Below are 113,939 nucleotides of genomic sequence, written 5' to 3' on the forward strand. Positions count from 1 at the left end.
CCCGCTGCGGATGATGCTGATCGGGCTCGAGGAAGAGTCTCGGCACCCGTTCGCCGTGGATGCGAACGGGGCCGCCGTGGGAGTCCTGACGCTCCAGGCCGGAGCGGCGACCCTCGCCGGCTGGGCCGAGGACCACACCGCCTGGCTCCTGCGGGGCTTCCTGATCGACCGGCGGCAGCAGGGCAAGGGCCTCGGCACCCTCGCCGCGGAGGCCGCCGTGCGGGAGGCAGCCAAACTGACGGCGGGCCTCGGCAGCGGCCAGACCGGCGTCGTACTCTCCGTCAACGAACTGAACCCCGGCGGGCAAGCCGCTTACCGCAACGCCGGATTCGAGGACGGCGGCCGCTATGAAGGCGGCGACGCCGGCCCGCAGCGCGTCATGTACCGGGCATTCTGAACCGGGCGGTTTGAACCCCCATACGCATTTCCGTCAGTCGCGGGCAGCGGAACGTCAACTGTAGTTGACGCCGCCCGGTGATCGCACCCGCGCACTGTCCCGGACCGCATTCAACACTCGGGCGCTTGATGAGTTCTTGCGACCCCTTGACAGGCTTCAACCGAAAGGACGAGCATGTCGGTCACCAAAACCCTTTCGACGTCAGCGGCAAACTTTCCGCCAGATTGTCCCGAACGCAGGCTCATCGTTTACAAAGGCGGCGCTCACGGTTTGCCCGGCACCGAATGCGAGCCGCTCGACACCGACCTGCTCGCAGTCATCGATTCCGACAGCCGCACCTGAACACGAGAAGGAAGAAGCTATGTCGCAAACTGAGGCGCCCGACACGATCGTGCTCGTTCACGGGCTGTGGATGACCCCGCGCAGCTGGGAGGACTGGAAGGCGTACTACGAAGCCAAGGGCTTTACAGTGCTCACGCCCGCCTACCCTGGATTCGAGATCGAAGTCGAGGCGCTGCGCGAGAACCCCGACATCATCGCGAACTTGACGGTGCCGGAAACCGTGGACCACATCGCGGCGCAGATCGGGGCGCTACCGAAACCGCCGATTATCATGGGTCACTCGTTCGGCGGGACGCTCACTCAGCTCCTCGTCGCCCGAGGCCTTGGGGCCGCTGCCGTCGCCATTAACTCCGCACCGACGGAGGGAGTGCGCGTGACCCCACTGTCGCAGGCGCGGTCACTGTTTCCGGCACTAAAGAACCCGGCCAACATCCACAAGGCAGTCGCGTTCACGCCAGAAGAGTTCCACTACGCGTTCACAAACACGCTCTCCAAGGAGGCCTCCGACGCGGTTTGGGAAAAGTACGCAATCGCCGCTCCCGGGAACTGGGTGTGGGCGTACGGACTGATCGCAAACTTCAAGCCCGGACCCCAGGAAACGTGGGTCGACTATTCGATCGAGCGGGCGCCGCTCCTCTTCATCGCCGGCGGCGCAGATCACATCATGCCCCCGGCGGTCAACAAATCGAATGCGAAGCACTGGGGGAAGTCGCCCTCCCTCACCGCGTATCACGAGTTCCCCGGCCGGTCGCACTGGACCTGCGGCGAGCCCGGCTGGGAACAAGTGGCCGACTACGCGTTGGATTGGGCACTCGCACCCGCAACCACGGCCATATGACCGGGCGTCGGAGCAAGCGGATTGTGGCATGACAAAAGGGCCGGCCACGGGTTGATACCCGTGGCCGGCCCTTGATTGTTTCGCGAATCCGCGGCGAGGCGGCCTAAGCCGTCTTCACTCGCAGGGTGCGACTAGACGCCGTAGTAGAGCTCGAACTCGTACGGGTTCGGGCGCAGCGAGAGCGGACGGATCTCGTTCTCGTACTTGTACTCGATCCAGGTGTCGATCAGGTCCTGGGTGAAGACGCCGCCGGCCTGCAGGAACTCGTTGTCCTCGGCCAGTGCATCCAGGGCCTCCTCGAGGGTGCCCGGAGCCTTGGGGATGTCCTTGGCTTCTTCGGCCGGGAGCTCGTAGAGGTCCTTGTCGATCGGAGCCGGGGGTTCGATCCGGTTGCGGATGCCGTCGATGCCGGCCATCAGCTGGGCAGCGAACGCCAGGTACGGGTTGGAGGAGGGGTCCGGAGCGCGGAACTCGATGCGCTTGGCCTTCGGGTTGGAGCCCGTGATCGGGATACGGATACCGGCGGAGCGGTTGCCCTGCGAGTAAACCATGTTGACCGGGGCTTCGAAGCCCTTGACCAGGCGGCGGTAGGAGTTCACCGTCGGGTTGGTGAAGGCCAGGACGGCGGAGGAGTGCTTCAGCAGGCCACCGATGTACCAGCGGGCGGTGTCGGACAGGCCGGCGTAGCCCTTCTCGTCGTAGAACAGCGGCTCGCCGCCGGTCCACAGCGACTGGTGGCAGTGCATGCCCGAGCCGTTGTCACCGAAGACCGGCTTCGGCATGAAGGTCACGGACTTGCCCCAGGCATCGGCCGTGTTCTTGATGACGTACTTGAACTTCTGCAGGTCATCAGCCGCGTGGGTCAGGGTGGTGAACTTGTAGTTGATCTCAGCCTGGCCGGCGGAGCCGACTTCGTGGTGGCTGCGCTCGACCTCAAGGCCGGCCTCATCCAGGGCAACACACATGGCATCGCGCAGGTCGGCCTGCTTGTCGGTGGGGGAGACCGGGAAGTAACCGCCCTTGACCGGGGTCTTGTAGCCGAGGTTTCCGCCCTCTTCCTCACGGCCGGAGTTCCAGTGTGCTTCCTCGGAGTCGATCTTGTAGAAGCTGCCCTGCGGGGAGGACTGGTACTGGACGTTGTCGAAGACGAAGAACTCGGCCTCGGGAGCGAAGAACGCGGTGTCGGCGATGCCGGTGGAAGCCAGGTAGGCCTCCGCCTTCTCGGCCACGCCGCGGGGATCGCGGTGGTACGGGTCACCGGTACGCGGGTTCACGATCGAGAAGTTCAGCGCAAGGGTCTTCTCCATGCGGAACGTGTCGATGAACGCCGTCGTGACGTCCGGGATGAGCTGCATGTCAGACTCGGCGATGCCCTGGAAGCCGCGGATCGAAGATCCGTCGAAAAGCTGGCCGTTGACGAAGAAGTCGGCGTCAACGCTCTTGGCGGGCACGTTGAAGTGCTGCTGAACGCCAGGGAGATCGGTGAAGCGGATATCGACGAATTTGATGTCTTCGTCCTTGATGAACTTGAGGACTTCGTCCGCAGTCTTGAACATCTATGCTCCTTACGCATATGAAAGATCTGGCCGTCAGGCACATTTGTCCAGCGCAGTCCAACAGCGGGGAAGGCAAAAAAGCTTCCCCGCTTCGCAGTCGCTAGCAACTGTTACCACCCTAAGGACGCGGGATTTCCCCGCAGTGTCCGCATTGTTTCGGGGAGGTTACAGAATGTCCTGACACGTAAACGGTAGTCGCCAGTCCACACTGTGGCCTATCTGGTCCACAGTGTGACACCCTACCGCCCACACTGTGGACAGGCCAGAGCCGATAAGCTTGGAGGGTGGTTGATCGCAAAGACATCGGTTCATGGCTCAGCGGGCCGGACACATCCGGCATCTCCAGATACCCGGGGGAGCGGCTCGGGCTGCCCGAGTCCGGGCCAAGATCGATCGCCCGCGCCGGCCGGCGCATCCTGGCGATCTGCATTGACTGGGGCATCGCACTGCTGATCAGCAATTTCGCCTTTGGCGGCGACTCCTGGGCCACGCTTGCCGTGTTTGCCATCGAACAGATCCTGCTCATCGGCACCCTCGGCTACAGCATCGGCCACCGGATCGTGGGGATCCACGTGGTCCGGCCGGGCGGCGGCCCGGCGGGTCCACTCGCGGCCCTGGTGCGCACGCTGCTGCTGTGCCTCGTTATTCCTGCCGTCATCTTCGACCCGGACCAGCGCGGCCTTCACGACAAAGCCATGAATACGGTGCTCGTCCGGATGTAGTCGCTGCCCGTGTCTGACGGCGGTACCAGGCAGCCAGGCGCGGCGGGCCCTCGTCCGTTTGCCACGCATGGCCGCTAACCGCCCCGCATTGCGGCCATGTGCGTCAGATGGGCACAGCGATGGTGCCGGCGCGGCGGGCCCTCGTCCGTTTGCCACGCATGGCCGCTAACCGCCCCGTGGCGCGACGGGCCCTCCTCCGTTTGCCACGAATGGCCGCTAACCTCCCCGCATAGCGGCCATGTGCGTCAGATGGGCACAGCGATGCTGCCGGGGCGCACAGGAACCCGAGGTCCTGGGCGGAGCTAGACGCCCGCCGTCTCCTGGGCCGGCGTCGGCGCAGCCTCTCCGGACCGTGCCGCCAGGTATCCGCGGCGGCCGGCCCAGCGCTCAAACCAAACCGTCGCGAACGGGAAGACGGCGGAGAGCCCTGCAAGCAAGGCCACCCGGAACGGCCAGCGCAGCATCGCCCACAGGCTCAGCGCCGCAATCGCGTAGCCGATGAAGAACGCCCCGTGGATCGGACCGGCAATCTCCACGCCGAGTTCCGTCGTCCGGGTGACCCATTTGAGCACCATGCCGAGCAGCAGCGCGGCCCAGCTGAACGCTTCGGCGATCGCCAGCCCCCGGAAGATGCGGATCATCGTGGCGGTCGAGGGAAGTTTCATGCGTGTCTCCTGAGTTCTTGCGTCCGGTGTCGCGGTGTCGCGGTGTCCGGTATCCCGTGTCCGATGCGTGGCGCCGGGTGGACCGACGTCGCGCCGTAAAAGAGCGGTACAAGAAACGCCCCGGCTGGCGGCCTGACGTGGCCGTGAACCGGGGCGAGTCTGTACTGCGCGTCTGTACTGCGGGCGCGGTACTGCCGCCCGTCTAGCGTCCGCGGGTCGGACGGGCCTTGTAGGGATCGATGCCCTTCGGGATGGGCAGGCGGCCGCCAAGTGAGGAAATGCGCTTGGACACGGCGCTGACCTCGGTCTTGGTCAGTTCACCCTTGAGCTTGTTCATCTTCTTGGCGATCTGGCTGAGCGGCACCTGGCCCTCGCCGCGGCCGCTTTCGATCACATGGATGGTGACGTTGGGGAGGATGCGTGCAAGGCGTTTGCGTTCGGCGTCGACCAGCGGCTTGACCCGGTTGCTGGGGCCTTCGCTGACAAGCACGACGCCGGGGCGGCCGATGGCGCGGAAGACGGCGTCCTGCGTGCGGGGGTTCACGGCGACGGGCTGGTCCTCGGTGATCCAGCCGCGCTTGAGCGTGCCCAGCGCGGCGCCTGAGGCGCCCGGCTGGTTCTCGATCTGCGCGAACGCGGCGCGCTCGGCGCGGCGGGACAGGATCAGCGTGGCCGCGAGGGCACCGAGGGCGATGCCGATGATCAGGCCGGTGATCCAGTTGTTGAGCAGGAAACCGACCAGGAGGCTGAGCGCAACAACACCCAGGAACGCCAGCAACATGAGCCACGGAACCATGGGATCGTGGCGGCGGGTCATCTGGAAGACCTCGCCGATCTGCTTCAGCCGGCTCGGCTTCTTGGCCTTTGCTTCCTTGGGCTTACGGGAGAAAAGACCGCGCTTCGGAGCTTCGGAAGCCGGGCTGGAGTTGCTGGGATCAGGGGAATTCGCCATAGTTCCTTAATTCTACGTGATGGACGGCCAAGGGCCGGCACCGGAGTCATCCGGTGCCGGCCCTTAATCGGAAGGGTGTCAGAGCAGGGTTCAGGAATGTGCCGCGAGCAGCGAGCTGGCTTCCTGGCGGGTGCTTCCGGAGCTTTCGATGTGGGCGAGTTCGGCCGGGATTTCCCAGCCCTTCTTGCGCATCGCGGTGGCCCAGAGCCGGCCGGCGCGGTAGGAGGAACGCACCAGGGGTCCGGACATGACGCCGAGGAAGCCGATCTCGTCGGCTTCATTTTGCAGGTCCACGAATTCCTGCGGCTTGACCCAGCGGTCCACCGGCAGGTGCCGCTCGGAGGGGCGGAGGTACTGGGTGATGGTGATGAGGTCGCAGCCGGCCTCGTGCAGGTCCCGCAGCGCCTCGGAGATTTCCTCGCGGGTCTCGCCCATGCCGAGGATCAGGTTGGACTTGGTCACCATGCCGAGCTTGCGGCCCTGGGTGATGACGTCCAGGGAGCGGTCGTAGCGGAACGCCGGGCGGATCCGCTTGAAGATCCGGGGCACGGTTTCGACGTTGTGGGCGAAGACCTCGGGCTTGGAGTCGCAGATCGCCTCGATGTGCTCGGGCTTGCCGGAGAAATCGGGGATCAGCAGTTCGACGCCGGTGCCCGGGTTCAGTTCGTGGATCTTGCGGACCGTCTCGGCGTACAGCCAGACGCCCTCGTCGGCGAGGTCGTCGCGGGCCACGCCGGTGACGGTGGCGTAGCGCAGCTGCATGGCCTGGACCGAGCGGGCCACCTTGGTGGGCTCGAACATGTCCACGGGGGAGGGCTTGCCGGTGTCGATCTGGCAGAAGTCGCAGCGCCGGGTGCATTCGGAGCCGCCGATCAGGAAGGTGGCTTCCTTGTCTTCCCAGCATTCGAAGATATTGGGGCAGCCGGCCTCCTCACACACCGTGTGGAGGCCCTCCTTCTTGACGAGGTTCTTGAGCTGGACGAACTCGGGGCCCATCTGGACCTTGGCCTTGATCCATTCCGGCTTCCGTTCCACCGGTGTGGCCGCGTTTCGCTGCTCAATGCGCAGCATCTTCCGGCCTTCTGGTGCCAGTGTCACAGTAGAGCTCCTTCTGGGGTTGCAACTAGGGCTTGTTCATTGTTGCGCAGTTCTTCGGTGATCCGCGACACGAGGTCCGCCGGGGTGACGTCCCTGCCAAGTTCCTGGGTGATCGTGGTGACTCCGGCGTCACTGATCCCGCAGGCGATGATCTGGCCGTAGGGGGCGAGATCGTTGTTGCAGTTGATCGCGAAACCGTGCATGGTGACGCCCTCGTGGACGCGGATGCCGATGGCCGCGATCTTGCGGTCCGGACCCTTTTCGTCCTCTTCGATCCAGACGCCCGCGCGGCCCTTGATCCGGACGGCGGCGATGCCGTAGTCCGCCAGCACGGCGATGATGACCGCTTCCAGCCGCTCCACGTAGTCGCGGATGCCGGCCTTGTTCCGGAGTTTGATGATGGGGTAGCCAATGAGCTGGCCGGGGCCGTGCCAGGTCAGCTTGCCGCCGCGGTCCACGGCCACAACAGGAGTTCCGTCAAAGGGCCGTTCGTGGTCTTCGGTGCGCTTGCCGGCGGTATAAACCGCGGCGTGTTCGAGCAGCAGTACAGTGCTGGGCGCGGTGCCCGCGAGGACCTTTTCATGCAATTCGCGCTGGATGTCCCATCCGCGCGTGTAATCGATGAAGTCCGGGGCGAGACCCAGCTGTTTGAACTCAAGAGTCATGGCATCAAGCTTAGACCCCGCCGCACCCACTGCCCGTTTGTGTGCTTAAGCTCTCATGCCTGTGGATAACTTCTGCACGATTCCGCGCTATCGACTATTCCTTAGGCATGGAAGATTTTCCGTCGGCCGCCGGTGCGGCCCCCGAGGTTCCCGGTTACGACGTCGGACGCCTGCTGGGGCGCGGCGGCAGCGCCACGGTCTGGCTCGCCACCGAAAAGTCCACGGGCCGGGAATTCGCCCTGAAATGCTTCGATGCAAGCCGCACCACACCAGAGGAATCCGAGGCGGAGGACGTCATGCGGCGCGAAGTCCGGATCCTCTCCGCCCTGGAACACCGCCACCTGGTCCGCGCGCACGCCGTGGTGCGCCTGCCGGCTCACGAGTCCGGCGGCGGCAGCCTCGGGCTTGTGCTGGACTACGCGCCCGGCGGCTCACTGGCGACGCTCGTGGGCAGCCGGGGACGCCTGGGCCCGGGAGAAACGGTGACGGTCCTGACACCCATCGCGCAGGCCTTGGCATACCTTCACAGCCAAGGCTTCACCCATGGTGACGTGGCCCCCGGCAATGTGCTCTTTACCGCCGAGGGAAAACCGTTGCTGGCCGATCTCGGCGTCGGGCGCATGGTGGCCGACGCCGCTCCAGTCTCAGAGGCCGGCACGGCAGGATTCCGGGATCCCGCCCCCGTGGACGCTGTGCGGGCCGGGCTCCAGCCCGAGCGCGACATCTACTCCCTGGCAGCCCTGGGCTGGTATTGCCTCACCGGGCGGTCTCCGGAGCCGGGGGCGCAACGTCCACCGCTGAGCCTGCTCGCGCCGGAGGTGCCGGCAACGTTGGTGGCGGCCCTCGAGGCGGGCCTGGGTGGGGAGCGGCGGCAGCGTCCCGCGGCGGCCGAGTTTGCCGCAATGGTTTACCGCAGCGCCCGGGCGGAGCCCGTCGACTTGTCGGTCTCCGTGCATCCCACGGTCATCCCCCAACTGCTCACACGCAAGGCCGTGCAGCCCGGTCCGGGCAGGCGGCCAGGCACTGTCCGGGCCGGACTCCACCGCGGGCTCCGCCGGACCCCCGCGCGCAGGACCCCCGCGCGGCGGGCCCTGCTGCCCGGTCTCGCGGCTGCAGTCCTGCTCGCCGGTACCTGGCTGCTGGCCGGCGGCGGGCTGGCCTCCGACGCCGTCGCCGGGCTGTTTCCAGGGTTCGTGCCGGGCCACGATGTGCCGGGGCAGGCAGGAAGTCCCGTGGGTCACGAGAGACCGGCGGCCCCGTCGGAGGGTCCGGCCGGCGAACCGCTGCCCTCCGCCGCCGACGGCGGGGCCACCGCCATCCTTCCCGATCTTGAGGCACTCCTGGCCTCAGCCGACCCGGTGGAGGCAGTCCGCGGCCTGGCCCGGCTCCGTTCGCTGGCACTGAGCTCCGGCGACTTCAGCCTGCTCGATGCCGTCAACGCCCCGGAGTCGGCGGCCGCCGCCTCCGATAGCCGGATCAGGACCCAGCTCAGCGCCTCCGGCCATGTCCTGGCCGGATTCTCGACCTCCCTGACCCGGATCGAGACCACCGCGGACAACAGCGCCGCCCGGGCCGTGGTGGCCGTCACCACTGAGCCGTCCGCGTACCGGGAGGTTGACGGGAACGGCGCCACAGTGGCTGAAGTACCCGCAGGCTCCGCGCAGCAGCTTCGCCTTGTCCTGGTGCCCGTCGACGGGCGGTGGCGGATCCAGGACGTTCTGCCCCCGGGGCGCGGAGCCGGCTAGGGTGCCGCCCGGTGGTCATCCTGGCCCCGGTCACCGACCTGCCCTGGAAAAGCAACCACGCTAGCCGCGCCCTGCCACCCAGGCAGCGGCCCCGGCGAGGGACGGGTGCTGCCAGGCGAAGCTGTTCTCCGCCAGGACAGCCGGCTCCAGCCGCTGGCTCGCGAGCAGCAGTTCCTCGGCGAGATCACCCATCACCAGCCGCAGCACCGGGGCGGGAACCCGCAGCGCCGCCGGCCGGTGCAGCGCCGTTGCCAGCTGCGCGATCAGGGAATTCACGTCTGCGGCTTCGGGGGCGCAGACGTTGACCGGTCCGGACACGGGCGCGGAGAGAAGGAAGGAAAAGGCGGCGGCCACATCGGGCAAAGTGATCCACGGCCAGAACTGCCGGCCGTTGCCCAGCGGACCGCCGACGCCGAGGCGCAGCAGCGGCAACAACCGGCCCAGTGCGCCGCCGGAACGGCTCAGGACGACGCCGGTGCGGGGCGTGACCACCCGGACCCCGGCGGGTGCCTCATGCGCCGCGGCCTCCCAGTCGACGCAGATCCGGGAGAGGGTGCCGGTCCCGGCCGGCGCGTTCTCGCGCAGCACCGCCGCACCGGCGTTGCCGTAGTAACCGGAGGCCGACTGGCTCAGGAACACCGCGGGCGGCGAGTCGGTCCGCGCCATGGCGGCGGCCAAGGTCCGGGTTGCCCCCAGCCGGGAGGCGCTGAGTTCCTTGACCCGTGCCCTGGTCCAGGGCCGGTCGCCGATTCCTGCGCCGGAGAGGTTGACCACCGCGTCCGCGCCCTTCAGCGCGGTGTCGTCGATCCGGCCGGCGGCCGGGTCCCACTGGAACTCGGCGGGGGACGCGGGGGCACGCCTGACCAGAGCGACGACGTCGTGCCCTTCGCTGCGCAGTGCGCCCGAAAGGGCCGTTCCGATCAGCCCGGAGGCCCCGGCAATGAGGATTCGCATGATCCATCTCACCATGCCCGGCACGGCCGCGAAACCTCCCGGGCCGCACGGGCCGTTGTCGCTATGATCGAACGATGACCCCCTCGAGTTACTTCCGTTTCCCGCATCTGCACGGCGATCTGGTCACTTTTGTGGCCGAGGACGACGTCTGGATTGCACCCGTGGGCGGGGGCCGCGCCTGGCGCGTGTCCTCCCTGCAATTGCCGGCCCGCAACCCCCGCTTCACCCCCGACGGCAAGCGCCTTGTCTGGACCGTCGTGCAGGGGACTGCCCCGGAGGTCGTCACGGCCAACGTCGACGGCGGCGGCTACAGCCAGCTGAGCTACTTCGGCCACCCTTCCACCCGGGTCAAGGGCTTCACGCCCGACGGCGACGTTCTGGTCACCAGCGCATTCCGCCAGTCAGACAGCCGTCACACCCACGCCTACAGCCTCCCCGTGACCGGCGGCTGGGCGCAGGAACTCCCGTTCGGCCCCGTCGAGTCCGTGGCCTATGGCCCCGTCGTCGGCGACGAACGCCCCGTGGTGCTCGCCAGCGTCCTGTCGCGTGAGCCCGCCTGGTGGAAGCGCTACCGCGGCGGCGCCGCCGGCAAGCTGTGGATCGACGCCGACGGAAACGGTGAATTCGTCCGGCTCGCCGCCGCGCTGGACGGAAACCTCACGGACCCGCTGTGGGTCAAGGGTCGGATCGCGTTCCTGTCCGACCACGAGGGCTACGGAAACCTCTATTCCGTGCTGCCTAACGGCAGCGACCTGCGGCGCCACACGGACCACGAGGACTTCTACGTCCGCCACGCCGCCACCGACGGCGAACGCGTCATCTTCGAATCGGCCGGCGAGCTCTGGCTGCTTCCCAGCCTCGACGCCGAGGCCGTCAAGCTCGACATTGTGCTCGGCTCCGCCTCGCAGGCGCGCCGCCCCGCCCCGCTGAAGCCCTCGAAGCACCTTGGCGACGTCGTACCGGACCGCACGGGCGCGTCCAGTGCCGTCGAATCCCACGGAACCGTCCACTGGCTGCGGCACAAGGACGGCCCTTCCCGCGTCCTCGAAGCCACACCGGGCGTGCGAGCACGGCTGCCGCGGCCCTTCGGCGAGGGCCGGATCGCCTATGTCGCCGACCACGACGGCGTCGAGGCCCTGTACCTGAAAGCCATTGCGGCTCCCCTGGCCGGCGCGGTTGCGGCAACATCGAAGGCTCCGCAGGCCGCCGCGCAGGCCCCTGTCGAGCCCGCTGCCCAGTCCAACGCCACCTCCGAAGACGCCGGCATACAGTTGCCGAAGCCGGTGTCCGCCGCCGCGCTGACTGGCGCAGGATCAACCCCCGCCGCTGCCGGCGGTTCAGTGTCCAGCCCGGTCACGGCGGGCCCGGCCGCGGCTGCTGCAGACGCATCCGGCTCCATCTCCGGCTCCCGGCCCGACCGGGCCGGTGCGGGCACCGCCGTGGAGGCAGCGCCTGCCTCCGATCAGCTGACGCGGATCGACTTCCCCAAGCCCAGCCGGGCCAGCGCCATCGAAGCCAGCCCGGACGGGCGCTGGCTGGCTGTCGGCACCGCCTTCGGTGATATTTACCTTGCCGACACACGCACGGGCACCATATCCCAGCTGAGCAGCATCGGCGAGGGCAGCATTGAGGGATTCACGTGGTCCCCGGACTCCGCGTGGCTCGGCTGGTCCGAGCCGGTCACGTCCTTCGGATCCCGCAGCCGGCTCCGGATCACCCGAATCGACGGCGGCACCGGCGCGGCGATCATTGATGTCACCGACGGCCGGTTCCGCGACGAGTCACCGTCGTTCACCCCGGACGGCAAATACCTCGCCTTCCTCTCCAACCGCAGTTTCGATCCGGTCTACGACGGCCACTCCTTCGATCTGTCCTTCCCGAGCCCGATCAAGCCGTACCTCGTCGCCCTCGCCGCCGACACACCGTCGCCGTTCGGTCCGAGCATCGACCTCCAGCTCTCCGCTGACGACGCCGCCGCTGCTGCGGCAGGCGCCGTCGGACCGGCAGGTGCTGCGCCCGGGACGCAGCCGGCAGCCAAACCCGTGCCGTCCGTGCGGGTCGACGCCGAGGGCCTGGCCCACCGCGTCATCGGGGTCCCGGTGCCGCAAGGCAACTACGCCGGACTCACCGCCGTCGCCGGCGCCCTGCTCTGGCTGGACAGCGAGCTCGCCGGCACCACCGGTGAGGGCCGGGCCAGCCTCGAGGACAAGGGCGCGGCGCCGAGCCTGGTCCGCTACGACCTGGCCAAGCGCCGCACCGCCACGATCGTTGAGGCCCTGGACAGCTACCGGCTCTCCGGTGACGGCGAAAAGATTGTGTTCATCCAGGACAAGCAGATCCGCGTGGCGCCGGCCGCCGCCAAGGCCGACGAGGACTCCGGCCAGCTGGTCAAGGTGGATCTTGGCCGCATCCGGGTGCAGCTGGACCCGCTCAGTGTGTGGGGCCAGGCCTTTGACGAGGCATGGCGGCTCCAGCGCGACTTCTTCTGGACCGAGGACATGGCCGGCCAGGACTGGGAGTCCGTCCATGCCCGCTATCGTCCGGTGGTCGAGCGCCTCGGCTCCCATGACGACCTTGTGGACCTGCTGTGGGAGCTGCACGGCGAGCTCGGCACCTCCCACGCCTACGTCCGCCCCATGGCCGCTGTCGAGAACGGCAGCAGCCCGCAGGGCCGCCTCGGCGCGGATCTGGAGTTCACCGGCGAGGGCTGGGAAATCACCCGCATCCTCGCGGGGGAGTCCTCGGACCCGCTGGCCACCTCGCCGCTGACCCGGCCCGGCGCCGACGCCAAACCGGGCGACGTCCTGCTGGCCATCGACGGCGTCGAACTCACGCAAACGCGGACCCCGGCAGTGCAGCTCGTCGGAGCGGCCGGCCGCGCCGTGGAACTCACCCTGCGCAACGGCGCCGGCCACGGTGCGGCCGCGGGCGCCCAGCGCCGCGTGGCCGTGGTCCCGGTCAAGGACGAGGAGCGCCTGCGCTACCAGGAATGGGTCTCCGGCAACCGGCGGACCGTCCGGGAAGCCTCGAACGGGACATTCGGCTACCTGCACATCCCGGACATGATGGCCAACGGCTGGGCCCAGCTGCACCGCGACCTCGATACCGAAACGGCCCTGGACGGACTGATCGTCGATGTCCGGCGGAACCGCGGCGGGCACACGTCCCAGCTGGTGGCTGAGCTCATCGGGCGAAAGGTCACCGGCTGGAGCATGCCGCGTGGGGAAAAGCCGCGGACGTACCCGCACCACGCTCCCCGCGGACCGGTCATCATCCTCACTGATGAGTTCGCCGGCTCCGATGGCGACATCATCACCCAGGTCTCCAAGCTGCGGGGGATCGGGCCCGTCATTGGCACCCGCACTTGGGGCGGCGTCGTCGGGATCGACAACCGCTTCGCGCTGGCCGACGGCACCGGCGTCACCCAGCCGCGCTACGCCACCTGGTTCGCCGGTGGCGTTGGCTGGGGCGTGGAAAACTTCGGTGTCACCCCGGATATCGAGGTGACCTTCCCGCCGCACGCCTACGCCGCCGGAACCGACCCGCAGCTGGAGTACGGAATCGGGGCGCTGAAGGAAATGATCCAGGAACTGCCCACGGACCGTCCGCCGCTGCGCGAGGGATACCGCCGGGTCCGGCCCGCACCGCTGCCTGCGCGCCAGCAGGCCGGCCAGGCCTAGGCGCTACCGCCCGCGAGACCCGCACAGACGGTCCGCGCAGGACAGATGACAAAGGCCCCCGCCACCCTGGAAATTCCAGGGCGGCGGGGGCCTCGCGTCGTACTGCGGCCGGAGCTAGGAGGCCAGGGTGGCGTCCAGGGTGATCTCGATGCCGGTCAGGGCAGCGGAGACGGGGCAGCCGGTCTTGGCCTCCTCGGCGAGCCGCTGGAAGTCGTCGGCGGAAATGCCGGGGACCCGCGCGGCCAGGGTGAGGTGGCTGCCGGTGATCCCGGTGCCCGGCTGGAACGTCACGTCGGCCTTGGTGTTGATCTCCTCGGCCGTGTGGCCGGCCTGGGCCAGGGCGTTGCTGAACGCCATCGAGAAACAGGCGGAGTGTGCCGCCGCAATGAGCTCCTCGGGGCTGGTCTTGCCTTCGGCGGCCTCGGCGCGCGCCTTCCAGGTGACGTCGAAGTTGCCCAGCCCGGAGCTGTCCAGGGTGGTGTTGCCGGCGCCTGTCATCAGGTCGCCATTCCATACAGTGTGTGCGGTGCGTGTTGTTGCCATGTCCACTCCTCGACGTCGTTGTGAATCAGGGATCCGGCGGGTGCCGGAGCCTGCCTTGGTCAATCCTAGGGATTCTGTGCGGCCGCCGCACAGGGGTTCCGCTGTCAGAGGATTGTGACCTGAGCAGAAAGTTCGCTGTACGGTGTTGTCCGTGCAGCGGTTGTCCGTACAGTGTGGTCATGGAATTTACCGAAGATGCGCAGGCGCCAGGGGCGCCCACTGCGCGCATCGCCACGATCATGGTCAACGCCGTCGACGCCGGGCGCCTGGCGCAGTTCTGGGCTGAGCTGTTGGGCACGGCGGTCTCCTCGCGCTTCGAACAGTTCGTCTGGCTGGAGCCCGCCGGCCCCGGAGCCCCGCAGTTGGCCTTCCAACAGGTCCAGGAACCCACGGACGGCAGGCGGCGCCTGCACCTGGACATCCATGGGCCGGACCCTGCGGCGTTGCGTGCCCGCGCCGAGTCCCTTGGTGCCGGGTTCGTGGAGGGCAATGACATTGGCGACTTCCACTGGGATGTCATGCAGGATCCCGAGGGCAACGAATTCTGCATCGCTGGCTAGTGACAGGCCGGCCTAACGGCGGCGGCCTTTACGGCGGGGGCTTAACGACGGCGGCGCCGCACCCCGGCGGGGGAGCGGCGCCGTCATGGCCGGTGCAGTCAGCCTGTTACTGCCACAGGGTCGCGATCGCAACGTTGAGCAGTGCCAGGCCGCCAACGCTGTTGGCGAGGCCCTTGCTGATCGGCTCGCCCTTCTTGTACTTGCGGCGGCCAATGAAGGCCAGCACGCCGACGATCAGGGCGATGACGAGCTTGACGCCGAGCTTGGCGTAGTTGGCGTTCATGTCCAGGGCCGGGATCAGTCCCATCATGATGATGCCCGTGATCAGCTGCAGCATCGCGCCGTCGAACTGGCGCGGGTGGACGGTGGGCTTCTTCATCTGGCCGATCCAGATGCCGACAATCATGGCGGCGCCGATGATGTGCAGGAAGACCATGACGTTATAGACGATGTTCATGGCATCAGTGTAGCCAGAGTCTTCTACGCACCGTAGTAGGACCCGCCGCGGGCCCCGGGAAGGAACAGCAAAAACGGCGGCGGCGGCACGGGCACCCGGTGGTTTCCCACCGGAGCCCGCACCGCCGCCGCCGTCGTGTTCTTTTAGACCTTAGAGGCCGAGGTCGGCTTCGAAGGCGCCTTCTTCAAGGCGTGCCTTCAGCGTTTGCAGGAAGCGTCCCGCGTCGGCGCCGTCGACCAGACGGTGGTCGTACGTCAGGGAGAGGTACATCATCGAACGGATGGCCAGCGAGTCATCGCCGTTCTCGTCGGCGACCACTACGGCCCGCTTGACGATCGCGCCGGTGCCGAGGATGGCAACCTGCGGCTGGTTGATGATCGGGGTGTCGAACAGGGCGCCCACCGAACCGATGTTGGTGATGCTGAAGGTGCCGCCGGAGAGTTCGTCCGGGCCGATCTTGCCGTTGCGGGTGCGGTCGGCGACGTCGGCGATCTTGCCGGCCAGGCCGGCCAGGTTCAGGTTGCCGGCGTCCGAGATGACCGGAACCAGCAGGCCCTTGTCAGTGTCCACCGCAATCGCCAGGTGCTCGGCGTTGTGGTAGGTGATCTCCTGCTTGTCCTCGTCGTAGGAGGCGTTGACCTTCGGGTGCTGCTTCAGGGCCTCGGCGACAGCCTTGGCGATGAAGGGCAGGAAGGTCAGCTTGGAGCCGTTCTGGGCCTGGAAGGAGTTCTTGGCCTTGGCGCGCAGCTTGGCCACCTTGGTCATGTCGACCTCGTGGACCTGGGTCAGCTGCGTGGAGATGTCCAGTGACTCGCGCATGCGGCGGGCGATGACCTGGCGGATGCGCGGGGCCTTCTGCACGGTGCCGCGCAGCGAGGATGCTGCGCCTGCGGCCGGCGCAGATGCGGCGGGGGCCGCTGCTGTCGCCGCCGGTGCGGAAGCGGCCGGTGCCGCCTTTGCCTCAGCAGCTGCCAGCACATCCTGCTTGCGGATTCGGCCGCCGACACCGGTGCCGGTCAGGGCCGCGATGTCGACACCCTGCTGGTTGGCCAGCTTGCGGACCAGTGGAGTGACGTAGCCGGACTCTGCCGGTGCGGCAGCTGCTGCCGGAGCCGGAGCAGCGGGAGCAGCGGCCGGCGCGGCGGGTGCCGCAGCCGGAGCAGCGGGGGCTTCCTGCTTGGGTGCTTCCGGAGCCGGGGCGGCGGGAGCTTCCTGCTTGGGGGCTTCCGGTGCCGGTGCGGGTGCAGCGGCGGGCGCCGGTGCGGCAGGTGCCGCGGCGCCGGAGCCGATGACGGCCAGGACGGAGCCGACCTCGGCCGTCTCGTCCTCGTTGACGCGGATTTCCAGGAGGGTTCCGGCAACCGGGGACGGGATTTCGGTGTCAACCTTGTCGGTGGAAACCTCGAGCAGCGGCTCGTCGACCTCTACGGTGTCGCCGACGCTCTTCAGCCAGCGGGTCACAGTGCCTTCGGTGACGCTTTCGCCCAGGGCCGGCAGCGTGACGTCGTGTCCTTCACCCGCCGGAGCAGAAACGGGAGCGGCAGCCGGCGCCTCGGCAGCGGGGGCGGCGGGAGCTTCGGCGGCCGGTGCCTCCGCGGGGGCCTCTTGGGCGGCCGGGGCTTCTTCGGCGGGCGCGGTGGCCGGAGCCTCCGCGGCGGCCGGGGCGGCATCGCCGGAGCCGATGCGGACCAGCGGGGCGCCAACTTCAGCGGTCTCGTCCTCGGCGACGAGGATTTCCTCGATCACGCCGGCGATCGGAGAGGGGATCTCGGTGTCTACTTTGTCGGTGGAGACTTCGAGCAGCGGCTCGTCCACCTCTACCCGGTCACCGACCTGCTTGAGCCAGCGGGTGACGGTTCCTTCGGTGACGCTCTCACCGAGGGCGGGCAAGTTAACGGATTCAGACATGTCGTCCCCGTTCTCCTTATTGATCTTTAGTGCGGATGATTGCTGCCTTGGTTGAGCTTAGTGCACCCGGCATTTTCGGCCGGGTGCACCAAGCACAGAGTTCTTGCGGTGGTGCGGTCGGAGCTGCTAGCCGTGGAGGGGCTTGCCCGCCAGCGCCAGATGCGCCTCGCCCAGGGATTCGTTCTGGGTGGGGTGGGCGTGGACCAGCTGGGCCACGTCCTCCGGGTAGGCTTCCCAGTTCACGATCAGCTGGGCTTCACCGATCTGCTCGCCCATGCGGGCGCCGATCATGTGGACGCCGACCACGGGGCCGTCTTTCTGGCGGACCAGCTTGACCAGGCCGGACGTGCCCAGGATGGAGCTCTTGCCGTTGCCGGCCAGGTTGTATTCCTGGGTCTGGATCTGGTCCTCGCCGAACTTCTCCTTGGCGGCCTTCTCGCTGTAGCCGACAGTGGCGATCTCGGGCTCGGAGTAGGTGACCTTGGGGATGTTGACGTCTTCGACGATGACCGGCTTCAGGCCGGCGATCTCTTCGGCGACGAAGATACCCTGCTGGTAGCCGCGGTGGGCCAGTTGCACGCCGGGGACGATGTCGCCGACGGCGAAGATGTTGCCGACGCCGGTGTGCAGGCGCTCGTTGGTGATGACGAAGCCGCGGTCGATCGTGATCCCGGCCTCTTCGTAGCCGAGGTTCGCCGTGACAGGGCCGCGGCCGACGGCGACGAGCAGGAGGTCGGCTTCGAAGGTCTTGCCGTCCACGAGGGTGACCTTCACGCCGTCGTCGTTCTGCTCGACACCCTGGAAGAAGACTCCGGTGGAGAACTTGATGCCGCGCTTCTTGAAGGCGCGCTCGAATGCCTTGACGATCGTGGCGTCCTCGTTCGGAACCAGCGACGGGAGGCCTTCGACGATCGTGACGTCGACGCCAAAGGACTTCCAGACCGAAGCGAACTCGACGCCGATCACGCCGCCGCCCAGGATGATCGCGCTCTTGGGGATGTAGTCCATGGTGAGGGCTTCGTCGGAGGTGATGACCTTGCCGCCGATTTCCAGGCCCGGCAGCGTGCGGGAGTAGGAGCCGGTCGCGAGGACAATGTTCTTGCCCTTGTACGCGGTGCCGTTCACGACGACGGTGTCGGTGCCCTGAAGCTTGCCTTCACCCTCAATGACGGTGATGCCCTTCTTGCCCTTGATCAGACCCTGCAGGCCTTTGAACTTGCCGGCAATGATGCCGTCCTTGTAAGCGTTGACAGCGGTGATGTCGATGCTGTCAAGGGTCACGTTGACGCCGTACTTGGCCGAGTCGCGGGCGTGGTCGGCCAGCTCTGCCGAGTGCAGCAGGGCCTTGGTGGGGATACAGCCGTTGTGGAGGCACGTGCCGCCGAGCTTGCCCTTTTCGATGAGGCCGACGGTGAGGCCAAGCTGGACAGCACGGAGGGCGGTGGCGTAGCCGCCGCTGCCGCCGCCGAGTACCAGGATGTCGAATTCTTGCGCAGTTGCCTGATCGGCCACTAAAACGCTCCCTCGCGTGAACGATGACACGAGAGTACGCATCATCTGGTCTTGGAACCTGCCTGCCGTGATTGGGCCGGGCGGTTCCCTTTCATTGGTGACTACTTCATTTGGTTCTGCTTCTGGGAAACAAGGTTTACCTTAGCGAACCACTAATACATGCTCCACCTTGCCATGGCGTTTGTGGAGCGCTTGTGTCCAGTGTCACGCGGCTTTGTGGCCGGGAAGGCATCGCCGCCCCGGCCACAAAGCTGCCGTGCGCGCTAGACGGCGTTGGCGAGGATGTCCTCGACGTAGGCCACCAGGGTGCGGACGGTGCAGCCCGTGCCCTGTTTGTGGTTGTAGCCGTAGGGGCTGCCGTTGTTGAACGACGGCCCGGCGATGTCGATGTGCGCCCACGGGATCTGTTCCCCGTCCTTGCCCTTGCCGACGAATTCGCGCAGGAATACGGCTGCCGTCATCATGCCGCCGTGGCGTTCGCCGATGTTGGCGATGTCGGCGACCTGTGAGTCGAGGCTGGCCCGGAGTTCTTCCGGCAGCGGCATGGGCCAGACGAGCTCGCCGGCACGGTCCGCGGCGGTCTTGATGGCGCCGGTGAGGGAGTCGGAACCCATCACGCCGGCGGTGCGGTCGCCCAGGGCAATGAGCTGGGCGCCGGTGAGGGTTGCGACGTCGATGATGGCGTCCGGGAATTCCTGGCTGGCGGCGACGATGCCATCGGCCATGACCAGCCGCCCCTCGGCGTCGGTGTTGAGGACCTCGACGGTCTTGCCGCCGAAGATGGTCAGCACGTCGGCGGGACGCTGCGCGGCGCCGGAAGGCATGTTCTCTGCGATGCACAGCCAGGCGGTCGCCTTGACCGGCAGGCCCAGTTCGGCGATCGCCAGGACGGTGTTCAGCACGACGGCGGCGCCTGCCATGTCGGATTTCATGTCGCCCATGCCGAGGTGCGGCTTGAGCGAGATGCCGCCGGTGTCGAAGGTGATGCCCTTGCCCACGAGCGCGATCTTGGCGGTGGCCTTGGCGGGGGCGTATTCGACCTTTACGAGGCGCGGCTGGCGGGTGGAGCCCTTGCCGACGCCGAGGATGCCGCCGAAGCCGTCCTTCTCCAGGCGCTTCTCGTCCCAGACGGTCACCTTGACGGGCAGGCCCTTGGCCAGTTCCTTGGCGGCGTCGGCAAACGTTTCGGGGTACAGGTGGCTCGGCGGCTGGTTGACCAGCGAGCGGGTGGCGTTGACGGCCTTGCCGATCAGGGCAGCGCGCTCCAGCACGGGTGCCAGGGCCTTGTCCGCGGCGAAGTCGGTGCGGATGACGACGTTCTTCACCGGGTCCTTGAGCCCGTCCTTGGAGGACCGGAACTCCGTGTAGGAGTAGGCGCCCATCGCGGCGCCCTCGGCGACCGCCGCGACCTCGGCCAGGGTGGTCGTCGGCAGGGCCAGGGTAACGGTGGTGACGCCGGCCAGTTGGCGGACGGCCGAACCGGCGGCGCGGCGCAGGGCCTCCTCGGTGAGCGGCTGCTTCGCGGACAGCTTGCCGACGCCGGCGAGCAGCAGGATGGTGGCTCCCGCCTCGGGCAGGCCGGGCAGCCGGTGAGCCTGGTCCGCCGCGCCCGTGATGCCAAGAACGCTCAGTGACTCCGCCAGGGCCTCCGCGGCCTTGGCCGTCAGCGGATTCTCGAGCAGGACCGGACCGTCCGGACCCTGTCCGACGCCGATGACGAGGGCATCGCTGGGGGACTTCTTCAAATCCCCTGCGACTGCACTAAGTTTGACTTCACTATTCTTGACCACGAGGACAGTCCTCAATTCTCTGTGATGGTTCTCGGTGATATTCGGCAGGAACTGCATGTTTGGCGCCCTGCCACGGATCCCGGGGCGCCGTCGGTGTGGGACGCAACCCGGTGTCTGCAAAACAAGCCCTTGGGGCCACCACCGATCGTAGTCTCTCGACCGTGCGGACATTCAATCGAATGAGAGCTGGAGCACACCCCGGGCAGGAATTAGCCCGGGGGCCGGGGCGTTGTAGTGGTAAAGGCGTTGCCGTGCGGTGAGTGCTCCATGGCACTGGCCGGCAGGATCTGCCTGACTGGCGGTTCTGCCTGGCACCGGCCTCGGATGACCCGAACCGCGCCCCGCTTGTCCCACCGCCGCCATCGTGAAAGGAACACGCCGTGATTGAACGGATTTCCGGCTCTTTGCTGGATCCACAGTCGCTTTATGTCCGTGATGACGCGCTGTTCTCCAGCACCGAACTGCGCGGACTCAACCTCGTCATGGGGTTCACCGGCTTCGCCGACGCCGGTCACGTGGTCCGGCAAATCACCGCTGAACTGCTGGACACGCTCGATGCCGAGATGATCGCCGAGTTCGACGCCGACCAGCTGATCGACTACCGGTCCCGGCGCCCCCAGATCAGCTTCGTCGAGGACCACCTGCAGGATTACCAGGCGCCGAGCCTGGCTCTCTACCGGTTGGTCGACGGACTGGGCAGCCCGTTCCTGCTCCTCGCGGGGTTCGAGCCGGACCTGCAATGGGAGCGTTTCGCGCGCGCCGTCGTCGGCCTCGTCGAAGAGCTCGACGTCAACCTCGTCACCTGGATCCACTCGATCCCGATGCCCGTTCCCCACACCCGGCCGGTCGGTGTGACCGTGCACGGCAACCGTCCGGAGCTGATCGAGGGAATCTCTGTCTGGAAGCCCACAGTGGAGGTGCCGGCCGCGGTGGGCCACATCCTGGAGTTGCGGCTGACGGAGGCCGGCCGGAACATCGCCGGCTATGTGATCCACGTGCCGCATTACCTGGCCGAAGCCGAGTACCCCACGGCCGCCGTAGCCGGACTCGAGTACCTGGGCGCGGCAACCTCGCTCATGTTGCCGACCGACCGTCTGCGCGAGGCGGGACGCGAGGTGGGCCGGCAGATTGCCGAGCAGATCGAGGCATCCGAAGAGGTCCAGCAGGTGGTCTCGCGGCTGGAGACCCGATATGACGAAAAGGCCGAGGGGACGGTCAGGAGGTCGCTGCTGGCGGACGAAAACGACCAGCTCCCCAACGCCGACGCCCTTGGTGCCGCCGTCGAGGCGTACCTGGCCCGTAAAGAACCCGGCGAATAAATACTATTTATCATGAACCGGGCATAATGGGGGAGTGACCTCTCCCCGCGCCTGGCTGATCTGGATCGTCGGGATCTTCGCCTATCTCGTGGCGGTCAGCCAGCGGACCTCTTTCGGGGTGGTCGGGCTGGAGGCAACGGAACGCTTCCACGCCAGTGCCGCGGAGATCTCCTTCTTCACCGTGCTGCAGCTGCTGGTCTACGCGGCGCTGCAGATTCCCGTGGGCATTCTGGTGGACCGGTTCGGCTCCCGCGCCATGCTCGCCGGCGGCGGTGTCCTGATGGGACTCGGCCAGCTTCAGCTGGCATTTGCCGACAACATTCCCGGCGGAGTCCTGGGACGCGTCCTGGTGGGCGCCGGTGACGCCATGACGTTTATCTCCGTAATCCGGCTCATCCCGCTCTGGTTCGCCCCGGGGCGCGTCCCGCTTCTGACGCAGCTGACCGGCATGTCCGGTCAGCTCGGCCAGCTCTTCAGCGTGGTGCCGTTCGCCATGATCCTGCACTCCGCGGGGTGGACTCCTGCCTTCCTGACCCTCGCCGCGATGTCCGGCCTCGCCGTCGTGCTGGTCCTGATCCTGCTCCAGGACCTTCCGCCCGGGCACTCCGCGCCTGCACAGTCCCAGGGGCTGCGTGCCACCGGCATTTCGCTGGGACACGCCTGGCGGCAACCCGGGACCCGTCTCGGGCTGTGGAGCCACTTCACCGTCCAGTTCAGCGGCACGGTCTTTGCCATGACGTGGGGCTACCCTTTCCTGATTTCGGCCGAGGGGCTGGACCGCGGCACGGTCTCGGCCCTCATGGCGCTGTACGTCGCCGCCGCCATCGCCGCCGGACCCTTGATGGGCAGGTTCGTTGCCCGGCATCCGCTGCGGCGCTCCACCATGGTGCTGCTCATTTCCGGATGCACTGCCGCCGCCTGGGCAGCGGTCCTGCTGGTGCCGGGACGCGCGCCGCTCTGGCTCCTGGCCGCGCTCGTGGTGACCCTCGCCGTCGGCGGCCCCGGCTCCATGATCGGCTTCGACTTCGCCCGGACCTTCAACCCGGCCCACCGGCTCGGCACCGCCACCGGGATCGTCAACGTGGGCGGCTTCATCGCCGCGCTGGTGTCCATCTACCTGATCGGGCTGGTGCTCGACGTCCTGCATGCCACCGGGTTCTCGCAGGGGGAGCTCTATGGCCTGGATCCGTTCCGCGTGGCACTGAGCGTGCAGTTCCTGCTGCTGGCCGGGGGAGCAGCTGCCATCATCGTGACCCGGCGGAAGGTCCGGCGCCAGATGGCGGCCCAGGGAGTCATGGTTCCGCCCCTGCTCAAGTCCCTCGCCGAGCAGCGCAGGCTGGTCGCGGAGCGCCGCCGCACGCCCTGAGCCGTTCGTTTGGCAGATTCGGGTGGTTCTGCGGGGAGCCCTTCGGCGTTCGGGTGTCATGCGCCTATTCACGATGGGTTATCCACATAGCGCAATCCGGTACTGCCGCCGGGAACCCGGCCGCCGCGAAGCTGGGCTTATGACAGCTCCCGATCACCTGAAAATAACCGGCCCCGAAGACATCCTGGGCTTCATCCCGCACTCCCTCGGTTACTGGCCGGAACACAGCCTCGTGGCCATGACCTTGCAAGGCAAACGCCTTGGAGCCACCTTGCGCGTCGACCTCCCCGTGCCCGGAGGCGGCTCAGGCCGGAGGGACATGCTGGCCGGCTTCGCGCGAAACGTCGTGACCTATCTGCAGGCGGACGACGCGGCTGACGGTTCGCTGCTGGCCTTCTTCACTGATGCCGATGCCGATGCTGACGCTGGCACGGACGCTGACAGCGCCGGAGACGGCAATCCGTGGGCGGCCCTGCTCAAGGAACTCGAGCTTGCCCTCGAGGCAGCCGGATTGCCCGTGAGGGACGCCTGGATTATCGGTACTAAGTTCTGGCGCAACGCGCACTGCAGCGACCCGGAATGCTGTGGGATGCCCGGCCGGCCGGTCGAGCAGATCAGGAACAGCAGGCTCAACGCCGAGATGGTCTACCGCGGCAGCAGCGTCGGCGCCGTCCCCGGCGCTCAAGGGACCACCCCGGCGGCGCTGCCCGTCGACCCCGCGGTGAGCCTTGCCGAGTGCGGCTGGGCGGAGCAATTCGCCCCGCGACGGCGGGACCGGGCCCAATTCGACCAGGTCCTCGATGTCTGGACGATGGCCCTGCAGGCCGCCATTGGCCCGGAGCAGGTTGCTGTCCCCACCCCGGGTGACGCGGCCCAGGGTGCCGTCCCCGACGCCGGGACCACCGGTTCCGGGGCGCCCGATCCCAGGACCGCGGGCCGGTCCCTGCAGCTGTCGCCGGAACTCGCCGGCTATCTGCGGGCCAGCCTGTGCATTCCGTCATGGCGGGACGCGGTGCTGGTGATGACCGCAGCCGGACGGTCCGCGGCCGAACGCGGCGCTGAGGACTTCGGCATGTTCGACCCGGACCTCGGGTCCGCCGTCTTGCCTGGAAACATGGCCGCCTCACGGCCCGGACCGACGCCCAGCCCCCTGCCGGGTCCAATGTCCGGCCGCACTTCCTCTTCCAGGTCCGTGCCGCGGACGCCGCTGCCGGACGCGTCCGCCCGCGGAGGCCCCGCCGCTGGCGCCGTGCCGGCTGCCGAGGCTGTTCCCGGTTACGGGGAAGTCCTGCTCGGACTGGCGCCGTCGGTCCCGGACTGGACCCTGATGGTCGGCCTCGAGCGGGTCCTTGAACGGCTCGGCGGTCTTGGTGACGGGGAGCCAACGGCAGCCGCCGTGACGGCACGGGGCTGGATCGAATGGTGCCGTGGCCGGGGCTCCTACGCCGACGCGCTCTACCGCCAGGCCTTGCAGGGCCACCCGGGGTACAGGCTCGCAGAATTGCTGGCAGAGCTTGGCCGGCGCGGCACCCTTTGCGGCTGGGCTGCCAGGCGGGAGGCGGCCTGGCAGAAGTTTGCCCCGGACGCGGCATGAGGTCCTGACGCGGCGGGCGAAGCCGCCGCGATATCGACGACCCGGCGTCGCGAAAGGCACCCGGCCTGAAAACCGTGAGACAATGGTTGCCGAGACCCGGTTGGGTCCGTGTATCAAGTGCCCTAAATGTCCCTTGGAAACGGGGAACATTAAGGCCGCCCCAGCAGTTCTACTAAGTGGCTCTGCTGGTCGTGGTTGCACCTGATGTTGAACACGGACTTGACAGGGTCATAGTGGTGTTGCCCGTATGGTGATTCCGCAGACCGCAGCTAGAAAGGTTTTCAGTGACCCCGTCTTCCGCGAAGAAGGAACCCGCCGACCAGGCCGAATTGTCCCCTGAGGAGAAGAAGGCGGCGACCAACGCCAAGCGCGCCGCCACGCGCGCAGCCAACAAGGCTGTCAAGGACGCCGCTTCCGCAGAGGGTGGCGACACCGTAACCGGAGTCGCCAAGCCTGAGCCCAAGAAGCGCGGGCCCAAGCCCGGCGCGAAAGCCGCGGCAGAAGCCGCCGGCAACTCTGCCAGTACGTCTGACGATGACGTCGACGCCGAAGAGGATCTCGACGACATCACGCCCGACGCCGCCGAGCTCGGCGACGAAGTAGAAGGCGAGGAAGTCGCCGGCAAGGCCGCGGCCACCACCGGCTCCGGCTTCGTCTACTCCGACGCCGACGACGACGACGCCCCGGTGCAGCAGGTTATGTCTGCCGGCGCCACCGCCGACCCCGTCAAGGACTACCTGAAGCAGATCGGCAAGGTCGCCCTGCTGAATGCCGAGCAGGAAGTCGACCTGGCCCTGCGGATCGAGGCCGGTCTCTTCGCTGAAGAAAAGATCGCCGCCGACGACGGCACCATGGATCCGAAACTCAAGCGCGAGCTCGAATTCGTCATCCACGACGGCAAGCGCGCCAAGAACCACCTGCTGGAGGCCAACCTCCGCCTCGTCGTCTCGCTGGCCAAGCGCTACACCGGCCGCGGCATGCTGTTCCTGGACCTGATCCAGGAAGGCAACCTGGGCCTGATCCGTGCGGTCGAGAAGTTCGACTACACCAAGGGCTTCAAGTTCTCCACGTACGCCACGTGGTGGATCCGCCAGGCGATCACCCGCGCCATGGCCGACCAGGCCCGCACCATCCGCATCCCGGTGCACATGGTGGAAGTCATCAACAAGCTGGCCCGCGTCCAGCGCCAGATGCTGCAGGACCTCGGCCGCGAACCCACCCCGGAGGAGCTGGCCCTCGAACTCGACATGACCCCGGAAAAGGTCGTGGAGGTCCAGAAGTACGGCCGCGAGCCCATCTCGCTGCACACCCCGCTCGGCGAGGACGGCGACTCCGAATTCGGCGACCTCATCGAGGACTCTGAAGCCGTGGTTCCCGCGGATGCCGTGAGCTTCACCCTGCTGCAGGAACAGCTGCACTCGGTGCTGGACACGCTCTCCGAGCGCGAAGCCGGCGTGGTCGCAATGCGCTTCGGCCTTACCGACGGCCAGCCGAAGACTTTAGACGAAATCGGCAAGGTCTACGGTGTGACACGCGAGCGCATCCGCCAGATCGAATCCAAGACCATGTCCAAGCTGCGGCACCCGTCGCGCTCACAGGTCCTGCGCGACTACCTGGACTAAGCGCCACTGGTCACAGGCCAAGCAAAAGTTCACAGCAACGCGGGGTCCCTTCCCGCCCGTCCTCACCGGAGGAACGGGCCGGAAGGGACCCCGCGTTGCTTTTGGCCGCCGCAGCCGGGTGCACGGCACTTAACCGAACCGGCACCTGACGAAACGGCACATAACGAATCAGGGCCCCTCCGGTATGGAGGGGCCCTGATGCAATGGTCCCAGGTCGCCCGGAACCCTGTGGGATGCCGGGCCGAAACCGGAGCGGTCTAGTCGACCGGAACCGGGGCCTTCTGGTGAAGGCGGTCAGTCTCATCATGCCAGTCTGAACTGAGCGGCTTGAGTGTCGGTTCTACGGCGCGTGCGTGGTGGCCGCAGAAAAGAAGCTCACCGCCGGAGGCACCGAGAACAACTCGGACATATGCCTGTGCTCCGCAACGATCGCACCGGTCTGCGGCGGTCAGTGTGCGGTCCGCAACTGCTGTTGTCATGTTCGGCCTCCTTAGTAGATCGGTATACCTATATAACCAGCATTCGGGGCCAAACCATGGCACGGATGGCCTACTTTCGCTGTCCGCGTATCACGTCTCAGTAACGGCGAGGGGCCGGAGAGTCCCCGCGGGGAGTGGCAAGCGGTGGATCACCCGGAGTCCGACTAACCTAGGAAGAGCGTCAAATTCTGTGACTGCCGCCTGCGCACGCTGCGGTGGCCGTCCCGATCCTGTAAGGAGTTCACGACCCGTGGCACCCAGTTCTGATTACACCGCCCGGCACCTCTCCGTGCTGGAGGGCCTCGAGGCCGTCCGTAAGCGCCCGGGCATGTACATCGGCTCCACGGACTCCCGCGGACTCATGCACTGCCTCTGGGAAATCATCGACAACTCCGTCGACGAGGCCCTCGCCGGTTTCGGCCACGACATCAAAATCATCCTCCACGCGGACAACTCGGTCGAGATCCACGACGACGGCCGCGGCATCCCCGTGGACGTCGAACCGAAAACCGGGCTGACCGGCGTCGAAGTCGTGTTCACGAAACTGCACGCCGGCGGAAAGTTTGGCGGCGGTTCCTACACCGCCTCCGGCGGCCTGCACGGCGTTGGCGCCTCGGTGGTCAACGCGCTCTCGGCCCGCCTCGACGTCGAAGTCGACCGCGGCGGCAAGACGTACAAGATGTCCTTCCGCCGCGGGGAGCCGGGCCGGTTCAAGGATCCGGGCACCAAGCCGGACCCCGCGACCCTCTTCGAACCCTTCATCGACGGCTCTGTGCTCGACGTCGTGGGGAAAGCCAAGCGCGGCGTGACCGGCACCCGGATCCGCTACTGGGCGGACCGGCAAATCTTCACGCCCGACGCCAAATTTTCCTACGATGACCTCGCCGCGCGTGCCCGCCAGACCTCTTTCCTGGTCCCCGGACTGAAGCTCACGGTCCGGGATGAACGCAGGATTGCCGGCACCCCCGGCGAATCCGGCCCGCATGAGGAGGTCTTCCACCACGACGGCGGCATCTCCGAATTTGTCGACTTCCTCGCCGCCGACCCCGCCGTCACGGATATCTGGCGCCTCCACGGTGCCGGGAAATTCAAGGAAACCGTCCCCGTCCTCGACGAAAAGGGCCACAGCCAGCTCGCGGAGGTCGAGCGCGACTGTGAGGTCGACGTCGCGCTGCGCTGGGGGATCGGCTACGACAGCACGGTCCGCACCTTCGTCAACATCATTTCCACGCCCAAGGGCGGCACCCACCAGTCCGGTTTCGAACAGGCCCTGCTCAAGACCTTCCGCAAGGCCGTGGAGACCAATGCCCGCAAGCTCAAGGCCGGCAACGACAAGATCGAAAAAGATGACATCTTCGCCGGCCTGACCGCGGTCCTGACCGTCCGGCTGGCCGAACCGCAGTTCGAGGGCCAGACCAAGGAAATCCTGGGCACCTCGGCCGTCCGGGCCATCGTGGCCAAGGTGGTGGAACAGGAGATCACCGCGAAGCTGACCTCCGCGAACCGCAACGACAAGGCCCAGTCCGCGCTGCTGCTGGAAAAGATCGTCAGCGAGATGAAGTCCCGCATCTCGGCGCGGGTCCACAAGGAAACCCAGCGCCGCAAGAATGCGCTGGAGACCTCCTCCATGCCCACCAAGCTCGCCGACTGCCGCACCGACGACGTCGGACGCTCCGAACTGTTCATCGTCGAAGGTGACTCCGCGCTCGGCACCGCCAAACTGGCGAGGTCCTCCGACTTCCAGGCGCTGCTGCCGATCCGCGGCAAAATCCTCAACGTCCAGAAGGCCTCGGTGGGGGACATGCTCTCCAACGCCGAGTGCGCGGCGCTGATCCAGGTGGTGGGGGCCGGTTCCGGCCGGACGTTCGACATCAGCGCCGCCCGGTACGGCAAAGTGATCCTGATGACCGACGCCGACGTCGACGGCGCCCACATCCGAACCCTGCTCCTGACGCTCTTCTTCCGCTACATGCGCCCGATGATCGACGAGGGCCGCGTCTTCGCCGCCGTCCCGCCGCTGCACCGTGTTGAGGTTGTCAACGCCGGCCAGAAGGCCAACGAGATGATCTACACCTACTCCGAGGCTGAGCTCCACGTCCTGCTGGCGCGGCTCGCCAAGGAGGGCAAGCGCTACAAGGAGCCGATCCAGCGGTACAAGGGCCTGGGCGAAATGGATGCCGAGCAGCTGGCCGAAACCACCATGGACCCGCGCCACCGGACGCTCCGCAAGGTCGGGATCGAGAACGCCAAGCAGGCCGAAGAGACTTTCGACCTGCTGATGGGCTCGGACGTGGCGCCCCGCAAGGACTTCATCATTGCAGGCGCCGCCAACCTGGACCGGGAGCGCATCGATGCCTGACGCCCCGCCGGCGGGACGTGTCCGGCCGGACGCCCCGCCGACGGATATCCCTGCCCTCGCGGCGGCTTCGCCGGCGTCCGGTTCTCCCAACCTTTGCCCAAGGTGCTTCCGATAGCTTCATCTCACCCATGCGGGCAAGGACGCCCGGATTGGATTCCGCAGCCGAATCCAGGAGAACCCTATGAAGCAACGCCGGAATATCCGCCGCGCGGCCATCGCCGCCTCGATCGGATTGGCGGCCAGTTTTGCGCCGCCCGCACTCGCTGACAACGGAACAAACACGGCACCCCTGCGTGCCGCCGTGTCGGCAACGAACATCATGAAGCACCTCGCGGCGCTCCAGGCCGTCGCGGACGCCAACGGCGGCACCCGCGCTGCCTTTACGCCGGGCTACGAAGCCTCCGCCCGGTACATCGAGCGCAAGTTGCGGGCCGCCGGCTACACCCCGGTCCGCCAAACCTTCCCCTACGAGCGCTACGACACCGTCTCGGCATCGCTGGAGCGTCTCTCGCCATCCCCGAAAACCTACGCCTATGACGCCCCGGACGGCTTCCTCGATATGGAATACTCCGGTTCCGGCGACGTCACGGCCCCACTGACCGCCGTCGACATCAACCTGGCCGGCGACCGGGCCTCCACCAGCGGCTGCGAGGCGGCTGACTTCGGCGCGTTCTCGCCGGGCAACATCGCCCTGATCCAGCGCGGCACCTGCAGTTTCCGGATCAAGGCGGACAACGCCGCCGCGGCCGGGGCAACCGGCGTCATCATCTTCAACCAGGGCAACGACGACCCGGCGGACGAGCGCTTTGCCCTCTTCGGCGGCACGCTGGGTGCGCCTCAGGCAGGTATTCCGGTGGTCAGCACCAGCTTCGCCACCGGCGCCGAACTCGCCGGGCTGACCGGTGTCAGCATGCACCTCGCCGTGAATTCCACCCTCACCAAGCTGACCTCGTTCAACATCCTGGCCGACACCGGCGGACGGGCGGACCGCACCGTCCTGGTGGGGGCGCATCTGGATTCCGTGCCGGAAGGGCCGGGCATCAACGACAACGGCACCGGGACAGCCGCCATCCTCGAGACGGCGATCCGGCTGAAGGCGTCGGGCCAGACCCCCGTGAACCGGGTCCGCTTCGCCTTCTGGGGAGGGGAGGAGCCCGGACTTGTCGGCTCCGACTTCTACACCTCCCAGCTGACGGCGAGCCAGATCAAGGCCCACGCGGTCAACCTCAACTTCGACATGGTCGGCTCGCCGAACTTTGTGCGGTTCGTCTACGACGGCGACGGCTCCTCCTTCGGCACGAAGGGCCCCAATGGCTCCGGACTCGTCGAGAAGGTCTTCCTGGACTACTTCAAGTCCCAGAACCTGCCTACTGCCCCGACGCAGTTCGACGGGCGCTCGGACTACTCCGGGTTCATCAACAACGGGATTCCGGCGGGTGGCCTGTTCACCGGCGCGGAAGACCTTAAGACGGTGGCGGAGGCGGCGGTGTTCGGCGGGACACCGAACGTGGCGCATGACGCCTGCTACCACCAGGCCTGCGACACCATCCGCAACGTCAATACCACTGTGCTGGAGCAAATGGCCGACGCGATCGCCCACTCGACACTGACCTTCGCCATGACCACCTCGGCGATCAATGGAACGTCCAAGGGCAACGGGTCCGGCAACGTCGACCTCGAATTCAAGGCCAGCAAGCTGCTGAAATAGCGGCGCAGAGGGCTAACCTGGCGCGAAACCGGCCGCTCCGCCGCTCCTGTGGCGCGGCGGTCCGGCGTCTGGGCGGGAAGATCAGGTTCCGCGCGGACCAGGTTGGCGGGGGACCGGCCTTAGCCGAGCAGGCCGGGGACCAGCAACAGGGCCGTCGGCACGGCCAGCAGGAGCACGCAGCAGGCCAGGACGGCGGCGCGAAGCGGTTCCGACAGCGGCGGCTGCGGCGAGAGCAGGCGGCTGACGCGGGACGCCGTCGTACCCGCCGAGCCACTGCCTCCGGTGGCGCCGGGCTGGCTGGGGTCGACGTCGGACAGGCGAGGCTCGCCGAATGCCATGCGCACCGCCGGGGTGGCCTGGGACCCGCTGGCCACAATGGCAATCGCCCTGATCAGGGTCGCCTTGCTCTCCGTCTTGAGCGCAACGTCGTCGGCCAGCATCTCGATCAGGGAGTTGACCGACTCCTGCGCCAGCCGGGTGGTGGGCAGCCACGGCAGGGCCTGGCGCCACGCGGCGAAGGCCCACAGCAGGAGGTGGTGGCGCTGGCTCAGGTGGGCGTTCTCGTGAATCAGCACGGCGCGCAATTCATCGGGTTCCAGGGCGGCCATGAGGCCGTCGGAGAGAACAGTCACAGACCGTGCGCCGCCGGGCAGGCAGTACGCCACGGGCGAGTCCACGTTCAGGACCATGGTCCCCGGGCCGTCGGAGGACGGTGAGGCCAGAAGGTCCAGCAGCTCGCGGTGGCGCCGGCGCTGGCGCTGGATCTTGTAGTAGGTCAGCAGCAGGGTAAATACCAGGTGCGCCGTCAGCAGGGCCGCGGCCGAGAGCGCAAAGATGTGCCAGAAGCCCAGTTCTGTGGTGGGTGCATTGTGGAAGACCATTCCCCCCAGCGCCCGCAGGCCGGAGAGCAGGTTGTCCCCGACCGGCTCGAGCCCGTAGACCAGCATGGCGCCGATCATGGACAGGCCGCCGGCCAGGGCGATCGCCTGCCACAGCAGCATCGCCGTGAAGGGGGAGCGGGCCGGCCACTGTGCACGGGAGAGCAGGATAGGCACCGGCCACGCCAATGCTATCGCCAGGACCGCCAGAAAATATGAGGTCCAGAACATCGGGCGCTAGCTGCGGCCCAATAGCTTGCGCAGGGTTTCTGCCTCGTTGTCTGTGACGGAACCAATGAACCGGGCCAGGACGGCTTCGCGGTCCGGGGCGGAGCCGAGGACCTCGTGCATGAGTTCCGCGGTGTGGTCCGCGCGGCTCGAGACGGCCTGGTAGCGGTGGGGGCGGGTGCCGCGTTCGCGTTCCACGAGGCCCTTCCGCTCAAGACGCGAGAGCACGGTCAGCACTGTGGTGACCGCGAGGTCCTTGCCCACGTGTCCGGCGCTGCCGTCCTGGGGCTGGGTGCTTTGTGCGAGGAGGTCCCGCAACGTGTTGGCTGTCGCAGCTTCTTGGCCTGCCCAGAGCAGGTCCATCACTGCCCGTTCCAGTTCACCGAGACTTGCCATTGCGTACATCCTTCTATGCCTGCCGCGCCGGCGTCATGCTGGGAAACTGCTGGTGCCTGCCGGAGCGGTGTATGTGAATACTTCGTTTACAAATTTACCGCGTTTTGCGCATTCTTTCTACATGAAGTAGAACACGGCCGCCCGGCGTGTCGGGCCGTCGTCCGGGCGTGGCGGGTCAGGGCCCTTCTTCCATTGCAGGCCGTGACGCGCCGTGGGAGTCTGAGTTACGGGGAGGCGCGGATGTGTTCTACACTCTGTAGAAGAATTACTTCTACGCCACGTAGAAGTTGCTCGGACCTAGCCAAAAGTAGGGACTGCCTTGGACGCCTTGGAAATCGCACGCTGGCAATTCGGAATCACCACGGTCTACCACTTCATGATGGTGCCGCTCACGATCGGCCTCGGGCTGGTGGTGGCAGTGATCCAGACGCTCTGGTACCGCACCGGCAAGCCGGAATACCTGCGCATGACCAAGTTCTGGGGCAAGCTCTTCCTGATTAACTTCATCATGGGCGTGGCCACCGGAATCGTGCAGGAGTTCCAGTTCGGCATGGCCTGGAGCGAGTACAGCCGCTTTGTCGGTGACGTCTTTGGCGCCCCGCTGGCCCTGGAGGCGCTGCTGGCCTTCTTCGTCGAGTCAACCTTCCTCGGCCTGTGGATCTTCGGCTGGAAACAGCTCAAGCCCGCCGTCCACCTGGCCTGCCTCTGGGTCGCCGTCATTGGCTCCGTCTTCTCGGCCTACTTCATCATCGTGGCCAACAGTTGGATGCAGCACCCCGTCGGCGTCGAAATGGTCAACGGCCGGCCCGTTATGACCGACGCGTGGGCCGTCTTCACCAACAACACCGCCCTCGTCGCCGTACCCCACACCCTCTTCGGCGCCCTCGCGGTCGCCGGAGGGTTCCTGCTCGGCATCGCCTGGTACCACCTGTGGCGCCGGCGCCACGACGGCATCGACACGGTCGGCGCCGACGGCAAGGTGATCCCCGGCGAGGCCGCCGGCATCCTCGGCCGGGACCGCAGTGACCACACCGTCTGGATCCGCTCGCTGAGGATCGGCGCCGTCGTCGCCATGATTTCCTTCGCGGGCACCGCCTTCACCGGAGATCTGCAGGGCAAGCTCATGTTCGAGCAGCAGCCCATGAAGATGGCCGCCGCCGAGGCAGCCTGCCACGATGGCACCGGCTTCTCGGTCCTCAGCGTCGGCAACCTCGGCGCGAAGAACTGCGACGACATCGTGGCCGTGATCGAGGTCCCGGGCATCCTGTCCTTCCTGGCCAAGGGCGACTTCACCACCGAAGTCAAGGGCGTCAACAGCCTGCTGGGCGAGTACCAGGCCAAGTACGGCACGACGCTGCCGGACAACCCCATCTACGGGGACCGCGCCGGCCAGCAAATCCAGTACGTGCCCGTCATGGAGGTCACCTACTGGGGCTTCCGGATGATGATCGGCTTCGGCGGCGTGGCCGCCCTGGCCGCCCTCCTGGCACTGTGGGCCACCCGCAAGGGAACCGTGCCGGCGTCCCGCGGCCTGATGCGCCTGGCGGTGTTCGGCATCCTCGCACCGTTCGGCGCCAATGCGGCGGGCTGGATCTTCACCGAGATGGGCCGCCAGCCGTTCGTCGTCGCCCCCAACCCGGACCCCAGCGGCATCGACCAGGTCTTCATGTTCACCGCCGCGGCCGTCTCCTCGGGCGTCTCGGCCGGAGAGATCCTGACCTCCCTCGTGGTCCTGACCTCCATCTATGCGGTGCTGCTGGTGGTGGAGGTCAAGCTCCTGGTCAAGTACATCCGCGGCGGCGTGGCCTCGGCCATGCCGGAACTCGCCCACGCCCCCGTTGACGAAAACGAAGACGGCACCCCCCGGGGCGGTCCCGGTAAACCCGACGACGACGTCCTGGCGTTCGCCTACTAGGCGCCCGCCCACTAACCCACCACCCAGCAACCCCACACGAAAAAGCGCAGAGGATTCTCAGCATGGAACTGCTACCCACCATCTGGTTCGTTGCCATCGCGGTGCTGTGGACGGGCTATCTCTTTCTCGAGGGCTTCGACCTCGGCGTCGGCATGCTGATGAAGGGATTCGCCCGGGACAACACGGAACGCCGCGTCCTGATCAACACGATCGGCCCGGTCTGGGACGGCAACGAGGTTTGGCTCCTGACCGCCGGGGGCGCCACCTTCGCGGCCTTCCCGCTCTGGTACGCCTCGCTGTTCTCCGCCCTGTACCTGCCGCTCCTGCTGGTCCTCGTGGCGCTCATCTTCCGCGCCGTCGCCTTCGAATACCGCGGCAAGGTAGACAACCCCCGGTGGCGCGCCCGCTGGGACTGGGCCATCTCGGCAGGATCGTTCGTGGCGGCCTTCGGCGTCGGCGCCGCACTGGCCCTGACCACCACGGGACTGCCGCTGGACGCCAACGGTGACCGCGAGGGCGGCCCGTTCGCCTGGTTCAGCGGCTATGCCGTGCTCGGCGGGCTCGCCGTCGTCGGGTTCTCACTCCTGCACGGGCTCGGGTTCCTGGCGCTGAAGACCGACGGCGAGGTACGCCACCGGGCGCGGGCCTGGTTCGTCCGGCTGCTGCCCGTGCTGCTGCTGCCCATGGCCGGCTGGGCGGTGAGCCTCCAGTTCCTCAGCGGCGAGGCCTGGACCATCGCCGCCGTCGTCGCCGCCGTCGTCGCCGCAGTCCTGGCGTGGAATTTTGCCCGCAAGGGTGCCGAAGGCCGTGCCTTCATGTCACTGGGGACATTCCTCCTGCTCGGCAGCGCGTCCATCTTCGGTGCCGCCTTCCCCGTGGTGCTTCCGTCCACGCTGAATCCCGCGTTCAATCTCACCGTCTCCAACGCCTCGTCCTCGGACTACACCCTGGGTCTGATGAGCATCGTGGCCTGCATAGGGCTGCCGCTGGTCCTGGCGTACCAGGCCTGGACGTACTGGGTGTTCCGGCGCCGGGTGAGCGCGGCGCACATCCCGGAGGCGCACAGCTTCCTTCCCGCGATCGCCGCCAAAGCGCTGGCACCGAAGGACTAGCTCCCCTGATGAGACCGTTCCCCGCCGGCCCCGCGACCCGTTCCGCCCTCTACCTGCTGGGACTGATTGCCGCCCTGAAGGCGCTCTCCCTGGTGCTCATGGCACAGGCTGTGGCATCGATGCTCGCCGGGCTCGCCGCTCATGACCCCGCCTGGGCAGACCAGCTGGTTCTGGGTGCCGCGGGGGCAGTGCTGCGCTCATTGACCGTATGGGCCCAGTCCGTGGCCTCACGCCGGGCAGCGCTCGGAGTGAAGGAGGAGCTGCGCTCTCAACTGCTGGAGCAGGCACTGAGGAACGGCACACGGTCGGCCGGGCCCGCCGACGGCGGCCTCGCCGTGCTGGCCACCCGGGGGCTGGATGCCCTGGATAACTACTACACCCAGTTCCTGCCCGCGCTGGTGAACTGCGCGGCCATTCCGCTGCTGCTGGGGGCCCGCATCCTGTTCGCCGACTGGGTCAGCGCGGTGGTGATCGTGCTGACGGTGCCGCTGGTGCCGCTGTTCATGATCCTGATCGGGCGGTACACCGAGGAACGCGTCCGGGACGCCCAGTCCGCACTGGCCCGGCTCTCCGGGCACATGCTCGAGCTCGCCAAAGGCCTGCCCGTCCTCGTGGGCCTGGGCCGGGCCTCCGCCCAGCGCCAGGCGCTGGAAGACATGTCCGAGGAATATCGTTCCCGGACCATGGGGACCCTGCGCACGGCCTTCCTCTCCGCCCTGGCCCTGGAGCTCATCTCGACGATTTCCGTGGCGGTCGTCGCCGTGTTCATCGGCGTCCGCCTGGTCCACGGCGACATGGCGCTTGAGGCGGGGCTGCTTGCCCTCATCCTCGCCCCCGACTGCTACCTGCCGCTCCGGGAGCTCGGCACCGCACACCACGCCAGCGACGACGGCCGGGCAGCACTCGCCGAAACCACTGCGGTCCTCGCGGACCCGGGAGCCGCGCCGCTGATTCCGGTGCCGGCCACCGGTCCTGCATCGGGCCCGCCCGCCGTCACCGTGGACGGGCTGACCGTCCGCTTCGGCGGACGCACGGACGTCGCCGTCGGGCCGCTGAGCTTCACCGCCGCCGCCGGCCAGATCACGGCACTCGCCGGGTCAAGCGGCGCCGGCAAGAGCACCGTGCTCGGAGTCCTCGCGGGAACCATCGGGACGGGCGCGGGGACCGTCGTGTCCGGGCGCCTCGGAGGATTCACGACGGCGGAGGTCGCCTGGGTGCCCCAGCACCCCGTCATGGTGGCCTCGACGGTGCTGGACGAGATCCGCCTGTATCTCGGCGTTCCCGCCGATGAAGCCGACGCCGCCGCGGCCGGCACAGCCGTGGGCGCGGAAGCCGATGCGGCAGCGCAGCGGTGCCTCGCGGCCGTGGGCGCGGGGCACCTGGCCGCCAAGCACCCGGCCGAGCTGAGCCCGGGGGAGCTGAGGCGGGTTGCGCTGGCCCGCGGGCTGGCGAGGATCGAGGCCGGCGCCCGCGTACTGCTCCTGGATGAACCCACCGCCCATCTGGACCGGGGATCCGCCACACTGGTCAACCGCGCCCTCGCCGGGCTCCGGGGACAGGTCACCGTGCTGCTCGTTGCACACGACCGGCGGACCCGGGACCTTGCCGACGCGCTCGTCGCAGTGGCGCCGGGCGCCGGAGGGCACCATGCCGGTGATTCTGCGGCCCCCGTTCCGCCGCTGCCGGCATCCGCCGGGGCAGACCCGGGCGTGCACGCGGCGGCCACCCGGGCGCCGTTCCTCGTGGGCGCCGCGGCGCCGAGCCAAGGCCAAAGGCCGGACCTTAGCCCGGCCCCGGGTCTGACCCCGGACGGCCCTGAAACCGGCGCCCCACCTGCCGCGGCCGCGGGTTCAGTGAGCTCAATCGACGCCGGCGCAGTTGGCTGGTCCGGTTCGGTCCCTGCGCAGCTGCGTCGCCTGCTGGCCCCGGTACAGGGCCGGTTTGCCGGCGCCGGAGCCGTGGGCACTTTGGCGGCGCTGTTCGCCGTCGCCCTCGCAGGACTTTCCGGCTGGCTCATCATCCGCGCCAGCGAACAGCCGCCCATCCTGTACCTGCTCACCGCGATCGTCGGCGTGAGGTTTTTCGGCGTCGGCCGGGCGTGCCTGCGGTACTCCGAACGGCTGCTGCTGCATGACGCCGTGTTCGCCGCCCTGACCCGGCTCCGGGGCCGGCTCTGGGAGTCGCTGAGCCGCCGGGCACTGTCCCTGCGCCGGCTCCTGCAGGGCGGCAACGTACTGGGAACGGTGGTGGACGACGTCGACACGGTCCGCGAGCTGTTGCCCCGCGTCGTGCTGCCGCCCGTGACTGCCATAGCTGTTGCCGCCGCCGCGGTGGTCGGAATCGGGCTGCTGCTGCCCGCGGCGCTGCCTGCCGTGGGAGCGGCAGCGCTGCTGAGCATCGTCGTCGCCCCCGCCCTGGCCCTGGCCGCCGACCGCATGTCTGCCGGCACCGAACAAAAACTCCGTTCCGGCGTGCTCCGTCACGTTGCCGCCGCCCTGGACGCCCGCGCAGAACTGAATGCCAACGGCGTGAGCGCCCCCGTGCTTGGTGCGATTGGCCGGGCTGACCGCGCCGCGACGGCGGCCTCACAGCGGTCGGCATGGGCGGAGGGGCTCGGCCAGGCCCTGACCGTCCTGGCCTGCGCCGGAGCCGCCCTGGCCAGCGCCCTGCTGGCCGCCCCGCTCGCCCTTAGCGGCGCGGTCGAACCGGAGACTGTTGCCGTCGTCGTCCTCGTGCAGCTTGCCCTGGTGGACCCCTACGCGGCCATCACCACGGCCGTGCGGCAGTACCCCGCGCTGCGCGCCGTGATGCGGCGGATCAGCGCGGCAGGAGTCCTGGAGCCGGGGGCAAACGGTGACCCGGACAGCGACTCCGCAACGGGCGGACTCGTGCACGTGGCTTCGCGGCCCGGCAACAGGCCAGGGATTGAACTCGCGGACCTCGCTGCCGCGTGGCCTGGTGGGGGAGATGTCTTTAGTGGACTCACGGCAGAGGCCGGCCCCGGGCGCTGGCTGGCCATCACCGGCGCCTCTGGCTCCGGCAAGTCAACTCTGCTGGCCGCGATCCTGGGTTTCCTGCCGGCGGCCAGCGGCCACCTGTACCTGAGCGGACGCGCGGCCTGGTGCCCGCAGGAGGCGCACCTGTTCGACTCGACCATCCGGGGCAACCTTCTCCTGGCGCGGCCGGAGCCCGCTCCCGCCGGCACGGACGGTGCGCAGCGTGGAACCGGGGATGCCGTGTTGGCCAAAGGGGACGAGCAGATGCGGGCTGCCCTCGACGCGGTCGGACTCGGCCCGATGCTGGCCCGGCTCGAGGACGGCCTGGACACCCGGATCGGCCCGGGCGGGGCCTTCCTCAGCGGCGGGGAGCGTACCCGCCTGGCCGTTGCGCGCACGCTCATGACCGGGGCCGATGTCATCCTGCTCGATGAACCGACGGCGCACCTCGATGCGGAGTCAGGCAGGCGCATGCTCGCCGAATTGCGCGACGGGCTGCGCGGCCGGACCGTTGTCCTGGTCACCCACAACCCGAACGATATCGACGCCGCCGACACCAGACTGGACCTGGACGCCGCAGCCGCCGCTGCCGCCGCGGGCGAGGGTCCGGCGACGGCGGCCGTGCTGGCGCGGGGGTAGCCCGCCTATTAGCCTGTTGCCATGACCCGAAACGGCGAGCTCCACTCCCGGCCCGCACTCGATCCCCGGCTGTCCTGGCGGCCGGCGGAGCGCCACGACCTCGACGCGTGGGCCGGGCTGATCGCCCGCACGGCCGCCGTCGAGCAACCCGTCTGGTTTGAGCGCCAGGCTGATCTGGAACAGATCCTGGAGTCGAAGAATAACCCGGTGGCGGCAAACACCATCATCGGCTTCGATCCGGAGGGCGTTGCCCGGGCTTACGGCCGGATCACGAAGAACCGCGACGGTGACAAGGCGAACGGCTCCGGCTGCGTCGATCCTCAGTGGCAGGGGAGCGGGATCGGCACCGGACTGCTGGGCTGGATGGAACAGCGGACCAAAGACCGCTTCGCCGAGGACGCCGACGGGGCCGGGACTGCCGGGACAGGCGGGCCGGGGAACGCCGGCGGTGCCGCCGGCGCCCGGGCCGCGGTCCCGCGCCCGAGGCTGCGGCTCTACGCGGAGCAGCAGCACCAGCACCAGGCCGCATTGTTCGCCGCTTCCGGCTACGGCATTGTCCGCTATTACAACGAGATGCACCGGCCACTGAACCAGGCCGTGCCTGAAACCGCCCTGGACCCCGGGCTGGAGCTCGTCACGTTTGGGCCGGAGTTGCACGAACCGGTGCGGCTGGCGCACAACGCGGCATTCCGGGACCACTGGGGCAGCGAACCCCGCGACCAGGAGGGATGGGGCTTTGTGGTGAACGACCCGCAGGCCCGGCCGGACCTCAGCGGCGTCGTGCTGGACCGTTCCACCGGTACCGTGGCCGGGTACCAGTTGGCCACCCACGACGCCGAGGCCGCCCTGACCCGGGGCTTCCGCGAAGGCTACACGGAGCTCCTCGGCGTCCGGCGGGAATTCCGTGGACGGGGCATCGCGCAGGCGCTCTTGGCCGATGCCATGCGCCGCTTCGCCGCGGCGGGCATGGACGTGGCCTCACTGGACGTCGACTCGGAGAACCCGACCGGGGCCCTCGCGCTCTACCTCAAGATGGGCTATGTGGCCGTCAACCGGAGCATGGCCTGGGACAAGGTGCTTCAGCCGGCAGCGCCGTAGGGGCCGTCATAGGAAACCGCAGGCCCGGCGCCTACGCGCCGGCCGTCCGCGCGACTGCCGTCCCCGTGCCGGTTCTTCGCGTCAGCCGTCCACATCGTGGAGGTGGTGGACGACGTCGTGCAGGAAATACTGCGCGAAGGTCAGGACAGTGAACACCGAGCCGTTGCTCCGGGTTCCCTTGCGGTCCCAATCCTCTTCCGGGACCCGCGCGAAGGACGCGGCGATCTGCTCGCCCTCGGCCGTCAGCTCGGCGCCGACCTGGGCCGGGTCGGCGCTGGCGTAGTCCTGCTCGATTGCCGTCTTGTCCTGGTCCCAGTCATCGAATTGGGCGTCGTCCTCGGACAGCATCAAGGACAGGCGGTGATCGAAAAGCGTGAAGACGTCCCGGACGTGGCAGCCATACTCGAGGACGGACCACGTGGCCTCGTTGGGGCGTTCCGTCGCGTCCGGCCGGCGGAGGGCTGCACGCCACCGCGGGAGCATGTTAATGACTATCCCCGGCACGGTGGCCGGGGTCGCAGCGGAGGCATCGTAACCGCACTCGGGGCAGGGCCGCGACAGGACCCAAGTCCAGTCCTTGGTATCCGGAATGATAGGCATTCCAGCAGTGTAGGTGCATTTGTTCCGCCAGGCATCCCGACCCGTTGCTGCAGCCGATGCGGGGCCCAGGTACGAGGCGAAAGTGGCACCGCCGTCGGCCGATGCTTTGACTGCGTCGGCCGTGGCCGCCCCGGTTGACGGCCCCGGCCCGAAGACGAACCGGGGCCGGGACGCTGCTAGAGGCCGGCCAGCAGGGTCTTCATCTCCTGGATTTCTGCTTCCTGGGAGGTCACGATCGACTTGCTCAGCTGGATGGCGTCGGGGTTCTTGCCTTGGCTGATTTCGGTCTTGGCCATCATCACCGCGCCCTCGTGGTGGGCGATCATCTGGGCCAGGAACAGCTTCGCCGCGTCGGCGCCCTGGGCGGCGTCGAGCTTCTTCAGGTCGTCATCGCCCATCATCCCGTCGCCCATGCCGTGGCCGGATGCCATCTGGGCGGGTTCGTTCCAGGTCTTGAGCCAGCCCGTCATCTTTTCGATTTCGGGTGCCTGCGCGGCCTTGATCTTGGAGGCGAGGGCGGTGATCCGCGCGTCCATGCCCTGTCTCTTGAGCATCATGTCGCTCATTTCCACGGCCTGGGCGTGGTGCGGGATCATCCCTTGGGTGAACATGGTGTCCGCCGCGTTGTGGTCCGCGGTTGCCGGGGCTGGGCTGGATGCCATGCCCATGCCGCCGCTGCCCATGCCCGGCATGGTGCTGGTGGGTGTGCTTCCGGAGGTGCCGGCGCAGCCGGAAAGGGCAATGGCGGCGGAAATGCCGAAGGCAGAAATTGTGGCAGAAATGGTCAGGGTTTTCTTCATGGGGTCAAGTCCTTCAATCATCAATCGGCGTTGTGGCACGCCTGCGGATGACACGCCCGCGCCGCAGGAAGAACGGGGTGGGGCGCATCGGGTAAGTGGGGGCGCCGGGCACTATTCGGCGCGATCCGTTCTTACGTCCGGCTGATGGACAGTTCGCCCGGCGAAGGACTTGCGGGGAGATAGGAGTAGGCCCGGACGGCGGCGGCGGCGCGGTGCGTGTCCGGGTTGTGCATTGAGGCCGGTGCCATGCCGGGCGGGGGCGCGGCCAGGGAGGACACGGCCGCGGAGGGCACACAGGCCGAGTGCATCGACGCAGGGTCGGTGCAGCCCGATTGGCACACGCACGACGCCGACGGTGCAGCTGAGCTGTTGTTGCCCGCCGGCCCGGGGCCGGCTGTGGCCGTAGCGGCCGGGGCCATGGAGTCATGGGCCGTTGTGCCGGCGTGCGGGGTATGGGAAGCCGGATGGGATGCGAGGATGGTTGCCGTTCGCGAGGATTTCCCCGCGGGTTCCGTGGAGGAAGTCACCGCAGTCATGGCATGGGCGGCATGCATCCCGGTCATGATGTGCATCCCGAGGAATCCGGCCACGATGGCCAGCAATCCCACCAGCAGGAATCCGCGGCGGAGGGCGGTAGCGGCATGGCTCACGAACGCTGCGGCCATGGCATTCTCCCTCCGGATGGCAGTGTTGGATGTTGCTCAGGTTAAGGCTACAGGCTGAGCGTTGACCGGGCCGTCGTCGGGATACTCGCTGCCAGTGGCTAGCGGACTTCGATGACGCCCATCATCCCTTGGTCCTCGTGGTCCAGGATGTGGCAGTGGTACACGGAGCGGCCCGTGAAATCCTTGAAGCTGATCCGGACCCGCACCTGTCCGTTGGCGGGTATGTTGACGACGTCACGCCAGACGGACGGGCCCGGTGTTTGACCCTGCTCCTCGACGATCTGCATCGGCCAGACATGCAGATGGAAAGGATGGTCCATCGGACCGGGATTGATCAGGGTCCACTCCTCCACCGTCTGCGCGGCCACGGTTGTGTCCGTCCGGCTTGCGTTGAATTCACGTCCGTTGATGGTGAAACTCATTCCCATCCCCATACCCATGCCGCCGACGGCGAAGATCAGCTGCCTGCGAGCGGCAACGGCCGCGGTCCTCAGGTCTCGCGGCGCAGGCCGGGCCGGCACCGCCGGAGGAGGAGCGGCCGGGGCGCCGGACACGGAGAGGGTCGCCAGCACGAGATCCCCTGAGCGCTGGCCGCCGTTGGGGGCTGGACCCGCCCGCCCCATCATGCCGGCCATGCTGCCACGGTTGTAGTAGACGGCCCTGAGTGTGGCGTCGCCCGCGACGGCTGTGACCAAGACATCTGCACGGTTGCCCGGCGCCAGCAGCACCTCGTCCGCGTTCCGGGGTGTGGGGAAGCGGCCGGAATCCATGCCGAGGAGCTGCATCTGCTGCCCGTCCAGGCGCAGCTGCAGATAGCGGGCCACGCAGGTGTTCACGATCCGCCACCGCTCACGCTCGCCTGGCCGGGCGGAAAGTTTCGGGTTGCTTTGTCCGTTGACCAGGACAAGTTCACCTTCCCGGCCGAGCATCCGGTCCATGGGCGAGGCGTCGGCGACGGTTCCGGACCCGTCCAGGGTGATGTCAGAGACGACCATCACCCGCTCGCGGCTGACATCCACGGGCTGTGCGTCCTCGACGATGATCGCACCGAACAACCCAGCGAAAATCTGATCCGCGACCATGCCGTGGTGGTGGGGGTGGTACCAGTACACGCCGGGCGGGTGGTCCGCAGGGAGCCGGTACTCGTAGCTGAACGAGTGGCCCGGCTGGACAACGTTGAAAACGTTGTCTCCGTTGCCCTGGGGTGAGACGTGGAGTCCGTGGACATGCAGGTTTGTCGGGACGGCCATGCCGTTGACCAGATCGACGGCGAGCACGTCCCCACCCCGCAATCGCAGCGTTGGGCCGGGGACTCCGCCGTTGTAGCCCAGCACCGAGGCCTGCTGGCCGCCGAGCTGCATCGAGCCCGCGGACGCTTCGAGCCGGACCTGCAACCGCCCGCTGCTGCTGCGCAGCTGTTCCGGCTCGGTGAAATCCCCGCCCGCTTCGGGGGCGAACCGGGAACTGAGCGTCCACCAGAGCCCGGCTCCGCCGGCGGCTATGGCTGCCGTACCGAGGCCTCCCAGCAGGAGCGCGTTCCGGCGGCTCATTGGGCGCACTATTGGTCCTCGCCGAGAACCTTTAGCTGCTCGCGGTATTGCTCCGCCGTCAGTTCACCTCGGGCAAAACGTTCATCGAGGATCTGCCGGGCCCGGCTCCTGCCGGGGTAGGGCCCCTGCGGTCCCTGCATCCCGCTGTGACTGCCGCCTCCGGCAAACATGCGCACGGCGACCAGTACCAGCAGCGCTATGCCGATGAGCAGGAGTATGCCCCACATCCACATCCAGCCCATATTCATGCCGTAGCCCCACATCACGACCGGCGTCCTTTCGCCTCAGAGCATTGCTATTCCGATTCTTTGGCCGGCCCCGGCTGACCGGTAGAGGCCGAAGGCCTCCCCGACCGGGAGCCTTCGACGCCGTCATCCTAAATTCCCCACTTCGTTCTGTCAGCCCGTGACGCTGTGGTCAGCGCTTCGCATCCTCATTGCTACGAGAGAATGCCGGAAGCTGCGGTGAGCGCGGCGACGGCCGTGATGGCTGCGGGGATGCCGTAAGCATCGGTGAGGAGCCCGGAGAGCAGGGCGCCGATCGCGAAGCCACCGTCACGCCAGAACCGGTAGATGCCGACGGAGCGAGCCCGCCAGTGGGGGGTGGGCGACGTCGCCGATGGCGGCAAGCAAGGTGGGATAGACCATGGCGGTGCCTGCCCCGAGCAGGATGGCCGCGGCGAGCCAGGTTCCAAAGTCGGTTCCGATGGCGACCATGGCCAGGGCTGAGGCCTGGACCACCTCTCCCTCGCCTGACCAGCGGGGGACATGGGGCACCGTGTCGGGGCAGTTTCCCCCACCACCGCCCCCGCCGCGCCTGGCATGAAAGTGCGGACCAAAGTGTGGGAAAGTGCGGATCCAGGGGCCGGCCGTGCCCGCGCCGGCCCTGGAAATCAGCGTTGCCGTTTCTCAGGTACGTGGGGGACGTGGAGGAGTATCATTCCTTCCGGGGGGCGGGCCTGGAAAGAGAATAGCCATGCTCAAGGACAAGCAAGTCGGCGCAGTGCTACCGGCAGCGGACATCGCCCGTGCACGGGATTTCTACCGCGATAAGCTCGGGCTCGAACCGGAGAACGCGGATGCCGAGGACAACCTGCAGTACAAGTGCGGCGGGGGTACCGGGTTCCTCCTGTACCAGACGCCCAACGCCGGAACGGCCAAGAACACGCAGATCGGCTGGCAGGTCGATGACCTTCCGGGTGCCGTTGCGGAACTCCGAGCCAAGGGAGTCGTTTTCGAGGAATACGATTTCCCGGGCCTAAAAACCGAGGACGGCATCGCCACCACTCCGGACGGAAGCTCGGCCGCGTGGTTCCTGGACACCGAGGGCAACATCCTGAGCCTCAACCACATGACCTAGGGCCGGCCCACAGGACGCAGGCAAGGCCTTGCCCGGACTGAGGTCGCCGGAAACGATGCCGATCACGAAGCCCGGCCGGAGCGCGACAGCGCCGCCGGCCGGGCTTCGTATGCCCGCGGTCCTACGCGTCGGTGCCGGCTTCCGGTTCCTCTGACCACGCCATGCTGGGTCCAATGGCGTCTATCGCCTGGGACAGCGGGATTCCGGAGCCGTCGCGGCGGCCATGCTCGCCGGGGAGTGAGCGCGCCACGCCCGCCAGGGAGGACGCCTTGGCCGGACCGTGCCCAGCCCACCCGAGCAGCAGCGTGTCCTCGCCCTTCAGGAAGCGGTGCGCCCGCACGCCGGCAGTCGCCCGGCCCTTGACCGGGTACTCGGCCAGGGCGGTGACCTTCGCAGCCCCGGGGGCTGTGCCCGGCAGGGCACCTTCCGTCCCGGCGATGGTCACGACGACGGCGGCGGCGTCAGCGGGGCTGGCGGCCCCGAAGAACATCACCCGGTCCCCGGCGGCCAGTTTGATCCCGGCCATGCCGCCGGCGGTCCGGCCCTGCGGGCGGACCGCGGAGGCACTGAAGCGCAGCAGCTGGGCCTGGCGCGTGATGAAGACGAGGTCGTCGTCGTCGGACCCGGCGGGGGCAACGCCCACCACGGTGTCCTTGTCCTTGAGCGCGATCGCTTCCCAGTCTTCACGGTTCAGCGGATAGTCCGGCTGCACCCGCTTGACCACGCCCTGGGCGGTTCCGATCGCCAGGACCTGGTCCAGCGGCGCGAAGGCCACCAGCGACTCACCCTTGAGGAGCGTGATGAAATCCTTGGCCGCCACCCCGCCGGCCATGTTCGGGGTCCCCGAGGTCGGCGGCAGCACAGGCATGTCCATGACCTGCAGGCGCAGCATGCGGCCCTGCGAGGTCACGGCGGCGATCTCCCCGCGGGCGGTGGTCTTGACCACGGAGGAGAAAACATCATGCCGGGTCCGCGGTCCGGCCTCGGCCAGGCTGTCCTGGTTCGCGGTGCGGGCGATTTGTCCGGACACGGTGAGGATGGCCCAGCAAGGATCGTCCGCGATCTCGAGGGCCAGCGGTGCGGCCTTGCCCTTGGCTCCGGCGGCTGCGCCCACCGCGGCGGCCACGGTGGGGGAGACGGCCTCGGATTCCAGCAGGACGGTCCGGCGCGGTGTGCCGTACTTCTCCGCGATCTCGCCGAGTTCGTCGGACACCAGGGCACGGAGCAGCGCGGGCGAGCCCAGGATTGCCTCAAGCTCCGCGATCTCCCGGCGGAGCTCCTCCTGCTCCTTCTCCAGCTCGACCCGCGAATACTTGGTCAGCTGACGCAGCCGCAGTTCCAGGATGTAGTTGGCTTGGATCTCGGAGAGATCGTAGATGGACATCAGCCGGGTCCGGGCCGCGGCGACCTCGTCGGAGGACCGGATGATCTGGATGACCTCGTCAATGTCCACGATCGCGACCAGGAGGCCCTCGACCAGGTGCAGGCGGTCCTTCTTCTTGCCCAGCCGGAAGGCGGTGCGGCGCCGGACCACATTGATCCTGTGGTCCACGTAGACCGAGAGCAGCTGAAGCAGCCCGAGGGTCTGCGGCTGGCCGTCGACGAGCGTGACGTTGTTGATACCGAAGGAATCCTCCATCGGGGTGTAGCGGTAGAGCTGCTGGAGCACGGCAGTGGGGTTGAAGCCGTTCTTGAGCTCGATGACCAGGCGCAGGCCGTGCTTGCGGTCGGTGAGGTCCACGACGTCGCTGATGCCGGTGAGCTTCTTGCTGTTGACGGCATCCTTGATTTTCTCGATCACCTTCTCAGGGCCCACCATGTAAGGCAGTTCCGTGACCACCAGGCCGGTGCGGCGGGCCGAGAGCTGCTCGATGTCCACCTTTGCCCGGGTCTTGAAGGAGCCGCGGCCCGTGGCATAGGCGTCGCGGATGCCGTCCAGGCCCACGATCCGGCCGCCGGTGGGCAGGTCCGGGCCGGGGACGAACCTCATGATGTCCTCGAGCGTGGCGTCCGGGTTGTCGATCAGGTGCCGGGCCGCGGCGATGACCTCCACCAGGTTGTGCGGGGCCATGTTGGTGGCCATGCCGACGGCGATGCCGGTGGCGCCGTTGACCAGCAGGTTGGGGAACGCGGCCGGCAGCACGTCCGGCTGGGTCAGCTGGTTGTCGTAGTTGGGAACGAAGTCGACGACGTCCTCGTCGAGGTGGTCGGTGAGGGTCAGGGCCGCGGCCGCCAGCCGGGCCTCCGTGTAGCGGGGGGCGGCGGGACCGTCGTCGAGCGAGCCGAAGTTGCCGTGCCCGTCGATCAGCGGCAGCCGCAGGGAAAAGTCCTGGGCCATGCGCACCATGGCGTCGTAGATCGCGGCGTCACCGTGCGGGTGCAGCTTGCCCATGACCTCGCCCACCACGCGGGCGCTCTTGACATGGCCGCGGTCCGGGCGCAGCCCCATGTCGGACATCATATAGAGAATGCGCCGCTGGACGGGCTTCAGGCCGTCGCGGGCGTCGGGGAGGGCCCGCGAGTAGATCACCGAATAGGCGTATTCGAGGAATGAGCCTTCCATCTCGGACGTGACATCGATATCGACGATGTTTTCTACGAAATCCTGGCTGGGTTCCCCTGCCGGGGGCGTGGTTTGGCGGCGTGCCATAAGGCTGGTGGATCCTTCTGAGGGGTGCTGAACGGGTACTGCGTAAGTTTATGACTAGGCTAAGCCTATGGTGGATCAGCCGGCGGACGGCGTATATCCGGAATATTGGGAAGCCGATGTTGTCCTGCGCGACGGCGGCACAGCGCATGTGCGCCCCATCCACCCCTCCGACGCGGATGCCGTCCAGGCCTTCCACGTGGGCCAGTCCCAGAAGTCCATCTATATGCGCTTCTTCGCCTTCAAGTCCAAGCTGTCCAGCAAGGAACTCAAGCGCTTCACCGAGGTGGACTACAAGGACCGGGTGGCCCTGGTGATCACCATCGGCGGCGAAATCCTCGGCATAGGCCGTTACGACCGGCTCGATGACCCGGCGGAGGCCGAGGTCGCCTTCAACATCGCCGACGCCCACCAAGGCCGCGGCATCGGCTCGATCCTGCTCGAACACCTCGCCGCCGCCGCCCGCGAGCACGGGATCCGCAAATTCAGCGCCGAGGTGCTCCCGGAGAACCGCAAGATGCTGATGGTCTTCTCCGACGCCGGCTACGACGTCAAACGCCACTTCGACGACGGCGTGGTCAGCCTCGAGTTCAACATCGACCCCACCGACAAGTCCCGGGCCGTCATGGAATCCCGCGAACACCGCGCCGAGGCCCGCAGCATCCAGGAACTGCTCGCCCCGGCGTCCGTGGCCGTGATCGGCGCCAGCCGCAAATGGGGCACCGTGGGCTACCAGCTGCTCGAACACATCATTGAAGGCGGCTTCAGCGGGCCGGTCTATGCGATCAACCCGGAGGCCCTGGAACTCGCCGGCATGCTCTCCTTCGCCCGGCTCTCCGAGGTCCCCGGCCCGGTCACGCTCGCCATCATCGCGGTCCCGTACGACGAGGTCCCCAAGGTGGTGCAGGAATGCGCCGCCGCCGGGGTCAAGGGAATTGTGGTGGCCACCGCGGGGTACGCGGACGACGGCGAACGCGGCCTGGCCCGCCAGCGCGAACTGGTCCGGCAGGCCCGCGCCAACGGCATGCGCGTGATCGGCCCCGCATCCCTGGGCATCGTCAACACCAACCCGTCCGTATCCCTCAACGCCTCGATGGCGCCGGCCCTGGCCCGCCGCGGCGGTTTGGGGCTGTTCAGCCAGTCGGCCGCGATCGGCGTCTCCCTCTACGCGGCCTCCAGCCGGCGCCGGGTTGGCATCTCGACCTTCCTCTCGGCCGGCAACCGCGCCGACGTCTCCGGCAACGACATGATGCAGTACTGGGAGGACGACGCCGACACCACAGCGGTGGGCCTGTACCTGGAATCGATCGGCAACCCGCGCAAGTTCTCCCGGCTGGCCCGCCGGCTGGCCCGCACCAAGCCGGTGATTGTGGCCAAGTCCGACGCCATGGGCCTGAACCTGCCGCCCGGGCACGCCGTCCGCACCACCCAGGCTCCCTCGGAAGCGCTGGACGCCATGATGCGGCAGGCCGGCGTGATCCGGGTCGAGACCATCGAAGAGCTCATGGACGTTGCCCAGATCGTCTCGAGCCAGCCGCTGCCCGGGGGGCCCGGAATCGCCGTCTTCAGCAACTCGCGCGCCCTCGGCAAGGTGGTCGCGGACAGTGCCGCCCGCCAGGGGCTCGGGGTGGAACGGATCGTGACCGACGTTGACCTCGACGCGGGCATGTCCCGGGCGCTGCCGGCGCTGCGGCGGAGCCTGCAGGAAACCCTGACCGCGGACACGGTGTACGCCGCGGTGGTCGCGCTGCTGCCGGCCCACGGCCTCACCGTCGAAAAGATCGCCGGAGTGCTGGCCGAATGCTCCGCGGCGGCCGGCAAACCCGTGGTGGCCGCCTTTAGCGGAATCCTTGATCCCTCCATCTACGTGGAGGGCATGGTCGGCGCGGAACCGGAGCAACCACACCAGCCCGCGCCCGCTCCGCCGGTTCCGTGCTACTCCAACCCGGGTGCGGCGGTGGCAGCCCTTGGCGCCGTCGTGCGCTACGCCCAATGGCTGGACCGGGACCAGGGCCTGTTCGTGGAACCCGACGGGTGCCACCCGGAGGCCGCCCGGGCGGACCTGGAGCTGCTGCTGCGCAATGTGGGCGGAGAGCAGCTCGTCCGGCTGGACCAGGACACGGCCGCGCAGCTGCTGGGCCACTACGGCATCCGGCTGGTCCCGTCCGTCGGGTTCGAGACGGCGGAGCAGGCCGTGGCCGCGGCCGGGCGGCTCGGCTGGCCCGTGGCATTGAAGACCACGGATCCGGCACTGCGCCACCGCCTGGACCTCGGCGGCGTGCGGCTGGACATCCAGGACGCCGATTCGCTGCGGCGCAACGTGCTGGAGATGCGCAAGTCACTCGAAAGGTACGGCTCGCCGTCCCTGGAAGTGCAGACCATGGTCCCCGTGGGCCAGGCCTGCACTTTCCGTGCCATCGAAGACCCGCTGCTGGGGCCCGTGATCTCCTTCGGCCTGGCCGGAGACGCCGTGAACCTGCTCGACGACTGGGCCCACCGCGTGCCGCCGCTCTCCGGCTCCGACGTCCACGACTTCATCCGGGCGCCCCGGGCGTCGCGGAAACTCTTCGGCTACCAGGGCCTGCCCGCCGTCGACGTCGCGGCGCTCGAGGACCTCGCCGCCCGCCTCACCAGGCTGAAGGACAACCATCCGGAGGTCGCGCTGGTGCATTTCAATCCCGTCCTCGCCGGGCCCGATGGTGCCTCGATCCTTGCCGCCGACGTCAGGATCGCAAACGCCGCCCAGCGGACCGACAGTGCGCGCCGGGCGATGCGCAGTTAGGGTCGAACCTGCCGGGCTGTAGCCCGCGTCCGGGGCCCGGCAGTTAGCAAGTCCCTTGCTGATCTGTGAAAATGGAGACTATGAGCACCCAGCCTCCAGCACCCAAGCCCCTGGCGACCGTCCCCGCACGCCAGACCGCGCACCACCACGGCCTCCATGACCACAGTGCGCAGGGCCAGAGCCTGGAAGGGGCCCTCCAGCAGGCCGGTTTCTACCCCCGGCTCGTGGCCGACGTCGTCGCCGATGCGCTGGACGGCCGCGACTGCGTGGCCCACCTCGTTCACCTCGAGACACACTTCGACCGCGCGGAAGTCCGCCGCCACATCACCGTCCTGGTGCTGACCGACGACATGCTGGTCATCACCCACGTCGACGACCAGCAGCTTGACGAGGCCGGCGAGCAGACCGTCGCCCAGGTATCCACCGAGTCCGTCCCCGTCACCCAGATCCGCTCGGTGGTCCTGAGCTACGTCTACGCCCAGCCGCAGGACTACAAGCCGTCCGACCCTGTCCGGGAGCTGACGCTGTCCATTGCGTGGTCCGGCGGCCAGCGCCTCGACATGGGTCCGGCCAGCTGCGGGGACCCGCAGTGCGAGGCCGATCACGGCTACAGCGGCACCATCGCGCAGGAAGACATCGTCCTGCGGATCAGCGCCGAAGCGGACGGCCTGCAGGCCGTCCAGGACGCCAAGCTGTTCGCCCGCGCCCTGCGTGCCGTGAACACCGGCTCCGCGGCGCCGGTCCCGCACAACGGGCCCGGGCTGCCGCCCCGGCCGCGGATGGGCGTGTTCGGAAACCGCCTCAGCCGCGGCCACCAGCGCTGACATGGCCCATTTCCGTCAGCCTGAGCCCGCCGAAGACCAGCTGCCAGTCCCGGTATTGACCCCCTCCCTGGCCGGCGCCGCCGCAGGCCCGTTGGCCGCCGGCGCTGGTCCGTCCGTGCTCCCGCCTGCCCCGGCGTTCGGACACCGTTCCATCGCCGAGGTGCTGACCAGCGCCGCCGCAAGCCTGGGCGTCCCGGGGTTTGAGAACAAACTGAACCTTCCGGCCGCGAAACGCGTGTGTGTGGTGCTGGCCGACGGGCTGGGCCGGAACCTGTTGAAGCAGAAGAGCGCCCACACCCCGTTCCTGCGGGCGGTGCAGCAAGCCGGCCAGGGCCAGGTGCCCGTGTCGCTGGACTCGGCCTTCCCGTCCACCACTGCGGCGTCCCTCGCCAGCTTTGGCACCGGACTGTCGGCGGGCCAGCACGGCATGGTGGGCTATGACGTCCTGGACCCGGATCAGGACCGGGTCGTGAACATGCTGGGGAACTGGGACGCCGGCGTGGACCCGCGGACGTGGCAGCCGTTCCCCACCGTTTTCGAACGGGCCGCGGAACACGTCGACGTCACGACCGTCAGCCTGCCGCAGTTCAGCACCTCGGCCATGACCGAGGCCGCGCTGCGCGGCGGCCGCTTCCTCACCGGAACCACGTCGCACGCCCGGACCGAAGCGGCCGCCGAGGCCATGGCCGGCGCCGGCCCCTCGCTGATGTACTTCTATGTCAATGAGCTCGACAAGGCCGGGCACCGCCACGGCTGCCAGTCAGCCCAGTGGGAGCACCAGCTGGAGGAACTCGATGCCACGGTGCGCCGGCTCAACGCCACCCTGCCGGCCGGGACCACCGTGCTGCTGACGGCGGACCACGGCATGGTGGACGTGCCCGAATCGCAGCGGATCGACTACTCCGCGGAGCCGGCGCTGCTCGCCGGCGTGCGGCACACCGCCGGCGAGCCGCGCATGGTCCACCTCTACCTCGAGGATGGAACGGGCGACGCCGCCCGCGCCCGGCTGCTGGCAAACTGGCGGTCCCGATTCGGGGACAGAATCTGGGCCTTCACCCGTGAGGAAGCGATCGCGGGCGGGCTGTTCGGTGACGTGCGGGCCGAGGCAGCTTTGCGGATCGGCGACGTCATGATCGCGGCCCGGGATTCGCTGGCGCTTTACGATACACGCAGGGTCCGGCCCACCGCCCTGGAGGTCGTGGGCCAGCACGGTTCCCTCACGAAAGCCGAGCGGGAAGTCCCGCTGCTCTACTTCCAGGCCGACGGTAAAAGGGCGCCGCGCGGCTGAGTCCCGCTTGAGATCCCCGCCTGAAATCCCTGCCTGAAGTTTCGGGTCTGGTTCTTATTGGTCGTTGCGGGTTCCGAAGACGATTTCGTCCCAGCTTGGAACGCTGGACCGCTTCGGCTTGGCCGGCTGGCGCTCCGGCTGGTCCGTGCCGGCCTCGTTCCGGGTAGCGGCGTGGGACTCGCGGTGCTGCCGCCGGGACGTTCCGCCGCCGATCAGTTCATCCAGGCCCGGGCTTGCCGTCGGGCCACTCTTAGGGGCCGGGCGCAATTGCGAGGCCGCGATGGTGACTTCCCGGGTCTCGGTGCTGACGCCGTCGTGCAGTTTCAGGGCATCGTCCTCTTCCGGGAGGCGCGGTGCGAGGGTCAGCCGCGAGAGCATCGACGGCCTGCCGTCGCGCCGTCGCGTGAAGTGGTCGGTTTCTGACGGGGCGGCCGCCTCCACTGCCGGGACTTCCGGGAGCCCGGGCTTGATGACGGCCGGGTCGGTGTCGGCCGAATCGGGATCGCCTTCCGCAGCGGCTTCGGGGGTGGCTTCCGGTTCCGCTGCTTGCGGAATTTCGGTTGCGTCCGGCACCTCCGACGGACGGGGGTGGGCCGCGGGGACACCGGTGGTCAGGAGTGTGGCGAGGGCGTCGTCCGCGTCCTCGTCCACGCCGATCCGCTGGCCGCGGCGGGAACGCAGCATGTCCAGCAGCCCGTCGGCGTCCTGTTCCTGGTGGATCCTGTCCTGCTGGAGCAGCATCTGGTGAATAATGCTGTGCTGGCCGGTCGCTGTGCGGGCCGCAGCCTCGGCATCGGTCTCAAAGTCGAAGGGTCGGTCGGAGACGGCCGTGAGCCGCCGCGTCGGCACGGGGCCTTCGAGCGGCTCAAGTTCGCTCAGCTGCTGGGCCCAGCGGTTGGCGTTTTGCAAGGTCTTCCGGGCGGGGTGGAAGGTCCACAGGGCCGGCGGCTCCTCGCCGATTCCGGCCGGGCCGCCGGGCTTGGGCTCAAAGCGGGCCACCACGTTCCAGCTGCCGTCGGGACGGCGCCAGGAATCCCACTCCAGTGTTGAGGGTTCGACGCCGTACGCCCTGAGCCGGTGTTCGACCATGTCGCTGAGGGACGCCGGGTTTTCACCGAACACGGACCGGTAGGCGTCGTGGCCCGGGGCAGGGGAGGCGACCTCCACTTTGCGGGCCTGCTGGGCGATGTACTCGCGTTCGGCCAGGACCGGGCCCTCGTAGCGCTGGACTTTCTCCAGCGGAATTCCGGACAGTTCCGCCACTTCGGCGGCGGTGGCACCGTTGCGAATCCTGGTCTGGATATCGCGCGGTGACATGGCAATAGGGGGTGCGGCCGCGCTGGACGCGGTCTTCGCCGACGTCCGGCTGGCTGCCACCCGAAGTGCTTCATCGATCGGCAGCTGGAACATCTCGCCGCCGGTGCCACTCAACAGGAGATGCTCTCCGTCGTCGTGGACGCCTACAAGCCGTAGATCCTGCATACAAATCCTCCACCCTGGCATTACTAACAATCGAAACTCTGCCACCAGCGGGACGCATTTCGGGTTAGGACGGCTGGCGCGCCGTGATTTTCCGCGACTTTCCGCGACTTTCCGCGACTTTCCGCCGGTTTTTGCGGGTCTGCGGGAGAGATCGGGGGGAGGGGACCGGTGGGCTCTGGCATTCGGTGGGCGCTTAAGCAAAAATGACCCGACACCGGGCACAAAAACCGCATGTCCGGCGTTACAACGGTGAACCGCTCCCGGAGCCCAGGGTTACCATCCCGGCGGGCCATCCTGGAACGGCGAATCAATCGAACGAATGCGGAGTGTGAGCAACAAATAATGGCGACTGATTACGATGCGCCGCGTAAGACCGAAGAAGACCTCAGTGAGGATTCGATTGAGGCTCTGAAGGCGCGGCGTACGGAGAAGCCTTCCGCTGTGGTGGATGAAGATGAGTCCGACCTCGCCGAAGGCTACGAACTTCCCGGCGCAGACCTGTCCGGGGAGGAACTGCTGGTCCGGGTTCTGCCCGCCCAGGCAGACGAATTCACGTGTGCCTCCTGCTTCCTCGTCCGCCACCGTTCGCAGATTGCCCGCGAAAAGGACGGCCTCAAGTATTGCAAGGATTGCGAGGGTTAGGGACGCGGCAGCCGTGACCGGGAGCCCGGGTCCCGGTCACGCATTTGGGACCCCTGCGCGCCTGGCGGCGCGCAGGAACCGTGGGTGGCAGCCGCGCAGGAACCGTGGCGGAGACGGCGGGAACTAGGTGTTGAGCGCGGCGATCAGCTGTTCGGGGTGGCGGGTGGACGTGAGCCAGTACGGCGTGCGGTCCGAGGGGTCCTCGATCTCGATCCGGACCACCGGATCCACCCAGCCGCGGATGCACAGGAACGCCAGCCCGTTGAGCCGGGTGCCGCGTTCCGCGGTCGCTTCCTTGCCCCGGAACGCCGTGGCCTTGCCCAGGAACCCGCGTTCAATGGTGGCCCTGCCCACCTTCAGGGTGGTCCTCGTGACAGCAATTGACGGCGTGGACAGGACCAGCAGCACGGAGATGATGATGAAGAGAACGATTGCTGCCGTAATGCCGGCCCAGATGCTGATGGGGGCCAGCATGAGGATCCCGGCGCTGGAGAACCCTGCCGAGACCAGCCAGATCCAGAAGTTTGGCCAAAGCTTCTCGGAGTAAAGGACAGTGGAGTCGCTCGGGGCGCTCTTCGGGGCAGGCGCGGCTGCGCTGGATTCGGGCATAAGCACAGCTTTTCATCTTTCCCGGCCTATTTCACCTCGGCCCCCGCCCGTCTCCAGCCCCGGACCAACCCGCGTCAACCCGGCTCCAGTCCCGCGGGCGCCGTGCGCGGGCAGGCCGGCAGCGGCTAGGACGATGTTCCTCGCGGGCGTTAGAGTGAGGGACTGTGACTGAAGAAAACACCGCCGTCGCCAGTGCCGCCTCCACGGCCAGCGACGCAGCCTACGGAACGCCCACCTTGACGGTACAGCTGAAAATGCTCGACGACGGGCTCGAGCCGCCGTCGTACGCGCATCCGGGCGACGCCGGCGCCGACCTTCGCGCCCGGGAGGACGTCGTCCTCGCGCCGGGGGAGCGCCGCCTCGTCCCGACCGGCGTCTCGATTGCGCTGCCGGATGGTTTCGTTGCGCTGATCCACCCCCGCTCCGGCCTCGCCACCAAGCACGGACTCACGGTGGTGAACGCCCCCGGGACCGTGGACGCCGGCTACCGCGGGGAAATCGCGGTGACACTGCTCAATACGGACCGGCACGAGGCGATCGAGCTCCGCCGCGGCGATAGAATTGCACAAATGGTCATTCAGCGCGTGGAGTACGCCAGGTTCCTCCCGGTCGAGGAGCTCGACGGCTCCGTCCGCGGCGGGGGAGGCTTCGGCTCCACCGGCGGTTTCGGCGGACCGGCCTGAGCGCAGGCCCCGGCAAGGCCACGGGAGCCAGCTGCGTTTCTGCAGTGCCGCAGGTACTGCAGAACATCGGCGCCGAAGCACACAGGCACTGAAGCACATAGGCATTGAAGCAACATAGGCATTGAAGCAACACGGGCATGACAGCAACACAGGCGCTGGGAAATGATCAGCGATGCGGGAAATGATGCAGGGAACAACGAACCGGCCGCGGGGTAGCGGGCGGCCACGCGGACAGGCGCCAGGACGGCGCCGGGCGGCGGTACAGGACCACAACTGAAGGAGACACCCCATGGTTTTTGGGCGCGGCAGGAAAGCCAAACAGGAGCAGCCAGCAGAGCCGGGCGAAGCCACGGAAGCTGCCAGTGACGCCGCTGCGACGCCGGCCGGGAACGTTGCCGAAACCGCTGGCCGGGCCGCGACCGGGCCCTTCGACGTCTCGGAAATCGAGGACCAGGACGGGTATGTGGATCTCGGCGCGCTGCTGATCGCGCCCCGCGAGGGACTCCAGCTCCGTTTGGAGGTCGAAGAGGCGAGCCAGCGCGTCGTCGCCGTCACCATGGACCTGGAGGGCTCGAGCCTTCAGCTGCAGGCCTTCGCCGCCCCCCGCTCCGAGGGCCTGTGGGATGAGATCCGTGAGCAAATCGGCCAGTCGGTCGGCAGCCAGGGCGGCCAGGTCGAGGAGGTCGAAGGCAGCTTCGGCGTCGAGCTCGTGGCGAAGCTTCCCGCCGGCGGCGCAGACGGCAGCCAGGGGTACCGCGTGGCCCGCTTCATCGGGGTCGATGGCCCGCGCTGGTTCCTCCGCGGCGTATTCGGCGGCGAGGCGGCCCTTGACCGCGACGCGGCGGCCGGGCTGGAAGGGCTCTTCCGGAAGATCGTGGTGGTCCGTGGCGAGAACCCCATGCCGCCGCGTGACTTGCTGCAGCTGCGACTGCCCAAGGACACCGCCGCTGCACCGTCGCCGCAGGCGGCCCCCGAATTCGAACAGCCCGAACGCGGACCGGAGATAACCCAGATTGGCTGATGCCGCCGGCAGGAAAGCCACCGCCACCATGTCCGTCCGGGACTTGCCGGACCGCGGTCGGGTACTGTGCCACGGCTTCATCGAGTCCGTGACGTACGTGCCCGCCAACCAGGTGGCCTCCTTCATTGCGATCCTGATCGATCACGACGCACCCGCGCCCGTCAGCCGGTTCCCGGGGCTTGGTGCCAAGGCCGGCTCCGGCGCAGGAGCGGCGAGCAGCCTGCCGGCCAACGGGGTCTCCACACACCGGGTGCGCCCCGGCGCTCAGCGCCAGCGGCCGGCCGGTCCCAAGGAGCGGCTGCGCGTCGTATGGCTGGGCCGGCGCCGGATCCCCGGTGTCGACGCCGGAACGGAGCTCCGCCTCGAGGGCATGGTGACCATGCGCGACGGGCTGCCGACGATCTTCAACCCCCGCTACGAAATACTCTCCCGCCAGGAGGAGCAATGACCCTGCCCGAACACCCCGAGCGGGCCCGCCCGGACCGGCCTCAGCAAGACATCGGCCGGCAGGAACCGGGGGAAACCGCCGACGGCGGCCGGGACGTTGCCGCGCCGGTGACTTCCCAGCCAACGGCCGCCGGGCCGGCGGCCGCCGATCCCGCGGCTTCCCAATCCGTGGCGTCCCAGCCCACCGTTGCCCAGTTGGCCGGGGACTATGCGGCCAAGGCCGGCCTGCACCGGTCGAGCAACGGCAACATCGACGTGCTTAAAAGCGCCGGCGGCATCCAGGGCATCGCCGAGAGTATCCTGCCGGGCCTGGTCTTCCTGATTGCGTTCACCATCGACCGGGAAAACCTGGCGATGGCCGTCACAGCCTCCCTGGCGGTGGCCGCCGTCTTCACTGTGGCGCGGCTGGTCCAGCGCAAACCGCTGACGCAGGCGCTGGCGGGCTTCATCGGCGTCGGACTCTCCGCCTGGCTGGCCACCTCGACCGGCAAAGCAGAGAACTTCTACGTCCTGGGGTTCTTCACCAACGTCGGCTACATCGTGGCAATGTCGATCTCCGTGGCCGTGCGCTGGCCGATCGCCGGCCTGCTCTTCGGCTTCATCCGCAACGAGGGCCTGGAATGGCGCAAGGACCCGAAGCGGATCAGGGCATACAGCATCGGCACGTGGGTGATCGTTGCCGTGCTGGTCCTGCGGCTCGTGGTGCAGGTGCCGCTCTACTTCATGGGGGAACAGGGCCTCGCCGCCCTCGCCACCACCAGGCTCCTCATGGGTGCCCCGCTGTATATCCTCGGCATCTGGATTGCCTGGCTGATCACCCGGCCGGCCCCGGTGCCCGCCGCGGCCACAGAGGCCAACTGACCCGATGCGCTATCAGTAATGGCCGTTCCCAAGCCCCGGGAACGGCCATTACTGATAGCGCATCTTTACGTAAACAGGGGGATCAGCCGTCGAAGCCGTCGTCCCCGGCCGGCTGGGTGCCGTGGCCGTGCTGGTCCGAGGTCACCGGGTGCTGGTCCTCCAGCGGGGATTCGGGTGCCAGCAGGGCCCGGAGGTCGTCCTCGGCCGCGATCGTGGTGACAAAGAACAGCTCGTCGCCGCCGTCGATCACGTCGTCGCGGCTCGGTGTGATGGGCGCCTGGTCCCGCAGGATCGCGACGAGGGTGGCGTCCTCGGGCCACTGGACATCGCCCACGGTCAGCCCGATCACGTGCGAGTCGTGCGGGACCGTGAACTCCACCAGCGAGGACACCCCGGTCTGCAGCGTCAGCAGCCGGACCAGGTCACCGATCTCCACCGCCTCCTCCACCAGGGCGGTCATCAGTTGCGGGGTGTTGACCGCGACGTCGACGCCCCAGGAATCGTCGAACATCCAGTCGTTCTTGGGGTTGTTGACCCGGCCGACGGTACGCCCGACGCCGAATTCCGTCTTGGCCAGCAGCGAGACCACCAGGTTGACCTTGTCGTCACCGGTGGCGGACACCACGACGTCGGCGTCCTCGAGTTTGGCGTCCTGCAGCGTGCTCAGCTCGCAGGCATCACCGACCAGCCAGTGGGCGCCGCGCAGCCCGCTCCGGCCGATGACCTCCGGCTTCTCGTCGATCAGCAGGATTTCGTGCTTGTGGGCCAGCAACTCGCGGGCGATCGAGGACCCGACGCTTCCGGCACCGACGATGACGACTTTCACTTAGGACTCCTTGGCGGGGGATTTGGCGAGAATGTGGCCGATCTCGGAGCTCCGCTCCACGTTCAGCATGGCGTGGACAGTGTCGCCGTCCTGATAGGACGTGGCGGCAGCGGGCAGCATGCCCTCGCCGAACCGGGTCAGATACGCGATCCGGATGCCGGCCGCCTTTTCGATCGACGAGATCGGGTGCCCGATCCAGTCGGGGTTGAGGTCAACCTCCGCGAGTACCAGCCGGCCCGAGGGTTCCCGGAAGTCACCGGCAATGTGCTGTTCGGGCAGGATGCGGCGCAGCACCTGGTCGGCGCTCCAGCGGACTGCGGCGACGGTGGGAATGCCGAGGCGCTGGTAGATTTCGGCGCGGCCCGGGTCATAGATCCTGGCCACCACATGCGGAACGTGGAAGGTCTCCCGCGCCACCCGGGTGGCGAGGATGTTGGAGTTGTCGCCGCTGGAAACGGCCGCGAAGGCATAGGCTTCCTCGACGCCGGCGCGCTTCATCGTCTCGCGGTCAAACCCGACCCCCGTGACCTTCCGTCCGGAAAATCCTGTGCGGAGCCGGCGGAAGGCACGGTCATCCTGGTCGATGATGGCCACCGAATGCCCGGCGTCCTCGAGCGTGTGCGCCAGGGTTGCCCCGACACGGCCACAACCCATGATCACGAAGTGCGCCACATGGGCCTCCTCTTGGTTCTGCGTCTGATACTGCGTAAAACTCTACCGGCCACGCGGTCCCGGAAGGCCACGGCCACGGGGCGCCGGCCGGCGCCCTTGTGTACGCCGGCTTCACCGTCATGACATCGCGTCCGAATCAGACTAGCTTTGTGTGGTGCTGACAATTTTCAATGCCGTGAAGCGGGTGCTGGTAGGCAAGCCCTTCCGGAACGACCGTCTGGCCCACACGCTCTTGCCGAAGCGGATCGCGCTGCCCATTTTCGCCTCGGACGCGCTGTCCTCCGTGGCCTATGCGCCCGACGAAATCCTCCTGACCCTGGCCCTGGCCGGCGTGAGTGCGGTGGCCATCTCGCCGTTGGTGGGCCTCGCCGTCATGGTGGTGCTCCTGACCGTCGTGGCCTCCTACCGCCAGAACGTCCACGCCTACCCCTCCGGTGGCGGCGACTACGAGATCGCCAACGTCAACCTGGGCAAGTTTGCCGGCCTCACCGTGGCCTCGGCGCTGCTGGTTGACTATGTGCTGACCGTGGCCGTGTCCATGTCCTCGGCCGCGACGTACCTGACCACCGCCGTGCCCTCGCTGCACGGACAGCAGGCGGCAATTGCCACGATCGGGGTCATCATCCTGGCCCTCGTGAACCTGCGCGGCATCAAGGAGGCCGGCAGCGTCTTCGCCGTCCCGACCTACATCTTCATGGCCTCCATCCTGGGCATGACCGCCGTCGGGATCTTCCAGGCCGCCACCGGCCAGCTGGGGCAGGCACCCTCGGCGGCGTTCGAAATTGTGCCGGAGCCGGGCTTCGATGAGGGACTTGTCGGTCTGGCCGGCGCGTTCCTGCTGCTGCGTGCGTTCTCCTCGGGCGCGGCTGCCCTGACCGGCGTCGAGGCCATCAGCAACGGTGTACCCAACTTCCAGAAGCCCAAGAGCAAGAACGCGGCCACCACCCTGCTCCTGCTCGGCGTGATTGCCTCCGCCATGCTCGCGGGCATCATCTATCTGGCCAACGCCACCCAAGTCCACATCGTCCTGGACCCGGCGACCGAATTCCTCCTGAACGGCAAACCGTTGGAGGAGGGCTACATCCAGAATCCGGCCATCAGCCAGATCGCACAGACCGTCTTCGGCGAGGGCTCCATCCCTTTCTACATCGTGGTGGCCGCCACCGGCGTCATCCTCGTGTTCGCCTCCAACACGGCGTTCAACGGCTTCCCGGTACTCGGCTCGATCTTGGCGCAGGACGGCTACCTGCCGCGCCAGCTGCGCACCCGTGGCGACCGGCTGGCCTTCAGCAACGGCGTCCTGGCCCTGGCGGCCGGCGCCATCGTGCTGATCCTCGCCTTCAACGCCGACGTCACAAAGCTCATCCAGCTCTACATCGTGGGTGTCTTCATCTCCTTCACGATGAGCCAGCTGGGCATGATCCGGCACTGGGGCAGGGAACTGAAACTGTCCAAGGACCCCGCCGTGCGGTTGCGCATCATCAAGTCCCGGACCATCAACACGGTGGGCTTTTGCATGACCGCACTGGTGCTGATCATCGTCCTCATCACCAAGTTCTCGCAGGGCGCCTGGATCGCGCTGCTGGCCATGTTCGTGCTGTTCCTGATCATGTGGAGCATCCGGGCGCACTATGACAACGTGGCCAAGGAACTCGCCGTGGACGAGGACTCCTCGCCGCGCGCCCTGCCCACCCGTGTACACGCCGTGCTGCTCGTCTCGCACGTGCGCAAACCGGTCCTGCGCGCCCTCGCCTACGCCCGGGCCTCACGCCCCTCGCGGCTGGACGCCATCACAGTGGACATCAGTGCGGAGGAGACCGAGGCGACTGTTGCGGACTGGGAGAAGCTCGAAATCCCGGTGCCGCTGACCGTCCTGGCCAGCCCGTTCCGTGAAACGGTGACCCCGATCATGGAGTACATCAAGAGCATGCGCCGGGATTCGCCCCGCGACCTGATCGTGGTGTACATCCCGGAGTATGTCGTGGGCAAATGGTGGGAGCAGCTGGTCCACAACCAGACCGCGCTGCGCATCAAGACCCGGCTGCACTTCGAGCCCGGCGTCATGGTGGCCAGTGTGCCGTGGCAGCTGAAATCGTCCGAAGAAGCCAAGAACCTGCAGGATATCCAATGACCCCCGACACCCGGACGCACACCCACACCGATCTCGTCGTCGACGTCGGACCCGTCGCGCACGGCGGGCACTGCGTGGCCCGGCACGAGGGACGCGTCATCTTCGTCCGGCACGGGATTCCCGGCGAAAAGGTCCGCGTCCGGCTCACCGACGACGGCCCGGCCGCGAAATTCTGGCGCGCCGATGTGGTGGAGGTCCTGGAGCCCTCCCCGGACCGGGTGCCGCACTTCTGGGACCTCGCCGATTCCGCGCGCTCCTGGTCGCACCGGCACCCGCCCGTCGGCGGCGCCGAACTCGGCCACATATCCCTGGCCCGCCAGCGCAGCCTCAAGGCCGACGTCCTGGCCGAACAGCTCAAGCGGCTGGCCGGCGTCGAATTTGCGCCCGCAGGGCAGATCACAGTCGAGGCCGTCGGCGCGGCCGCGGGCACCGGCGGTGCGGGGGAGTCGGCCGCGTCCGGCCTGGGCTGGCGCACGCGCGCCGGCTTCGCCGTGACGCCCGCCGGCAAGCTCGGCATGCACGCCCACCGCTCCGATGCCGTCCTGCCCGTGCGGGACATGCCGCTGGCCGTGGACGGAATCAACGCGCTCCGGCTCTGGGACGTCGACCTGCAGGGCATCGACCGGGTCGAGGTTGCCGCCCCGGCGAACGGCTCCCGGCCGCTGGTGCTGCTGGTGCCCGCCCCGGGAACACGATCCAAGCGGCTCAGCGGCATCCTGGCGCAGCTGCCCGACGACGTCTCGGTGGCCAGCCTGGACCCGGTCACCGGAGAGGTGCTGCAGCTGCGCGGCCGCACCTACGTCCAGGAGTCGGCCGCGGGCCACGACTACCGGGTCACCGGCGACGGTTTCTGGCAAATCCACCGGGATGCCCCGGAGACGCTCGTCGGCGCCGTCACCGGCTTCCTGCACGACGGCGGCTACCTCGCGCCGGGCTCGGTGGTGGCGGACCTGTACGCCGGGGCCGGGCTGTTCACGGCACCGCTGGCCGATGCCGTGGGGGAGACCGGATCCGTGCTCTCGGTCGAGGGAGCGCCCGGAACCAGCCGCGATGCACGCAAGAACCTGCACGACGCCGCCCAGGTGGAGATCGTCCAGGGCCGCGTGGAGCGGGTGCTGCGGCAAAAACCCCGCAACTTCGACGCCCTGATCCTGGACCCGCCGCGTGCGGGTGCCGGCAAGGCGGTAGTCAAGCAGCTGATCGACGCCGGTCCCCGGGCCGTCGCCTACGTCTCCTGCGATCCGGCGTCGTTCGCCCGCGACCTGGGCTATTTCCGGCAGGGCGGCTGGGGCATGGCCGGGCTGCGCGCCTTCGACCTGTACCCGCACACCCACCACATGGAGACTGTGGCGTTACTGACTCCCCAACCGTGATGCCACTAGGATGGGCGTAGTAGTCCGTCGTCGCGCTCCACCAATGGTTAATTGACCATTGGCGTTAATTAACCACTGGCGTTAAGTTAACGGCCGTTCCCTGTGTTTCTTACCTGCATTGCGTACCTTGATGTACTGATGCCTGTATTAGTTAGGCCGACCTAACTAGCAAGGGTCCAGCGGCGCGACAAAGATGAAACTGTTGCGAGAGGAGTCCTGCGATGAGCATTGTGGACAGCTTCGGTTCAAAAGGCAAACTTAATGTAGCCGGATCCGAATATGAAATTTTCCGGTTGAACTCCGTCGAAGGTGCAGAAAACCTTCCGTTCAGCCTCAAGGTATTGCTTGAAAACCTGTTGAGGACCGAGGACGGTGCCAACATCACGGCCGACCACGTCCGTGCGCTTGCAGGCTGGGATCCCAGCGCCGAGCCCGACACTGAGATCCAGTTCACGCCGGCGCGCGTGATCATGCAGGACTTCACCGGCGTGCCGTGCGTCGTTGACCTCGCCACCATGCGTGAGGCCGTCAAGGAGCTCGGCGGAGACCCCAAGCGGGTCAACCCGCTGGCGCCGGCCGAAATGGTCATTGACCACTCGGTCCAGATTGACGCTTTCGGTAACTCCGGCGCACTGGAGCGCAACATGGAGATCGAATACCAGCGCAACGGTGAGCGTTACCAGTTCCTGCGCTGGGGCCAGACTGCATTTGACGACTTCAAGGTCGTCCCGCCGGGCACCGGCATTGTGCACCAGGTCAACATCGAGTACCTGGCCCGCACTGTCATGACCCGTGAAGTCGACGGCGTTGTGCGCGCCTACCCGGACACCTGCGTCGGCACCGACTCGCACACCACCATGGTCAACGGCCTGGGCGTGCTGGGCTGGGGCGTCGGCGGCATCGAGGCCGAGGCTGCCATGCTCGGCCAGCCCGTGTCCATGCTCATCCCGCGCGTCGTGGGCTTCAAGCTCACCGGCTCCATCCCGGCCGGCGCCACCGCCACCGACGTCGTCCTGACCATCACCGAGCAGCTGCGCAAGCACGGTGTGGTCGGCAAGTTCGTCGAGTTCTACGGTGAAGGCGTCGCGGCTGTGCCGCTGGCCAACCGTGCAACGATCGGCAACATGAGCCCGGAGTTCGGCTCCACCGCCGCGATGTTCCCGATCGACGACGTCACCCTCGACTACCTGCGCCTCACCGGCCGGTCCGACGAGAACGTCGCCCTCGTGGAGTCGTACGCGAAGGAACAGGGCCTCTGGCACGACCCCTCCCGCGAGATCAAGTTCTCCGAGTACCTCGAGCTGGACCTGTCCACGGTTGTTCCGTCGATCTCCGGCCCGAAGCGCCCGCAGGACCGCATCATCCTCACCGAGTCCAAGGCCCAGTTCCGCGAGGACCTGCGCAACTACGTGAAGGAAGACCTGGCCGACGGAAGCCTGGACGAAGCGATCGACGAAAGCTTCCCTGCTTCGGACTCGCCCTCGTTCACCGCCTCGTCGTCGCACATGAGCGACGTGGCCCCGCACGCGCACGGCCCGAAGTCCAACGGCCGCCCGTCCAATAAGGTCAGCGTCAAGACCGCGGACGGACGCGAGTTCGAACTCGACCACGGCGCGGTCTCGATCGCCTCGATCACCTCCTGCACCAACACGTCCAACCCGTCCGTGATGCTGGCCGCCGCACTGCTGGCCCGCAACGCCGTCGACAAGGGCCTGACGTCCAAGCCGTGGGTCAAGACCTCCGTGGCTCCCGGTTCCAAGGTGGTCACCGACTACTACAACAAGTCGGGCCTGACCCCGTACCTGGAGAAGCTCGGCTTCTACATCGTGGGCTACGGCTGCGCCACCTGCATCGGCAACTCCGGTCCGCTCGACGCCGAGATCTCCGAGGCCATCCAGGCCAACGACCTCTCCGTCACCGCGGTGCTCTCCGGCAACCGTAACTTCGAAGGCCGGATCAACCCGGACGTGAAGATGAACTACCTGGCCTCCCCGCCGCTGGTCATCGCCTACGCCCTGGCCGGTTCCATGGACTTCGACTTCGACAACGATGCCCTGGGCCAGGACGAGGCTGGCAACGACGTCTTCCTGAAGGACATCTGGCCGAACCCCGTCGAGGTCCAGGAAGTCATCGACTCCTCGATCGACAAGGAAATGTTCGCCCGCGGCTACGAAGGCGTCTTTGAGGGCGACGATCGCTGGAAGGCGCTCGACACCCCCGCCGGCGACACCTTCGCCTGGGACGAGAAGTCCACGTACGTCCGCAAGCCCCCGTACTTCGAGGGCATGAAGGCCCAGCCGGAGCCGGTCCAGGACATCACCGGTGCGCGCGTGCTGCTCAAGCTCGGCGACTCCGTCACCACGGACCACATCTCCCCGGCAGGTTCCTTCAAGTCGGACACCCCGGCCGGGCAGTACCTGCTGGCCAACGGTGTGGAGCGCAAGGACTTCAACTCCTACGGCTCACGCCGTGGCAACCACGAGGTCATGATCCGCGGCACGTTCGCGAACATCCGCATCAAGAACCAGCTCCTGGACGGCGTGGAGGGCGGCTTCACCCGCGACTTCAGCCAGGCTGACGGCCCGCAGGCCTACGTCTACGACGCCGCGCAGAACTACCAGGCCGCCGGCACCCCGCTGGTGGTCCTGGCAGGCAAGGAGTACGGCTCCGGTTCGTCCCGTGACTGGGCCGCCAAGGGCACAGCGCTGCTGGGCGTCAAGGCTGTCGTGGCCGAGAGCTACGAGCGCATCCACCGCTCCAACCTGATCGGCATGGGTGTCCTGCCGCTGCAGTACCCGGCCGGCCAGAACGCCGCCAGCCTGGGCCTGACCGGTACGGAAACCTACGCAGTTGAGGGCGTCACCGCCCTGAACGAAGGCACCACGCCGAAGACCCTCAAGGTCACGGCCACCGCCGAAGACGGTTCCGTCACGTCCTTCGACGCCGTGTTGCGCATCGACACCCCGGGCGAGGCGGACTACTACCGCAACGGCGGGATCCTGCAGTACGTCCTGCGCCAGATCTCCGCGCACTAGCGGAGCTGCCGGGCAGGCTCCGGTAACGCATGCAACGGCCCCGGCCGGTCACTGACCGGCCGGGGCTCTTGCGTTCCCGGGTTAAAGGGGCGGGCACTGGATCAGGGGCGGGCAGCGTGCCGGTGCAGGCCTCCGGCGCGGCGGCCCGCCCGGAGGCGTTAGAGTTAAAAGGCATGTCTACCACCCGAAGGAGGGGCCGTTGGGAATCTTGGACACCATCCGGAATCCGCAGGACCTGAGTAAGTTGTCCGGGGCGCAGCTGGATCAGCTGGCAGCCGAGGTCAGGGATTTCCTGATCGGCAACGTCTCCCGGACGGGAGGGCACCTGGGCCCGAACCTCGGCGTCGTCGAGCTCACCATCGCGGTGCACCGGATCTTCGATTCCCCCCGCGACAGCATTGTCTTTGACACAGGGCACCAGTCCTACGTGCACAAGCTCCTCACCGGACGGCAGGATTTCAGCACGCTTCGCCAGCAGGGCGGCATGTCCGGCTACCCGGACCGCGGCGAATCCGAGCACGACATCGTCGAAAGCTCGCACGCGTCCTCCTCGCTGTCCTGGGCCGACGGGATCTCGCGCGCCCGGCAGCTGACCGGCGACGGCGACCGCTTCGTCGTCGCGGTGGTGGGCGACGGCGCCCTGACCGGCGGCATGGCCTGGGAGGCCATCAACAACATCGCGGCGGACAAGAAGCGCCGTGTCGTGATTGTGGTCAACGACAACGGCCGCTCCTACGCCCCGACGGTCGGCGGGTTCGCCGACTACCTCGCGTCCCTGCGCCCCACGATCGATTCCCTCCGGGCCGCCCCCTCCTATGAAGGCACGCTCGAGTGGTGGAAGCGCAAACTGCAGAAGGGCGGCCCCGCGGGGCAGTTCACCTACAAGAGCCTGCACGCCATGAAAAAGGGCATCAAGGACTGGTGGGCCCCGCAGGGCATGTTCGAGGACCTCGGCATGAAGTACATCGGTCCCGTGGACGGCCACGACCTCCAGGCCATGGAAAACGCCCTGTCGACCGCCAAGAACTATGCCGGACCCGTGATCGTGCACGCCATGACGGAAAAGGGCCACGGCTACGCCCCGGCCCGTGCCCATGAAGCGGACCAGTTCCATGCCGTGGGGATCATCGATCCGGAGACCGGCGCACCCACCGAGGCCGGTGGCGCGAAGTCCTGGACCGCGGTGTTCGCCGACGAGATCGCCGACATCGCCGACGAGCGCCAGGACATCGTCGGGATTACCGGTGCCATGCTGATTCCGGTCGGGCTGCACAAGTTCGCTGCCCGGCACCCGGAGCGCGTGTTCGACGTCGGCATCGCCGAGCAGCACGCCCTCACCTCGGCTGCCGGCATGGCGTTCGGGGGACTGCACCCGGTGGTCGCGGTCTACGCGACGTTCCTGAACCGTGCCTTCGACCAGTTGCTGATGGATGTGGCCCTGCACAAAGCCGGCGTCACGATCGTGCTGGACCGGGCCGGCGTCACCGGACCCGACGGCGCAAGCCATCACGGCATGTGGGACATGGCCATGGTCCAGATCGTCCCCGGGCTGCACCTCGCGGCGCCGCGCGACGCCACCCGGCTGCGGGAGGAACTGCGCGAGGCTGTGGCCATTGAAGACGCCCCGAGCGTGCTCCGCTACTCCAAGGGCAACGTCGGCCCCGAAGTCGATGCGGTCGAACGCCTGGAAGACGGCGTGGACGTGCTGGCCCGCAGGCCCGCGGGCTCGAACGAGAACGACGTCCTGATCGTCAGCGTGGGCGCCATGTCAGAACTCGCGCTGGACGTCTCCAGCCGGCTCGGTGCCCAGGGCATCAGCTCCACGGTGGTGGATCCCCGCTGGGTCCTCCCGGTCCGGCAGTCCATCATCGACCTCGCCGCGCGCCACCGCCTGGTCATTTGTATCGAGGACGGAGTGCGGGCCGGCGGCGTCGGCTCCCGGATCCGCCAGGAGATGCGTGCCGCGGGCGTGGACACCGCCCTCAACGAGGTCGGCCTGCCGGTCGAGTTCCTCGATCACGGCACGCGCAGCCAGGTGCTCGAACGCGTCGGCCTGACCGCCCAGCAGATCACGCACGACGTCGTCGCCCAGGTCCTGGGCACCAAGGTGCCGTTTGCGCGCCCCTTGCCCGGCCAGGAACACCCCAGCACCGGCAGCATCCCGCTGCTGTAGCCAGCACATCCGATGAGCACTACCCGTGGGGCGCCACTGAATCCGGCGCCGGACGGCCCAGGAAGGAACTGGCATATGAGTGGAATTATCCGAGTTTACAAGCGTGACGAAGAGGGCACCCTGCACTTTAGGGAGGCCTGGTTTGATGAGGACTACAGCCAGTTCGTGATGAACCACGGCGTCGTCGGACACCAGAGCAAGACGGACGAGACCGACGTCGCGGACGCCGAGGCCGCGGAGCGCCTCATGGACGCCTTCGCGGTGCAGTGCGCCGAGGACGGCTATGCCGAAATTCCGGCGGAGGAGCAGTCCTGGGTAGTGGCCCAGTACGCGCTGAAGACCAAGGAGGGGACCAGCCGCGACCGGTACCTCGAGGAAAAAGCCAAAGACGCCCTGATCAGCCATCTGGCCTGGCGGGGCCTGGGGATCGTGGACCGCAGCGAATTTTCCGACGCCCGGCTCAACATCTTCTGCCTCACCCCGGACGTGAATAAGACGGTCAACGCCATCAAGGTCTGCATCCGCGGCGAAGACCTCGACTTCACCAAACTGAGCATTGGCGCCGCGCCGTTTGGCGAGGATACTTTCAAGCTCAAGCACTCGCCGAAGCCGGCAAACAGCTTCACGCTTTAAGCAGCACGGGCAAGGAGCCGGGCACGGCTCACACCAGTTTGGGGGCACGGACTGAAAGGCAACGCAATGACGCGCAAACCCTCGAAACCAGGCTGCACCCCGCTGCCCGCGGGACTCGCGGCGCCGGCGCGAAAGTCGCTCGCACACGCGGGGGTCGAATCCCTCGAAAACCTGGTGCAGCTTGGCCGGCGCCGGCTTGCCGGGATGCCGGGCGTCTGCCCGCGCACCCTCGCGCAGCTCCAGGACGCCATGGACGAGCACGGACTGAAGCTGCCGGCAGGGTAGCGGGGTCCCGCTCTGCCGCCCGCGGCGGTCTGGCCCGGACACCCGCCGGCGCAATATAGGCTAAAACCATGACTGAATACCGCCGCGTTGGAAATTCCGGACTGTCCGTCTCTGTCGTGGGACTTGGCTGCAACAACCTGGGCCGGTCCGGGACCGTGACTGAATCGCAGGAAGGCACCGACGCCGTCGTGCATGCGGCGCTCGACGCCGGGATCACCTTCTTTGACGTCGCGGACGCCTACGGCCGCGAGCCCGGCCTCAGCGAGTCAATGCTCGGCAAAGCCCTTGGTGCCCGCCGCGGCGACGCGGTCATCGGCACGAAGTTCGGCATGGACATGCGCGGCGCCAACGGCGAGGACTTCGGTGCGCGCGGATCCCGCCGCTACATCATCAAGGCGGCGGAGGCCTCGCTGCGCCGGCTCGGCACGGACTGGATCGACCTCTACCAGTTCCACACCCCGGACCCGCTCACACCCATCGACGAGACCCTCTCGGCCCTCGATGACCTCGTCACCAGCGGCAAGGTCCGCTACATCGGCCACTCCAACCGGGCCGGCTGGCAGATCGCCGAGGCCGAGTACGTGGCGCGCGCCCGCGGGGGAGCCCGCTTCATCTCCAGCCAGAACCACTACAACCTGCTGGACCGGCGCGCCGAACTCGAGGTGACCCCGGCGGCCGAGGCCTACGGCCTGGGCGTCCTGCCGTACTTCCCGCTCGCCAACGGCCTGCTCACCGGCAAATACTCCGCCGGCCAGGCCCCCGAGGGAAGCCGGCTCAGCCACACCCGCACCAACCTGGTCCACGACGCCGACTGGGAACAGCTGGGTGCCTTCGGCAAGTTCGCCGCCGACCGCGGGCTCACCGAAGTCCAGGTGGCGTTCTCCTGGCTTGCCGCCCAGCCGTCCGTCAGCAGCGTCATCGCCGGCGCCACCACGCCGGAGCAGGTGCGCCAGAATGCCGCCGCCGTGGCCTGGAAACCCAGCCATGCCGACCTCGCCGAGCTGGATGACCTCTTCCCGCGCACGCCCAAGGTGGCGCTGTTCTGAACGGTCCGGGCCTGAATGGTGCGGATCTGAACGGCGCCGGGGGCGACCCCGCGGCCGGCCCTGCCGTCACGCATTCGATCCTCATGGATGTCGACACCGGGATCGACGACGCCCTCGCCCTGGTCTACCTGCTGTCCCGGCCCGAGGTCCACGTCCAGGCGATCACGTGCACCGCCGGGAACGTCGGGGCCCGGCAGGTGGCGCTGAACAACCTGGCCCTGCTGGAGCTCTGCGGCCGCGAGGGCATCGAGGTGGCCATCGGCGCCGAAGTCCCGCTGGAGATCCCGCTGGTCACCACCGAGGAGACCCACGGGCCGCAGGGCATCGGCTACGCCGAACTGCCGCCGCCGCACCAGCAGATCTCGGCACGGCACGCCGTCGACGTCTGGGTGGAGGAGGTGCGGGCGCACCCGGGGGAGCTCACCGGCCTGATCACCGGACCGCTGACCAACTTCGCCCTCGCCCTGCGCCGGGAACCGGAACTTCCCCGGCTGCTCAAGGGACTCGTGATCATGGGCGGCAGCTTCTACTACCAGGGCAACACCACCCCGACGGCCGAATGGAATACTTCGGTGGACCCGCATGCCGCCAAGGAGGTGTTTGCCGCCTACCGGGGCCTGCCCGAGGACAAGCTGCCGATCCTGTGTGCCCTGGAAATGACCGAGCGGATCGAGATGCTCCCGGAGCACCTGCGCCGCCTCGGCGAGGCCGCCGGCGCCCCGGAGCCCGAACTCGTCCTCCCGGAGCAGCCCGAAGGCCAGCGCAGCCAGTCCGGGAACCCCCTCGTCGCCTGCCTGTCCGACGCCCTGCGCTTCTACATGGAATTTCACCGGCTCTATGACCAGGGCTATGTGGCGCACGTGCACGACGCCTTCGCGGCCTGCGCCGCCGCGGGGCGCACACCGTTCGCCACCCGGCTGGCCACGGTCGACGTCGAAACGGATTCGCCCCTGCTGAGGGGCACCACGGTGGCCGATTTCCGCGGGCTGTGGGGGCTGGCGCCGAACGCCAGGATCGTCTCCGACAACAACCCCGGGCACTGCTTCGACGAATTGATTTCCTCGGTCGGCGCCCTCGCGCACGCGGTGGGACCCGGGCGCCGATGGGCTGAAGCCGGACATCCTTGCTGAGTCAAGGCGGGGAGTGCCCGGGCGGGCCTGCAGATCGCTAGAATGGTCGCCGCTCGCTAGGATGGTAGCTGCGCCGAGGTGACATGAGGCGGAACTTGTTGCACCCAGCCAAAGGAACACCCCCCCCATGTCACAGCCAGCCCTGACCATCACTGCCCCTGGACAGGCGGCCGGCCGCAGGCGCCGCCTGCTCGAAATCGCCGGCGCCGCCGCGATCGCCGCCACGTACGTCTTCCTGGTGCTGACCCAGCCCGCGGACATTGCCAACGGCCCGGCAAGTTTCTCGGCCCTCGTCGCCCTCGGCGGCTTCCTGCTCGGTGCTGTGCTGCTGATTGTGGCCGTCCTGCCGGCGCTTCCCACCTCCACCGTGGTCCTGATCCCGGTGGCCCTGGTCCTGAACGTCGTCCTCGGCCAGCTGATGGGCAGCACGGGCCTGCCGTTCTACATCGACGCGATCGGCACCGTCCTGATCGCCGTCCTCGCCGGGCCGGCCGCCGGTGCCGCCACCGGCGCGCTGAGCAGCATCGTCTGGTCCTTCTTCAACCCCACTGTCCTGCCGTTCGCCGCCGGTGCCGCCCTCATCGGCTTCCTCGCCGGCATGGCCGCCCGCGGCGGCCTGTTCCGCCGCTTCTACCTCGCCCCCGTCGCCGGCTTCGTCACCGGCATCCTGGCAGGCGTCGTCTCCGCCCCGATCGCCGCGTTCGTCTTTGGCGGCACGTCAGGGCTGGGTACCGGGGCGATCGTCAGCGCCTTCCGCGCCATGGGGGACACCCTCCTGGCCGCCATCACCAAGCAGGCGCTGATTTCCGACCCCATGGACAAGGCGATCGTCTTCACCATCGCGGCGCTGCTCGCCTATGCCCTGCCCCGCCGCACCACCTTCCAGTTCCCCTTCGTGCGGCGCTACCGGGTGCTCGCCGGCAAGGCCCCGGCAGCGCCGGACGCCTGAGCCCCGCGGCGGCTGCGGCACTCTGACACTGACACAGCGACTCTGACACGGCGACCATGACACCGCGTCTGCACCCCTTCACCACGCTGACCCTCGCCGCGTGCGCCGCCGGCGTCACGACGGCGGCCGCGTACTGGCCGCTGTCTGTCGCCGTGGCCCTCGCTGCGGTGGCCCTTGCCGCGCGCCGTGGAGTCGCGGGGCGCGTCCTGACCGCCGGAGCGGTGATCCTGACGCCCCTGTGCCTGTCCCTGCTGGTGCTGCACGGCCTCTTCTTCCCAGAGGGCCAGACCGTGCTGGCCCAGTGGGGCCCGGCCAGGGTCACGGCCGAGGGCCTGGGCTTCGCGCTGGAGCTCGGAACGCGGACCACGGCCTGCGTGCTGGTGTTCCTGCTCTTTTCCTTCACCGTGAGCGTCCCCGACCTCGTCTCGGCCCTCGCCGGTCGCAGGATCCCACCGCAGTTCGGCTTCGTCCTGGCCTCCACGCTCACCCTCCTGCCCGCCGTCGCGGGCCGCCTGGACCGGATCCGGCAGGCCCAGGAAACCCGCGGGATGGTGGTCGGACGTGGCCTGTTGTCACGGCTCGGCGCCCTCCGCCTGCAGATGGTGCCGCTGGTCCTTGCCCTGATCGACGACGCCGGCAGCCGCGCCCAGGCGCTCGACGCCCGCGGCTTCGGCAGCCCGGGACCCCGCACCAGCTACCGCGAAGTCGCCGACCCGCCCGCCCAGCGGCTCTTCCGGGCCGCCGTGCTCGTGCTCGCGGCGGCCGCTGTCGCCAGACGGATTGTGGCCTCCTGGCCTGCCGGGGTGCCGTCATGACGGCCACCACCCGAACCGCGCTGCAGATCCGGATTGAGGCGTTCACATTCCACGGCGAGGACACCCCGGTGCTAACGGACACCGCGCTCTCGGTCACGCCGGGTTCGCTGACCGCCGTCCTGGGCGGCTCCGGGAGCGGAAAATCCACGCTGGGCAAACTGTTGGCCGGCTGGCTCCGGGCCGGTCACGCCGGACAATTCCGCGGCAGCCTGGAGCTCGGCGGCACCGTGCTGGAATTCCGCGGCGTGCCCGACGACCCCCGGATCAACCCCGCCGAGTGGTCCCGGCGCGTGGCCTTCGTTCCGCAGGACGCCGCGGCGATGCTCTCCTCGGTGCGCGCCACAGTCGCGGAGGAGCTGGCCTTCGGCCTGGAAAACCGCGCGACGGCCCGGGAGGACATGCTCCGCGCGGTGGAGCGCACCGCCGCCCGCACGGGACTCTCACGCCTGCTGGACCGGGACCCGGCCACGCTCTCGGGAGGCGAGCTGCGCCGGCTCGCCGTGGGCTGCGCCGTCATCACGGAACCAGACGTGCTCATCCTGGACGAGCCGCTGGCATCGCTGGACGCGGCCGGAGCCGCGCAAGTCGAGGATCTGGTCCGCAGCCTCCGCGGCACCGGGACCGGCGTCGTCCTGCTGAGCCAGGCGGCGGACCGGTTCGCCGGGGAAGCCACGCACTGGACGATTCTTGACGCCCAGACGGCGCTCGACGGCGGGACGGTCACCGCGGCCGGGACGCCCGCGCAGCTGGCCGGTTCGGCCGAACTGGAGCGCGCTGGAGTGATTGGCCCACACGGGCCCGGCGGCATTGGGTCGGGCGCCGTAGGGTCCGCTGGGTCCGGCGTTGCCGCCGGAGGCCGCCGGCCCGGTCCGGTGCCGGCGGCGGCGCCCGGTCCCGCGCCGGCATCGCTGGAACTGCGCGGGGTTGGGTTCGGCTACGCCCGGGACCCGCGGCTGCCCGGGACCGGTGCGCAGGACCGGGTCCTCCGGGACGTGGACTTCGCCGTGCGCCCGGGCGAGATCATCGCCGTGACCGGGCCCAACGGCGCCGGCAAATCGACACTGCTGCGCCATTTCAACGGACTGCTCCGGCCCACGGAAGGGGACGTGCTGGTCTGCGGCCGCAGCATTGCCGGCGTGCCGGTGGGAAAAGTCGCGGCCTCCATGGGCCTGTTGTTCCAGCACCCCCGGGACCAGCTCTTCGAACGGACTGTCCTGCGGGAAGCGGCATTCGGACTCCGGCAGCTGTTCGGGAAAGCCGGCGCCGAGGCCAGGTCCCGGGCGGCGCTGGCCGAGGTGGGCCTGTCCGGTACCGAGGAGGCTCACCCCGCTGAACTGTCCGCCTCTCAGCAGCGGCTGCTCGCCCTGGCCACGGTCCTGGCCCGCGAACCGGCAGTGTTGGCCCTGGACGAGCCGACCGTCGGGCTGGACCGGCACGGGCTCGAGGCGCTGCAGGGCGCCGTCGGCCGCGCCGCCGCGCGGGGCGCCGCCGTCGCCATGGTCACCCATGACCTGGAGTACGCACGGAGGAACGCGCACCGCGTCCTGGAACTCAGCGGCGGGAGCCTGCGGGACATCTGACTAGGGCAGCGGGGTGGGCGCGAGGCTGCCCGCGTCCACCTGCAGGCCATGGGCCCGGAGGTCACGGAGATCCGGGACAGCCGGTGGCTTAACTTCAAGGACCCCGACGGCAACATGCTGATGATCTGCGAGTGCTAGCAGTGCCATGGCGCCACCGGCATGGACCGGCCCTCACGAAAGCAGCGCCGCCGCCCGGACCAAAGTCCGGGCGGCGGCGCCAACAAGGGCGGGAGCGGGTGAAGTGCTTTAGACCGGTTCTGAGGCCACGCCGGGGGCCAGGAATTTCTTCCCGTTGACCCGCTCCGAGGCGCCCACCCGGTCCAGATACGGGGTGATGCCGCCCAGGAACATCGGCCAGCCCGCGCCGAGGATCATGCACAGGTCAATGTCCTCGGGGCCGGCCACGACGCCCTCCTCGAGCATGAGTCCGATTTCCTCCGCCAGCGCGTCCTGCGTCCGGCGCAGCACCTCCTCGCCGGTGGACGGGCTGCTGCCGAAGGTCATCAACGCCAGCGTTTCGGCCGGGATGAACGGCTTGCCGTCCGGACCCGGCACGAGTGCCCCATTCTGAACGGCCCAAATGGACTTCACACCGTTGTCGATCAGAGCCTGCAGGTTCTCTGAAACCCTGAAGCGGTCCCCGAACGCCGCGCGCAGCGATTCCTGGACGTGCTGCGCCACGGGAAGGCCCACCATGGCGCCGAGCACAAACGGCGTCATGGGCAGGCCCATCGGCCGCAGCGCGTTGTCTGCCACGTCCGCGGGTGTGCCCTCGTCGAAAGCCGCGGTGACTTCGCCCATGAGGCGCAGCAGGACGCGGTTGACCACAAACGCCCTGGCGTCCTTGACCAGCACGGCGGACTTCTTGAGCCCCTTGGCGAGCTCGAACGCGGTGGCCAGCACGGCGTCGTCGGTCTTCGGTGCCCGCACGATCTCCAGCAGCGGCATCACGGCCACCGGGTTGAAGAAGTGGAAGCCGACCAGGCGCTCCGGGTGCTCAAGGTCCGCCGCCATCGCTGTGACGGACAGCGAGGACGTGTTGGTCGCGAGGATGCACTCGTCCGAGACGATCGCCTCGACTTCCTTGAAGACCTGCTTCTTGACGTTGAGTTCCTCAAAGACGGCCTCGATGACGAAGTCGGCGTCGGCGAAGGCCTCCTTGGAAACGGATCCCGTGACCAGCGCGCGGGTGCGGTTGGCGGCGTCGGGGCTGATCCGGCCCTTCGCCAGCAGTTTGTCCACCTCGGCGTGGACGTAGCCCACGCCCTTGTCCACGCGGGCCTGGTCAATGTCCGTGAGCACCACCGGAACCTTGAGCTGGCGGGCGAAGAGCAGGGCCAGCTGGCTCGCCATCAGTCCGGCGCCCACGATGCCGATCTTCGTCACCGGTCGGGCGAGCTTGCGGCCCGGGGCGCCGGCGGGGCGCTTGGAGCGCCGCTGCACGAGGTCCAGGAAGGCGTAGACGGTGGAGCGGAACTCGTCGGTCTGCATCAGGTCCGCGAGCGTCTCGCATTCGAGCTCAGCGGACTGCGCCTGGGTCAGGGTGCGGTTGGCCTCCATGACGTCCAGGACCTTGGCGGGCGCCGGGGAAGCGTTGGAGGTCTTGGCCTCCACGAACGCCCGGCCCTTGGCGACGGCGGCCGCCCAGCGGGCGGCGACCTCCGGAGCGGACGGGTCCACGGCGTTCGCCCGCTCCGGCGCCACGGCACCGGCAATGACTTTCGCGGCCCAGGCCAGGGACTGTTCCACAAAGTCGGCCGGCTCGAACATCGCGTCCGCCATGCCCAGCTGGTAGGCCTGCGGCCCGGTCAGCGTGCGGTTGTTGCTCAGCGGGTTTTCGATCATGACTTTGAGTGCGTTCTCCGGCCCGATCAGCCGCGGCAGGATGTAGACCCCGCCCCAGCCCGGGATGAGTCCGATAAACGCCTCGGGAAGGGCCAGTGCGCCGGCGACGGTGGAAACCGTGCGGTAGGTGGACTGCAGCGCGATCTCCAGGCCGCCGCCCAGGGCCAGGCCGTTGATGAACGCGAAGCTCGGCACGCCCAGGCCGGCCAGGGTGGAGTAGACGTCGTGGCCCAGCTGGGCCATCCACAGGCCCTGTTCACGTCCGCTGACGGACTTGACCGTGGACAGGTCGGCGCCGGCCACGAGGAAGTACGGCTTGCCGGTGACGCCGACGCCGACAATCTCGCCGCGGGCGGCGCGTTCCTTCAGCCCTTCCAGGACCGTGCCGAGTTCGATCAGCGTGTTGGGTCCGAGCGTGGTGGGCTTGGAGTGGTCCAGATCGTTGTCGAGGGTGACCAGCGCGAAGGTGCCGGGGCTTTTGCCGTCAGTCGTCTTCCCACCTACGGCGGGTAGTTCGATGTCCTGGACATAGGAGTGGGTGACCGTCTCGTTCGGGAAGAGGTCGGCAAGCTTGCGGAAATCAGCGGCGCTCATGCGGTGGCTCCAGTCTCGGTGGTCGTGGTCTCTGCCTGCTGTGCTTCGGTGGGTGCTTCGGTGCCGTAATCCGGGTGATGCGGGTTCTCCCAGATTACGGTGGCGCCCATGCCCAGGCCGATGCACATGGTGGTCATGCCAAAGCGGACCGAGGGGTCCTCCTCGAACTGCCGGGCCAGCTGGTTCATCAGCCTGACCCCCGAGGACGCCAGCGGGTGCCCGACCGCGATCGCGCCGCCATAGCGGTTGACCCGGGGGTCGTCGTCGGCGATCCCGAAGTGGTCCAGGAAGCTCAGGACCTGGACGGCGAAGGCCTCATTGATTTCGAAGAGGCCGATGTCCGCGATGCCGAGTCCGGCGTTCTTGAGCGCCTTCTCGGTCGCCGGGACCGGGCCGATGCCCATGACCTCGGGTTCCACGCCGGCGAAGGCATAGCTCACCAGGCGCATCCTGACCGGCAGCCCGAGTTCCTCGGCGGCATCGGAGGAGGCCAGCAGGGCGGCGGTTGCGCCGTCGTTCAGGCCCGCGGCGTTGCCCGCCGTGACCCGGCCGTGGGCGCGGAATGGCGTCTTGAGCGTGGCCAGGTCCCCGAGCGAGGTTCCGGGGCGCGGGGGTTCGTCCACGGTGTTGACCGTCCAGCCCAGGCCCGGCTTCATCGTGGCGACGGGCACGAGGTCGGGCTGGATCTGGCCGTTGGCGTAGGCTGCGGCGAGTTTGTCCTGCGAGGCGACGGCGTAGGCGTCGGTGCGGTCCTTGGTGATGGCCGGGAAGCGGTCGTGCAGGTTCTCGGCCGTGTTGCCCATGTTCAGCGCGGCAGGGTCCACGATCCGTTCGGACATGAAGCGCGGGTTGGGGTCCGCGCCGGCGCCCATCGGGTGGTTGCCCATGTGTTCCACGCCGCCGGCGATCACGACGTCGTACGCGCCGAAGCCGATGCCGCTCGCCGTCGTGGTGACGGCGGTCATGGCGCCGGCGCACATGCGGTCGATCGCGAAGCCGGGCACGGTGCGGGGGAGCCCGGCCAGCAGGGCGGCGGTGCGGCCGATGGTCAGGCCCTGGTCTCCCGTCTGGGTGGTGGCGGCGATCGCGACCTCGTCAATCCGGTCCGCCGGAAGCGAGGGGTTGCGGCGCATCAGTTCGCGGATGCATTTGACCACAAGGTCGTCGGCGCGGGTGCCGGCGTAGATGCCCTTTTCGCCGGCGCGGCCGAACGGGGTGCGGACGCCGTCGACAAAGACGACGTCGCGCACGGTCCTGCTTCTTCCGATGCTCGGGTTTGCGCTGCTGGGTTTTCCGCTGGTGCGGGCTTGGCTCACGGCGTACTCCTCATTGAGACATGGTGCCGGAACCGCGCTAGCGGCAATAAGCCCTGGGCAGGGGTTGCCACAGGCGGGAGGGTTCCGAACGACATCATGCATTATGTTACTCGCCAGTAACATAGCTGGCAAGGAGCAATTGGGCAGCCCCGAAAAAGACGTGCTAGGCCGTGGAATCCGACGGCGCCTCCGCGGCGGCCTTGGGCTCCTTCGCGGGCAGCGGCTCGGGGTGCAGGAAGGCCTCGGCAATGAGCGGGGCCGTGATTTCGATCTGCCACTGGCGCGCTCCGAGGTTCGCCAGTTCCTCGGCCACGCCTTCCTCGCTGCACTCTGCCGGTGGACGCCAGGCGACCCGCCGAAGATAGTCCGGGGTCAGCAGGTTTTCCACCGGCAGGTTCAGCTCCTCGGCCTTGGCCTGGAGCTTCGGCCGGGCCGTGGCCAGCCTGGCGGCCGCCTCCGGGTCCCGGTCCGCCCAGACGCGCGGCGGCGGGGGAGCGTTGGTGGGCAAGTGCAGCGGAGGCAGGTCCTCCAGGGCCCGGGCCACACCGATGCAGCGCAGCCAGCGGGGGGCTTCCCGCTGCGCGGCGCGGCCGTGGAAGCCTTTGGTGCCCAGGAGCTGGGGAACCGTGGAGGGCATCGCCTTGGCGGCGGCGACGAGCGCGGAGTCGGGGATCAGCCGGCCGGGGGCGACGTCACGCTTCTGGGCCAGGGAATCGCGTTCCAGCCACAGCTCCCGGACTGCGGCCAGTTGGCGGCGGTCCCGGATCTGGTGCAGTCCGGACGTCTTGCGCCACGGATCAACGCGCGGCGGGGCCTGTCCGGCCTCGAGAATGGCGGCGAATTCCTGCTCGGCGTATTCCAGCTTTTCGTCCGCCACGAGGAGCTCAATCAGTTCCTCGCGCAGCTCGGTCAGGACTTCGACGTCGAGCGCGGCATAGCGCAGCCACGGTTCCGGCAGGGGACGGGTGGACCAGTCGGCGGCGGAGTGTTCCTTCGCCAGGCCGAAGCCCAGGAGCTGTTCGATGACGGCGGCAAGGCCCACCCGGGGCAGCCCGGCCAGGCGGGCGGCGAGCTCGGTGTCGAAGAGTTTGTCCGGCCACATGCCGAGTTCGGACAGGCAGGGCAGGTCCTGGCTCGCGGCGTGCAGGATCCATTCGACGCCGCGCAAAGCGTCATTGATGATGCTGAGGTCCCCGAAAGGTTCGGGATCGATCAGCCAGGTCCCTGAGCCTTCGCGCCGGATCTGGACCAGGAAGGCGCGCTGGCCGTAGCGGAAGCCCGAGGCCCGCTCCGCATCCACGCCCGCAGGGCCGTGGCCGGCCGCGAGAGCCGCGGCGCAACGTTCGAGTCCGGACTGGGTTTCAATGACCAGCGGCACGCCGTCGCGGGGAATGTCGAGGTCGATCACTTCAGGGACCAGGCTGTCGAAGCCTTCCACGGTGATGTGGGCTGTGGTGTCAGCAGCCTCGGCCGTAGTGCGATTGGCGCCGGCCGTGCTGGTTTCCGAATTCTGAGGGGTCATGGTCTCTACAGTTTACCGACAACATGGCGTATAAGGCCGTGACCGCGGCCGAACAGGCGCCTCATGCGTGTCCGCGGGGGCGGCGGGGAAGGGCCGTCACGCCCTCGGGCAGGGGCGGCAGTCCGGCGAAGGTGCAGACCATGTCCGACCACGCCTCCAGGTGCGAGGTGATGTCCGGGGTGGCCGGGGTCCAAGAGGCCCGGAGCTCAATGTCGATTGAATTCGGCCGGTCCGACAACGTTCCAAAGCTCTCCGAGAGCACCCGGGTGGCGGTGCCGCCGGCGGAGCGGTACGGAGCCTGATGGTTCTCCAGCGCTTCGACCAGCCAGGTCCACGCCACGGACCCGAGGAGTTCGTCGTTGCCCATCTCGGGTTCCAGCTGGGCGCGGATGTAGGTGACGATCCGGAATTCCCCGTCCCACACGGCAGAGCCGTCGGGGTCGTGGAGCAGAATGAAGCGGCCGGTGGCCAGCTCGACGTCGTCGCTGCCGGACGCCCGTGCCAGGGCCGCGGCGGCCGGGCCGTGGACCGGTCCACCGGCGGGGGAGTCGCCCGGGCCGATCACTTCCGCGCCCAGGGCCACCGCGAACGGTGCCAGCCGGGACGGGGCCGGAATTTCGTCCAGGTGCAGCTCGCTGCGGCACCGTGCCTGCCGAAGGGTCCCCAGGGCGAAGAGGAAATCTGCCGGAACCTGATCGAGGGAGCTCACCTTGGAAGGTTATGCAACGGCCGGAGCCCTGCCCGGCAGGCTCGCCGCCGGGCAGGGGAAGCCGTGCACGGCTCAGGCAGCGGCGAGTTCGCGCTTGATGGCCGCAATGAAGGAATCAACGTCAACCTCGGTGGTGTCGAAGGAGCACATCCAGCGGACCTCGCGGGCCGCCTCGTTCCAGTCGTAGAAGCGGAAGGACTTGCGCAGCCGGTCCGCAACACCGGCCGGCAGGACGGCGAAGACGCCGTTGGACTCGGTCTTCTGGGTCAGTTCGACGCCGGGGATCGCCTCGACGCCGGCGCGCAGCCGGGCGGCCATGGCATTGGCGTGGGAGGCTGAGCGCAACCACAGGTCTCCCTCGAGGAGGGCAATGAACTGGGCGGACATGAACCGCATCTTGGAGGCAAGCTGCATGTTCATCTTGCGCAGGTAGACCAGGCCGTGTGCGGCCTCCGGGTTCAGGGCGACCACAACCTCGCCGAACAGCAGGCCGTTCTTCGTGCCGCCGAAGGAGAGGATATCCACGCCGGCGTCGCGGGTAAAGGCCCGCAGCGGGACGCCCAGGTGGGCGGCGGCGTTGGCCAGCCGGGCGCCGTCCATGTGCAGCTTCATGCCCTTTGCATGGACATGCTCAGCGATGGCCCGGACCTCCTCCGGCGTGTAGCAGGTGCCAAGCTCGGTGGTTTGGGTGATGGACACGGCCAACGGCTGGGCACGGTGCTCATCGCCCCAGCCCCAGGCTTCCTGGTCGATCAGTGCGGGGGTGAGCTTGCCGTCGGTGGTGGGGACCTGCAGCAGCTTGATGCCGCCGATCCGCTCCGGCGCACCGTTTTCGTCCATGTTGATGTGGGCGGTGGAGGCGCAAATGACCGCGCCCCAGCGCGGGAGCAGCGACTGCAGGGACAGGACGTTGGCTCCCGTGCCGTTGAACACCGGGAAGCACTCGATGCCTTCACCGAAGTGCTCTTCCATCAGCTGCTGCAGGCGCGTGGTGTAGTCGTCTTCGCCGTAGGAGACCTGGTGGCCTTCGTTGGCGGCGGCAAGGGCAGCGAGAACCTCCGGGTGCACGCCGGAATAGTTGTCCGAGGCGAAGCCGCGGACGGAGGGATCGTGGAGCCGCACCGCAGTGCCGGCAGGGACAGTTTCAACTGTGCTGGTCATCGTTTTGCTCACGCTTTCAGTCTAAGAGGTCGGGCCGCCGGGGCTAAGCCCGGGGGCGCTGGATCAGGGCCGCAGGTGCTGGGCCGCAGACGCTGGGCCAGGTCAGCGGCTGAGCAGCAGCCGCTGGCCGTTCAGGTCGCCGGCAGGAGCGCTGAAGAGTCCGGCTGCGGCCGCGGCCAGGTCAGCCACGTCCGTGAAGCCCGGGAACTTGCGGTCCGGGGACTTGGCCCGCATTTCCGCGCTAACGAGGGCTTTCACCACGAAGATGACGGCGGCGCTGTCCTGCCCGGGAGCGCCGGTGTCGGCGGTCGCGGCGTGGACCCGGCGGAAGCCGTCCGCGACCGCCAGCGTCCAGGTCTCGGCGGCAGCCTTGGCCGCGGCGTAGCTTGCCCCGGCCGCCGTCGGGGCGCTCACGGCCGTGGAGGACACCATGGCGAAGCGTCCGGCGTCAGAGGCAGCGAGGTCGTCGAAGAAGACACGGGTGACGTTCCGCAGTGTCGTGACGGCGTTGCGCTCCAGGAAGTCCCAGTCGTCGTCGCTCTGGTCCGTGATGCCTTTCGCGCCGCGCCAGCCGCCCACCAGGTGGATCACGCCGTCGACGCGTCCGGCCAGGCCGGCAATGCTGTCCCGCAAGGCGCGGACGTCGGCCAGGCTGGCGAGGTTGCAAACGAGCGGCGTGACGCCGTCGCCGGCCTCAGCGGCGGCTGCCTCGATGCGCGCGGCATCCGAGCCGACCGTGAAGACCCTGTGGCCGGCGTCGCGCAGGGCGCGGGCCGTCGCGATTCCCGACGGCCCGCTGCCCCCCGTGACCAGCACGTTCAAAGTGCGTCCGGCGCTCATCCGGCGTTCAGGGCCCGGGTGCCGTCGCCGGACACTGATCCGGTGTCAGTGCCGGTATCTGACGACCCTGTGATGCCGGCCGTGGATTCGATGACGGGGCGCATCTTCTTCTCCAGCGCCTCGTAGAACATGGAGAGCGGGAACTCGTCGTCGAGGACCTGGTCCGTGAGGCCGCGGGGCGGACCGTCCAGGGGGAGGGCGTCCGGACCCTTGGCCCAGACCGAGGCCGGGTTGGGCGTGACCGTGCCGGAGATGAGCTCATAGGCGGCGAGCCAGTGGGCCATCTTGGGGCGGTCGATCGAGCGCCAGTACAGTTCCTCGATCTTGGCGCCGAGTTCAACCACGACGTCGGCAGCCTCGTCCCAGTCGATGCTGAGTTTGCTGTCGGTCCAGTGCAGGACGTGGTGCTGGTGCATCCAGGCGAAGAGCAGCTGGCCGCCAAGGCCGTCGTAGTTGCGCACGCGCGTGCCGGTGATGGCGAAGCGGAAGATGCGGTCGAAGATCACGGCGTACTGGACCAGCTTGGCGTGCCGGCGGGCCTCCGGGTCAGCGTCCTCGTCCTTCTCGATCTTCACCGATTCGCGGAAGGCGGTGAGGTCGCAGCGCAGCTCCTCCAGCGAGTAGAGGAAGAACGGCATGCGCTGCTTGATCATGAACGGGTCGAAGGGCAGGTCCCCGCGCATGTGGGTGCGGTCGTGGATCAGGTCCCACATGACAAAGGTTTCCTGCGTCAGCTCCTGGTCCTCCAGGAGCCCGGCGGCGTCCTCTGGCAGCTGCAGGGAGGTGATCTCGGCGGCGGCGCGCAGGACGCGGCGGAAGCGTGCTGCCTCGCGGTCGGCGAAGATCGCGCCCCACGTGAACGTCGGGGTCTCGCGGACGGCGACGGTCTCCGGGAAGAGAACAGCGGAGTTGGTGTCGTAGCCCGCGGTGAAGTCGAGGAACCGGATCGGGACGAAAAGCTTGTTGGAGTATTCGCCCGTTTCCAGGCCGCCGATGAACTCGGGCCAGATGACCTCGATCAGCACGGCCTCGACGAGGCGGCTGCTGCTGCCGTTCTGGGTGTACATCGGGAACACGACCAGGTGCTGGAGTCCGTTGACCCGGTGCTGCTGGGGCTGGAAGGCCTGCAGGGAATCCAGGAAGTCCGGTACGCCAAAGCCGCCGGCTGCCCAGCGGCCGAAGTCGGTGACCAGCAGTTCCAGGTAGTTCGCGTCATGGGGGAAGGACGGGGCCAGGGCCGCGACCGCCGCGGTGATGGTGTCAACGTAGCCGGCGGCGGCTTCGTGGGCCTCGGCATCCGGCACGGATCCGTCCTGGACCTGGAGGGCGCGCAGGGCGGTGGCGGCAGCTTTGAGCCGCAGCCATTCCTGGTTGCCGGCGGTGATCGGGGCGGGGGCGGTAAGAGCGGTCGTGGTCATCGTCGACGGTCGCCTTTCTGTTTGCTGTGGAGCGTGTCGCTGGATCTAAATCGAGCGTAGCAAGCAAACAGAGGCTCTAATGCAAAATTGCCTTGAGCATAAGAAAGTCTGTGGCAAGTGATTCTGAAAGGCCGTTCCAGCGGAAGGAGAGGCAGGGCTGCCGGCTATTGCCCGGCGTCGTCCGCGGGAACGAGCTTCAGGGAAACCGAGTTGATGCAGAAGCGCTGGTCGGTGGGGGTGCCGTAGCCCTCGCCGTCGAACACATGCCCCAGGTGGGAATCGCACGTGGCGCAGCGGACTTCCACCCGTTCCATGCCCATGGTGCGGTCATGGATGTAGCGCACGGTGCCCTCGGCGAGCGGCGCCCAGAACGACGGCCAGCCGCAGTGCGAGTCGAACTTTTCGTTGCTGGTGAAGAGTTCGGTGCCGCAGGCCCGGCACTTGTAGACACCCCGGGTGTGGGTGTCCCAGTATTCGCCGGTGTACGGCCGCTCGGTGCCGGCCTGACGGAGTACGCGGTACTCCTCCGGGGTCAGTTCCTCGCGCCACTGGGCATCCGTCTTTTCGACGGGTTTTTCGGCCGGCGTCCCGGCCGGGGTCTGGTCAAACGCCGTGGCGGCGGGGTCGGCTGCGGGTTCGGTCGCTGGTTCGGTGGCGGGCACGGCCGAGGGCATGGATTTGGGCCTGTTAAAGATGCTCATAGCCTCAATAACGCTCAGGAGTCCCCGATAAATCCCGAACCGGCGTACAGATGCAGGACGGGCAGCCCCAGCTTGTCCTGTGCCTTGGTGGCCCAGTCGGTGTGGAACGTGTCGGCCACGGCGTGCGGGCGGGTGATGACCACGGCCTGTCCTGCGCTGAGTTCCTTGACCTTGGCAACCAGGCCGTCAACGGCCTTGCCTTCGACAACTTCGCCTGAGACCCCGCCGCCCAGGCCGGCCAGCGCGGCCAGCGAGGCGGCCAGGGTGTCGGCTGCTTCGGCCCGCTCCACGGCGGGATCGGAGTGTGCCGTCAGTTCACGGAAGGCCTTGGCGATTTCAAGCATGGAAAGGTTTTCCAGGAAATCCACCACCAGGTGCCGCTCGGTGTTGGCCGGCACCAGGATCAGCAGGGGCGCATCACCGCCGGCAACCAGGGTTTCGATATTGACGCGGTCATCCGCACCGAGGGGCTCTTCTGTCAAAATGACGATTGGATCACTCATGCCCCCAGCCTAGTCGCGCTCGTCTTGACCTGCATGGTTGTGTCCCACCCGGCCCCGGCGTGTCTGTACCGGCCCGGCAGTGCGCCTGAAACCCCGCCAATGCCATGGTTGGGCTGCGCTTCGGTAAGAATGGTGCCATGGCATCCTCCTTGCGCCTCAGCCCGGACCTCCGCCGGGACCTCCGCCAGACCGCTGCCCGCCGGACCGTTGCCCGCGGAGCAGCAGTGCCCGTTGCTGCAGCCCCCGGCGCCGCGACGTCCGGAAGCGCCAAGTGGGCGCTGGGGGGCATCATCGGCGGCAGCGCCGCCGCGGGCGTGCTCGCCGCCGGCTCCTCCGCCCTCGCCCTCTACTTCGCCCGCCGCGTCATCACCCCGGCCCGGTTCCGGGCGGAGGACCAGGAGGTGTTGGCCGTCATCCGCGAGGGGCGGGCGCTGCGGGTCATTTTCGCCGCCACCCCGGACGCCACGGTGGACGGGGTGTACGGGTTCTTCTTCGACGGCGGCCGCGGGCATGCGCGGATCGGCCGGATCCTGTCCTACTCGCCGGCCGAACGCACCGTGCTGCGCGAGGTCGAGCACGTCTACAGCGGGGACATGGCCACCGCCCGGCGGGGCTGGTGGAGCGGTGCGGCCTACCCGGATCCGGCCGCGCTGGGGCTTCCGGTGGAGGACTTGCTTATCGACGTCGACGCCGGGACCGCGCCGGCCTGGCTCGTCCGCGCCGTACCGGCCGCGGCGGAGGATGTGGCCCGGGATGTCTGGGCGATCATGGTGCACGGGCGCGGGGCCACCCGGCAGGAGGGGCTGCGGGCCGTCCGGACTGCCAGCGAACTGGGCATGTCCAGCCTGCTGATCTCCTACCGAAACGACGGCCTGGCCCCGTCAGCCAGCGACGGGCGCTACGGCCTGGGCTCCACCGAATGGCGCGACGTCGAGGCCGCCATCGGCTACGCCGTGCAGCAGGGCGCCCGCGAGGTGGTTTTGTTCGGCTGGTCGATGGGCGGCGCGATCTGCCTCCAGACGGCTGACCTGTCCCGGCACCGCCACCTGATCCGGGCCATGGTCCTGGACGCGCCGGTGATCAACTGGGTCAACGTGCTGGCCCACCATGCGGAGCTGAACCGGATCCCGTCCTCCGTGGGCCGCTACGGGCAACTGATGCTCAGCCACCGTCTGGGCCGGCGGCTGACCGGGCTGGCCGCGCCCGTCGACCTCAAAGCGATGGACTGGGTCTCGCGGGCCGTGGAGCTGAGGACGCCGACCCTCATTGTGCACAGCGTGGACGACGAATACGTACCCTACGGGCCCTCCGCGGCGCTGGCCGAGAAAAACCCCGAGATGGTCACCTTCGAGCCCTTCGACAGGGCCCTGCATACCAAGGAGTGGAACGTGGACCCGGAGCGCTGGGAGCGTCAGGTCTCGGCCTGGCTCCGGCAGCAGTTGGCGCCCCGCGTCAACCCCGGCGACCAGGAGCCGGCGGCCGGGAACGCCGCGGCGGACTGACATGGCAGTTCACGGCAGTGTTTCGCGTGAACACTGCCGTGAACTGTCGTCTCGGCGAGGACGTCGGTCAGTCGCGCCGGGTCCCGATTCTTGCGGTGCGGGCAGCCGTGAGTCGAATGAGCTCGGCCGGATCCAGCTCGATGTCCAGGCCACGCCGTCCGCCCGACACGAGGATGGTCTCCAGCGCCAGTGCGCTGTCATCTACCACGGTGGGGGAGGACTGGCGCTGGCCGAGCGGTGAGATGCCGCCGAGCACGTATCCGGTCCGCCGCTGCGCCGCGGCCGGGTCGGCCATCTCTGCCTTCTTGCCGCCCAGGGCCGCGGCCATCGCCTTGAGGTCAAGGCTGCCGCTCACGGGCACGACGCCGACGGCGAGCCGGCCGTCGACGTCGACCATCAGGGTCTTGAAGACCCGGGCAGGGTCGACGCCGAGCACTTCCGCCGCTTCCAGGCCGTAGCTGGCCGCCGCGGGGTCATGGGTGTAGGGGTGGGCCACAAAGGGAACCCCGGCGGCCGCGAGTGCTGCGGTGGCCGGGGTTCCCTGCGACGCGTGTTTGCGGGCCATGTCGGCTGCCTGTGGGGGGCCGGAGATCAGGACTGTGCCGGCTGCTGCCGGTTTTCGGACGCGACGACCTTGCGCTTGATCCGGCCGAGCATGGCGGTCATTCCGCGCATGCGCAGCGGAGTGATGGCCCGGGTGAGGCCCAGGAGTTCGGGCATGTCGTCCGGGACGGCCAGGATTTCCGCGGCGCTGAGGCCGTCGAGTCCTTCGTGGAGCACTCCGGCAAACCCGCGGGTGGTCGGGGCCTCCTTGGGTGCCTTGAAGTAGAGCCGGACGCGCTCCGGAGCGGCGCCGTCGGCCTGTTCGGTCTCGACGGTGAGGAACAGCGGCGTCTGGCACTCCACGACCTGCTCGAGCAGCTCCGGGTGGTCCCGGAGCCGCTCCGGAAGTTCGGGAAGCCCCTGCGAGAACTCGAGGAGCAGCTGCAGCCGCTCTGCTTCGGTCAGGGCCTGGAAATCGTCGACAATGTCCGCCAGCGCGGCGGGGAGGGCTGAAGTATTCATCATTCCCAGCTTACGCACGCGCGCCGATTGTGTCCCTGTCGCGTCCGGTCCCGCTCCATGGTGCCCGCGGCTAACGGCCGGCCGGAACCGCGCCGCGCTCGGCACCCTTGACGATCGGGACGCGCACGGCGTTGCCCCATTCGGTCCAGGAACCGTCGTAGTTCCGGACGGTCTCGAAGCCCAGCAGGTACTTCAGCGCAAACCAGGTGTGGCTGGACCGCTCGCCGATCCGGCAGTACGCCACGACGTCGTCGCCTTCGTTCAGCCCGGCCTCACCGAGGTACAGGGCCTCGAGCTCGCCGCGGTTCCGGTAGGTGCCGTCGCCGGCCGCCGCGCGGGCCCAAGGAATGGAGGCCGCCGTGGGAATGTGGCCGCCGCGCAGCGCGCCCTCTTCCGGGTAGGCGGGCATGTGGGTCCGCTGGCCGGTGTACTCCTCGGTCGAGCGGACGTCGATCAGCGGCTTGCCGAAGTGCGCCAGGACGTCATCCTTGAAGGCGCGGATCGGGGCGTCGTCCCGCTCCACGACCGGGTAGTCGGCGGGGGTGGCGACGGTCGTGACGGTCGAGAGCGCCCGGCCTTCCGCGATCCACTTGTCCCGGCCGCCGTCCAGGAGCCGGACGTCCTCGTGGCCGAAGAGCGTGAAGACCCACAGGGCGTAGGCGGCCCACCAGTTCGACTTGTCGCCGTAAATGACCACCGTGCTGTCCCGGGAAATGCCCTTGGCCGCGGCCAGCGCGGCGAAGGCTTCGCCGTCGACATAATCGCGGGTCACCTCGTCGTTGAGGTCCGTGTGCCAGTCGATCTTCACTGCCCCGGGGATATGGCCGGTCTCGTACAGCAGGACGTCCTCATCGGATTCGACCACCACGAGATTGCCGCCGTCGAGGGCCCCGTCCTCGATCGCCGTGGCCAGCCACTCGGTGGACACCAGGCGGTCGGGGTGGGCGTAGGCGGCGAATTTCTCGTTCTGCTCAACGGGGTAGGACATTGCGATGGCCTTTCACTGGAACGGTCAGGAGGCCGGGCGCGGAAAACTGTGCGCGGCGCCGGGCCTGTTACAACACTAGTCACGGGCCGGCGGGAATGCTCCACCGGGTTCACACGGGGAAATGTGGTCTTCCTCACGCCGGCCGCGGGTCCGCACGGGCGCAGGCGGGCCCGGCAGGCTTTGCCGGTATTCTTGCTGGGGACAAGAGACCAGCAGAACGGACCACCTTGGTACAGATCGAACAGCTCGCCGCCCGTACGCCGGCAGTTTCCGTGGATGAACTCCTCAATGGGTTCTATCCGTCGCCGCGGTTCGGTGAGGTGTCGTTTTCAAGCTACCGCCCCGATCCCGCCCAGCCCAGCCAGGCCCATGCGGTCCACGCGCTGCAGCATTTTGCGGCGGGCGTGGGCGCACGCGACGGCGACGGCCTGTTCAAGCGGCTCTTCGGCAAGAAGGACACTTCCCGGGCCGGGATCTACCTCGACGGCGGATTCGGCGTGGGCAAGACCCACCTGCTGGCTTCGCTGTGGCACGCCGCCCCCGGACCCAAGGCCTTCGGCACGTTCGTCGAATACACCAACCTCGTCGGTGCGCTGTCCTTCCGCAAGACCGTCGAGGCCCTGAGCCACTACAAGCTGGTCTGCATCGACGAATTTGAGCTCGATGATCCGGGCGACACGGTGCTCATGTCCCGGCTCATGCGTGAACTCGCCGACGCCGGCGTGAAGCTTGCCGCCACATCGAACACGCTGCCGGGGTCGCTCGGGGACGGGCGCTTCGCCGCCGTCGACTTCGCCCGCGAAATCCAGGTGCTGGCGGACCAGTTCGACGTCGTGCGGATCGACGGCGAGGACTTCCGCCACCGTGGCCTCCCGGCCGCGCCCGCGCCGCTGCGCAATGATGACCTGACCCACCAGATGCATGCCGAGTTCGACGGCAAGACCGTGGCCCGCGATGAGTTCAGCACCTTGATCAACCACCTGGCCGGCGTGCACCCGAGCCGCTACCGCCAGCTGCTGGAGGGGATCGAAGGCGTCGTCTGGAAGAACGTGCACACGATTACCGAGCAGGCCGTTGCGCTGCGCTTTGTGGTGCTGGCGGACCGGTTGTACGACAAGGACGTGCCCATCCTTGCCAGCGGCGTGCCGTTCGACCAGCTGTTCACCGAGGAAATGATGACCGGCGGGTACATGAAGAAGTACTTCCGCGCCGTCTCCAGGCTCACCGCGCTGGCCCGCGAGGGCCAAAACCACGAACCGTCCTAGGACCTGTCTCCCAATAGGGCGCTCCGGTTGACGGCGGTGTGCAGGTCCGCGGCTGAGCGGTAGGTGAGGGCGAGTTTGTCATAGCAGGTGGCCAGGGACCGCCATTGCTTGATGGCGTTGAGGCTGCGCTCGACGACGTTGCGCCGCTTGTATGCGCGCTGTTCAGCCTCCGACGTGCCACGCATCGAGCACAACACGGCCACGCGGCGATTCCAGCGTCGCGGTGAGCGGTGCGTTCTGCACAGCGTCGATCGGCCTCGTGCGAACGGCCGGTAGCTTCAGCACATCGACCGCCTGGGGCGGAACGCCGCGCAGCACCAGGCCCTGCAGCGCCACATCCGTGAGGGGCATGTGGGCACACGGATGTTGCCCCTCCCATTCGATCAAGCTGGGCAGCGCGCCTGCGCATTCAGTGCGGCCGTCGTCGCGGACTGTGATTCGCCACTTCAACAGTCCGTGAGGCGTGTCGCGCTGCGCTGCCAGCAACTCGCCAGGGTTGAGGGCGAAGTTGGCAAGGTCCCTGCGCAGCATCTCGATCTTGCGCGTGCGCGCCACTGCGTGCACCAGCCGAGGGGATTCGCGGACAGCCTCGCGCACCTCGGGGCAGTCGAGCCCGAACCAGCGCGGCCTCCCCGGCGCCGGCGCGTCGGGATCGATCGCGATGACCTCGAGGTAGCAATCGGGGAAGCTCTCGCTGCTGACGGCAATCACTCGGTTGTGGGTACCCATCAACGGATGCTTGCCACCTCCGGAGGGCTGAACGCCGAACGTTGCCCCGCACCAGGCTGCGCCTTGTTCCAGCGAATCGGCGGCGATGACCAGGTGATCGATAACGGCGTTCACAACTCAACCGTACCGCTCGGGGCGTTGCACAGATCGGCCCGGTACCCCTGCCGGCGACTCGCTTACAGGGCCCGGTAAAGCTGTCCCCAAGGGACAAATATCTGGCGAGCAACTAGCTCTGATTGGCCTGGAGGGAGCATTTGGTTGTCCTGCAACCCAACCATTGGGAGACACGTCCTGGCGCGACGCCCTCCAACTTCGACGCCCTCCAACGTCAGAAGCCAACCACAACGCTTGGTTTGGGGTGGCCTGTTTGGGGTGGCCTTGAATGCCAGAGGTGCCGTTAAATGCCGGAGGTGCCGGCGCCGCCTCTCGGCGGGACCGGCACCTCGCTGACGGATCTGGGTCAGAGGCCTGGCTGGCGGGGTTCCCCGGCTACGGGGGGCTCACCGGCTGCGGGAGTCTGATCGGCGACCGGGGCCGGGTTCGGCCGGTCGTTCGCCTTGTCCACGAAGTCGGAAGCGCCACGCTGCACGGCATCGATCTTGTCGGCGTGCTTTCCGCCGGTCTTGGAGTCGACGAAGTCGCCTGCCTTTTCGATGCCGTCCTTGATGGCTTCTTCGTTGCCACCAATAACTTGCTGAGCCTTGCCCTTTAGATCGTCAAGTAAACCCACGGGCACCTCCCTTCGGTCGCGGAGCCAGATCGCTCCTAGCGCTCTCTACCCTAGCGGGAGGTGGCGGGGGTGCCAAGGGTGTCCGCCCAGAGGATAAAAGGTGGAAGGCCAGGTGCACAGGGTAGAAGGGCCCGGAGTACACCAATCCGCAGTGCACGAGCGAAGTACATAAAACGAAGTACACAAAAGAAGTACACAAAAAAGAGCAGCTCCGGGGGAGCTGCTCTTGTGGTGGGCGATACTGGGATCGAACCAGTGACCTCTTCCGTGTCAGGGAAGCGCGCTACCGCTGCGCCAATCGCCCGCAACCGGAAGGATCCGGAGTGGAGTTGTAATGAAGAGAGCGGACGACGAGATTCGAACTCGCGACATCCACCTTGGCAAGGTGGTGCTCTACCAGCTGAGCTACGTCCGCATTTAGTCCATGCCGGCTGGGCCGGTGGTACTGCATCAAGCAAGTTGCCTTGCTCTGGTGGGCGATACTGGGATCGAACCAGTGACCTCTTCCGTGTCAGGGAAGCGCGCTACCGCTGCGCCAATCGCCCCTTGCATCCGATCGAAACCGGAAACCAGGGTTTTCACCGAGGTGGGTACGGGATTCGAACCCGTGTATACGGCTTTGCAGGCCGCTGCCTCGCCTCTCGGCCAACCCACCGTGTAGACAGGATTCCGAAGAACCTTTGCCGTGACAGTGTCCTGCGAGCGGACGACGAGATTCGAACTCGCGACATCCACCTTGGCAAGGTGGTGCTCTACCAGCTGAGCTACGTCCGCATTGTTGGTGTACATTTCCTTGCCGCATTCGGCATTTCCTCGCGTTCCAACGAGTAAGAACTCTATAGGAGGTTCTGGGAATCTACAAATCGAGGCGCGTCTTCCCATGTTCCATGGCCCTGCTTCCCTGAGTTCTAGGGGATTTTGCTAATTACAGCGCTGTAATTTGCGGCGGCCTCAAGCGGTGGCCCGAGGCGGTGCAGGGGCTATCCCGGGACCACTGCCTGGGAGGAGTGGCGGGGTCCGTGGAGGATTGGTGGACATTACCTGCGCACGCGCCTGTTGCGGGGGAGCGTTGGCCACGGATCCGCGGCGCGGCCGGGTTCCCCGGGCCGATTTCTAAAATCCGCCCGGGTGGGCTAGCATTCAATGTCGTTAGGGCGATTGGCGCAGTGGTAGCGCGCTTCGTTCACACCGAAGAGGTCACTGGTTCGAACCCAGTATCGCCCACTAACGAAATGGTCTGTTCCGCTGACTCAGCGGGGCGGGCCATTTTGCTTTTCATCGTTGTCTGACCCCCGTGAAAGAGTCTTCATATGACCGCTCCACTCCTCGCCCACGCCACTGACTATGGCCGCATGTACGCCCGCTCCACGTCCGCACAGTTCTCCGTCCCTTCCATCACCACGGTGATCGGCCAGCAGCCACACGGCCTGGATGGCTGGTTCGGGTATATGGGCGCGAACAGCCTGGCCCAGGATCCCGAGCTCCCCGGCATCCTGGGGAGCCCGGCCAAACTGCGCCAGGCGGTCAGCCGGGCAGCCAAGGCGGCGGAGTCGTACCGGGACGATGCCGCCAAGCGCGGCGACCGGGTCCACAACTACTGCGAGCAGGTTGCGCTGCGCGCGCTCGGCCGGCCGCACCAGATGAAGGAAACACGGGAGGCCCTGGCCACCAACGGCGAGGAAGCCTTCGCGGCACGCTTCGACGAATGGTGGGAGCTCTTCGACGTTGAACCCATCGCCCCGGAAATTACGGTGTGGAACAAGACGGTCGGCTATGCCGGCACCCTGGACCTCGTGGCACGGATCAACGGCAGGACCTGTCTGATCGACTACAAGACCAAGGGCACCAGCCGGGACGGCACCGTCAAACCACTGGATGACAAAGTGGTCATGCAGCTCGTGGCGGGCATGAAGGCGGAGGAAAGCCTCGTGGATCCCGTGGCGGGCGAATGGGAGGCCTGGCAGCACGGCGAGTCCCCGATCCTCCTGGCCGTGGCGGTCGGCGAGACCGAGGTCCGTCCGCAGCGGGCCAACCCCGAGGTCCTGAAGCACCACTGGTGGAAATTCTGTGCGCTGCGCCGCGTGTGGGAAATGTCCGCCGACACGGCGACCGCCGGAGCAGCACTGCTCCCGCTGGCGCCGCCCGTGAAGCGCTGAACAGATGCGCTGAACGGAAGCCCCGAACAGAAGCCGGGCAGCTGCAACTAAACTGGATTGGATCCCTAGCCGCCCACCGTGAGGACAGATTGCACATGGCCATTTTGAATATCCGCATCATCGGGGATCCTGTGCTGCGCACAGTCGCCGATCCCGTGACGGAATTCGGGCCTGAACTGGCAAAGCTCGTCGCCGACATGACCGAAACCATGGAGGATGTCGAGGGCGCCGGCCTGGCCGCGCCCCAGGTCGGTGTGAGCCTGCGCGTCTTCACCTACCGGATCGGCGGCGTCGAGGGCCATATCGTCAACCCCGTGCTGGAAAACAGCGAGGACTTCCAGCCGGACCAGGTCGAGGGATGCCTGTCGATCCCGGGCCTGGGCTTCCCCGTCCGCCGCTACCGCCATACCCGGGTGACCGGCGTGGACCTGCAGGGCAACCCCGTCACCGTCGAGGGCGAGGACATGCTGGCGCGCTGCTTCCAGCACGAGACCGACCACCTCGACGGGATCCTCTACACCGATCGGCTCGAGGGCGAGGACCGTAAGGCCGCCCTGCGCGCCATCCGCAATGCCAACTACGACGCCATCACGGAACAGACAACCACCAAGCGCGCGAAGAGCGTCGGGACGAGCTTTGGCGGGTCCAGCTTCGGAATCACCCCGTGAGGGTTCTCTTCGCGGGGACCCCTGCCGTCGCCGTGCCGTCCCTCGACGCCCTTGTTGGCGCCGGGTTCGACGTCGTCGCTGTCCTCACCCGCCCGGACGCACCGCTGGGACGCAAACGCGTCCTGACGCCGTCGCCCGTGGCCGCCAGGGCCGCAGAGCTCGGCATCGAGATCATCCACGCCGCCAAAGTCGATGCCGGGGTCACCGCCCGCATTGCCGCCGCAGCACCGGACGTCGCGGCGATCGTGGCCTACGGCGGGCTGATTCCCCCTGCGGCCCTCGCTGTTCCCCGCCACGGCTGGGTGAACCTGCATTTCTCGCTGCTGCCGGCCTGGCGCGGCGCCGCCCCCGTGCAGCGCGCCGTCATCGCCGGCGACGACGTCACCGGTGCCGTCACCTTCCGCCTGGAGGAGGGGCTGGACACCGGCCCGGTCTTCGGAACCCTCACCGAGTCCGTGAACCCCGCCGATACCGCCGGGGCACTGCTCGAACGGCTCTCCCACAGCGGCGCGGTCCTGCTGGCCCAGACCCTGTCCGCGATCGACGCCGGCAAAGCCGTCGCGCTGCCGCAGCAGGGCGATGTCAGCCTGGCACCCAAACTCAGCCTCGAGGACGGCCGGCTCGACTGGCAGCAGCCCGCTCTCGCGATCGGCCGCCGGGCCCGCGGCGTCACCCCGGAGCCGGGCGCCTGGACCCTGCTGGAGGGCCAGCGGATCAAACTGGAACCGGTCCTGCCGGCCGCGGATTCAGCCGCGCTTCGGCCCGGACAGTTGGCCATGGACGGGAAACGGGTCCTCGTCGGTACGGGATCGCACCCGGTGGAATTGACGCGGGTCCAGCCCGCGGGCAAGAAAATGATGGCCGCCGCTGATTGGGCGCGTGGGCAGGCAACACTTGAAAGCGTGGTATTCGAATGAGCGGTTCCGGGACCAGCGGCAGCAGCCGAGGCAGTGGCCAGGGCGCCGGGGGCGGCAGCCGGCGGAATGCCCAGGGCCGGGAACGCAACCGCGGCCCGCAGCGCGGCTTCACCGAGAGCGCCCCGTCCCAGCGGACCCGCCGCGCCGATCCGGCCCGGCTGGTTGCCTTTGAGGTCCTCCGCGCCGTGGCCGCCGAGGACGCCTACGCGAACCTGGTGCTCCCGGCCCGGATCCGGCACCACGGGCTGGACAAGCGCGACGCCGGTTTCGCCACCGAGCTCAGCTACGGCGCCCTCCGCGGCCAGGGCACGTATGACGCCATACTCGCCCGGTGCGTGGACCGGCCGCTGGACGAACTGGATCCCGCGATCCTCGATGCCCTGCGGATCGGGGTGCACCAGTTGCTCGCCATGCGCGTGCCCGCTCACGCCGCCCTGGACCAGACGGTGGGGCTGGCCCGCGCCGTGATCGGGGCCGGGCCCTCGGCACTGATCAACGCCGTCCTGCGCAAAGTCTCCGCCCGCACCCTCGATGAGTGGCTCGACCTGCTGCTCAGCACCGAGACCGATGCCACCCGGATCGCGTCCATCCGTTATGCCCACCCTGAATGGATCGTCCGCGCGCTCCGCCAGTCGCTCGTGGTCCACGGCCGGCCGGCTGCTGAGATTGACGAGCTGCTCGAAGCGGACAACGCCGCGCCCGTGGTGAACCTCGTGGCACTGCCGGGCGTGGGCAGCCTGGACGAGGCTTTGGAAAGCGGAGCCACCCCGGGTGAGCTCGTCGAGGGATCCGCGCTCTCCAGCGGCGGGGACCTTGGCCGGCTCGCCTCGGTCCGTGACGGAAGCACCCGCGTCCAGGACGTCGGCTCGCAGCTCGTGGCCCGCGCCATGGCCGCCGTCGATCTCGGCACAAACCCCGGCACGGCCCCCGGCGCCGAAGCGGGGACGGACAGCGGGGACGCGGGGGAGCGCTGGCTGGATCTCTGTGCTGGCCCCGGCGGCAAGGCCGCCCTGCTCGGCGCCCTGGCCCGGCAGCGGGGCGCCCACCTGCTGGCCAACGAATCCGCCCCGCACCGGGCCAAACTCGTGCGCCAGGCCCTGTCTGCGGTCCCGCGGGAGGCCTGGGAGGTCAGGACCGGGGACGGCCGGGACATCGGCTCCGAGCAGCCGGAGTCCTTCGACCGTGTCCTGGTCGATGTTCCGTGCACCGGCCTGGGGGCCCTGCGCCGGCGCCCGGAGTCGCGCTGGCGGCGCACGCCCAAGGACCTCGTGGACCTTGGCCCGCTGCAGCGCCAGCTGCTCAACTCCGCGATCGACGCCGTCAAGCCCGGCGGCGTGGTGGCGTACGTGACATGTTCGCCGCACCCGGCAGAGACCACCGCCGTCGTCAGTGATGCCCTGCGCAAGCGCGAGGACCTCGAACTCCTCGACGCCGGCGCCGTGCTGGACAGCGTCAGCCTCACCGGCCACCTCGAGGCCGGGCACGACCTCACCGCCCAGCTCTGGCCGCACGTGCACCAGACGGACGCCATGTTCCTGGCGCTGATTCGCAAGTTGGCCTGAGTTTCGCTGATACTGGGGCACTGCCAGCTAAGAACGATCCAGCTAAGTACGAACGAGAAGGAAATCCATGGCCCAGTGCTGCATCAACCCGAGCATCCTTTCGGCTGACTTCGTCAACCTTGAGGCCGAACTGCGCCGTATCAGCAATGCCGATGCAGTGCATGTGGACGTCATGGACAACCACTTCGTGCCCAACCTGACCATCGGGCTGCCCGTGGTGCAGCGCATCCAGGCCGTCAGCCCGGTGCCGCTGGACGCACACCTGATGATCGCCGACGCGGACCGCTGGGCGCCGGGCTTCGCCGACGCCGGGGTGGCCTCGGTGACGTTCCACGCCGAAGCCTCGATCGCGCCGATCAAATTGGCGCGGGAACTGCGCGCCCGTGGGGCCAAAGCCGGCATGGCGCTGCGTCCGGGCACCGCCGTGGAGCCCTATCTGGACATGCTGCCGGAACTGGACCTGCTGTTGATCATGACGGTGGAGCCCGGCTTCGGCGGGCAGTCCTTCCTGGACCTGACGCTGCCCAAGATCCGACGGGCCCGGGCCGCCATTGACGGTTCCGGCGCCGCAGTGGCACTGCAGGTGGACGGCGGCATCACCGAGGACACGATCGTGCGCGCCGCAGAGGCGGGGGCGAACGTCTTTGTTGCGGGGTCAGCCGTCTACGGCGCCGCGGATCCGGCGGAGGCCGTCGAAAGGCTCCGGGCGGCCGGGTCCCGCTGACGCACCGGTCCGGCAGCGCACCCGGCAGGGAACTGCTGCGAAGATGACGCCGGGCGTAACATCGGCGTCCGGGGAATAGCCCGGGCAGGCCCGCAGTTGTGTCAGAATAACAACACACATACGTGCTCCGGGGTCGGTGTAAGTCCGAACCGGCGGTGACAGTCCGCGACCCGCGCGCCAGCGCCTTCCTTCGGGAAGGATGCCGGCAAACGGTTGAACCGGTGAAATTCCGGTACCGACAGTTAAAGTCTGGATGAGAGAAGCACGTACAGCTGTTATTGCGGCGCCCCCACGGCGCCGCATAATTGCGCTGTCGTATACCCCCGGAGCCATCGCGGTTCTTGAGGGAAGGAACGACACACGCATGGACCCCTTGCGATGGCTCTTCGAAGCGCAGATCCCGGTAGGCGGATCTGTCCTGATTCTTCGTGAAGTGCTAGGCAACATCTTTGGCCTCGCCAGCGCCTTTGGCGGCATGCGCCGCCGGGTCTGGGCATGGCCCGTCGGCATCGCCGGCAACTTACTGCTCCTGACGGTCTTCCTGGGCAACGTCTTCGGTTCCGCCACGCCCGCCACGCTGTGGGGCCAGGCCGGACGCCAGGTCATGTTCATCGGCGTCGCCCTCTACGGCTGGTACCGCTGGCAGCAGGGCAGGCAGCCCGCCAGCAGCGGGGCGGTCCTCGCGCCGCGCTGGGCCAGCAACCGGACCCGGGTGATTCTGGCCCTCAGCCTCGTGGCCGGCACCGCGGCGCTTACCCCGGTCTTCGACTCCCTCGGGTCCTACCCGCCGGTCTGGGCCGACGCCTGGACGTTCACGGGCTCGCTGCTGGCGACCTACGGGATGGCGCGCGGCTGGACGGAGTTCTGGCTCATCTGGGTGGCGGTGGACGTCGTCGGTGTGCCACTGCTGTTCAGCGCGGGCTACTACGCCAGCGCCGTCATGTACCTCTTCTACGGCTTCTTTACCCTGGCCGGGTTCTTTGTCTGGTGGCGTGCCTCGAAGCTGGCGAACCGGCCGGCCACGGTCGAAACCGCATCCCTTGACCCGCTGGTGGCCAGGTGAGCGCCCCCAACAGCGCCGGCGTGAGCGCCGGATCCAGCGCGGCCAAGCGCGGCACCGCTTCGTTCAGCGCTGCCTCCTTCGACGCCGCCCCGTTCAGCGCGGCCACGTTCGACGACGCCCCGTTCAGCGCAGCCGAAAACGCTGCGATGCAGGCCGCCCTGGCCGCCGCGGCGCAGGGCCCGCGGGGCGCCAACCCGCTCGTGGGAGCCGTCGTCGTCGGGGCCGACGGGACGCACCTCGCCACCGGATACCACCGCGGAGCCGGGACTGCCCATGCCGAGGCTGACGCGATCGGCCAGGCGAAGGCGGCGGGCCGGGACCTCCGCGGCGCGGCGATCGTGGTGACGCTGGAGCCCTGCAACCACTGCGGGCGCACCGGGCCCTGCGCGCAGGCGATTATCGACGCCGGCATCACCGACGTCATCTACGCCGTCGACGATCCCCACGACCCGGCCGCCGGCGGCGCCGTGACGCTCCGCGCCGCGGGTGTCCGCGTCCGCTCCGGGCTGGCAGCCGATGCGGCGCTGGACCTGAACCGCCGCTGGTTCGACGCCGTCGCCGCCAAACGGCCCTTCGTCACCCTGCATATCGCCCAGACCCTCGACAGCCGCATCGCCGCCAGCGACGGCACCAGCCAGTGGATCTCCAGCCCGGAATCGCTCGCGGACAACCACGCCCTGCGCGGCCGGATTGACGCCATCCTGGTGGGCACCCAGACGGTCCTGATCGACAACCCCCGGCTCACCGCCCGGAACACCGCGGGCGAACCGGCCGGCAAACAGCCGCTGCGCGCCGTCATGGGGTACCGGGGCATTCCCGACGACGCCGCCATCCACGGAGCCGACGGCAACGTCCTGCACCTGGCCACCCGCGACCCGCGCGAGGCCCTGGACGAGCTGTTCGCACACGGCGTCCGGCACCTCATGGTGGAGGGCGGCTCCCGGATCCTGAGCGCTTTCCTGACCGCCGGCCTGGTCGACGAACTCATCGTCTACCTGGCGCCGACACTGCTTGGCTCCGGTACTGCCGCCCTGGACGACCTCGGCATCACTACCTTGGCCGATGCCCAGCACTGGGAATGGGACCCGGCATCCGGCGGCGCCGTCCAGGTCCTCGGCCGCGACCTCCGGCTGCATCTTCGCCCGGCTGCCCCGGCCGCCATCTCTACTTCATCCGATACAACCCCGCGCCGCACCGGCGCGGACACCGCCGCAGGAGGCAATTGATGTTTACCGGAATTATCGCCGAGCAGGGGAAGGTGCTGTCCGTTGAACGCAACGGGGACAGTAGCGCCACCGTTCGGCTCCACGCGCCCGGCACCACGGACGGCCTCGCCCTGGGTGGTTCCATTGCAGTCAACGGCGTCTGCCTCACCGCCACGCAGATCGACGGCAGGGACTTCAGCGTCGACGTCATGGGCGAGACCCTCAACCGCAGCACCATCGGAGAACTCACTGCGGGCGATCCCGTCAACCTGGAACGCTGCGTCCCCGCCGGAGGACGGCTTGACGGCCACGTGGTGCAGGGACATGTCGACGGCGTCGGCCAGCTCGTGGAGCGTGAAGGGCTTGGCAACTGGGACCGGCTCCGGTTCTCGGTGCCGGCCGGGCTGGCCCGGTACATCGCCGAAAAGGGATCCATCGCCGTCGACGGCGTCTCCCTCACCGTCACGACAGTCAGCCCGGCCAACGACCCGGCGCCCTGGTTTGAAGTGGGGCTGATCCCCACCACCCTGGCCGAGACCGGCCTGGGCCAAAAAACGCTCGGCAGCCACGTAAACCTCGAGGTCGATGTCCTGGCGAAGTACACCGAACGCCTGCTGTCCTTTGCCGGCGGTACGTCGCCCGCCGCGCACCGGGCGGCCGAAGGTTCCGCCGGAGAAGCCGCCCGCACGGACGGGCCCACGAAATGAGCCGGGTCAAGGACCAGCCCGGCCACGACCTGGCCGACGTGCTCCCCGCCGCCGCTGCCGGCACCGGCACCGGGCGTGCTGGCCTCGATCCGATCGAGGACGCCATCAGCGCCATGGCAGCCGGGCGCCCCGTCCTGGTGGTGGACAACGAGGACCGCGAGAACGAAGGCGACATCATTTTCGCCGCCGAGCACGCCACCCCGGCGCTGATGGGCTGGACAGTCCGCTACAGCTCCGGAGTGATCTGCGTGCCGCTCGCCGCGGACCGGGCCGACGCCCTGGCGCTGCCGCCGATGGTGGCAATCAACGAAGACGCCAAGGGCACCGCCTACACCGTGTCCTGCGACGCCGCCGTGGGTGTCAGCACCGGAATTTCCGCCACGGACCGCGCCCTGACGGCCCGGATACTGGCCGACCCGCAAAGCCGGCCAAATTCATTGACCCGCCCCGGGCATGTTTTTCCCCTCCGCGCCGTTAAGGGGGGAGTGCGGGAACGTCCCGGCCACACCGAGGCGGCCGTGGACCTGTGCCGGCTGGCGGGCCTGGAGCCCGTGGGCGTGATTGCAGAGCTCGTGTACGACAACGGAGAAATGATGCGGCTGGACGGATTGCGCGGCTTCGCCATCGAGCATGGCTGCCCCCTGATTTCGATTGCGGATCTGGTGGCGTACCTTGAAGCGGGACAGCACGGCAGCCACACAGCGGATCCTGTCTGATGGAGGAGAAATAGTGACGACTTCGGAGACCCAAGAAGAGACGGACATGGCCCGTCAGCCGCATCCGGTCAGCGCAGGACCCATTGTCCAGCTGCCCACCGCCTTTGGCGATTTCGTGGCGCAGGCCTGGACCGACCTGGCCACCGGCGCGGAACACCTGGCGGTCAGTTCACCTATGGCCCCGGTTGACGGGCAGGCGCCGCTGGTGCGCCTCCATTCGGAGTGCCTGACGGGCGATGTGTTTGGCTCTTACCGCTGCGACTGCGGCGAGCAGTTGGCCTATGCCCTCGAACTGATCAACGAACTCGGCGGCACCCTGCTGTACCTGCGCGGCCAGGAGGGCCGCGGGATCGGCCTGGCGAACAAGATGAAGGCCTACGCGCTGCAGGAGGCCGGGTTTGACACCGTGGAGGCCAACGAGCAGCTCGGGCTGCCGGTCGACGCGCGCTGCTACAAGGCCGCGGCCCAGATCCTCGCGGAGATGGGTCTCCACGAGATCCGGCTGCTGAGCAACAACCCGGACAAGCAGGACCGGCTCGCGCAGGCAGGCGTCAAGGTAGTGGAGATGGTCCCCACGGAGGTCCCCTCCCGGGAGCAGAACATCCGCTACCTGCAGACGAAGAAGGACCGGATGGACCACCGCCTGGTCCTGGATGTTGAACCCGCTCCGGCCGTGGGCCTCTCCGGATTCGAGCACGACCAGGACTGACCGGGCAGCAGCACAACCACCAGACACAACAGCAAGGAATACCCTATGAGCGGCCACGGCGCCCCCCAGATCGACCTCAGCACCTTCAAGCCCGAGGAAACCTCACGGCTCAAACTGGCCATTGTGGCCGCGAGCTGGCACACCCAGATCATGGACGGCCTCCTCGACGGCGCCCTGCGCGCCGCGAAGGACGCCGGCATCAATGAGCCGACCGTCCTGCGCGTGCCGGGCACATTTGAGCTCCCGGTCGCGGCCGCCCGGCTGGCACCGCACTTCGACGCCGTCGTGGCGCTCGGCGTCGTCATCCGGGGCGGTACTCCGCACTTCGAATATGTCTGCGAGGCGGCCACCCTGGGCCTGACCGAGGTCAGCGTCCGCACCGGCGTCCCCGTGGGCTTCGGCGTGCTGACGTGCGACACCGAGCAGCAGGGGATCGACCGGGCCGGCCTGCCCGGATCCACCGAGGACAAGGGGCACGAGGCCGTTACCGCCGCCCTGGCCACGGCTGTGACGCTCAAGCAGTTCGGCTGAGCCGCCACGCTGCAGCTTTTGCCGGCGCGGGCTCCACCCTGGCCGCCCGCGCCGGCTGTGTTGGCTGTGTTGACCGTATTGGCTGTATTGACAGTGATACATGTGCTGGATATGTATTGCCTCACACCTTCCCCGTCATGCAACGCCCCGGCGGGCGTTCCCGCGCCGGAAGCAAGTAGGCTTGGGGGCGTGAAGAATTTCGAGTCGCTGTTCGCAGAACTGAGTGAAAAGGCAGCCGTCCGCCCGGAGGGCTCCCGCACCGTCGCCGAACTGGATTCCGGAGTCCATGGCATCGGCAAGAAGGTCGTGGAGGAAGCAGCCGAGGTTTGGATGGCTGCCGAGTATGAATCCGATGAGGCCGCCGCCGAGGAAATTTCCCAGCTGCTGTACCACCTGCAGGTTCTGATGCTCGCCAAAGGACTCACCCTGGAAGACGTCTACAAGCATCTGTAGCCGCGCCCGCACCGGACACCGCCATGACCTAGCTGGCGGATCCCGTGCACTGCGTGGCCGATGTGCCCCAACAGAGACTTCCAACCCAAGAGAGACTTTTTCCCATGCTTAGAGTTGCCGTCCCGAATAAGGGATCCCTGTCCGAAGCCGCCTCGGCCATGCTTGCCGAGGCCGGCTACCGCCAGCGCCGCGACACCCGCGAGCTTGTCATGGTGGACCCGGACAACGACATCGAGTTCTTCTTCCTGCGCCCGCGCGACATTGCCGTGTATGTCGGCCAGGGAACGCTCGACGTCGGCATCACCGGCCGCGACCTCCTGCTCGACGCCGAGGTCGAGGCCGAGGAGCTGCTGCCGCTGGGCTTCGCCGCTTCCACCTTCCGCTTCGCCGGCCCGGTGGGCGATTTCACCACGATCGACCAGCTTGAGGGCAAGCGCCTCGCCACGAGCTACGACGGGCTGCTGCGCGGCTACCTGGCCGAGCGCGGCATCAAGGCCAAGGTGGTCCGCCTCGACGGCGCCGTGGAATCCTCCGTCCGCCTCGGCGTCGCGGACGCGATTGCCGACGTCGTCGAGACCGGCACCACGCTCAAGGCCGCCGGCATGGAGATCTTCGGCGAGCCGATCCTGAATTCCGAGTCGGTGCTGATCGGCCGCAAGGGCGAGCAGAACCCGGCAACGGAAGTGCTGATCCGCCGGCTCCAGGGCGTCCTGGTTGCCCGGCAGTACGTGATGATGGACTACGACATCCGCAAGGAGCTCGTGGAGCAGGCCGCCGGGCTCACCCCGGGCCTGGAGTCGCCGACCGTGTCGCCGCTGCGCGATTCGGACTGGGTGGCCGTCCGCTCGATGGTGCCCAAGCGGGAAACCAACCGGATCATGGACGAGCTGTACGACCTCGGCGCCCGCGCCATCCTGGTCAGCAGCATCCACGCCTGCCGCATCTAGGCGCCACGCCCGCCGAGCTCTACCAGCAATTCCCCTCCGTCAATAAACCTCCGTCACTACCTAGGAGAAGTCATGACTGTTGCCGTGCGCGTCATCCCGTGCCTCGACGTCGATGCCGGCCGCGTGGTCAAGGGCATCAACTTTGAGGGCCTCCGCGACGCCGGGGACCCGGTGGAACTGGCGCACCGGTACGACAACAGCGGCGCCGATGAGCTGACGTTCCTTGACGTCACGGCGTCCTCCGGCAACCGGGAGACCACGTTCGACGTCGTCCGCCGCACCGCCGAGGAAGTCTTCATCCCGCTGACGGTCGGCGGCGGCGTCCGCGGCGTGGCCGAGGTGGACAAGCTCCTGCGCTGCGGCGCGGACAAGGCCGCGATCAACACCGCAGCCGTGGCCCGGCCGGAAGTGATCGACGAGATCACCCGGCACTTTGGTTCCCAGGTCCTGGTGCTCTCCCTCGACGCGAGGCGCACCCGTCCGGGCTCGCAGCCCACGCCGTCAGGCTTCGAAGTCACCACGCACGGCGGACGGCAGGGGACCGGAATCGACGCGATCGCCTGGGCGCGGGAAGCGGCCGACCGCGGAGTGGGTGAAATCCTGCTGAACTCGATCGACGCCGACGGCACCAAGGACGGCTTCGACTTGGAACTCATCCGCCTGGCGCGAGCCGGGGTCAAGGTCCCGCTCATCGCCTCCGGCGGCGCCGGCAAGCCGGAGCACTTCCCGCCGGCCGTGGCAGCAGGCGCCGACGCCGTCCTCGCGGCCTCGGTCTTCCACTTCGGCCCGCTGGACATGATTGCGCAGGTCAAGGCCGCGATCCGGGACGCAGGCTTCGAAGTCCGCTAGCACCCGCTTAAACCAACGCGGGGTCACTTAGCGCCCGTCCCGGAGGGGATTATGGGCGGTAAGTGACCCCGCGTTGCTTTGTGGTGGGAGTTAGAGGCCGACTTCGGCGGACTGCAGGAGCGCGACGGCGTCCGGCTGGCCTTCGAAGGTCACGAGGGCGTGGCGGGTGCGGCCGTGGGCATGCATGAGCAGCTCGCCCGGTTCGCCGACGATGGCCACGGACACGGGGGCGCGTTTGGCGACGTGCCGCGGGCCCGAGGGGCTCACCAGCACAATGCCCAGGTCCACGCCGCGGTACAGGATCGCGGCGCGCTTGACGAGCTCAGCCCACAGCGCGTCCGAGTAGGCCTGGTCCAGTGCCCGCGGGGCCCAGCGGTCCACGGCGCGGCGGACGTCCTCGGTGTGCACGAAGTACTCGATCAGGTTGGAGCTTTCGTCCAGGGCCTTGATCCGCAGCGGGGACAGCGCCGGGGGACCTGCCCGGAAGTCGTTGACCAGCTTGGCGTAGTCCTCGGTGGTCTTCAACGTGCCCGCCAGTTCGGCCGTCGCCTGGTCCGAGGCCTTGGACAGGCGCTTGATCAGCAGGCCCAGTCCGACGGCGATTTTCCGCTCGCGCAGGTACAAGTGCGCGGCAAGGTCGCGGGTGAGCCAACCTGTGCAGAGCGTGGCGGCATCAGGGCCGGCCGCCAGCAGGGTTTCGGCCAGGACTTCTCGGGACGGTTCGACGAAATGCATCACTTGTGAAACTAGCACGAGACGGCCGTACGTGGGCACAGGAATCGCCGCCGCAACCGCGCCTGGCGGCACCATCCGGTGCCGGACCGCCGCGGGCGGCCCGATTGGCGACCCAGTATTAAGCGGGGGGACCTGCCCGCAGGCCGGTGACCGGCCCGAAGGCACTAGACTTGATCTGATGTCTGAGCAGCCCGCCTCCGCCCCCAGCCCCATCAACGGCAGCGCCATCAACGGCAGCGCCGTCGATAGCAGCCCCGTCAGCGGCAGCCCCCTTCCGGCCGGCCTGGCGGACGCCCTCAAGCGCGACAGCGCCGGCCTGGTGGCCGCCATCGTCCAGCAGTTCGACACCCACGAGGTGCTGATGCTGGGCTGGATGGACGACGAGGCGCTGCACCGCACCCTGACCAGCGGACGCGTGACGTTCTATTCGCGCTCCCGCCAGGAGTACTGGCGCAAGGGAGACACCTCCGGGCACGTGCAATGGGTCAAGTCGCTCGCGATGGACTGCGACGGCGATGCGCTGCTGGTCCGGGTCGACCAGGTCGGCGCGGCGTGCCACACCGGAACCCGGACCTGCTTCGACGGCCGCGAGCTCGACGCCGTCGTCGGCCACGGAGGCTAGGCGCCCCCGGCAAACAGGCAGAGCGCCCCGGCGCTTCCACAGCTTCACGAACCGGACCCAGGCAGGATCCCTCGACCGGATCCGGTGACAGGTCCACCTAAAGAACAGGCGGAAAGCACAGCCATGCAGGACCTTGGAATCATCAGCCCCGGCCTCGAAGAGTTCCGCGAACTCGCAGGCCACAGCCGAGTCATCCCCGTCCGGCTCAAGGTGCTGGCTGACGCCGAAACCCCGATCGGGCTCTACCGCAAGCTCGCCCACGGCCAGCCCGGAACGTTCCTGATGGAATCGGCGGCCGTCGGAGGCGCCTGGTCCCGCTACTCCTTCATCGGCTCCCGCTCCCGCGCCACACTGACCACCAAGGACGGCAGCGCGCACTGGCTGGGCGAGCCCCCTGTCGGTGTGCCCCTGGACGGCAACCCCGTGGACGCCATCCGCGACACCGTCGCCGCGCTGCGCACCGAGCGCTTCGACGGCCTCCCGCCGTTCACCTCCGGCCTGGTCGGGTTCCTGGGCTGGGAAACCGTCCGGCACTGGGAGAAACTGACCAGCCCGCCGGAGGACGACCTCCAACTGCCGGAAATGGCCCTCAACCTGGTCACGGACATGGCGGTCCACGACAACATGGACGGCACCGTCCTGCTGATCGCCAATGCCATCAACTTCGACAACAGCACCGAACGGGTCGACGACGCCTGGCATGACGCCGTCGCCCGCGTCAAAGCCCTGCTCGAAAAGATCAGCCGCCCCGTGGAACAGCCCGTCTCCGTGCTGGAAACGGCCGCCCTCGATTTCGCGTCGAGCGTGCAGGAACGCTGGGACGAAACCGAGTACCTGGCCGCCCTGGACCGCGGCAAGGAGGCGATCGTGGACGGCGAGGTCTTCCAGGTGGTGATCTCCCGCCGCTTCGAAATGGAGTGCGGCGCCGACCCCCTCGACGTCTACCGGGTCCTGCGGAACACCAACCCCAGCCCCTACATGTACCTCTTCAGCTTCGAGGACGCCGCCGGCCGCGAATACACGATCGTCGGCTCCTCGCCGGAGGCCCTCGTCACGGTGACCGGGCACGAGGTCATCACCCACCCCATCGCCGGCTCACGCCCGCGCGGCAAGACGGTGGAGGCGGACAAGGCCCTGGCCGAGGAACTGCTGGCGGACGAGAAGGAACGCGCCGAGCACCTGATGCTGGTCGACCTGTCCCGCAACGACCTCTCCAAGGTCTGCGTGGCAGGATCCGTCGACGTCACCCAGTTCATGGAAGTGGAGCGCTTCAGCCACATCATGCACCTGGTATCCACCGTGGTTGGAGAACTCGCCCCGGCCGCCAAGGCCTACGACGTCCTCAAGGCCACGTTCCCGGCCGGCACCCTCTCCGGTGCCCCGAAGCCGCGGGCCCTGCGCCTGCTGGACGAACTTGAACCGCACCGGCGCGGCATCTACGGCGGCGTGGTGGGGTACCTGGACTTCGCCGGCGACATGGACATGGCGATCGCCATCCGGTCGGCCCTGCTCCGGGAAGGACGCGCGTACGTCCAGGCCGGCGGCGGGATCGTCGCAGATTCGGTGAACCCGACCGAGGCCCAGGAAACCGTGAACAAGGCCGCCGCCCCGCTGCGCGCCGTGCACACCGCCAGGTCGCTGCACAACATCAACGCTGACGCAGTCACCGACTCAGCGCCCGACGCCGGAGCGGAGTCCTGATGGGGGAGCCGGAAGCCTCCGCCGCGAACACCGTGAAGGCCACTGCGAAGAGCACTGTGAAGAGCGCCAAGGGATCCGCCGTCCCGGGCTGGGCCCGCAAGTCCACCCTGGTCCTGGTGATCGCTGCCCTGGCGCTTGCCGTGTTCGGGACCACCACCCAGACCTGGCTCACCGTGCACCTTGACCCCACGCAGCTCGGCGCGGCCGTGGCCAGCCAGGACGGCCTGCAGGTCCAGGGCAGCAAGGCCGCGACCACTGTGACGGCGCTGGCGCTTGTGGCCCTCGCCGGCGGACTCGCGGCCTCCATCGCCGGCCGCGTGGCCCGCTGGGTCATCACCGCGATCATCCTCCTCGCGGCCGCGGGCATCGTCGCCGCGGCAGCCGTCGTGCTGGCGGACCCGCTGGCCGCGGCGCAGGGATCGATTGCCGCCGCCACCGGGATCAGCGGCAGCAGCGTGCAGGTGGACGTCACCGTGTTCCCCGTCCTCGCCGTCGTCGCCGGTGCCCTGCTGGGCCTCAGCGCCCTCGCGATCGTGCCGGCCGGCCGCTACTGGAAGAGCCGCACCAAATATGACGCGGCCTCCACCGCGGCCGCCGCCGGCGGGACTGCGGCAGGCGGTAATGCGCCGGCCGCCCCCGCGGACGAGATTGACAGCTGGGACCGGTTGTCCCGCGGTGACGACCCCACCTGAGCCGATGACGGGCGCGGGGAGCCACGCGACTAGCAGCGCGGCCAAATAACACCGCCAAAAAATGGCAGAATGTAAGCAGTATTCATCCTGAGGAGATTTCAATGAGCAAAGCCACTGTTTCCGCATCCACGTCCGCTGCGCCGAAGGGCGTCTACGACGACGTCGACCACAGCGAAGCGCCGGGTCACGGCAACAGCCCGGCCGCGTGGACCTGCGTGATCGTGATGTTGATCGGCGCCCTCATTGCGTCCATCGCCTTCGTCATCGCCAACACCCCGATCTTTGTTGCCGGTGCGGCGGTCATGGTGATCGGCCTGCTGGCCGGCTGGGCGATGCGCAAGGCCGGCTACGGCGTCGGCGGCAGCAAGCTGAAGAACTCCGGCCACTGAGCGTGAGCGTTCTCGACGACATCAACGCCGGTGTCAGGGAGGATATGCAGGCGCGCCAGCGTCTGGTCACGCTCGCGGAGCTGAAGGAGCGCTCCGCCGCGGCGGCGCCCGCCCGTGACGCCTGGGCCGCCCTCGGCGGGACCTCAAGCACCCGGGACCAGCTCAAGGTGATTGCCGAGGTCAAGCGCCGCAGCCCGTCCAAGGGTCCACTCGCGGACATCGCCGACCCCGCGTCCCTCGCCGCGCAGTACGCCGACGGCGGGGCCGCCGTGATCAGCGTCCTGACCGAGGAGCGCCGCTTCGGCGGCTCCCTGGCCGATCTCGACGCCGTCCGGGCCGCAGTGGACATTCCGCTGCTGCGCAAGGACTTCATGGTTGACGAGTACCAGATCTGGGAGGCCCGGGCCCACGGCGCCGACCTGATCCTGCTGATCGTGGCCTCGCTCTCGGACGCCCAGCTGCGTGAGTTTACGGCCCTCAGCCGCGAGCTCGGCATGAACGTGCTGGTCGAGACCCATACGGCCGAGGAAATCGAGCGCGCAGTAGCCGCGGAGGCCCGGATCATCGGCGTCAACGTGCGCAACCTCAAGACGCTCGACGTCGACCGTTCCGTTTTCGCGGAGCTGGCCGGCGGCATTCCCGCCGGTGCGCTCGTGGTCGCCGAATCCGGTGTGCGCGACGTCGAGGACGTCAAGCACTACGCGGCCCGCGGCGCCAACGCGGTCCTGGTCGGCGAGGCGCTGGTCAGTGACGCGACGCCCCGCGAGCGGATCACCGAATTCATGGCTGCCGGCGCGACGGCAATCGCCGCCCGCGCCTGAGGCCGGCCGGTCCTGGCGCCTCCGTCCGGACCGTGAGCGGTACCGGGCCCGCAATTTTGCCCGGACCAATGAGCGGATCTCATCTGCAGATCCCCAAAGCTAGCAGTGGAACAGGATGGTGAGACTGATGGTCGATGCGCCAGCAGCCGGCTCTGACGAAAGTGCCGTGGACGCGTTCCTGCAGGGCGGCCGCCCCGAGGAGCATCCCGCGCAGGGCGAACCGTCCCTGCGCCACGCCCCGGGGCCCTACTTCGGGAACTACGGCGGCCGGTGGATGCCGGAGTCGCTCATCGCAGCCCTGGACGAGCTCGAGGACACCTTCGAGAAGGCCAAGGCCGATCCCGAGTTCACGGCCCAGATCGCCGAGCTGAACAAGAACTACTCGGGCCGGCCCTCCCTGCTGACCGAGGCCAAACGCTTCGCCGAGCACGCCGGCGGGGTGCGGATCTTCCTCAAGCGCGAAGACCTCAACCACACCGGCTCGCACAAGATCAACAACGTCCTGGGCCAGGCGCTGCTGGCCAAGCGGATGGGCAAAACCCGCGTCATCGCCGAAACCGGCGCCGGCCAGCACGGTGTTGCCAGCGCCACGGCGGCAGCCCTGCTCGGACTCGAATGCGTGGTCTACATGGGTGCCGAGGACTGCCGCAGGCAATCCCTCAATGTGGCCCGGATGGAGCTCCTCGGCGCCACCGTCATCCCGGTGACCAACGGATCCCAGACGCTCAAGGACGCCATCAACGAGGCCCTGCGCGACTGGGTGGCGAACGTGGGCAACACGCACTACCTGCTGGGCACCGCCGCTGGCGCGCACCCGTTCCCGGCGATGGTCCGCTACTTCCACGAAGTGATCGGCGAGGAAGCCCGCGCCCAGATCCTGGACCAGACGGGCCGGCTGCCGGATGCCGTCTGTGCCTGCATTGGCGGCGGCTCCAACGCGATCGGCATCTTCCACGGCTTCCTCGATGACCCGTCGGTCAAGATCTACGGCTTCGAGGCCGGCGGCGAGGGCGTCGAAACCGGACGCCACGCAGCCACCATCACTCTCGGCAAGCCCGGCGTGCTGCACGGCGCCCGCTCCTACCTCATGCAGGACGACGACGGCCAGACCATCGAGTCGCACTCCATCTCCGCGGGCCTGGACTACCCGGGCGTCGGCCCCGAGCACTCCTACCTCGCCGACATTGGCCGGGTCAGCTACGAGCCCATCACTGACAGCGAAGCCATGGAGGCCTTCCGCCTCCTGTGCCGCACCGAGGGCATCATCCCCGCCATCGAATCCGCCCACGCCCTCGCCGGCGCCATCAAGGTGGGGCAGCGGCTCGCCGCCGACGCTGCCGCAGACGCGGCCGCAGGCAGGGCAACCGACGCCGGCGCAGCATCAGAGAAGATCGTGATCGTGAACCTCTCCGGCCGCGGCGACAAGGACGTGGCCACAGCCGCGGAGTGGTTCGACCTGCTGGACAAGGACTCACCCGAAGCCGAAATCGCCAAAGAGGGGGAACAGCTGTGAGCACCAGCCAGGACGGCAACCAGCACACCGCGCAGCACGCCAGCAAGTCGGCCGCGGCCATTGACCGCGCCCGCGCCCAGGGCCGGGCGGCCCTGATCGGCTACCTGCCGGCCGGCTACCCGAGCGTTGAAGACACCATTGCCGCCGGCATCGCCCTGGCCGAGAACGGCGCCGACCTCATCGAGATCGGCATCCCGTACTCGGACCCGGTCATGGACGGCCAGGTCATCCAGGCTGCCACGACGGAGGCCCTGGCGAAGGGCTTCCACGTCCGGGAGGTCTTCGAAGTCGTCCGCGGCATTACGAGCAAGACCGACGCCGCCGTGCTGGTGATGACCTACTGGAACCCCGTGGTCCGGATGGGCGTGGACGAGTTCTCCCGCCGCCTGGCCAAGGCCGGGGGAGCCGGGCTCATCACGCCGGACCTCATTCCGGACGAGGCCGCCGAATGGATGGCAGCCTCGGACAAGTACGGCCTGGACCGGGTGTTCCTCGTGGCTCCCTCGTCCTCGCCGGAACGTATGAAGCGCACGGTCGACGCGAGCCGCGGCTTCGTCTACGCCGTCTCCATCATGGGCGTCACCGGCGCCCGGACCTCGGTCAGCTCCGCGGCCAAGGACGTCGTCGCCGCCGCGCGCGCCGCCGGCGCCGAACGCGTCTGCGTGGGCCTCGGCGTCTCCACCGCCAGCCACGTCCGCGAGATCGCCGAGTACGCCGACGGCGTGATTGTCGGCACCGCCCTCGTCGCGGCCATCCGGGACGGCGGCGTGGATGCGGTAGCCTCCTTGACGAAAGACCTCAGCACCGGCCTTACCAAGGAAGAAGCGTAAGCAATGCAGTCAGTCCTCCACGCGGCGGCGATGATTCCCGCGAGCATTCCGAGCCCCAGCTGGTCCGGATTCGACATCCCGCTGCCGTGGGGGTCCCTGCGCATCCATGCCTACGCCCTGTGCATCCTCGCCGGCATTATTGCCGGCCTGTGGCTGACCTCGGTCCGCTGGGCACGCCGCGGCGCCCCCGAGGGCAGCGTCTGGGACATCGCCATCTGGGCCATCCCGTTCGGCATCATCGGCGGACGGCTCTACCACGTCTTCTCCTCTCCGGACGCCTACTTCGGCCCGGGATTCGACGGCACAGGGGACCTGTCCCTGATTCCGCAGATCCAGCGCGGCGGCCTGGGCATCTGGGGCGCCGTCGTGCTCGGCGCCGTGGGCGCCTGGATCGGGTGCCGGCGTGCCGGGGTGAAGCTGAGCGCCTTCATGGACGCCGCGGCCCCCGGGCTGCTGCTGGCCCAGGCGATCGGCCGGTGGGGCAACTACTTCAACCAGGAGCTCTTCGGCGGCCCCACCACGCTTCCGTGGGGGCTGCAGATCGATCCCAACAACCCGAACTTCCCCGCCGGCATGCCGGCAGAGACGCTCTTCCACCCGACGTTCCTCTACGAGTCGCTGTGGAACCTGGCCGGCGTGCTGATCCTGCTGGCCCTGGACCGCAAGTTCAGCTTCCGCCGCGGCCGCCTCTTCTGCCTCTACGCCATGTACTACACCCTGGGCCGTGTCTGGATCGAGGCCATGCGGATCGACGACGCCGAGCAGATCACCCTCTTCGGGCTCACCACCAGGCTCAATGTCTGGACCAGCATCATCGTGTTCGCCGGGGCCCTGCTCGCCTTCATCCTCCTCGGACTGCGCAAGCGCTCCGAGCCGGACACCCCGTTCCTCCCGGGCCGCGGGCCGGCGGAGGCAACGCCGGTGGAGACGACGCCGGCTGAGACGACGCCGGCTGAGGAAAAGACGGCAGCGTCAAAGCCGGACGCTGACGCCACCGGCGACGACCGCGCCACCGTTCCCGCGGACGCGGCAACCATCCGCCATTCGGACACCGCTGTCTCAGATAGTGAATCCCGTGCTAATCTCCGGAATAACCAAAGCGGACCAGTTCGCGCATCCGAGGATGCGGACAAGGACTCCACGGGCGGCACCGCGCCCGCCAAGGGAGCTCCGGCAGCCGGAGTTTCCGGCCGCCAGGGAACTGGAACCGCGCCGGAGGCTGAGGGCACCAAATAGCTCAGCGCCGGCACTTCGGGTTGACCGGAGCCACCGCTCACCGGACCCGACTCCACAGCGTCGTGGCAAGAGGGCTTGCCATGGACAGCAGATCGAAGCTGTCCATGCAAGCCCAGGCCAGCACCTGCGTAACTGTTAGTACAGGAGGCCGGGCTGGCCTACAATTCCAGTTAGAAAAACACTCTGTTGCGCCCGTCACACACCGGCGTGCCGAGTGGGGCCAATGTTGTCCCTCCCATACGCACGATCAGGAGGAAGGACGTCTCCAATGACCCAAACTCTTCACAGCCCCAGCTGGTCCGAT

General features: G+C 68.2%; 103 protein-coding genes, 6 tRNA genes, 1 pseudogene and 1 riboswitch (2 of these 111 cut by a window edge). Of the genes and pseudogenes, 63 read left to right on the forward strand and 47 right to left on the reverse strand.

Annotated features, from left to right (window positions below; genetic code table 11):
- From C566_RS0100535 to C566_RS0100545, 3 genes are all read left to right on the forward strand, one after another.
- A protein-coding gene (locus tag C566_RS0100535) for a GNAT family N-acetyltransferase (RefSeq protein WP_018772375.1) crosses the window boundary here: on the forward strand, positions 1-397 show its 3' portion. 119 nt of this gene lie to the left of the window's left edge; only the last 397 of its 516 coding nucleotides appear in the window; its start codon lies off the left edge, out of view; its stop codon occupies positions 395-397.
- 174 nt (positions 398-571) lie between these two features.
- Positions 572-739 carry a hypothetical protein gene (locus C566_RS22550; RefSeq protein WP_018772376.1) on the forward strand — a complete coding sequence of 56 codons (168 nt, stop codon included), beginning with the start codon at positions 572-574 and terminating at the stop codon, positions 737-739.
- A gap of 19 nt (positions 740-758) precedes the next feature.
- Complete coding sequence (locus C566_RS0100545; protein ID WP_018772377.1) at positions 759-1,577, forward strand: alpha/beta hydrolase; 819 nt, start codon at positions 759-761, stop codon at positions 1,575-1,577.
- Between the two features lie 131 nt (positions 1,578-1,708).
- Here the strand turns inward: C566_RS0100545 and glnA are convergent, their stop codons facing one another.
- A complete protein-coding gene (gene glnA, locus C566_RS0100550) occupies positions 1,709-3,133 on the reverse strand; it encodes a type I glutamate--ammonia ligase (RefSeq protein ID WP_018772378.1) in 1,425 nt (474 codons plus the stop codon).
- 284 nt (positions 3,134-3,417) lie between these two features.
- Here glnA and C566_RS0100555 point away from each other — a divergent pair, with 284 nt between their 5' ends.
- Positions 3,418-3,855: an RDD family protein gene (locus tag C566_RS0100555; protein ID WP_018772379.1), complete on the forward strand. Its 438-nt coding sequence runs from the start codon at positions 3,418-3,420 to the stop codon at positions 3,853-3,855.
- A gap of 302 nt (positions 3,856-4,157) precedes the next feature.
- On the opposite strand, the gene C566_RS0100560 is transcribed toward C566_RS0100555, so the two are convergent.
- The 4 genes from C566_RS0100560 to lipB all read right to left on the reverse strand — a co-directional run bounded on the left by C566_RS0100560 (position 4,158) and on the right by lipB (position 7,235).
- A complete protein-coding gene (locus C566_RS0100560; RefSeq protein WP_018772380.1) occupies positions 4,158-4,520 on the reverse strand; it encodes a DUF3817 domain-containing protein in 363 nt (120 codons plus the stop codon).
- A 202-nt stretch (positions 4,521-4,722) separates the two neighbouring features.
- Positions 4,723-5,472 carry a DUF4191 domain-containing protein gene (locus C566_RS0100565; RefSeq protein ID WP_018772381.1) on the reverse strand — a complete coding sequence of 250 codons (750 nt, stop codon included), beginning with the start codon at positions 5,470-5,472 and terminating at the stop codon, positions 4,723-4,725.
- A gap of 90 nt (positions 5,473-5,562) precedes the next feature.
- Positions 5,563-6,570, reverse strand: a complete 1,008-nt coding sequence (gene lipA / locus C566_RS0100570; RefSeq protein ID WP_018772382.1) for a lipoyl synthase — start codon at positions 6,568-6,570, stop codon at positions 5,563-5,565.
- Positions 6,567-7,235, reverse strand: a complete 669-nt coding sequence (gene lipB, locus C566_RS0100575; protein WP_018772383.1) for a lipoyl(octanoyl) transferase LipB — start codon at positions 7,233-7,235, stop codon at positions 6,567-6,569. The genes lipA and lipB overlap by 4 nt, the downstream gene beginning before the upstream one ends.
- Positions 7,236-7,342: 107 nt before the next feature.
- Here lipB and C566_RS0100580 point away from each other — a divergent pair, with 107 nt between their 5' ends.
- Positions 7,343-8,980: a serine/threonine protein kinase gene (locus tag C566_RS0100580; RefSeq protein ID WP_018772384.1), complete on the forward strand. Its 1,638-nt coding sequence runs from the start codon at positions 7,343-7,345 to the stop codon at positions 8,978-8,980.
- Between the two features lie 60 nt (positions 8,981-9,040).
- Here the strand turns inward: C566_RS0100580 and C566_RS0100585 are convergent, their stop codons facing one another.
- A complete protein-coding gene (locus C566_RS0100585; RefSeq protein ID WP_018772385.1) occupies positions 9,041-9,934 on the reverse strand; it encodes a TIGR01777 family oxidoreductase in 894 nt (297 codons plus the stop codon).
- A gap of 74 nt (positions 9,935-10,008) precedes the next feature.
- Between C566_RS0100585 and C566_RS0100590 the strand changes: the two genes are divergently transcribed.
- Entirely contained in the window at positions 10,009-13,614 is a 3,606-nt protein-coding gene (locus C566_RS0100590; RefSeq protein ID WP_018772386.1) for a S41 family peptidase, read from the forward strand.
- Positions 13,615-13,728: 114 nt separating this feature from the next.
- On the opposite strand, the gene C566_RS0100595 is transcribed toward C566_RS0100590, so the two are convergent.
- The gene (locus C566_RS0100595; protein WP_026266249.1) at positions 13,729-14,157 is read right to left on the reverse strand and encodes an OsmC family protein; all 429 of its coding nucleotides are present in this window, start codon (positions 14,155-14,157) and stop codon (positions 13,729-13,731) included.
- A gap of 179 nt (positions 14,158-14,336) precedes the next feature.
- Here C566_RS0100595 and C566_RS0100600 point away from each other — a divergent pair, with 179 nt between their 5' ends.
- Complete coding sequence (locus tag C566_RS0100600; protein WP_018772388.1) at positions 14,337-14,717, forward strand: VOC family protein; 381 nt, start codon at positions 14,337-14,339, stop codon at positions 14,715-14,717.
- A 106-nt stretch (positions 14,718-14,823) separates the two neighbouring features.
- On the opposite strand, the gene C566_RS0100605 is transcribed toward C566_RS0100600, so the two are convergent.
- The 4 genes from C566_RS0100605 to C566_RS0100620 all read right to left on the reverse strand — a co-directional run bounded on the left by C566_RS0100605 (position 14,824) and on the right by C566_RS0100620 (position 20,384).
- On the reverse strand, positions 14,824-15,174 hold the full coding sequence (locus tag C566_RS0100605) for a hypothetical protein (RefSeq protein ID WP_018772389.1): 351 nt from the start codon (positions 15,172-15,174) through the stop codon (positions 14,824-14,826).
- 150 nt (positions 15,175-15,324) lie between these two features.
- Positions 15,325-17,082: a 2-oxoglutarate dehydrogenase, E2 component, dihydrolipoamide succinyltransferase gene (sucB, locus tag C566_RS0100610; protein WP_018772390.1), complete on the reverse strand. Its 1,758-nt coding sequence runs from the start codon at positions 17,080-17,082 to the stop codon at positions 15,325-15,327.
- Between the two features lie 126 nt (positions 17,083-17,208).
- The gene (lpdA, locus tag C566_RS0100615; RefSeq protein WP_018772391.1) at positions 17,209-18,594 is read right to left on the reverse strand and encodes a dihydrolipoyl dehydrogenase; all 1,386 of its coding nucleotides are present in this window, start codon (positions 18,592-18,594) and stop codon (positions 17,209-17,211) included.
- A gap of 263 nt (positions 18,595-18,857) precedes the next feature.
- Complete coding sequence (locus C566_RS0100620; RefSeq protein WP_026266250.1) at positions 18,858-20,384, reverse strand: leucyl aminopeptidase; 1,527 nt, start codon at positions 20,382-20,384, stop codon at positions 18,858-18,860.
- Between the two features lie 380 nt (positions 20,385-20,764).
- On the opposite strand from C566_RS0100620, the gene C566_RS0100625 reads away from it, so the two are divergent.
- From C566_RS0100625 to C566_RS0100640, 4 genes are all read left to right on the forward strand, one after another.
- Positions 20,765-21,703, forward strand: coding sequence for a proteasome assembly chaperone family protein (locus C566_RS0100625; protein WP_018772393.1), 939 nt, complete (start codon positions 20,765-20,767; stop codon positions 21,701-21,703).
- Between the two features lie 34 nt (positions 21,704-21,737).
- Entirely contained in the window at positions 21,738-23,069 is a 1,332-nt protein-coding gene (locus tag C566_RS0100630; protein ID WP_018772394.1) for an MFS transporter, read from the forward strand.
- Positions 23,070-23,208: 139 nt separating this feature from the next.
- Complete coding sequence (locus C566_RS0100635; protein ID WP_018772395.1) at positions 23,209-24,663, forward strand: DUF4192 family protein; 1,455 nt, start codon at positions 23,209-23,211, stop codon at positions 24,661-24,663.
- 284 nt (positions 24,664-24,947) lie between these two features.
- Positions 24,948-26,285 carry an RNA polymerase sigma factor gene (locus C566_RS0100640; protein ID WP_018772396.1) on the forward strand — a complete coding sequence of 446 codons (1,338 nt, stop codon included), beginning with the start codon at positions 24,948-24,950 and terminating at the stop codon, positions 26,283-26,285.
- 257 nt (positions 26,286-26,542) lie between these two features.
- Here C566_RS0100640 and C566_RS23025 read toward each other — a convergent pair whose 3' ends face one another.
- Positions 26,543-26,764, reverse strand: coding sequence for a DUF7455 domain-containing protein (locus C566_RS23025; RefSeq protein WP_026266251.1), 222 nt, complete (start codon positions 26,762-26,764; stop codon positions 26,543-26,545).
- Between the two features lie 250 nt (positions 26,765-27,014).
- On the opposite strand from C566_RS23025, the gene C566_RS0100650 reads away from it, so the two are divergent.
- Complete coding sequence (locus C566_RS0100650; RefSeq protein WP_018772397.1) at positions 27,015-29,123, forward strand: DNA gyrase/topoisomerase IV subunit B; 2,109 nt, start codon at positions 27,015-27,017, stop codon at positions 29,121-29,123.
- Between the two features lie 181 nt (positions 29,124-29,304).
- Complete coding sequence (locus C566_RS20365) at positions 29,305-30,831, forward strand: M20/M25/M40 family metallo-hydrolase (protein ID WP_018772398.1); 1,527 nt, start codon at positions 29,305-29,307, stop codon at positions 30,829-30,831.
- 119 nt (positions 30,832-30,950) lie between these two features.
- On the opposite strand, the gene C566_RS0100660 is transcribed toward C566_RS20365, so the two are convergent.
- Positions 30,951-31,940, reverse strand: coding sequence for a M56 family metallopeptidase (locus tag C566_RS0100660; protein WP_026266252.1), 990 nt, complete (start codon positions 31,938-31,940; stop codon positions 30,951-30,953).
- 6 nt (positions 31,941-31,946) lie between these two features.
- A complete protein-coding gene (locus C566_RS0100665; protein ID WP_018772400.1) occupies positions 31,947-32,333 on the reverse strand; it encodes a BlaI/MecI/CopY family transcriptional regulator in 387 nt (128 codons plus the stop codon).
- 319 nt (positions 32,334-32,652) lie between these two features.
- On the opposite strand from C566_RS0100665, the gene C566_RS0100670 reads away from it, so the two are divergent.
- The 4 genes from C566_RS0100670 (at position 32,653) to C566_RS0100685 (ending at position 40,093) form a co-directional block, all read left to right on the forward strand.
- Positions 32,653-34,248 (forward strand): cytochrome ubiquinol oxidase subunit I, encoded by a 1,596-nt coding sequence (locus C566_RS0100670; RefSeq protein ID WP_018772401.1) that lies wholly within the window; start codon positions 32,653-32,655, stop codon positions 34,246-34,248.
- A 62-nt stretch (positions 34,249-34,310) separates the two neighbouring features.
- Positions 34,311-35,360 carry a cytochrome d ubiquinol oxidase subunit II gene (gene cydB, locus C566_RS0100675; RefSeq protein WP_018772402.1) on the forward strand — a complete coding sequence of 350 codons (1,050 nt, stop codon included), beginning with the start codon at positions 34,311-34,313 and terminating at the stop codon, positions 35,358-35,360.
- Positions 35,361-35,368: 8 nt separating this feature from the next.
- Positions 35,369-38,995, forward strand: a complete 3,627-nt coding sequence (gene cydD, locus C566_RS0100680) for a thiol reductant ABC exporter subunit CydD (protein ID WP_018772403.1) — start codon at positions 35,369-35,371, stop codon at positions 38,993-38,995.
- Positions 38,996-39,016: 21 nt separating this feature from the next.
- On the forward strand, positions 39,017-40,093 hold the full coding sequence (locus C566_RS0100685) for a GNAT family N-acetyltransferase (RefSeq protein ID WP_018772404.1): 1,077 nt from the start codon (positions 39,017-39,019) through the stop codon (positions 40,091-40,093).
- Between the two features lie 81 nt (positions 40,094-40,174).
- Here the strand turns inward: C566_RS0100685 and C566_RS0100690 are convergent, their stop codons facing one another.
- From C566_RS0100690 to C566_RS22230, 6 genes and pseudogenes are all read right to left on the reverse strand, one after another.
- Positions 40,175-40,693, reverse strand: coding sequence for a DinB family protein (locus C566_RS0100690; RefSeq protein WP_026266253.1), 519 nt, complete (start codon positions 40,691-40,693; stop codon positions 40,175-40,177).
- A gap of 176 nt (positions 40,694-40,869) precedes the next feature.
- Complete coding sequence (locus tag C566_RS0100695; RefSeq protein ID WP_018772406.1) at positions 40,870-41,493, reverse strand: DUF305 domain-containing protein; 624 nt, start codon at positions 41,491-41,493, stop codon at positions 40,870-40,872.
- Positions 41,494-41,624: 131 nt separating this feature from the next.
- Positions 41,625-42,158 carry a hypothetical protein gene (locus tag C566_RS0100700; RefSeq protein ID WP_026266254.1) on the reverse strand — a complete coding sequence of 178 codons (534 nt, stop codon included), beginning with the start codon at positions 42,156-42,158 and terminating at the stop codon, positions 41,625-41,627.
- A 98-nt stretch (positions 42,159-42,256) separates the two neighbouring features.
- The gene (locus C566_RS0100705; RefSeq protein ID WP_018772407.1) at positions 42,257-43,708 is read right to left on the reverse strand and encodes a multicopper oxidase family protein; all 1,452 of its coding nucleotides are present in this window, start codon (positions 43,706-43,708) and stop codon (positions 42,257-42,259) included.
- A gap of 8 nt (positions 43,709-43,716) precedes the next feature.
- The gene (locus tag C566_RS0100710) at positions 43,717-43,974 is read right to left on the reverse strand and encodes an SHOCT domain-containing protein (RefSeq protein ID WP_026266256.1); all 258 of its coding nucleotides are present in this window, start codon (positions 43,972-43,974) and stop codon (positions 43,717-43,719) included.
- Positions 43,975-44,106: 132 nt separating this feature from the next.
- Positions 44,107-44,454 (reverse strand): annotated as a pseudogene (locus tag C566_RS22230) (MFS transporter); the annotation flags it as partial.
- Between the two features lie 229 nt (positions 44,455-44,683).
- Between C566_RS22230 and C566_RS0100720 the strand changes: the two are divergent.
- A complete protein-coding gene (locus C566_RS0100720; RefSeq protein WP_018772409.1) occupies positions 44,684-45,067 on the forward strand; it encodes a VOC family protein in 384 nt (127 codons plus the stop codon).
- Between the two features lie 121 nt (positions 45,068-45,188).
- Here the strand turns inward: C566_RS0100720 and C566_RS0100725 are convergent, their stop codons facing one another.
- Positions 45,189-47,717: a DNA gyrase/topoisomerase IV subunit A gene (locus C566_RS0100725; RefSeq protein WP_018772410.1), complete on the reverse strand. Its 2,529-nt coding sequence runs from the start codon at positions 47,715-47,717 to the stop codon at positions 45,189-45,191.
- A 67-nt stretch (positions 47,718-47,784) separates the two neighbouring features.
- Between C566_RS0100725 and C566_RS0100730 the strand changes: the two genes are divergently transcribed.
- The 3 genes from C566_RS0100730 (at position 47,785) to C566_RS0100740 (ending at position 52,608) form a co-directional block, all read left to right on the forward strand.
- The gene (locus tag C566_RS0100730) at positions 47,785-50,496 is read left to right on the forward strand and encodes a bifunctional acetate--CoA ligase family protein/GNAT family N-acetyltransferase (protein ID WP_018772411.1); all 2,712 of its coding nucleotides are present in this window, start codon (positions 47,785-47,787) and stop codon (positions 50,494-50,496) included.
- A gap of 80 nt (positions 50,497-50,576) precedes the next feature.
- Positions 50,577-51,320 carry a DUF5998 family protein gene (locus C566_RS0100735; RefSeq protein ID WP_018772412.1) on the forward strand — a complete coding sequence of 248 codons (744 nt, stop codon included), beginning with the start codon at positions 50,577-50,579 and terminating at the stop codon, positions 51,318-51,320.
- A gap of 1 nt (position 51,321) precedes the next feature.
- Entirely contained in the window at positions 51,322-52,608 is a 1,287-nt protein-coding gene (locus tag C566_RS0100740; RefSeq protein ID WP_018772413.1) for an alkaline phosphatase family protein, read from the forward strand.
- 54 nt (positions 52,609-52,662) lie between these two features.
- Here C566_RS0100740 and sepH read toward each other — a convergent pair whose 3' ends face one another.
- Positions 52,663-54,090: a septation protein SepH gene (gene sepH, locus C566_RS0100745; RefSeq protein WP_018772414.1), complete on the reverse strand. Its 1,428-nt coding sequence runs from the start codon at positions 54,088-54,090 to the stop codon at positions 52,663-52,665.
- Positions 54,091-54,432: 342 nt separating this feature from the next.
- Between sepH and C566_RS0100750 the strand changes: the two genes are divergently transcribed.
- The gene (locus tag C566_RS0100750) at positions 54,433-54,732 is read left to right on the forward strand and encodes a DUF4193 domain-containing protein (protein WP_018772415.1); all 300 of its coding nucleotides are present in this window, start codon (positions 54,433-54,435) and stop codon (positions 54,730-54,732) included.
- 123 nt (positions 54,733-54,855) lie between these two features.
- Here C566_RS0100750 and C566_RS0100755 read toward each other — a convergent pair whose 3' ends face one another.
- Positions 54,856-55,341, reverse strand: a complete 486-nt coding sequence (locus C566_RS0100755) for a DUF3093 domain-containing protein (RefSeq protein ID WP_018772416.1) — start codon at positions 55,339-55,341, stop codon at positions 54,856-54,858.
- Between the two features lie 164 nt (positions 55,342-55,505).
- On the opposite strand from C566_RS0100755, the gene dut reads away from it, so the two are divergent.
- The 4 genes from dut (at position 55,506) to C566_RS0100775 (ending at position 58,353) form a co-directional block, all read left to right on the forward strand.
- Complete coding sequence (gene dut / locus C566_RS0100760; RefSeq protein WP_018772417.1) at positions 55,506-56,024, forward strand: dUTP diphosphatase; 519 nt, start codon at positions 55,506-55,508, stop codon at positions 56,022-56,024.
- A gap of 289 nt (positions 56,025-56,313) precedes the next feature.
- A complete protein-coding gene (locus tag C566_RS0100765) occupies positions 56,314-57,045 on the forward strand; it encodes a DUF3710 domain-containing protein (protein ID WP_018772418.1) in 732 nt (243 codons plus the stop codon).
- Positions 57,038-57,493 (forward strand): hypothetical protein, encoded by a 456-nt coding sequence (locus C566_RS0100770; RefSeq protein WP_018772419.1) that lies wholly within the window; start codon positions 57,038-57,040, stop codon positions 57,491-57,493. The genes C566_RS0100765 and C566_RS0100770 overlap by 8 nt, the downstream gene beginning before the upstream one ends.
- On the forward strand, positions 57,490-58,353 hold the full coding sequence (locus C566_RS0100775) for a DUF3159 domain-containing protein (RefSeq protein WP_018772420.1): 864 nt from the start codon (positions 57,490-57,492) through the stop codon (positions 58,351-58,353). Before C566_RS0100770 ends, C566_RS0100775 begins: the two co-directional genes overlap by 4 nt.
- 82 nt (positions 58,354-58,435) lie before the next feature.
- Here the strand turns inward: C566_RS0100775 and C566_RS0100780 are convergent, their stop codons facing one another.
- Entirely contained in the window at positions 58,436-59,179 is a 744-nt protein-coding gene (locus C566_RS0100780; RefSeq protein ID WP_018772421.1) for a potassium channel family protein, read from the reverse strand.
- Positions 59,180-59,851: a potassium channel family protein gene (locus tag C566_RS0100785; RefSeq protein ID WP_018772422.1), complete on the reverse strand. Its 672-nt coding sequence runs from the start codon at positions 59,849-59,851 to the stop codon at positions 59,180-59,182.
- A gap of 154 nt (positions 59,852-60,005) precedes the next feature.
- Here C566_RS0100785 and C566_RS0100790 point away from each other — a divergent pair, with 154 nt between their 5' ends.
- From C566_RS0100790 to C566_RS0100840, 11 genes are all read left to right on the forward strand, one after another.
- Positions 60,006-61,982 carry an APC family permease gene (locus C566_RS0100790; RefSeq protein WP_196802314.1) on the forward strand — a complete coding sequence of 659 codons (1,977 nt, stop codon included), beginning with the start codon at positions 60,006-60,008 and terminating at the stop codon, positions 61,980-61,982.
- The gene (locus C566_RS0100795; RefSeq protein ID WP_018772424.1) at positions 61,979-63,355 is read left to right on the forward strand and encodes a class I SAM-dependent RNA methyltransferase; all 1,377 of its coding nucleotides are present in this window, start codon (positions 61,979-61,981) and stop codon (positions 63,353-63,355) included. The genes C566_RS0100790 and C566_RS0100795 overlap by 4 nt, the downstream gene beginning before the upstream one ends.
- Before the next feature lie 221 nt (positions 63,356-63,576).
- Positions 63,577-66,390 carry an aconitate hydratase gene (locus tag C566_RS0100800; protein ID WP_018772425.1) on the forward strand — a complete coding sequence of 938 codons (2,814 nt, stop codon included), beginning with the start codon at positions 63,577-63,579 and terminating at the stop codon, positions 66,388-66,390.
- A 199-nt stretch (positions 66,391-66,589) separates the two neighbouring features.
- Complete coding sequence (gene dxs, locus C566_RS0100805; protein WP_018772426.1) at positions 66,590-68,563, forward strand: 1-deoxy-D-xylulose-5-phosphate synthase; 1,974 nt, start codon at positions 66,590-66,592, stop codon at positions 68,561-68,563.
- Positions 68,564-68,638: 75 nt separating this feature from the next.
- Positions 68,639-69,196 (forward strand): hypothetical protein, encoded by a 558-nt coding sequence (locus C566_RS0100810; RefSeq protein WP_018772427.1) that lies wholly within the window; start codon positions 68,639-68,641, stop codon positions 69,194-69,196.
- A gap of 66 nt (positions 69,197-69,262) precedes the next feature.
- Positions 69,263-69,481, forward strand: coding sequence for a hypothetical protein (locus C566_RS0100815; protein WP_018772428.1), 219 nt, complete (start codon positions 69,263-69,265; stop codon positions 69,479-69,481).
- A 68-nt stretch (positions 69,482-69,549) separates the two neighbouring features.
- The gene (locus tag C566_RS0100820) at positions 69,550-70,527 is read left to right on the forward strand and encodes an aldo/keto reductase (protein WP_018772429.1); all 978 of its coding nucleotides are present in this window, start codon (positions 69,550-69,552) and stop codon (positions 70,525-70,527) included.
- 83 nt (positions 70,528-70,610) lie between these two features.
- Complete coding sequence (locus tag C566_RS20370; RefSeq protein WP_018772430.1) at positions 70,611-71,657, forward strand: nucleoside hydrolase; 1,047 nt, start codon at positions 70,611-70,613, stop codon at positions 71,655-71,657.
- Between the two features lie 127 nt (positions 71,658-71,784).
- Positions 71,785-72,606: a hypothetical protein gene (locus tag C566_RS0100830; RefSeq protein ID WP_018772431.1), complete on the forward strand. Its 822-nt coding sequence runs from the start codon at positions 71,785-71,787 to the stop codon at positions 72,604-72,606.
- A 56-nt stretch (positions 72,607-72,662) separates the two neighbouring features.
- The gene (locus tag C566_RS20375) at positions 72,663-73,421 is read left to right on the forward strand and encodes an energy-coupling factor transporter transmembrane component T (protein ID WP_018772432.1); all 759 of its coding nucleotides are present in this window, start codon (positions 72,663-72,665) and stop codon (positions 73,419-73,421) included.
- Positions 73,418-75,001 (forward strand): ABC transporter ATP-binding protein, encoded by a 1,584-nt coding sequence (locus C566_RS0100840; protein ID WP_018772433.1) that lies wholly within the window; start codon positions 73,418-73,420, stop codon positions 74,999-75,001. The genes C566_RS20375 and C566_RS0100840 overlap by 4 nt, the downstream gene beginning before the upstream one ends.
- Here C566_RS0100840 and C566_RS22555 read toward each other — a convergent pair whose 3' ends face one another.
- The 10 genes from C566_RS22555 to C566_RS0100890 all read right to left on the reverse strand — a co-directional run bounded on the left by C566_RS22555 (position 75,002) and on the right by C566_RS0100890 (position 85,610).
- Entirely contained in the window at positions 75,002-75,148 is a 147-nt protein-coding gene (locus C566_RS22555) for a hypothetical protein (protein WP_155846696.1), read from the reverse strand.
- A gap of 99 nt (positions 75,149-75,247) precedes the next feature.
- Positions 75,248-77,440, reverse strand: coding sequence for a 3-hydroxyacyl-CoA dehydrogenase NAD-binding domain-containing protein (locus C566_RS0100850; protein WP_018772435.1), 2,193 nt, complete (start codon positions 77,438-77,440; stop codon positions 75,248-75,250).
- Positions 77,437-78,756 (reverse strand): acetyl-CoA C-acyltransferase, encoded by a 1,320-nt coding sequence (locus C566_RS0100855; RefSeq protein WP_051082204.1) that lies wholly within the window; start codon positions 78,754-78,756, stop codon positions 77,437-77,439. The genes C566_RS0100850 and C566_RS0100855 overlap by 4 nt, the downstream gene beginning before the upstream one ends.
- A 163-nt stretch (positions 78,757-78,919) precedes the next feature.
- Positions 78,920-80,278, reverse strand: coding sequence for an HRDC domain-containing protein (locus tag C566_RS0100860; RefSeq protein WP_018772437.1), 1,359 nt, complete (start codon positions 80,276-80,278; stop codon positions 78,920-78,922).
- 61 nt (positions 80,279-80,339) lie between these two features.
- Positions 80,340-80,987: a DUF3000 domain-containing protein gene (locus C566_RS0100865; protein WP_018772438.1), complete on the reverse strand. Its 648-nt coding sequence runs from the start codon at positions 80,985-80,987 to the stop codon at positions 80,340-80,342.
- A gap of 72 nt (positions 80,988-81,059) precedes the next feature.
- A complete protein-coding gene (locus C566_RS0100870) occupies positions 81,060-82,148 on the reverse strand; it encodes a threonine aldolase family protein (RefSeq protein ID WP_018772439.1) in 1,089 nt (362 codons plus the stop codon).
- Positions 82,149-82,250: 102 nt separating this feature from the next.
- Positions 82,251-82,988 (reverse strand): SDR family oxidoreductase, encoded by a 738-nt coding sequence (locus C566_RS0100875; protein ID WP_018772440.1) that lies wholly within the window; start codon positions 82,986-82,988, stop codon positions 82,251-82,253.
- Positions 82,985-84,406 carry a DUF6421 family protein gene (locus tag C566_RS0100880; RefSeq protein ID WP_018772441.1) on the reverse strand — a complete coding sequence of 474 codons (1,422 nt, stop codon included), beginning with the start codon at positions 84,404-84,406 and terminating at the stop codon, positions 82,985-82,987. Before C566_RS0100880 ends, C566_RS0100875 begins: the two co-directional genes overlap by 4 nt.
- Before the next feature lie 164 nt (positions 84,407-84,570).
- Positions 84,571-85,107, reverse strand: coding sequence for a peptide-methionine (R)-S-oxide reductase MsrB (msrB, locus tag C566_RS0100885; protein ID WP_018772442.1), 537 nt, complete (start codon positions 85,105-85,107; stop codon positions 84,571-84,573).
- 14 nt (positions 85,108-85,121) lie between these two features.
- Entirely contained in the window at positions 85,122-85,610 is a 489-nt protein-coding gene (locus C566_RS0100890) for a hypothetical protein (RefSeq protein ID WP_018772443.1), read from the reverse strand.
- A gap of 137 nt (positions 85,611-85,747) precedes the next feature.
- On the opposite strand from C566_RS0100890, the gene C566_RS0100895 reads away from it, so the two are divergent.
- Positions 85,748-87,112: an alpha/beta hydrolase family protein gene (locus C566_RS0100895; RefSeq protein WP_018772444.1), complete on the forward strand. Its 1,365-nt coding sequence runs from the start codon at positions 85,748-85,750 to the stop codon at positions 87,110-87,112.
- Between the two features lie 67 nt (positions 87,113-87,179).
- On the opposite strand, the gene ybaK is transcribed toward C566_RS0100895, so the two are convergent.
- The 3 genes from ybaK to C566_RS0100910 all read right to left on the reverse strand — a co-directional run bounded on the left by ybaK (position 87,180) and on the right by C566_RS0100910 (position 89,165).
- Positions 87,180-87,677: a Cys-tRNA(Pro) deacylase gene (ybaK, locus tag C566_RS0100900; protein ID WP_018772445.1), complete on the reverse strand. Its 498-nt coding sequence runs from the start codon at positions 87,675-87,677 to the stop codon at positions 87,180-87,182.
- Positions 87,678-87,703: 26 nt separating this feature from the next.
- Complete coding sequence (locus C566_RS0100905; RefSeq protein ID WP_018772446.1) at positions 87,704-88,177, reverse strand: cysteine desulfuration protein SufE; 474 nt, start codon at positions 88,175-88,177, stop codon at positions 87,704-87,706.
- A gap of 70 nt (positions 88,178-88,247) precedes the next feature.
- Positions 88,248-89,165 carry a sulfurtransferase gene (locus C566_RS0100910; protein ID WP_018772447.1) on the reverse strand — a complete coding sequence of 306 codons (918 nt, stop codon included), beginning with the start codon at positions 89,163-89,165 and terminating at the stop codon, positions 88,248-88,250.
- Positions 89,166-89,392: 227 nt separating this feature from the next.
- Here C566_RS0100910 and zapE point away from each other — a divergent pair, with 227 nt between their 5' ends.
- Positions 89,393-90,430: a cell division protein ZapE gene (gene zapE / locus C566_RS0100915; protein ID WP_018772448.1), complete on the forward strand. Its 1,038-nt coding sequence runs from the start codon at positions 89,393-89,395 to the stop codon at positions 90,428-90,430.
- Here zapE and C566_RS20380 read toward each other — a convergent pair.
- The 8 genes from C566_RS20380 to C566_RS0100955 all read right to left on the reverse strand — a co-directional run bounded on the left by C566_RS20380 (position 90,427) and on the right by C566_RS0100955 (position 92,663).
- Positions 90,427-90,615: a transposase gene (locus tag C566_RS20380; RefSeq protein ID WP_018772449.1), complete on the reverse strand. Its 189-nt coding sequence runs from the start codon at positions 90,613-90,615 to the stop codon at positions 90,427-90,429. The genes zapE and C566_RS20380 overlap by 4 nt on opposite strands.
- Positions 90,593-91,273 carry a VOC family protein gene (locus tag C566_RS0100925; protein ID WP_018772450.1) on the reverse strand — a complete coding sequence of 227 codons (681 nt, stop codon included), beginning with the start codon at positions 91,271-91,273 and terminating at the stop codon, positions 90,593-90,595. Before C566_RS0100925 ends, C566_RS20380 begins: the two co-directional genes overlap by 23 nt.
- 346 nt (positions 91,274-91,619) lie before the next feature.
- Positions 91,620-91,889, reverse strand: coding sequence for an antitoxin (locus C566_RS0100930; RefSeq protein WP_018772451.1), 270 nt, complete (start codon positions 91,887-91,889; stop codon positions 91,620-91,622).
- Between the two features lie 229 nt (positions 91,890-92,118).
- A tRNA-Val gene (locus C566_RS0100935) sits at positions 92,119-92,193 on the reverse strand.
- A 38-nt stretch (positions 92,194-92,231) separates the two neighbouring features.
- Positions 92,232-92,304, reverse strand: a tRNA-Gly gene (locus tag C566_RS0100940).
- Between the two features lie 55 nt (positions 92,305-92,359).
- Positions 92,360-92,434, reverse strand: a tRNA-Val gene (locus C566_RS0100945).
- 39 nt (positions 92,435-92,473) lie between these two features.
- Positions 92,474-92,544: transfer RNA gene (locus tag C566_RS0100950), tRNA-Cys, on the reverse strand.
- Positions 92,545-92,590: 46 nt separating this feature from the next.
- Positions 92,591-92,663: transfer RNA gene (locus tag C566_RS0100955), tRNA-Gly, on the reverse strand.
- 378 nt (positions 92,664-93,041) lie between these two features.
- Here C566_RS0100955 and C566_RS0100965 point away from each other — a divergent pair.
- The 15 genes from C566_RS0100965 to hisF all read left to right on the forward strand — a co-directional run bounded on the left by C566_RS0100965 (position 93,042) and on the right by hisF (position 105,096).
- Positions 93,042-93,113: transfer RNA gene (locus C566_RS0100965), tRNA-Val, on the forward strand.
- Between the two features lie 86 nt (positions 93,114-93,199).
- Positions 93,200-94,045 (forward strand): hypothetical protein, encoded by an 846-nt coding sequence (locus tag C566_RS0100970; protein ID WP_018772452.1) that lies wholly within the window; start codon positions 93,200-93,202, stop codon positions 94,043-94,045.
- Positions 94,046-94,140: 95 nt separating this feature from the next.
- Complete coding sequence (def, locus tag C566_RS0100975; protein WP_018772453.1) at positions 94,141-94,713, forward strand: peptide deformylase; 573 nt, start codon at positions 94,141-94,143, stop codon at positions 94,711-94,713.
- On the forward strand, positions 94,710-95,630 hold the full coding sequence (fmt, locus tag C566_RS0100980) for a methionyl-tRNA formyltransferase (protein WP_018772454.1): 921 nt from the start codon (positions 94,710-94,712) through the stop codon (positions 95,628-95,630). Before def ends, fmt begins: the two co-directional genes overlap by 4 nt.
- Entirely contained in the window at positions 95,627-97,192 is a 1,566-nt protein-coding gene (locus C566_RS0100985; protein ID WP_018772455.1) for an RsmB/NOP family class I SAM-dependent RNA methyltransferase, read from the forward strand. The genes fmt and C566_RS0100985 overlap by 4 nt, the downstream gene beginning before the upstream one ends.
- A gap of 67 nt (positions 97,193-97,259) precedes the next feature.
- Entirely contained in the window at positions 97,260-97,916 is a 657-nt protein-coding gene (gene rpe, locus C566_RS0100990) for a ribulose-phosphate 3-epimerase (RefSeq protein WP_018772456.1), read from the forward strand.
- Positions 97,917-98,034: 118 nt separating this feature from the next.
- Positions 98,035-98,186, forward strand: a riboswitch (FMN riboswitch).
- Positions 98,187-98,280: 94 nt separating this feature from the next.
- Positions 98,281-98,979: a nicotinamide riboside transporter PnuC gene (gene pnuC / locus C566_RS0100995; protein ID WP_018772457.1), complete on the forward strand. Its 699-nt coding sequence runs from the start codon at positions 98,281-98,283 to the stop codon at positions 98,977-98,979.
- Positions 98,980-99,125: 146 nt separating this feature from the next.
- Positions 99,126-100,205 carry a bifunctional diaminohydroxyphosphoribosylaminopyrimidine deaminase/5-amino-6-(5-phosphoribosylamino)uracil reductase RibD gene (gene ribD / locus C566_RS0101000; RefSeq protein ID WP_051082236.1) on the forward strand — a complete coding sequence of 360 codons (1,080 nt, stop codon included), beginning with the start codon at positions 99,126-99,128 and terminating at the stop codon, positions 100,203-100,205.
- Positions 100,205-100,891 carry a riboflavin synthase gene (locus C566_RS0101005; protein ID WP_018772459.1) on the forward strand — a complete coding sequence of 229 codons (687 nt, stop codon included), beginning with the start codon at positions 100,205-100,207 and terminating at the stop codon, positions 100,889-100,891. Before ribD ends, C566_RS0101005 begins: the two co-directional genes overlap by 1 nt.
- Positions 100,888-101,607 carry a 3,4-dihydroxy-2-butanone-4-phosphate synthase gene (gene ribB / locus C566_RS20385; RefSeq protein ID WP_018772460.1) on the forward strand — a complete coding sequence of 240 codons (720 nt, stop codon included), beginning with the start codon at positions 100,888-100,890 and terminating at the stop codon, positions 101,605-101,607. Before C566_RS0101005 ends, ribB begins: the two co-directional genes overlap by 4 nt.
- Before the next feature lie 46 nt (positions 101,608-101,653).
- The gene (gene ribA, locus C566_RS0101015; protein WP_018772461.1) at positions 101,654-102,316 is read left to right on the forward strand and encodes a GTP cyclohydrolase II; all 663 of its coding nucleotides are present in this window, start codon (positions 101,654-101,656) and stop codon (positions 102,314-102,316) included.
- Positions 102,317-102,361: 45 nt separating this feature from the next.
- Positions 102,362-102,847: a 6,7-dimethyl-8-ribityllumazine synthase gene (ribH, locus tag C566_RS0101020; RefSeq protein WP_018772462.1), complete on the forward strand. Its 486-nt coding sequence runs from the start codon at positions 102,362-102,364 to the stop codon at positions 102,845-102,847.
- Positions 102,848-103,036: 189 nt separating this feature from the next.
- Entirely contained in the window at positions 103,037-103,300 is a 264-nt protein-coding gene (locus C566_RS0101025) for a phosphoribosyl-ATP diphosphatase (protein ID WP_018772463.1), read from the forward strand.
- A gap of 104 nt (positions 103,301-103,404) precedes the next feature.
- Positions 103,405-104,247: an ATP phosphoribosyltransferase gene (hisG, locus tag C566_RS0101030; protein ID WP_026266261.1), complete on the forward strand. Its 843-nt coding sequence runs from the start codon at positions 103,405-103,407 to the stop codon at positions 104,245-104,247.
- Between the two features lie 72 nt (positions 104,248-104,319).
- Positions 104,320-105,096 (forward strand): imidazole glycerol phosphate synthase subunit HisF, encoded by a 777-nt coding sequence (gene hisF, locus C566_RS20390; RefSeq protein WP_018772465.1) that lies wholly within the window; start codon positions 104,320-104,322, stop codon positions 105,094-105,096.
- 90 nt (positions 105,097-105,186) lie between these two features.
- On the opposite strand, the gene C566_RS0101045 is transcribed toward hisF, so the two are convergent.
- The gene (locus C566_RS0101045) at positions 105,187-105,831 is read right to left on the reverse strand and encodes a TIGR03085 family metal-binding protein (protein ID WP_018772466.1); all 645 of its coding nucleotides are present in this window, start codon (positions 105,829-105,831) and stop codon (positions 105,187-105,189) included.
- Between the two features lie 178 nt (positions 105,832-106,009).
- Between C566_RS0101045 and hisI the strand changes: the two genes are divergently transcribed.
- The 9 genes from hisI to gltB form a co-directional block, all read left to right on the forward strand.
- Entirely contained in the window at positions 106,010-106,453 is a 444-nt protein-coding gene (hisI, locus tag C566_RS0101050) for a phosphoribosyl-AMP cyclohydrolase (protein WP_018772467.1), read from the forward strand.
- Between the two features lie 123 nt (positions 106,454-106,576).
- Positions 106,577-108,154, forward strand: coding sequence for an anthranilate synthase component I (locus C566_RS0101055; protein ID WP_018772468.1), 1,578 nt, complete (start codon positions 106,577-106,579; stop codon positions 108,152-108,154).
- Entirely contained in the window at positions 108,154-108,846 is a 693-nt protein-coding gene (locus C566_RS0101060) for a Trp biosynthesis-associated membrane protein (RefSeq protein ID WP_018772469.1), read from the forward strand. The genes C566_RS0101055 and C566_RS0101060 overlap by 1 nt, the downstream gene beginning before the upstream one ends.
- A gap of 101 nt (positions 108,847-108,947) precedes the next feature.
- Positions 108,948-109,235 (forward strand): HGxxPAAW family protein, encoded by a 288-nt coding sequence (locus tag C566_RS0101065; RefSeq protein ID WP_018772470.1) that lies wholly within the window; start codon positions 108,948-108,950, stop codon positions 109,233-109,235.
- A 2-nt stretch (positions 109,236-109,237) separates the two neighbouring features.
- Positions 109,238-110,056 carry an indole-3-glycerol phosphate synthase TrpC gene (gene trpC, locus C566_RS0101070; RefSeq protein WP_018772471.1) on the forward strand — a complete coding sequence of 273 codons (819 nt, stop codon included), beginning with the start codon at positions 109,238-109,240 and terminating at the stop codon, positions 110,054-110,056.
- A gap of 127 nt (positions 110,057-110,183) precedes the next feature.
- The gene (gene trpB, locus C566_RS0101075; RefSeq protein WP_018772472.1) at positions 110,184-111,569 is read left to right on the forward strand and encodes a tryptophan synthase subunit beta; all 1,386 of its coding nucleotides are present in this window, start codon (positions 110,184-110,186) and stop codon (positions 111,567-111,569) included.
- The gene (trpA, locus tag C566_RS0101080; protein WP_018772473.1) at positions 111,566-112,399 is read left to right on the forward strand and encodes a tryptophan synthase subunit alpha; all 834 of its coding nucleotides are present in this window, start codon (positions 111,566-111,568) and stop codon (positions 112,397-112,399) included. Before trpB ends, trpA begins: the two co-directional genes overlap by 4 nt.
- Positions 112,400-112,402: 3 nt before the next feature.
- Positions 112,403-113,635, forward strand: a complete 1,233-nt coding sequence (gene lgt, locus C566_RS0101085) for a prolipoprotein diacylglyceryl transferase (protein ID WP_018772474.1) — start codon at positions 112,403-112,405, stop codon at positions 113,633-113,635.
- A gap of 268 nt (positions 113,636-113,903) precedes the next feature.
- Positions 113,904-113,939 carry the 5' end (the start) of a glutamate synthase large subunit gene (gltB, locus tag C566_RS0101090; RefSeq protein ID WP_018772475.1) on the forward strand. 4,581 nt of this gene lie beyond the right edge of the window, so the window shows 36 of its 4,617 coding nt (coding positions 1-36); the start codon lies at positions 113,904-113,906; its stop codon lies off the right edge, out of view.

The organism is Arthrobacter sp. 131MFCol6.1 (assembly GCF_000374925.1).
GTDB lineage: Bacteria > Actinomycetota > Actinomycetes > Actinomycetales > Micrococcaceae > Arthrobacter.

What these genes read in the sequence shown, in the direction of transcription:
- C566_RS0100660 (WP_026266252.1), bottom strand. Translation starts at nt 31,940, where the DNA reads ATGTTCTGGACCTCATATTTTCTGGCGGTCCTGGCGATAGCATTGGCG.
- C566_RS0100685 (WP_018772404.1), top strand. Translation starts at nt 39,017, where the DNA reads ATGACCCGAAACGGCGAGCTCCACTCCCGGCCCGCACTCGATCCCCGG.
- C566_RS0100875 (WP_018772440.1), bottom strand. Translation starts at nt 82,988, where the DNA reads ATGAGCGCCGGACGCACTTTGAACGTGCTGGTCACGGGGGGCAGCGGG.
- C566_RS0101060 (WP_018772469.1), top strand. Translation starts at nt 108,154, where the DNA reads ATGGGGGAGCCGGAAGCCTCCGCCGCGAACACCGTGAAGGCCACTGCG.
- trpB (WP_018772472.1), top strand. Translation starts at nt 110,184, where the DNA reads ATGGTCGATGCGCCAGCAGCCGGCTCTGACGAAAGTGCCGTGGACGCG.
- C566_RS20380 (WP_018772449.1), bottom strand. Translation starts at nt 90,615, where the DNA reads ATGCGTGGCACGTCGGAGGCTGAACAGCGCGCATACAAGCGGCGCAAC.
- C566_RS0100840 (WP_018772433.1), top strand. Translation starts at nt 73,418, where the DNA reads ATGACGGCCACCACCCGAACCGCGCTGCAGATCCGGATTGAGGCGTTC.
- pnuC (WP_018772457.1), top strand. Translation starts at nt 98,281, where the DNA reads ATGGACCCCTTGCGATGGCTCTTCGAAGCGCAGATCCCGGTAGGCGGA.
- rpe (WP_018772456.1), top strand. Translation starts at nt 97,260, where the DNA reads ATGGCCCAGTGCTGCATCAACCCGAGCATCCTTTCGGCTGACTTCGTC.
- ribA (WP_018772461.1), top strand. Translation starts at nt 101,654, where the DNA reads ATGGCCCGTCAGCCGCATCCGGTCAGCGCAGGACCCATTGTCCAGCTG.
- glnA (WP_018772378.1), bottom strand. Translation starts at nt 3,133, where the DNA reads ATGTTCAAGACTGCGGACGAAGTCCTCAAGTTCATCAAGGACGAAGAC.
- C566_RS0100800 (WP_018772425.1), top strand. Translation starts at nt 63,577, where the DNA reads ATGAGCATTGTGGACAGCTTCGGTTCAAAAGGCAAACTTAATGTAGCC.
- C566_RS0100750 (WP_018772415.1), top strand. Translation starts at nt 54,433, where the DNA reads ATGGCGACTGATTACGATGCGCCGCGTAAGACCGAAGAAGACCTCAGT.
- C566_RS0100880 (WP_018772441.1), bottom strand. Translation starts at nt 84,406, where the DNA reads ATGACCACGACCGCTCTTACCGCCCCCGCCCCGATCACCGCCGGCAAC.
- ribH (WP_018772462.1), top strand. Translation starts at nt 102,362, where the DNA reads ATGAGCGGCCACGGCGCCCCCCAGATCGACCTCAGCACCTTCAAGCCC.
- msrB (WP_018772442.1), bottom strand. Translation starts at nt 85,107, where the DNA reads ATGAGCATCTTTAACAGGCCCAAATCCATGCCCTCGGCCGTGCCCGCC.
- C566_RS0100635 (WP_018772395.1), top strand. Translation starts at nt 23,209, where the DNA reads ATGACAGCTCCCGATCACCTGAAAATAACCGGCCCCGAAGACATCCTG.
- C566_RS0100700 (WP_026266254.1), bottom strand. Translation starts at nt 42,158, where the DNA reads ATGGCCGCAGCGTTCGTGAGCCATGCCGCTACCGCCCTCCGCCGCGGA.
- ribB (WP_018772460.1), top strand. Translation starts at nt 100,888, where the DNA reads ATGAGCCGGGTCAAGGACCAGCCCGGCCACGACCTGGCCGACGTGCTC.
- C566_RS0100810 (WP_018772427.1), top strand. Translation starts at nt 68,639, where the DNA reads ATGAGTGGAATTATCCGAGTTTACAAGCGTGACGAAGAGGGCACCCTG.
- ybaK (WP_018772445.1), bottom strand. Translation starts at nt 87,677, where the DNA reads ATGGCCCGCAAACACGCGTCGCAGGGAACCCCGGCCACCGCAGCACTC.
- C566_RS0100970 (WP_018772452.1), top strand. Translation starts at nt 93,200, where the DNA reads ATGACCGCTCCACTCCTCGCCCACGCCACTGACTATGGCCGCATGTAC.
- ribD (WP_051082236.1), top strand. Translation starts at nt 99,126, where the DNA reads ATGCAGGCCGCCCTGGCCGCCGCGGCGCAGGGCCCGCGGGGCGCCAAC.
- C566_RS0100705 (WP_018772407.1), bottom strand. Translation starts at nt 43,708, where the DNA reads ATGAGCCGCCGGAACGCGCTCCTGCTGGGAGGCCTCGGTACGGCAGCC.
- C566_RS0100850 (WP_018772435.1), bottom strand. Translation starts at nt 77,440, where the DNA reads ATGAGCGCCGCTGATTTCCGCAAGCTTGCCGACCTCTTCCCGAACGAG.
- C566_RS0100600 (WP_018772388.1), top strand. Translation starts at nt 14,337, where the DNA reads ATGGAATTTACCGAAGATGCGCAGGCGCCAGGGGCGCCCACTGCGCGC.
- C566_RS0101045 (WP_018772466.1), bottom strand. Translation starts at nt 105,831, where the DNA reads ATGCATTTCGTCGAACCGTCCCGAGAAGTCCTGGCCGAAACCCTGCTG.
- C566_RS0100820 (WP_018772429.1), top strand. Translation starts at nt 69,550, where the DNA reads ATGACTGAATACCGCCGCGTTGGAAATTCCGGACTGTCCGTCTCTGTC.
- C566_RS0100565 (WP_018772381.1), bottom strand. Translation starts at nt 5,472, where the DNA reads ATGGCGAATTCCCCTGATCCCAGCAACTCCAGCCCGGCTTCCGAAGCT.
- C566_RS0100895 (WP_018772444.1), top strand. Translation starts at nt 85,748, where the DNA reads ATGGCATCCTCCTTGCGCCTCAGCCCGGACCTCCGCCGGGACCTCCGC.
- C566_RS0100860 (WP_018772437.1), bottom strand. Translation starts at nt 80,278, where the DNA reads ATGACCCCTCAGAATTCGGAAACCAGCACGGCCGGCGCCAATCGCACT.
- C566_RS0100665 (WP_018772400.1), bottom strand. Translation starts at nt 32,333, where the DNA reads ATGGCAAGTCTCGGTGAACTGGAACGGGCAGTGATGGACCTGCTCTGG.
- hisI (WP_018772467.1), top strand. Translation starts at nt 106,010, where the DNA reads ATGTCTGAGCAGCCCGCCTCCGCCCCCAGCCCCATCAACGGCAGCGCC.
- C566_RS0100605 (WP_018772389.1), bottom strand. Translation starts at nt 15,174, where the DNA reads ATGAACATCGTCTATAACGTCATGGTCTTCCTGCACATCATCGGCGCC.
- sucB (WP_018772390.1), bottom strand. Translation starts at nt 17,082, where the DNA reads ATGTCTGAATCCGTTAACTTGCCCGCCCTCGGTGAGAGCGTCACCGAA.
- C566_RS20370 (WP_018772430.1), top strand. Translation starts at nt 70,611, where the DNA reads ATGGATGTCGACACCGGGATCGACGACGCCCTCGCCCTGGTCTACCTG.
- C566_RS0101055 (WP_018772468.1), top strand. Translation starts at nt 106,577, where the DNA reads ATGCAGGACCTTGGAATCATCAGCCCCGGCCTCGAAGAGTTCCGCGAA.
- C566_RS0100720 (WP_018772409.1), top strand. Translation starts at nt 44,684, where the DNA reads ATGCTCAAGGACAAGCAAGTCGGCGCAGTGCTACCGGCAGCGGACATC.
- C566_RS0100730 (WP_018772411.1), top strand. Translation starts at nt 47,785, where the DNA reads ATGGTGGATCAGCCGGCGGACGGCGTATATCCGGAATATTGGGAAGCC.
- C566_RS0100590 (WP_018772386.1), top strand. Translation starts at nt 10,009, where the DNA reads ATGACCCCCTCGAGTTACTTCCGTTTCCCGCATCTGCACGGCGATCTG.
- sepH (WP_018772414.1), bottom strand. Translation starts at nt 54,090, where the DNA reads ATGCAGGATCTACGGCTTGTAGGCGTCCACGACGACGGAGAGCATCTC.
- lgt (WP_018772474.1), top strand. Translation starts at nt 112,403, where the DNA reads ATGCAGTCAGTCCTCCACGCGGCGGCGATGATTCCCGCGAGCATTCCG.
- C566_RS23025 (WP_026266251.1), bottom strand. Translation starts at nt 26,764, where the DNA reads ATGACAACAGCAGTTGCGGACCGCACACTGACCGCCGCAGACCGGTGC.
- C566_RS0100870 (WP_018772439.1), bottom strand. Translation starts at nt 82,148, where the DNA reads ATGACCAGCACAGTTGAAACTGTCCCTGCCGGCACTGCGGTGCGGCTC.
- C566_RS0100740 (WP_018772413.1), top strand. Translation starts at nt 51,322, where the DNA reads ATGGCCCATTTCCGTCAGCCTGAGCCCGCCGAAGACCAGCTGCCAGTC.
- C566_RS0100890 (WP_018772443.1), bottom strand. Translation starts at nt 85,610, where the DNA reads ATGAGTGATCCAATCGTCATTTTGACAGAAGAGCCCCTCGGTGCGGAT.
- C566_RS0100830 (WP_018772431.1), top strand. Translation starts at nt 71,785, where the DNA reads ATGTCACAGCCAGCCCTGACCATCACTGCCCCTGGACAGGCGGCCGGC.
- C566_RS0101005 (WP_018772459.1), top strand. Translation starts at nt 100,205, where the DNA reads ATGTTTACCGGAATTATCGCCGAGCAGGGGAAGGTGCTGTCCGTTGAA.
- lipB (WP_018772383.1), bottom strand. Translation starts at nt 7,235, where the DNA reads ATGACTCTTGAGTTCAAACAGCTGGGTCTCGCCCCGGACTTCATCGAT.
- cydD (WP_018772403.1), top strand. Translation starts at nt 35,369, where the DNA reads ATGAGACCGTTCCCCGCCGGCCCCGCGACCCGTTCCGCCCTCTACCTG.
- C566_RS0100775 (WP_018772420.1), top strand. Translation starts at nt 57,490, where the DNA reads ATGACCCTGCCCGAACACCCCGAGCGGGCCCGCCCGGACCGGCCTCAG.
- C566_RS0100580 (WP_018772384.1), top strand. Translation starts at nt 7,343, where the DNA reads ATGGAAGATTTTCCGTCGGCCGCCGGTGCGGCCCCCGAGGTTCCCGGT.
- C566_RS0100905 (WP_018772446.1), bottom strand. Translation starts at nt 88,177, where the DNA reads ATGAATACTTCAGCCCTCCCCGCCGCGCTGGCGGACATTGTCGACGAT.
- cydB (WP_018772402.1), top strand. Translation starts at nt 34,311, where the DNA reads ATGGAACTGCTACCCACCATCTGGTTCGTTGCCATCGCGGTGCTGTGG.
- C566_RS0100910 (WP_018772447.1), bottom strand. Translation starts at nt 89,165, where the DNA reads ATGTCCTACCCCGTTGAGCAGAACGAGAAATTCGCCGCCTACGCCCAC.
- C566_RS22555 (WP_155846696.1), bottom strand. Translation starts at nt 75,148, where the DNA reads ATGGCACTGCTAGCACTCGCAGATCATCAGCATGTTGCCGTCGGGGTC.
- C566_RS0100795 (WP_018772424.1), top strand. Translation starts at nt 61,979, where the DNA reads ATGACCCCCGACACCCGGACGCACACCCACACCGATCTCGTCGTCGAC.
- C566_RS0100545 (WP_018772377.1), top strand. Translation starts at nt 759, where the DNA reads ATGTCGCAAACTGAGGCGCCCGACACGATCGTGCTCGTTCACGGGCTG.
- C566_RS0100725 (WP_018772410.1), bottom strand. Translation starts at nt 47,717, where the DNA reads ATGGCACGCCGCCAAACCACGCCCCCGGCAGGGGAACCCAGCCAGGAT.
- C566_RS0100765 (WP_018772418.1), top strand. Translation starts at nt 56,314, where the DNA reads ATGGTTTTTGGGCGCGGCAGGAAAGCCAAACAGGAGCAGCCAGCAGAG.
- hisG (WP_026266261.1), top strand. Translation starts at nt 103,405, where the DNA reads ATGCTTAGAGTTGCCGTCCCGAATAAGGGATCCCTGTCCGAAGCCGCC.
- C566_RS0100985 (WP_018772455.1), top strand. Translation starts at nt 95,627, where the DNA reads ATGAGCGGTTCCGGGACCAGCGGCAGCAGCCGAGGCAGTGGCCAGGGC.
- C566_RS0100690 (WP_026266253.1), bottom strand. Translation starts at nt 40,693, where the DNA reads ATGCCTATCATTCCGGATACCAAGGACTGGACTTGGGTCCTGTCGCGG.
- C566_RS22550 (WP_018772376.1), top strand. Translation starts at nt 572, where the DNA reads ATGTCGGTCACCAAAACCCTTTCGACGTCAGCGGCAAACTTTCCGCCA.
- C566_RS20365 (WP_018772398.1), top strand. Translation starts at nt 29,305, where the DNA reads ATGAAGCAACGCCGGAATATCCGCCGCGCGGCCATCGCCGCCTCGATC.
- C566_RS0100735 (WP_018772412.1), top strand. Translation starts at nt 50,577, where the DNA reads ATGAGCACCCAGCCTCCAGCACCCAAGCCCCTGGCGACCGTCCCCGCA.
- C566_RS20375 (WP_018772432.1), top strand. Translation starts at nt 72,663, where the DNA reads ATGACACCGCGTCTGCACCCCTTCACCACGCTGACCCTCGCCGCGTGC.
- def (WP_018772453.1), top strand. Translation starts at nt 94,141, where the DNA reads ATGGCCATTTTGAATATCCGCATCATCGGGGATCCTGTGCTGCGCACA.
- hisF (WP_018772465.1), top strand. Translation starts at nt 104,320, where the DNA reads ATGACTGTTGCCGTGCGCGTCATCCCGTGCCTCGACGTCGATGCCGGC.
- C566_RS0101065 (WP_018772470.1), top strand. Translation starts at nt 108,948, where the DNA reads ATGAGCAAAGCCACTGTTTCCGCATCCACGTCCGCTGCGCCGAAGGGC.
- C566_RS0100755 (WP_018772416.1), bottom strand. Translation starts at nt 55,341, where the DNA reads ATGCCCGAATCCAGCGCAGCCGCGCCTGCCCCGAAGAGCGCCCCGAGC.
- C566_RS0100815 (WP_018772428.1), top strand. Translation starts at nt 69,263, where the DNA reads ATGACGCGCAAACCCTCGAAACCAGGCTGCACCCCGCTGCCCGCGGGA.
- C566_RS0100595 (WP_026266249.1), bottom strand. Translation starts at nt 14,157, where the DNA reads ATGGCAACAACACGCACCGCACACACTGTATGGAATGGCGACCTGATG.
- C566_RS0100585 (WP_018772385.1), bottom strand. Translation starts at nt 9,934, where the DNA reads ATGCGAATCCTCATTGCCGGGGCCTCCGGGCTGATCGGAACGGCCCTT.
- C566_RS0100695 (WP_018772406.1), bottom strand. Translation starts at nt 41,493, where the DNA reads ATGAAGAAAACCCTGACCATTTCTGCCACAATTTCTGCCTTCGGCATT.
- C566_RS0100560 (WP_018772380.1), bottom strand. Translation starts at nt 4,520, where the DNA reads ATGAAACTTCCCTCGACCGCCACGATGATCCGCATCTTCCGGGGGCTG.